We start from the raw sequence: 86,310 nt of genomic DNA, 5'->3' as shown, positions 1-86,310 counted from the left end.
CGAATTGCTGTGGTCGTTTTGTTTGCATACGTTCGGCGCGCACTTCGCACTGTCGCCACATGGCGACGAGGCCCTGACGAGGCGACGCCAAATGCTCCGGACGCCCGCGCGGCAAGGGTTTTGCGGCAAGCAGGCGGGCCAGAGCGGCATGCAGGATTCTTGGGATAGGCGAGATTCTACCGCCGATTCCCGCCGTCCTGGGAGTTATCCACAGGGACGGATCAAAGCACGGACGTTCGGCTTGTACGGCTCCCCATCACCCCGTGACGCACCGTTCGGGAGCGCGTGGCGAAGCCTTCGTGAACGCTTCGATGCCCTAAACTATTGACGGCCAAAGAAAAACCGGATTAAATAGCGGGTTCCGTCAAAACCGAATCCCTTGTACCACCGGCCATTGCTTTTTTCCGCGATGCTCGCCGCGGTCAAATTCAACGAGTGAGAGCAACATGAAACGTACTTTCCAACCTTCCGTTACCCGTCGTAAGCGTACCCACGGTTTCCGCGTGCGCATGAAGACCGCTGGTGGCCGCAAAGTGATCAACGCACGCCGTGCGAAGGGTCGCAAGCGCCTCGCCGTCTAAGTCGGGCAGCGTCGCTATCAGCGAGATCACCGGTAGCGGCCGGATCGCGAACGAGACGAACAGGGCGATCGAGTCCGACGTCATGCCGTCGCGAACGCAAGCCGCTTTTCCGAAGGCCGCAAGGCTACTGAAAACGGATGAGTTCTCATCCGTTTTTCGTTTGCGCCCCTGGCGCCGGTCCGCGCATTTCGTCGTGTACGGCCGGGAAACCGGCAACGAGGCACGGCTCGGGCTCGTGATCGGCAAGAAGTTCGCGCCGCGCGCCGTCACGCGCAATCTGGTGCGACGGATCGCCCGCGAGGCGTTTCGCGTGCGCCGGGCGCAGTTCGAAGGTTTCGACCTGCTGCTGCGCCTGCACACGAAATTCGACCGCAAGGCGCTGCCCGGCGCGTCGTCGCCGGGGCTCAAGGCGCTCTGCCGGTCCGAAATCGAGTCGCTCTTCGAGAAAGCCGTGCGCGAGGTCGCGCGCCGCGCCGCGCCGGCTTCGTCCGCTGCGGCGAGTGCGGCCCCGGCGCCAGTGCGGCAAGACGCCGCGCAAGCCCTGCCGCCGGAATCCGGCGCAACGCAGACCGGTCCCTCGCGCGCGTCATGAAGGCGTCGCGGGAGTCCGGTCTGATCCACGCATCCGCCGCGCAAGCGGCACGACGTTCGTCTTCGAGCGCGGCGCAGTCGGGCCGCAACGCCATGCAAACGGTCCTGATCGCAGTTCTGCGTTTCTACAAGCTTGCCGTGAGTCCCCTGCTCGGCAACCGCTGCCGTTTTTATCCTTCCTGTTCGGACTACGCACGCGAGGCAATCCAGTATCATGGCGCCGCGCGTGGGACTTACCTCGCCGCGCGGCGGTTGTGTCGCTGCCATCCGTTTTCGGCGGGCGGCATCGATCTCGTTCCGCCTGTTCCGTCTGCATCACCGAAAAAGCGCTGAGGCGCCACTCCATCGACACTGAGACAACGCATGGATATCAAACGCACCGTCCTATGGGTCATCTTCTTCATGTCAGCTGTCCTGCTGTACGACAACTGGCAGCGCGACCATGGACGTCAGTCGATGTTCTTCCCGAGCGCGACGCAAACGCAGACGCAAACCGCCGCCAGCGGCGCCGCGCCCGCCAGCGCCGCTAACGGCGCGTCCGACCTGCCGGCCGCCGCCGCGGGCCAGGCGCCGACGAACACCGCCCAGCCGGCCGCGGCCGCCGCACAGCTCGTGCCGTTCCACACCGACGTCTACGACGGTTTGATCGACACGCGCGGCGGTACGCTCGTGAAGCTTTCGCTCGTGAAGGAAGGCGAAGGCAAGCAGCCGAACCAGTACATCACGCTGTTCGATCACACGAACGACCACACGTACCTCGCGCGCACGGGCCTGCTCGGCGGCGACTTCCCGAATCACAACGACGTGTTCACGGCCCAGCCGGGCGCGCACGAACTCACGGGCGACGCCAACTCGTTCCAGATGAGCTTCGACTCGCCGGTGAAGGGCGGCGTGAAGGTCACCAAGACCTACACGTTCACGAAGGGCAGCTACGTGATCGGCGTGGACACGAAGGTGCAGAACGTCGGCAGCACGCCGGTGTCGCCCACGCTCTACATGGAACTCGTGCGCGACAGCCAGCCGGTCGAAACGCCGCGCTTCTCGCACACCTTCATCGGGCCGGCGGTCTACTCGGAACAGCATCACTTCCAGAAGATCTCGTTCAGCGACATCGACAAGAACAAGGCCGATTTCGTGAACCAGGCGGACAACGGCTGGATCGCGATGGTGCAGCACTACTTCGCGACCGCGTGGATTCCGCAGCAAGGCGCGAAGCGTGACATCTACGTCGAGAAGTTCGACAACTCGCTGTATCGCGTGGGCGTCAAGCAGCCGCTCGGCACGATCGCGCCGGGTGCGACCGACAACGTGCAGGCGCGCCTCTTCGCGGGTCCGGAAGAAGAGCGCATGCTCGAAGGCATCGCGCCGGGTCTCGAACTCGTGAAGGACTACGGCTGGGTGACGATCATCGCCAAGCCGCTGTTCTGGCTGCTCGAGAAGATCCACAGCTACGTGGGCAACTGGGGCTGGGCGATCGTGCTGCTCACGCTGCTCATCAAGGCCGTGTTCTTCCCGCTCTCCGCCGCCAGCTACAAGTCGATGGCGCGCATGAAGGAAATCACGCCGCGCATGCAGGCGTTGCGCGAGCGCTTCAAGAGCGACCCGCAGAAGATGAACGCGGCGCTGATGGAGCTGTACAAGACCGAGAAGGTGAATCCGTTCGGCGGCTGTCTGCCGGTGGTGATCCAGATTCCGGTGTTCATCTCGCTGTACTGGGTGCTGCTCTCCTCGGTGGAAATGCGCGGCGCGCCGTGGATTCTGTGGATTCACGATCTGTCGCAGCAGGATCCGTTCTTCATCCTGCCGGTGCTGATGGCCGTCTCGATGTTCCTGCAGACGCGTCTGAACCCGACGCCGCCGGACCCCGTCCAGGCCAAGATGATGATGTTCATGCCGATCGCGTTCTCGGTCATGTTCTTCTTCTTCCCGGCGGGTCTCGTGCTGTACTACGTCGTGAACAACGTGCTCTCGATCGCGCAGCAGTACTACATCACGCGCATGATGGGCAAGGGCAAGAAGAAGGAAGTCGTGTCCTGAGTTGTGGGGCCGCGCCGGTTTTCACGATCGGCGCGCTTCTGGATACGGCGCCGCCCAAGGCGCCATCAAGGCACAAAAAAAGCCGTCCGGTGAAAATCGGACGGCTTTTTCGTTTTGCGCGGCTGTTTTCCACCGATGCCGCGGGCGCGAGCGCCTCAGTCCGTGTCGGCGTCGCCGTAAAACTGGGCGATGAGTTCCTGCACCAGATAACGATGATGCGCGCTCAAGGACTCGATCTTCGAGGCCAGCTCCAGCGACTCCTCGGAAAGCGGATACTTCTCGTCGAGCTTGCGCGGCCTCGGCACCGCGGCGGTGACGTTGCCCGGCGGCGGGCCGTAGTGCAGCCAGTGCACATCCACGCCGAACCATCTGGCCAGCGTCTCCAGCTTGTCGTGCGTCGGGATGGTGCGCCCGCTCAACCACTTGTGCGCGGTTTGCGGCGACACCGGCTGCTCGCCGTGATGCCGCAAATTGAATTGATTGGACAGGTCGGTGCTGCCACGCAGTTTTTCTGGCGCGCGCTTCATCGCGAACTTGAGACGTTCGGCAAACGCGGCTTTTTCTTCGGGAGTCGGCATGGGCCAGATTGTGCAACCCGAGATCGGCGAAGAAGACAACCACTTAGGCTATATTTAGCCCATATAAGTGATAATTCGCCCAAAGTTAATCATCTTATGATTTCTGTCGCAGGCAGTGCAAATGCGCCACGAGCCCCGTGCTGAAGCCCTTTCTGGCCGTGGCGGCCTCCGAAATCTGACAGAACGTCATAAGATCAATCTTAGCCAAATCAAGATAAAACGCGAAAGCTTGACTTGCGCCCTCGTCAGGCGTCACGCATGCGTCGCGATACAATGCGTCGCTTCCGGGCGCTGCTTTTCGTCCGCTGCGAGCCGTTGCCCCTATCGCTCGACGGCGGTCACGCGCCACGTGCCGCTTTCCGCTTGCGCCGCCTCGACCGCGATTGCGGCTCCCGCGGCGTGCCCTTCCCTGCTCCACGACCCGCTTTCGCCATGCTCGCCACCGACTCCGATCCCATCGTCGCCATTGCCACTGCGCCCGGACGCGGCGGGATCGGTGTCGTGCGCGTGTCGGCCGGGCGCGCCGGCGCGGCGCTCACCGAAGCGCTGATGCAGGCGCTCACGGGCCAGTTGCTCGCCGCGCGGCACGCGAGCTACGTGCCGTTCCTCGACGCGAGCGGCACCGTGCTCGACCGCGGCATCGCCCTCTCGTTTCCGGCGCCGCATTCGTACACCGGCGAGCACGTGCTCGAGCTGCAAGGCCACGGCGGCCCGATCGTGCTGCAGCTCGTGCTGCAACGTTGCGTGGAAGCCGGTCGTGCCTTCGGCTTGCGGCTCGCCGAACCGGGCGAATTCACGCGCCGCGCGTTCTTGAACGACAAGCTCGATCTGGCCCAGGCCGAGGCCGTGGCCGACCTCATCGAGGCCAGCACCGAGGCCGCCGCGCGCTCGGCGGGCCGCTCGCTCGACGGCGCGTTTTCGCGCGACATCCACGCGCTCGTGGACGACGTCGTGACGCTGCGCATGCTCGTGGAGGCGACGCTCGATTTCCCCGAGGAAGAGATCGACTTTCTCGAAGCTGCCGACGCGCGCGGCAAGCTCACGCACATTCGCGCCCAGCTCGACCACGTGCTCGCCGAGGCGCGTCAGGGCGCGCTCCTGCGCGAAGGCCTCGCGGTCGTGCTCGCGGGGCAGCCGAACGTGGGCAAGTCGTCGTTGCTCAACGCGCTCGCGGGCGCCGAGCTCGCGATCGTCACGCCCGTGGCCGGCACCACGCGCGACAAGATTTCGCAGACGATCCAGATCGAAGGCATTCCGCTGCATATCATCGATACGGCGGGCCTGCGCGAGACCGAAGACGAAGTGGAGAAGATCGGCATCGAGCGCACGTGGAACGAAATCGGGCGCGCCGACGTCGTGCTGCATCTGCTCGACGCGCGCGACGGCATGACCGCCGACGACGACACGATCGCCGCGCGCTTTCCCGCCGGCGTGCCCGTCGTGCGCGTGCTCAACAAAACCGACCTCACTGCCGTCGCGCCGGCCGTCACGAAGCGCCTGGCCGCCGACGGCCGCGAAGTGTGCGAACTGCGTCTCTCGGCGAAACAAGGCGACGGCGTGAGCCTGCTGCGCGCGGAACTGTTGCGCATCGCGGGCTGGCAGGCGGACGCGCAAAGCGTCTATCTCGCGCGCGAGCGGCATCTGATCGCGTTGCGCGCGGCGCGCGAGCATCTCGCCACGGCGGCGGCGCACGCGGATCAGGAAGCGCAGGTGCTCGACCTCTTCGCGGAAGAGTTGCGACTCGCGCAGGAAGCGCTCAATTCGATCACCGGCGAGTTCACGTCCGACGATTTGCTCGGCGTGATTTTCAGCCGGTTTTGTATCGGCAAATAACACGACGCATGGCGCGCCACACGCCATGCAATCATCATTAATTCGCAATCCAAACTAATTTTTCTTTGCTGCAAAGCCTCCCGTAAAACGGCCCGCGATGTCACGCGAAATTCACGCGCCAGACGGCACGAAACGGGCACGAAACGGGCGCAAAACGGCGCGAAATTAAATGCCGCTTGCTGTAATTAACCGACACACATCGTTGCGATTGCAAACGCTCAAACGCGCGCGAGACGCCAATAATGAGCGAATAGGAGAACGACGATGAAAGCAATCATTAGTGCAATCACCCTGCTCGCGGTCGGCGCCGGCCTGTCCGGCTGTGTGGTCGCGCCGCCTTACGCGTACGCGCCCGCGCCGGCTTACGGCTACGGTTACGCGCCCGGTTATTACGCCGCGCCGTCCGTGGATATTGGTGTGGGTGTCGGCGGCTATTACGGCGGTCACGGCGGCTGGCGACATTAAGGTTACCGTAATTCAGGTGGCCGTAATAAGCGCACCGTGACAAACGCGTTGCGACAAGCCATTCGAAAGCTTTAAAAACTTTAGGCCGATGCGGGTAATCCGCCCCTATCCGATGTGATAGCTATTGCACTGTGCGACATGCCACTAAAGTGGCGCCATACGTTCGTACAACGATAGATTGGACCATCGCATCCGGGGGCGAGCATGACCTTTATCGAAGCAGAGATCGCGCACATCACGCGCGCCGTAGCACCGTCTTTGTCCAACGGCATCGCGCCGACGGTGTTTTCATTCGATTACTGGTACGCGCGCCTTTCCGCGCTGCTCGACGCTCCGCAGGTTTCTCCGCTGCAGTTCCGCACGATCGACAAACTCATGCTGGAACTGGAAGCCATTCAAGCCACCATTGCCGCCGACGCGGTCGAAGCGATCGCCGCCTGAACGCGATTCGCCATTTACGCATTCGTGCCCGTACGCCTTCGCGGCGGATCGCGCCAACCCGCTACGTCTAACCTCGCCATGTCACCCGAGCATGGATTCGCCCGCGCAAGCGGGCTTCTTTCTTTGCGCAGACGCCAGTCGCCCGCGAAGCGTTCACGCCCTGATTAGCTGCCGCCAGCGCCGCAAGCCGCGCCGCGCGCGCACTTGAAAAAGCGCGCGCCGTCCCTGCATGTACTGCCCACTTTTTCTGGAGATTCGGATCGTGGGCAATCGACCCTCTTTTATCGACGATCTGGCTCGCGCAACGCCCGGCAGCGCGACCCAGCGCAGCGGCATCGACGACGACGCCGTCCTCGACGCCTATTCCCGCACCGTCATTGGCGCGCTCGAACGCGTTCAACAATCCGTCGCGCATATCGCCGTGGAACGCCGCGCGACGCCGCAAGCGCAAGGCGGCGCGCGCGGCGGCAGCGGCTCGGGTTTCCTCTTCACGCCCGACGGCTATCTGCTGACCAACAGCCACGTCGTGCACGGCGCGACCGACCTGCGCGTGACGCTCGCGGACGGCTCGACGTACGCGGCCGATCTCGTGGGCGACGACCCGAGCACCGACCTCGCGGTGTTGCGCATCGGGGCGACGGAAACGCTGCCGCATGCGCAGCTCGGCGATTCGGCGAGCTTGCGCGTCGGGCAGATCGCCATTGCCGTCGGGAGCCCGCTGGGGCTCGCGCAGACGGTCACCACCGGCGTGGTGTCGGCGCTCGGTCGCTCGTTGCGCTCGACGTCGGGCCGCATGATCTACGACGTGATTCAAACCGATGCGGCGCTCAATCCCGGCAATTCGGGCGGCCCGCTCGTCAATTCGGCGGGTCAGGTGATCGGCGTGAACACGGCCATCATTCCGGGCGCGCAGGCGATCTGCTTCGCCACCGCCATCGACAGCGCGAAATGGGTCATCACGCAGCTGTTCGCGCATGGGCGCGTGCGGCGCGCCTATATCGGCATGGCGGGAACCACGGTGCCGATCGCGCGCAAGGTACAGCGTTATTTCGATCTCGCTTCGACGAGCGGCGTGCGCGTGATGGAAATCGTCAAAGGCAGTCCGGCCGCGCTGGGCGGCCTGCGCGTGGACGACACCATCGTGACGATCGACGGCGTGAGCGTGGACGGCATCGACGCGGTGCAAAGGCTGCTCGACTTTTCGCGCATCGACCGCGAAGTGGAAATCGGCGTGGTGCGGCTCACGCAACGGCTCAATCTGCGCGTCACGCCGGTCGAACAAACGGGTTGAGCGGCGCAATCGTCCACGCTGCACCGACTTGCTTGCCTGCTTTTAAACCGCGCGGCGTAAAAAGCGCAGTGTGTAAAAACGAAGCGCGCCGGTCCGTGAGAACCGGCGCGCTCGATCGCGCCTGACACGCCCTGGAGCGGCTTACCAGCCGCCGCCCGGCTGCGCGTACACGGGCTGCGCATAGCCCGGCCGCTGCATGTAGCCGTCGTCGTATTGCGGCGGCGGGGGCGGCGGCGCGCCGCACGCCACGTAGCGGCCCGAATACTGGTCGTAGCACGCACCCGCCGGCGCGGCCGCGTAAGCGGGCTGCGCATACACCGGCGCGGGTTGCGCATAAACCGGTTGCGCGGGCACGGCCACCACCGGTCCGCTGTTGACAATCGCGCCCACGGCGGCGCCGATCAACGCCCCGCCCACGAGCGCGCCCACCACGTCGCCGCCATGATCGTGCGCGCTTGCGGGACCGGCCGCCACCGCGCATCCTGCCAGCACCAATACGGCCGCTATCTTTCGCATGTCGTTCTCCTTGAGAACTTTGAAAACATGTGAAGGATTGTCGGCGTTTCTCCGCGATACAGGTGCTGCAAGTGGTAACGACGGATTACGCGGCGTAATCCACGTAATACAGCCGCAAAGTGGCGCGGCGCCTGGGTGAGATGAAAAAGACCGCGTTCAGGCGGGTCCGAACGGACCGCGGGAAGTCGGGCGGCAGGTAATTCGTGCCGCCCGTGCCATCGAAACGCGTCGAGAAAGCGTGCGGTTCAGTGATGCAGAATGCTGCGCAACGGATGACGCCAGTCAATGTGATGTGCCGTGTCCGCTTGATCGTGCACGCGCTGTCTGTGTTCCTCGATGATCTCGTCGGAGAAAAGGAAGACGACAAGCACAAGGGGGATCACCAGAAACGCACCCAGTATTACGTGTTCGGTCACGATAACCTCCTGGTTGTCAAGCGGTTTGCCATTGCATTGTAGTCGCGGCGCGACAGTTTGCCCATATGGCGCACACTGAACCGCAATAACAATGTTCGCCAACCGTCACAGCGAGCCACAGCAGCGGACGTGCCCGATCGACAATCGATCGAACCGGAAAAATGGCGCGCGAATGCCGCGGGCAACGTCATGGGGATAACGCCTGGGATAACTCGCCGCTCACACCAGGATAAGTACTGGATAACACCTGGAAAACCTTGGAAGTGCGCACCGCCTGTAATCGACGGCGCGCGAAGCCCGCGGTTCGATCGGCAAGGCGGCTCGCGACGTGTAGCGCCGCTCGCGGCTCAGGCCGCCGCCTTTTTCCACGCTGCCGCGAACAAGCCCGCGCCGATCAGCAGCGTGCCGCCCGTGCGATTGATCGCGCGCTGCACGCGCGGGCTGCGCACCGCCTTGCGCGCTGCCGCGGCGAGCAGCGCGTAACCGAAGGCGTTGAGCGTCGCGAGCACGAGGAAGGTCGCTTCGAACACGACGATCTGCGAGGTGGCGGCCACGTGCGGGTCGATGAACTGCGGCACGAACGCGACGAAGAAAATGATGCTCTTCGGGTTGAGCGCCGTGACGGCGTAGGCGTGCGCGAAGATGCGGCCCGTGCGCGTTTCGGAGGTGTCGGCGGCTTCGGCCACGCCCACGGGCGCGCGCCAGAGCTTCACGCCCAGATAGATCAGGTACGCGGCACCGACCCATTTGAGCAGGGAAAACAGCGTGGCCGAAGCCGCGAGGATCACGCCAAGGCCGAGCATCGACGCGGTCATGGCCGTGAAATCGCCGAGCGCGACGCCGGCCGTCGTGGCGAGCGCATAGCGGCGGCCATGGCCGAGCGCATACGAAACGACGAGCAGCACCGTGGGGCCGGGAATGGCAACCAGTATCGCCGACGCGATCGCGAACGGCAGCCAGTGAGCGAGGGTCATGGAAGTCTCCAGAGTCTTTTTGCGAAGCCCGAGTTATCCATGAAATTTTCCGGCGCGCAAGGGCGATTTTCGTGTTCGGGAATCCGATGCTCATTCGCGCGCTGGCATCGTTTTTCTTCGGTGACCGGCACGTTCCGGGCTTGGAGAAGGCGTGCGTGGGCGCACGACTTTATATGCGGCGCGTCATGGTTTGTATTAAGCGGTTTAAATCCATTCGCGCTGTATCGGCAGTACGATTTCGATCCTTGGCAGGCAATCCACTCAAGGCGATTCATGACTTCGGATTAGCGGAAATCAACCTGGTTTTCGCGAATTCCCGTCACCAACGTACGCCTCGCGAAGTGCCCAAGGCACGCGGCTATTGCGCTCGCACACAAGATTGTCTTGCAGTCCTTATCCGCTCTTCTATGTTTAAAGACGCGGGTTTGGCGTCAAAGTTAAATACATAGCTAACCTGAATAAAATCCGCAGGAGGCAAACCATGAAAATGCGATTCGCGCCGGCAGCGCTGGTTTTTGCGGCCGCCAGTGTCACGTGCGCGGTTGCCGCGCAAGCGCAGGACGACGTCGTCAAACCGCAGCAAACGGTGCAGCTCAAGCCCGGCTCCTACGGTTGCCTCTCGAAGGACAAGCTCGACGCCGTGGCCTCGCACGAGCAGGCCGGCGAGCATCAGCAGATGCAGGAATACTTCTCGGGCTTCCAGTGCCTTTCCACGCCGGAAGGCCAGTCGTTCCGCGTGGTCCAGGTGGTCGGCCACGACATCGAATTCGTGAACGCCGCCAACGCCGACGAGCAAGGTCTCTGGACCAACGACCGCTTCATCAAGCAGTAACGCCTGCCTCTCGCGCGAAATTGATCGCCACCCGGCGCCGCGCGCCGGGTGAACGCTGTGTGATCGATTTTCAAACCGCCGTCATCTTTCCGCCCGATCCTTCCCGTTCATCGCTCGAAACGCGTCCGCGTTGCGTCGGTTCGCGTCGAGTTGCGTCGGATTCACGTCGATTCGTTTTGCGGAGGCGCTCGCGTGCCCGCATCGGCACGTCGATTGCTCGAATCTTCGCTATCATGTGCGGCTTTTGCGCGCCCGGGAACCGGCATGGCCCTCAAATCGACCATCTACAAAGCGGAATTGCAGATCGCGGACATGGACCGGCATTATTACGCCGACCATGCGCTCACGATCGCGCGTCATCCGTCCGAAACCGACGACCGCATGATGGTCCGCATCGCGGCGTTCGCGTTGTTCGCGAGCGATCGCCTCGAATTCTGCAAAGGCCTCTCCGACGTCGACGAACCCGATCTCTGGCGCAAGGACTACACCGGCGCGATCGAAACGTGGATCGAAGTGGGCCAGCCCGACGAGCGCCGCATCGCCAAGGCGAGCGGGCGCGCCAACGACGTCATCGTGATCGCGTACGGCGGCCGCACGTCGGACATCTGGTGGCAAGGCGTGCGCAGCAAGGTCGAGCGCCTTCGCAACGTGACCGTGTGGTCGCTGGGCGAAGAGGTGGCCGAGGCGCTGGGCAAGATCGCCGAACGCACCATGCGCCTGCAATGCACGGTGCAGGACGGCGAGGCGTGGATCGGCTCGTCGAACGCGGAGCCGGTGGCTGTCGAGTGGAGCGTGCTGAAGGCGCCCGAGAACGTTTGATGGCGCTCGCAGCGTGCCTGAACGGCGCCTGATGGGCGTTTGACCGTCTTTTCGAAGGATGCGCCTCGCGCGGACGATTCACGTGCGCGGCGGTCCTTTCAGCTCCACCATGTTGCCCTCCGGGTCGAAACAATAGAGCGACGGCCCGAGTCCTTCCGCGCCGTAGCGCTCGACCACCTCGCCGGGACGCGCGCCGTGCCGCGCGAGATGCGCGCTGAGCGCCGCGGCGTCGAACGGCTCCACGCGCAGACACAGGTGATCCATGTTGCGGCCCGTGCCCGTGGCCATGCCGGCGTCGCGATCGAGCTTGCCGCCCGCACCGATGATGTCGATGAGCGAACGCCCCGCGCGCAGCTGCACGAGGCCGATGTCGCGCTGTTCGCGCTCGAGCGTGCAGCCGATCACGTCGCAATAAAAACGCGTGAGCGCGGCCGGATCGGCGGCGCGGATGACCACATGGTCGATTTCGCGAATCGGGATACGCATGACGCCTCCGTTTTGCATTGGCACGCCTTGCATGGTGAACTCGTGCGCGGCGCGCGGCTATCGGCATTGACACGCGACATCGGCATCGACATCGACAGGCGATGAGGGCACGCAACGGCGCGCGCCGACTCGCCTTGACGGAGCGCTTCGGCACGAATGAATGAAGCAGGGGAAAATAGACGCGGCGCGGCGGGCGGGCGAAGGCAAAAAGCCGAAAACGGGCAACGCCTGCCACAAACGCTGGACGAAAAAAAGCCCGCTGCTGTGAGCGGGCTTAATCCATATCAGGAGGAGACATGGAGGAGACAAGAACCACTATACACAGCCGCCTGACGCGACGCAACAACTTTTTAAGGGAAAACCCGATAGTTGGGCATTTTGTCGCACGACGCGGCCCATCGCGCCATTCGGGATTCACCGAAGGCCGCGAAACCGCCGCCGCAGCGTCCGAATGACAGCCAATGCAGCGCAACCGCGAGACGAAGGCTGGCGAAAACACGCGAACCGGAGGGCAAAATGACAGCGCAAGATCCGGCGCGCTGCGTTCGGCGTGCGCGGCTACAGTGAAGCCATCCCAACCGGCTTTTCGAGGAGTGACGAGATGAGCGCCACCCAACCCACGAAACCCACGAAGCCCGCGCGCGCCGAACGCGGGGCAAGCACCGCGTGGTCGAGCGACGCCGAACGCTGGCGCGCCGTCGCTTCGCGCGACGTGAGCGCCGACGGCGCCTTTTTCTACGCCGTGCGCACGACCGGCGTGTTCTGCCGCCCGTCGTGCGCGTCGCGTCTGCCGCTGCGCGAGAACATCGAGTTTTTCGCCGATGCCGACGGCGCACGCGCCGCCGGGTATCGCGAATGCAAACGCTGCCGCCCCGGCGGCCTGCCGCGCGAGCTCGAGATCGTGCAGCGCGCCTGCGCGGCGCTCGACGCCGATCCGCAGCAACGCCTCACGCTCGCGCAATTGAGCGACGCCGTGCACCTGAGCCCGTTCCATTTGCAACGCCTGTTCAAGCGCGTGCTCGGGGTGTCGCCGCGTCAATACCAGGCCGCGCGCCGCGGCGCCGTGCTGCGCAACGCGCTGGGCGAGGGCACCGACGTCACGCGCGCCAGCGCCGACGCCGGTTTCGGTTCCTCGTCGCGGCTCTATCACAGCGTGCCGGGCGAACTCGGCATGGCGCCGTCCGCGTATCGGCGTAAAGGGGCGGGCCTCACGATCCGCTACGGCTGCGCGCCCACGCCGCTCGGCCGCGTGCTGATCGCATCGACGGACAAAGGCATCTGCCGCATTGCGTTCGACGACGACGTCGAAGCCTTGATCGGCGCGCTCAAGTCCGATTTCGCCAACGCGCAATGCGTGGAGGACGAGCAGGCCGTCGCGCCGTTCGTCGCCCAGATCGACGCCTATCTGCATGGCCGCCGCGAGCGCTTCGACCTGCCGCTCGACGTCGCGCCCACGGCGTTCCAGCAACGCGTCTGGGACGCGCTCCAGCGCATTCCCTACGGCGAAACGCGCAGCTACTCGCAGCTCGCCGAAGCGCTGGGCGCGCCGCGCGCGGTGCGTGCCGTGGCGAGCGCGTGCGCGTCGAATCCGGTGGCGCTCGCGATCCCGTGCCATCGCGTCGTGCAAAAGGGCGGCTCGCTCGCCGGCTATCGCTGGGGGCTCACGCGCAAGGCCGCGCTGCTCGACGCCGAAGCGCGCGCGGGCGAGATCCAGCCCGCCGCGAACGCGCACGACGCGCATACCGACGGACGCCACCTTCGGCGCAACCGCAGCGACACCCCGGAGACCACCGTTTGAGCGCTACCGCCGCACAGGCCGATACCCCAGCCGACGTACAAACCAGCGTACAAGCCGATGTCCCGACTGAAATTCGGCCAGCAAGCCAGCACGCCACGCTCGAACTGCCGTTTCGCGCGCCCTACGACTGGCCGCGCGTGTTGCGGTTCTTTCGCGGCCGCGCCATCCCGGGCGTCGAAGCGGTGGAAGACGACGCGTGGCTGCGCGCCATCGAGTTCGCGGGCGCGAGCGGCACGCTCGCCGTGCGCCGTCATGCGCGCAAGCGTTGCCTCGTGGTCGAGATCGACGGACCCGTGAGCGCTCACGCCCACGCGCTCGCCGCGCCGCTCTCGCGCATGTTCGATCTGCAAACCGATCCCGCCGCCGTCGCCGCGCAGCTCGCCACCGACCCGTGGCTCGCGCCGCTCGTCGAGGCCGCGCCGGGTCTGCGCGTGCCCGGCGCGTGGTCGGGCTTCGAACTCGTGGTGCGCGCGATCGTCGGGCAGCAGGTGAGCGTGAAGGCGGCCACCACCATCGTCGGGCGGCTCGTCACGCGCGTGGGCGAGCGCATCGAGTCGCATCCGCATGCGCTCACGGCCTGGCGCTTCCCCACGCCCGCCGCGCTCGCCGCCGCCGATCTCGCGGGCATCGGCATGCCGGGCAAGCGCGTCGCGGCCTTGCAGGGCTTCGCGCAGGCCGTCGCGAGCGGCGCCGTCACGATCGAGCGCAGCCACGCCGCCGTGGACGCGGGCCAGCCGCGCGCGCAACGCCGCAGCGGACGAACCGACGTACGCGCAGCCAGCGCCGTCCAGAAGGACGATCTCGACGCGATGCGCGCCGCGTTGCTCGCGCTGCCCGGCATCGGTCCATGGACGGTGGAATACGTGGCGATGCGCGCGTGGCGCGACCCCAACGCGTGGCCCGCGACCGATCTCGTGCTGATGCAGGCCATCGTGGCGCGCGACCCGGCGCTCGTGCGCCCGACCCAGCAGCGCGCGCGCACCGACACCTGGCAGCCGTTTCGCGCGTATGCGGCCATGCACTTGTGGAACGAGATCGCCGATCGCGCGGGCGCGGCGCGCGGCGGCTGAAGGCGCGCCGCGAGGTTGGCCGCACGGTGGCCTGAACCGTGAGCGCGCTGCCTTGAAACACGCGCTATCGACAGAGAAAAGCAGGTTGGGAAAAGCGCGGGGAAACCCGGCGGGAACCGGGCACGAACGGAGCGCGAGCGGAACACGAACGCGACGCCAACGCCTTGAATCGGCAGGAAAACGGCACGCCGAAGGCGCCTGAAACGGCACCTCGGCGGCGCCCGAAATCCGCGCCGAAGCGGCCTCAAGCAGGTCTTCCGGCGAGATGTTAAAGTGCCCGCTACCGAAAAAAATCCCCGCCGGCGGCCCCGCGCAGCACCGCGCCCGCCGGCCAGAGCCCGACCAGCCTCAATGTCAGACACGACTACTACACGCACGAACGACGTTCTCGCACAGCGCCTTTCCGTGCTGGGCGACGGGCCTTCTCGCGGCGCGCTCGCGCGCGGATTGCGCGGCATTGAAAAAGAGAGCCTGCGCGTGACGCGCGACGGCCGTCTCGCGATGTCGCCGCATGCAACGGCGCTCGGTTCGGCGCTCACGCATCCGTCGCTCACCACCGACTATTCGGAAGCGTTGATCGAGATCATCACGTCGGCGGAAAGCGACGCGTCCATCACGCTCGAGAAGCTCGACGAACTGCATCGCTACGTCTACGCCGTGCTCGCGCGCAACGGTGAAATGCTCTGGAACGAATCGATGCCGGGCCTGTTGCCCGCGACCGACGACGGCATTCCCATCGCGCGTTACGGCGACTCGAACATCGGCCGTCTCAAGTACGTGTATCGCATGGGTCTCGCGCTGCGTTACGGGCGCACGATGCAGTGCATCGCCGGCATTCACTACAACTATTCGCTCGACGACGAAGTGTGGCGCGCGCTGCACGCGCATCATCAGTCCACGGCCACGCTCACCGACTATCAGTCGGAGCGCTATCTCGCGCTGATCCGCAATTTCCGCCGCACGAGCTGGCTGCTGATGTACCTGTTCGGCGCGTCGCCCGCGCTCGACGCGCGCTTCCTGCGCGGCCGCGAGCACAAGCTCGAAGCCTTCGACGCCGAGACGCTCTATCTGCCGTACGCCACGAGCCTGCGCATGAGCGACCTCGGCTACTCGAACACCACGGGCCAGTCGGCGTTGCGCGCGGATTACGACACGCTGCCCGGTTACCTCGAAGCGCTCGCGCAGGCCGTGAGCCAGCCGTATCCGCCGTACGAGGCAATTGGCACGCACCGCGACGGCGAGTGGGTGCAGATCAACACCAACGTACTGCAGATCGAGAACGAGTTCTATTCGACCATTCGCCCGAAACGCGTCACGCATCCGGGCGAGCGGCCGCTGCATGCGCTCGCCGCGCGCGGCGTGCAGTACGTGGAAGTGCGCTGCATGGACATTGACCCGTTCGAGCCCACGGGCATCTCGCTCGAAACCGCGCGCTTTCTCGACGCCTACCTGCTCGCGTGCGCGCTCGACGAAAGCCCGCTGCTGCCCGCCGACGCCTACAACGAATCGAACGAGAACTTCGGCCTCGTGACGAAGGAAGGGCGCCGCCCGGGCCTCGTGCTCAAGCACGACGGCCAGGATGTGCCAATGCTCGACTGGGCCGGCGAGCTTTTCGAGAAGATCGGCCACGCGGCCGCGACGCTCGACGCCGTGCGCGGCACCGACGAGCACACGCGCTCGGTGGCGGCGCAGCGCCTGAAGCTCGCCGACGCGTCGCTCACGCCTTCGGCGCGCGTGCTGCAGACGATGAAGGACGAACGGCAAAGCTTCCTGCAATTCGCCCTCGCGCAAAGCGAGCGTCACGCCGCGCATTTCCTCGCGCGGCCGCTCGACGCCGCGACCATCGCGCGTTTCGAAACGCTCGCGCGCGAATCGCTCGACCAGCAGGCGCAACTCGAACGCGACGAAGTCGGTTCGTTCGACGCCTTCGTCGCCGCTTACCGCGCTTATACGCTCAACCGCTTCAGCGTCTGACCGGCATCCGTCGGCGTGACGCTTGCCGCGCACCGCTCGCCGCGCACCGCTCGCTCCGGGAACCTCGTTTGCTCGCAACGGATACGATACGTTGTGGTCCAAACGAGGTCCTACGGGTTGGCGCCGCGTGGCCTTCCCCGTGCGCGGAAACGCTCGCACGCCATGCCGGGCACGGAATCCGCCGGTATCGGGCTTCATGAAACGTCAAATCGATCCAATCGCGAAACACACGCGAGCCGCACAGAGCGGCTTTTTCTGGAGGACCCACGCGATGAAACGAATTCTTGCGATCCTGCTGTGCGCCACGGCCGTGGCCTGCGCGCCGCGCGGCCAGGTCAACCCCGACGTCATGCAGATCGCCACGGCGCCGCTCACCTGCTCGAACGCGAGCGAGTGCGCGCTCTGGTGGCAGCGCGCCGGCGACTGGGTGCGCAATCATTCGAAGTACGAAGTGCAGACCGCCACCGACACGCTGATCCAGACGTCCGGCCCCGGCGGCGGCAAGCGTCTGCTCGCCTACGAAATCACCAAAACGGCCAATAACGACGGCACCGCGACGATCGGCTTCGCCGCGCACTGCGACAGTTCGCTCGGCTGCAAACCGAACCCGTGGACGGCGGGCGCCGCGTTCAAGCAGTACGTGCGCACGGGCGTCGACGCACCGCTTCAGGGCGAGGGCAAAGCGGTTTCCGGCGACGACGAAACGGGCATGAGCGGCGCGACCGTGGCCGCGCCGGCGTCGAGCGCGCACTGAGTGCGCACTCGGCGTGACGGCCCCGACGGCCGCAAGTTCGCGCGCCCTTTGTGCAAGAAAATGGCGGGAGATAAGACGGAGATCGAATCCATTCGATTGACGATTTAAGCATCGTCTGATTGAGCGAGTAAATGGGGGGCACGTATCGTGAGCCTGCTTCGGCCCGCGCCGAACGGCTCACCCTCATCTACAAAATCAATCGACAATGAAACTGCGACTTCTGCCCGCAGCCGGTGCCCTGGCTGCGCTCATCGTCGGCGCCGCTGGCTGTACCACCGCATCGGGGCCCCTCCATAATCTCGACGTTCTCACGCTGGCGAACGGCACGCAGGCGTATCGCGTGCAATGTCTCGGCCTGCTCGAAAGCTCCAAGGCCTGCATGAAGAAGGTCAATGAGGTCTGCGGCAGCAAGACGCCGCTGCGCGTCTCGTCCACCGACCTCGCCGCCGCGGGCTTCAAGCCGGAAAACGACCCGCGCGAGATCGTCTTCATCTGCCAGACGCCGCAAGCCGCACCGCCGCCGCCGGCCGAGAAGCCCGTCGCGCAACCCCAGCCTTCCACGCAGCCGCGCAACATCACGCTGAACGCCGACGCCAACTTCGCGTTCGACAAGTCGGACCTGCTGCCCGCCGGCAAGCAGGCGCTCGATCGCTTCGTCGCGGAAAGCGACGGCGTGAACATCGGCACGGTCACGATCGACGGCCACACCGACTCGAAGGGTTCGAAGGCGTATAACGACCGCCTCTCGCTGCGCCGCGCGCAAACCGTGCGCAACTACCTCCAGTCGCGCGGCCTGCACGCCGGTCAGTACGAAATGCACGGCTACGGCTTCTCGAAGCCGGTCGACACGAACGCCACGGCGGAAGGCCGCGCCAAAAACCGCCGCGTCGAGATCCAGACGAACGGCGTCACGGTGCGCTGAGTTGCAACTGAGTCGCGGCTAAGTTGCAGCTAAGTCGCAGTTGAGTTGCAGCTGGGTTGCGGCCAGGTTTTGCCGTGGCAGCAGCAGCGGAATCGCTCCGCCAGGCTGCGCCACGGCCAGCGCTTCGCCTCATCGCGCGAAGCGCCGCTTGCGGGACCGTCAATGCCCCATCGACGGTCCCGCGCCTTTTTTGGGCTTCGTGATCCACACGAGTACGGCCAGCACGCAGAACACCACGCACGAAAGCCGGAAGAAGTCGTTCGTGGCCATCATGTAGCCCTGCGTCGTGACCACGTCGTTGAGCTTGGCCGTGAGACTCGCGCCCGTGTAGCCGAGGTTCGTGAGCGCGTCGCGGTACGCCACCGTCGCCTGCGAATACTGGCTCACCGACTCCGAGAGCACCGCGTGGTGATAGATCGCGTCGTCTTCCCAGAACGTCGTGCTCGCCGCCGTGCCGATCGCGCCCGAGAGCGTGCGCAGGAAATTCGATAACCCCGAGGCGCTCGCGAGCCGGTCGTCGGACACGCTGGAGAGCGTGATCGTCGTCATTGGCACGAAGAAGCACGCCACGCCGATACCTTGTACGAGACGCGGCAAGATCACGTGACCGAACGGCACGTCGAGCGTGAAGGTCGAATTCCAGATCGACACGAGCGCGAACACAATGAACGCGAAACTCGCCACCATCCGCAAATCCAGCCGGTGCATGTTGCGTCCGATCAGCGGCGAGAGCACGAGCGCGAGCAGCCCGACCGGCGCGGTCGCGAGACCGGCAATGCCGGCCGTGTAGCCCATCACCGTTTGCAGCCAGAGCGGAAAGATCACGACCGAGCCGAAAAAGGCCATGAAGCCGAACGAGATGATCAGCGCCCCGAGCGCGAAATTGCGGTCGCGAAACAGCGAGAGATCGACCACGGGCTCCTTCTCCGTGGCTTCCCACACCAGCATGAACGCCAGCGACACCACCGCGATGATCGCCAGCGTCGTGATGAAGGTCGAATTGAACCAGTCGCGGTCCTTGCCGAGGTCGAGCACCATCTGCAGGCAGGACACGCCGATCACGAGCAGCGCGAGGCCCACCGCGTCGATGCGCTGCTTCGTCGTTTTCGTTTCGCGGCCGCGCAGCAGCAGGTACGCGCACACGCCCGAAAAGAGCCCGATCGGCACGTTGATGTAGAAGATCCACGGCCACGTGTAGTTGTCGGTGATCCAGCCGCCCATCACCGGGCCGAAGATCGGCGCGACGATCACCGTCATCGCCCAGAGCCCGAGCGCGAGCCCGCGTTTTTCGGGCGGATACGAGCGCATGAGGATGGTTTGCGAGAGCGGCACCATCGGCCCGGAAACGAGACCCTGAATCAGCCGGAAGGCGATCAGCATTTCGAAGTTGCTCGCGAAGCCGCACGCCGCCGAGGCGAGCGTGAACAGCAGCACGGAGAGCGTGAAGAGCCGCACTTCGCCCACGCGGCGTGCGAGCCAGCCCGTGAGCGGCACCGCGATGGCCGAGGCGACCGAATACGACGAGATCACCCACGTGCCTTCGCTATTGGCAACGCCCAGGTTGCCCGAGATGGTCGGTACGGCCACGTTCGCGATGGAAGTGTCGAGCACTTCCATGAAGGTGCCGAGCGCGAGTCCGACGGTGAGCAGCGCGAGCGTGCCGCCGGAGAGCGGGGCGGGTTCGGCCTGCGCGGGCACTGTGGTGGTGGCGTCCATGTTCGCGTTCCCTGATTTCTGATTCTGTTTCGGTTGCGATCGATCCATTGCCGTTGCACGCATGTAGTGCGCAAAACAGCGCTGACGTTTCATGTCTGTGCATTCTCTGCCCAGACAGTTAAATGATTAGACTGCGGCCCCGTGCGCCTGATTGCTCCGGCGCGGGGCGTGCGGGCTGTCTAGTGGCGTTTAATCATCGATCTGGCCCTCTGGCGGTGCTTCCGGCCCGCCGGCGGCGCCGCAAACCGGCACCGTCGACGCGTCGTTGGCAATGAACCGCTGCAACAAGCCGACCAGCGTGGCGATTTCCTCGGGCGCGAAGCCGCGCAGCTGATCGCTCATCACCGCCGCCACCAGGTCGGGCAGTTGCTGCGCTGCGTCGCGGCCCTGGTCGGTGAGCGCGAGTTCGACCACGCGCCGGTCCGACTGGCTGCGCTGGCGCACCAGAAAACCCTTGCGCTCGAGCCGGTCGAGCATGCGCGTCATGGAGCCGGTGTCGTACGACAGCACGCGCGACATCTCGTTGGGCGTGCGCGCGCGCTCGAACCACAGCAGCAGCATGATGCCGATTTGCGACGACGTCAGGCCCAGCGGCGCCACCGCGCGATCGATGCGCGTGGCAAGCACGTTACGCGCCGTCGACAGGTAATAGCCGAGACTCGGCTCGACGCCGAACTTCGCCGGGACGAAAAGACCGTCGCTCATGAAAGCTCGCTCACTCTCTCAATACATCTCAAAAAAACGGTCGAATTATAGACGCTCGATAGCGATCTGATCGCTGCTCAGGCAGAGAAAACCGGCTCGCCTCTGCGTTGAACCGCGCGCCTCCCACGTTAGCAGCCAAAAAACAACAGATCGATTGATGCGCTGCAAAGTATGTTGAGGTTTGCTTGCATAGTCAATATTATGATAGGCAATCGTTTCTACACTGTTCCGTTTACTTTTCGTCCTCGCTCCGGTTCTTCGCGCCATGCTTTATCTGATCAACGCGCTCGGCGGCCTCGGCCGCTCCGTCACCGAGTCGGCCCGTCTTGCGCTCACGCAAGGCAGCGCCGCGTCGCGTTGGCGCAAGTTCGCGTTGTATGCGGCGATGTTCGCGCTGCCCGGCGGCTCGCTCGCCGTGGTGGCGATCGTATGGGCGCAGAACCGGCGCGCCAGAAAGGCGGCGGCGGCGGCGGCAACGGCCGGATCAATGGCGCCGGCGCTGCTGCCGGCACCAACCGCCCAGGCTAGCGCAGCCAGCGCGGCGAATGCGGCGCCCACTTCCCAGGCTTCCCAGGCTTGCGATGCGGCGCAACCGGCCTGCCGCGCGGCCTGCGGAACAACGGCTTCGGCGCAGGCGCGCCCGGCGGCGGCTGCGGTGTCGCTATTGTCCGCGTCGGCTGCGTCGGCGGTCTCGTCCCTTTCTGCAGGATCGGCGGCCGCTGCCACACGAGCGCTGCGCGCCGTGGGCAAGACCGGCACCGCGGAGGCGCTCGGCCGCATGCTGCCCGTGCGCCGCCCTCGCCGTAACGACGCGTAACCCGCGCGCCGCGCTCCGTCACACCTTCCCGCCCTTCCAAAGCGTAAGCTTGCGGATTCCGCGCAGCGCGCGGCGCGTGCGCTACCATTGCCGCAACGCGACAACCCCGTGCGCGCCGGCGCCTCCGATACCGCTGCACCACGCTGCGCGCTTCGCGAGGCATCGGTCGCCGGTCGCATCGACAGGAATCCTTGCATGCCTTGCCGCTTTGTCCAATCCGGCGCCCGCCGCAGCGCTCACGCCGGGTCCGTGGCGCGCCGCGCGCCCACGCTCGCCTTGCTGTGCGCGGCCGCCGCGCTCACGTTCCAGCTCACAGGCTGCGCCGTCGGTCCCGACTATCATCGGCCGGCCGCCGCCGTGCCCGCGTCGTACAAGGAAGCACCCGAAGGCTGGAAGGTCGCGCAACCGGCCGACAGCGCCGACCGCGGCGCATGGTGGCTCATCTACGACGATCCGCAGCTCAACACGCTGATGGATCAGCTCAACGCGAACAACCAGACCGTCGCGCAGTACGCCGCCGCGTACCGCCAGGCGCGCGCGCTGGTCGGCGAGGCGCGCGCCGCGTATTTCCCGGTGGTGAGCGCGTCGTTCTCGGGCACGCGTTCGCGCACGCCGTCGCGCGTGTCGAGCGTGACCAGTTCCTCGGCGGGCGGCTCGATCTCGAACAACGTCAATCTGGGCCTCGACGCCACCTGGGAACCCGACCTCTGGGGCAAGGTGAGCCGCACCGTCAGTTCGCAGGAGGCGAGCCAGCAGGGCGCCGCCGCCGACCTTGCGAACGCGCGCCTTTCGGCGCAAGCCACGCTCGCGCAGACCTACTTCACGCTGCGCTCGCTCGACGCCCAGCAGAAGCTGCTCGACGACACGGTGGCCGCGTACCAGAAGTCGCTGCAACTCACGCAGAACCAGTACGCGCAAGGCGTGGCGGGCCGCGCCGACGTGATCCAGGCGCAAACGCAATTGCAGTCGGCGCAGGCTTCGTCGATCGACAACGGCGTGGCGCGCGCCCAGGACGAGCACGCGATCGCGGTGCTGGTCGGCCAGCCCGCGTCCATGTTCTCGATTCCGCCCATGCCGCTCACGGCCACGCCGCCCACGGTGCCACTCACAATGCCTTCGGCGCTGCTCGAACGCCGCCCGGACATCGCCTCGGCCGAGCGCAAGGCCGCCTCGGCCAACGAGCAGATTGGCGTGGCCATCGCCGCGTTCTTCCCCACGCTCGATCTCTCCGCGAGCGGCGGCTTCGAAAGCTCGGTGTTCTCGCAACTGCTGCAAATGCCGTCGCGTTTCTGGACGCTCGGGCCTTCGCTGGCCGCGACGGTCTTCGACGCGGGCTTGCGCCGCGCGCAGACCGAAGCCGCGCGCGCCGCCTACGACCAGCAGGTGGCCACGTATCGGCAGACGGTGCTGGCCGCGTTCCAGGACGTGGAGGACAACCTCGCTTCGCAGCGCATCCTCGCGCAGGAAATCGTGGTGCAGCAGCAGGCCGTGGACTCCGCGCAGCACGCGCTCGCGATCGTCACGAACGAGTACAAGGCCGGCACGATCGATTACCAGAACGTGCTGACCGCGCAAACCACGGCGTTCACCGCGCAGCAGAAGCTCGCGAGTATCGGCGGTCAGCGCATGGTGTCGTCGGTGGGACTCGTGAAGTCGCTCGGCGGCGGCTGGGACGCCACGCAGATGGATCGCGAAACGGGCAGCGTGGCGGCGCCCGTTGCGGCTTCGGCGGCTTCGTCCACGGCGGCGGCCGCGAACGCCGCGAGCGCGCCGGGTTCCTGAACGGCGCGACCGTATTCATCGCCGATAAACAAGAAGGGCGGCTTGCCTTGCGCGAGCCGCCCTTCGTCGTTTCCGTGCCGCGCATTTCGATGCGTTCAGCGCGCCTTGGCGCGCCTCAGTGCACGAACGTCAGCGCCACCGTGCCCGGCGAGATCGGCCGGCCCAGCAGATTCAGCAAGCCCGCGAGATTGTCGCGCTGATCGGGCGCGGCGCTCGCGGTGCCCGCAAACGACGCCATCGTCTGCGAAAACGTGCCGTGGCCTTCGAGCATGAGCGGGCCTTTTTGCGTCGACAGATCGAGCGTGGACGCCGCGCCTTGCGCCTGCAACACCACCTGATACGTGCCGAGCGGCTTCACGAGCGAGACGCGCGAACTCATGTCGGCGAGCGAGACGGTCAGGCGGCCGAACGCGTCGTTGCCGAACACGCGCCAGTCGCTCCACGAGAGCCGCACGTTGCCGTCGAAATTGAGCGTGTTGAACGGCGCGCCCAGCCCCGCGAGCAGCGAAGCCGGCACGGCGATACCGCCCGCGCTCACGTTCGCGCCGCGCGGCGTGGCGTCGAGCGTGATGGCGTCGGGCATCGCCTCGGTTTGCAGCATCGTCATGCGCACGCGGCCCGTGAACAGCGGCCAGAACGCCGTGCGCCAGACGATCCGGCCCGGCAGCAGCGTCGCGCCGCTCGCGTCGCGGCCCGCGGCCAGCATCAGCGTGGCGGAGCCGTGCCAGAGCGAACCTTCTGCGTCGACGAGATTGACGTGTCCTTGCGTCACGCGCGCGAACTGCGGCGCGATCCACGCGGCAGGCAGGCGCGCGAGCAGCACGACCCCGCACGACACCACGCCCACGATCAACCAGGGCACCACGGCGCGCAGGCGCCGCATCCAGTAACTCATGCCTCGGTCCTCAGCGCGTGTTGGCGGGCTGCATCGAGGCCGTCAGGTCGACCTGACCGTCGGTCTTGAGCGCGGTGATGTGCGCCTCGACCGCCTGCACCTTGAACTGCTTGCGTACGTCGTCGAGCCACAGGGCGAACGCCGGGAACGACGCGTTCTTGATCTGCACCTGCACCGTCGTGCCGATCAGCTGCACCTGCGCGCCGCCGAGACCATGGTCGGTGAGCGACGCCGTGAGCGCGTCGCGCAGCGCCTGGCCGCTCGGCGCGACGCTCGCCGCCGCGCCCGTGAGCGTGCGCGCCTCGTCGGCCTGCGCCGTCATCAGCGCGAGTTGACGCTGCATGGCGGGCAAGCTCTCGCGCAGGCGCGCGCGGCCGTCCGCCGCCGGTTCCCACAGCACCGAATAGCCGATCGCCAGCGCGAGCACCGCGCCGCCCCACGAGAGCAGCACTTTCTCGCGCGGCGCCCGCGCTTCCCAGAAGTCGGTCCAGATTTCGGCCCATGCGCCGCCCAAAGCCGTTGTCTTCACGATGCGCTCCTGATGGTCCATTTACCGGTGCTTGAATCCTGGGTGCCCGCGAGGCCGTTACGCGCGAGGCGTTTGGTGAGATCGGCATCGACATTGACGCCCGGCTTGAAGGTCACCTCCAGCCGCCGGTCGTGATAGTCGAGCGCGGCGATGCCGTTCACGGGCACGGGGCCGAGCGAACGCGCGAAGGTGTCGGCTAGCGCGAGGAAGTCGTCGGGCGAAGGCTCGCCGGCCGCGAGACGCAGTTGCTGGAGCTGGCGCGACATCTGCCCGGCGGGGTCGAGCACGACCGTCGTTTTCGGGAACGCGTTGAGCAGCAGTTCCGTCATTTGCGTGCTGATGGCGTCGCGCTGGCGCGCCATCATGAGCCACTGCACGTTCGCGCCGACGATGGCCACCACCAGCGACGCGACCACCAGCGCGATGGGCACGCGCAGACGGCGCAACGTCGCGCGGTCCAGACGCCACGGCTGCGCGGCGAACTCGAACTGGCACAGGTCGAAGCGGCAGGCGAGCGCGCGGCGCGCGAGCGCCTCGAACGCGAGCGTCTGCGCGCCGGGCAGCGTGGCGACCAGCGCCGCGCGGGCGGCAGCGCTGGCCGGTTCGCCCGGCAGATTGGTCAGCACCCACGAGGTGAGCGGCGCGGCACCGGCGAGCGCCGTGACCGTGGCGGCCACGCTCGCGGCCGGCACGGCGAACCCTTCGGCGAGCGCGCCGCGCACGACCGCGATTTCGAGCGCCGTTTGCACGGCCACCGCCGATTGTTCCGGCGCCACGCCCGCGAGCAGCGCGGGCGCGGTCGAGATCACGGGGCCGAGCACGCAGGCCGTGACGGGTTCGAGCGCGGGCACGTCGGCGACCACGGTCTTCGCGCTGGCCGCGCTCGCGTTCGGCGCCGTGGCCGCGATCGCTTCGGCCGGTTCCGGCGAGGCCACCGCGGGCGGCGCGACTTCGGGCACGGGCAGGCAGCGCGACACCGGCACCGCGCGCAGGTTGCGATGCCCGGCGCTCGTGAACGCCTCGACGAGGAAGCGGAACCAGCCGCGGTCGATGGCCGTGACGATCTGGCGCCCGTCGGCGAGACGCTGCGGATCGAGCGCCAGATGGCAGGTCTGCGCGTCCTGGATCAGATGATCCTCGACCACGTTCGGCAGCGCCTGGCGCAGCCGCGGACCCTTGAGCGGCGGCACCACGGCGGCGAGCGTGAGCAGGTCGCGCGCGGCGATCAGCATGATGGTGGCCGACGCCTTCGGCAGCAGGCCGAGCGTCGAGCGACCGGCGCGCTGGCTGTGGCCCGCCTTGTCGAGCAGGACGAACGGCAGCTCGGGGAGCTGCCATTCCTGCGAATGAACCGCCGGGTCGCGGGGCGGCATGAGAACGATCAGCGTGCTCAAACGCACCTCTTTTCAATGACGATGGTGGACAAAGACGGCTTCATGGTTCGTCGCGCACGCGCACGATGCGCGTCGTATGGGTGAGCGGATCGCGCCACACGAGCGTGGTCCGGTCCACGACGGCGCGCTCGTGCTGCACGCGGCCATGCACCAGAAAATAACTCGTGTTGACGTCGAGCTGCGTGGTGTCGATGGTGGTCTGCTGCACGCCCGAGCCTTGCAGCGCGAGTTGCACGTCGCCGACATTGTGGAAGAACACGGTTTGACGGCGCGCGACGAAGCCCTGCGCCTGCGAGACGTTCATGCCCGGCACCACGGCGGCCACGACTTCGGCGCTCGCGGTGTTCATGTTCACGGGCGTGGCCGTCGGCAATATCGTGACGAACGGGCGCAGGCGCGCGACGGCGTCGGCCGTGAAGCCGGGCACGTCGAGCAGCGAGTCGACGCTCGTCATTTGCAGCGGCGCGACGGCGCTGTTGCTGCCGGCATCGGCGAGACCGGGATTGCTGGTGAAATTCGCGCCGCCCTGACCGCCGCCGCCCGCGAGCTGCTGCGACTGCGTGCCGTTGCTCGTGCTCTGCGCCTGGTAGCGCGTGGCCGAATAGGCGAGACTCGAGCGCAGATAGGTGGCCGTGTTTTTCGCGAGCGAGCCGTCGAGCCCGACGATCGCGAGCAGCCGCGCGAACGACTCGATTTCGGTGACGTTGAGTTGCAGCATGCCCGGTGCCGAGATGGCCACGAGATCGCGCAAATTGAAGCGCGCCTGCGCGTCTTCGATCGAGCCGGAGAGGTACGTGTCCGCGCCCTGGTCGGCGCGCACCTCGCCGATCTGGCCGAGGAAGTCGGACAAGCGCGTTTTCGCGACCGGCACGCCCCATGTGCCGCCGAGATAGGTGATGCCCGCCGAGGTGTCGGCTTCCGAGCGCAGCACGAGACGCGTCCAGTCGAGCGCGCCGCGCGCGATCCACTGCGCCTGCGCGAGCAGCCGCTGATTCTCGATGCGCCGCAACTGCACCTGCTGGCGCCACAGCATGCCCGAAACCAGAATGGCCGAGAGCGCGACCACGAGCAACGCGGTGATGATGGCCGCGCCTTTGCCCGCGGCTTTGCGCGTGCTGGGACGTGCGCGGTTGCGCGAGCGCCGGCGAACGGGAAACGGTTGCGCGCGCATCGTCATTCGCCCACGAGGAAGATGCGCGTGACCACGTGCGCGAGCGAGTGCGAACCCACGCTCACCTGCACGCCCGTCACGGAACGCGGGATCGGCGCATTGCCGAGCTGCGGCACCTTCGCGCCGTTGTTGTTGCCGGTGAGCTGCGCGCGCACGTCCTGCATGTTCGAGGTCCAGCCCGTCTTGGGCACGTAGAGGCGCGCGCTGATCGAGTCCACACCGCGCATCATCGGCAAGGCGCTCCAGTTGCCGCTCTCGCCGCGCAACGCGCTGCGCAGCTGGCCGAGGTTGGCGAGCGGCGGCGAGGCGTAACGCACGACCTGGCCGTCCTGCACGCGGTAGCGCACGACTTGCAGCCGCGGCGCCGCGCCGGGCGGCACGGCGAACGCGCGCACGATCTGCAGCGCGCCGCCTTCGAGGGAGATGGCGAGGCCGGCCGCTTCGTCGTCGGAAGCGGCTTCGCGCGCGTCGATGCGCATCTGGTCGAACATCTGCGCGAACACGCGTTCCTCGGCCATCGAGCGCGTGAGCACGTCGCGCCCGCGCATGATCTGGTCGAGCCCGCGCCACGCGAGCAGCGCCACCACGGCGAGAATGGCGATGGCGACGAGCAGTTCGATGAGCGTGAAGCCGCGCGCGCCGTACCGGCGGGAGCGCGCGCGCCCGCGCGGGCGGTCACAGCGATCGGTTCGTTTCATTGCCGAGCACCGTGACGAGTTGCGCGAGATTGCCGGCGCGGCCGGGCGTCGTCACCGACACCTCCACGCGGCGAAAAATGGGGTTGGGCGTGGCCGTCACGTGCTGCGTGCAGGTGAGGCGCAGGTTGCCCTGCGAGCAGTCGAAGCGGCGCTCGCCGAGGTCCGGCCAGGTATGGGCGAGGCTCAGTTGCGCGAGCGTGTTGTCGGCGCTCCAGCCCGCGAGCAGGCGATCGTGCAGATCGGCTTCGCTCGCGGCGAGACTGCCCACGGCGCGCAGCGAAGCCGCGAGCGCGATGGCGACGATCGCGAGCGCGACCAGCACTTCGATCATGGTGAAGCCGCGCGCGGGCGTGGCCTGGCGCGTGCGCACACCGGCGCGATGCTTCAGTCGCGTATCGATACGCTCGCGCGTATGCCTGTTCATGCCGTTAGCGCGACGCATGCTCAGCGCACCTCGTAGCGGCCGGTGCCGGTGCCGACGATCGTCGCGCGGCCGGCCGCCGAGTAGAGCGTGACCTGCACCGGCACGTCCACGGCTTCGGTGCCGAACACGAGACGGCTCGCGCGGGTGTCGTCGCCGCCGCCCGGATACGTGATCGCCACGCCCGTCACGCCGCCGTCCCAGCGGCGCGGGCCGAGCAGGTCGTCGCGCAGCGGGCGCCAGCCGTCCTCGGTGCGCACGTCGAAGCGAAAGCCGCCCGAGAGCGGCTGCCACGCGATCGGCCGCGCGCGCACCTGGGCTTCGTCGCCGGCCGACTCGAACAGCAGCGCGAGCCGCTGCGCCTCTTCGTTCAGATCGGTGCGCGGATTGCGCGTGAGCGAGAGCGACGCGAGCGACACGAGCAGCCCCGCGATCAGCAGCACGACGAGCATTTCGAGCAGCGTGAAGCCCGCCGCGCGCGCAGGCGTGCGCGGACGGCGACGGGATCGGCTGATCGGAGAACGGCGCTCAGGCATGGGCAGGATCGGGGACGGAGTTCGGAGGAATGGCGTTGCGGGGCGCGTGGGCGGGTGTCTTGTCTATCGACGTCAGACGAGCGGGCCGCGCCGTGCGCGGCCGCTCACAACGCTATTGCCACGACCCGATGTCGGCGTCGTTGCCTTCGCCGCCCGGTTTGCCGTCGGCGCCATAGCTGAACACGTCGATCTCGCCGTGCACGCCCGGATTCAGATACTGATACGCGTTGCCCCACGGATCGTTGGGCAGGCGCTCGAGATAGCCGCCGTCCTTCCAGTTGTTCGGCACCGGGTCGGTGGTGGGCTTTTGCACGAGCGATTGCAGGCCCTGGTCCTGGGTCGGATAGCGGCCGTTGTCGAGCCGGTAGAGCTTCATTGCCTGCATGATCGTGCCGATGTCCTGCTTCGCGGCCACGCGGCGTGCTTCGTCGGGGCGGCTCATGATCTTCGGCACGATCAGCGCGGCGAGAATGCCGAGAATCGCGATCACCACCATGATTTCGATGAGCGTGAAGCCGCGTTGACGGCGCGCGCGCAGACCTTCGCGCGCCGCCACGGTTTGCGCACGACGGCTCGGTAGATTCGCCCACATGGACATGAGTACTTCCTCCCTCTCTGGATTGGGTTGCGGCGCGCGCAATGGGCGCCGCGCCTGCGGTACAGCCTGGACTTCGTCACGCTCGCAACGCGCCCCGTTTTACGGGTTCGCGCGCGCATGACGGGTCATTGTAATGTCACACGATGACGGCTTTCCGACGCCGCCCCGGTCTCATGTCTTACGCAACCTTTCCGCGTATTACGGCGCGCATGACGAACCGCATCGCGACATCAAATTTTTCATAAACCTTCGTACAATGAACGGATGAACCCACTGCAAATCCGCCTCCTGTCCCTCGCCGCGTTCGCGGTGTTCTGCGCCACCGCCACGTGGTGGGCGATCACGCTCAGCGCGCATCAGGCACCCGTGCAGGCCGCCGCGGCGCAGCCGCCGGTTTCGCTCGATCAGGCCGGCACGCTGTTCGGCGGCAAGCTCGACCGCAGCGCCTCGCAGGACATTCGCCTGTTCGGCATTCTCGCGCTGCAGCAGGGCGCGGCCGCCATCGTGAGCGTGGGCGGCGAACCGGCCCGGGCCATTTCGCTGGGCGGCCCGCTCGACGCCAATTCGAAGCTCTACGAAGTGCGCCCGCGCTCGATCATCGTCGACCGCAAGGGCGTGCACTCGGAAGTCTTCCTGCCCGCCAACGCCGCCGGTCCCACCATCTACGTGCGCTGATTCCGGCGCGCGCCATCCCGTGGCGCAAGCCGCGCAGTAAGACGGCCATTGCCCGCCGGCTTACTGCACGAGATTGTTCAACTCGATGATCGGCAGCATCACCGCGAGCACGATCACGAGCACCACGCCCCCCATCGCCAGAATCAGGAGCGGCTCCAGCAAGCTCGTCAGGAACATCGTGCGGCGCTCCAGCTCGCGCGCTTCGCCTTCCGCGGCGCGGTCGAGCATGGTGGTGACGTCGCCGGTTGCCTCGCCCGAACGGATCAGATGCACGAGCACGGGCGGAAACGTCTTCGTGTTGTTGAGCGCGCGCGACAGCGACGTGCCTTCGCGCACGCGCACGATGGCTTCGTCGATATTGGCGCGCATCGCGTTGTTCGAGAGCGTTTCGCCGGCCGCCTGCAGCGCGCGCAGAATGGGCACGCCCGCGGCGCTCAGAATGCCGAGCGTGCTCGCGAACCGCACCGTGTTGTAGCCGCGCACGAGCTTGCCCGCGAGCGGCGCCGTGAGCATCCAGCGGTCGAACGCGAGGCGCGGTCCCGGCCGGCTCAAGGTCGCGCGCACGATCCACGCGACGATCGCCACCGCGATCAGCACGGCCCACCACCAGTGCCGCACGAAGCCCGAGAGCGCCATCATCATGATGGTGAGAAACGGCAGTTGCTGCTTGGTGCTCGCGAACACGTTCACGACCTGCGGCACCACGTAGCTCAGCAGGAACGTGACGATGCCGAACGCGATGAGCGTGACGATCGCCGGATACGTGAAGGCGAGCACGATCTTCTGCTTGAGCGCGTTGCGCTGCTCGATGTAGTCGGCGAGACGCGAGAGCACGAGACCGAGCTTGCCGGTGTGCTCGCCCGCCGCGACGAGCGCGCGGTAGATGTCGGGGAAGTCGCGCGGATGCTGCGAAAGCGCGTTGGCGAGCGAATGGCCGCCGAGCACTTCGGCGCGAATCGCGGCCATCAGTTCGCGAATGTAGTCGCGCTCGGACTGCTCCGTGAGCACCGCGAGCGCTTCGCCGAGCGGCAGGCCCGCCACCAGCAGACTGGCAAGCTGCCGCGTGAGAATGGCCTGCTCGCGCTGCGAGAGCTTGCGGCCGAGCGCGAGGCGCTGCTGGCGCGCGCCGCGCGTGCGGCTCGCGGCCGGTTCCACCACGAGCGGCGTGAGGCCCTGGCCGCGCAGTTGCGCGCGCGCGTTGCGGGCGCTGTCGGCGTCGAGTACGCCTTTTTGCGCCTTGCCCGTGGCGTCGATGGCTTCGAAGCGAAATGCCGGCATGCTCGTCGCCCTTTAATTACGGTACGTCATCAAATACGAAGGCGTCATCAAACGCCGCCCGTCACGCGCAGCACTTCTTCGAGCGACGTGGTGCCCGCGTCGAGCCAGCGTTCGCCGTCCTCGCGCAGCGTGCGCATGCCCTGCGCGCGGCCGGCCGCGAGAATCTCAGCGTCCGCCGCGTTGCGGTGGATCAGCGCGCGGATCGGCTCGTCGATGGTCAAGAGTTCGTACACGCCGCGCCGGCCCACGTAACCCGTGTTGCCGCAACGCTCGCACCCGACCGGGTGATAGCGCGTGCGGCCGTCTTCCTCCACGCGCGCTTCCTTGCACACGGGGCAGAGCTGGCGCACGAGCCGCTGCGCGAGCACGCCGAGCAGCGACGAAGCGAGCAGGTACGGCTCCACGCCCATGTCGGTCAGACGCGTGACCGCCGAGGCGGCGTCGTTGGTGTGCAGCGTGGCGAGCACGAGGTGGCCCGTGAGCGAAGCCTGCACGGCGATCTGCGCGGTTTCGAGGTCGCGGATTTCGCCGATCATGATGATGTCCGGATCCTGACGCAGGATCGAGCGCAGCGCGCGCGCGAACGTCATGCCAATGCGCTCGTTCACCTGGGTCTGGCCGATGCCCGAGAGGTCGTACTCGATCGGGTCTTCCACGGTCATGATGTTGGTCGTGGCCGTTTCCAGACGCGACATCGACGCATACAGCGTGGTCGTCTTGCCCGAGCCGGTGGGCCCGGTCACGAGCACGATGCCGTGCGGCTTGCCGATCAACTGGTCGAACTGGCGCAGCGTGTCGCCGGCCATGCCGAGCGTTTCGAGGTTCAGGCGTTGCGCGTCTTTCTCGAGCAGACGCAGCACCGCGCGCTCGCCGTGGCCCGTGGGCAGCGTGGAAACGCGCACGTCCACCGGCCGCCCGCCCACGCGCAGCGTGATGCGGCCGTCCTGCGGCAGACGTTTTTCGGCGATGTCGAGCTGCGCCATGATCTTGATCCGCGAGATCAGCGCGCCGTGCAGCGCCTTCTTCGGACGCACGACGTCGCGCAACGTGCCGTCCACGCGAAAGCGCACCACCGACGACGTTTCGAACGGCTCGATGTGGATATCGGACGCCTGCTCGCGCGCGGCCTGCGTGAGCAGCGCGTTGATCATGCGGATGATCGGCGCGTCGTCTTCGGATTCGAGCAGGTCTTCCACTTCGGGAATGTCCTGCATGAGGCGCGACAGATCGACTTCGCCTTCGACTTCGCCCACCACCTGCGCCGCGCTGCCGTCCTGGCGCGCGTAGGCCTGGTTGATGGCGAGCGCGAGTTCGTCGGCGGCAACACGAACGAGCGAGAACGCGCCGAAGTTGCGCGCGACTTCGGCGATCGCGGCCTGGGTCGTGCGTTCGCTGATCCAGACTTCGAGGCCGTCGGCGTGCTGTTGCGCAACGAGAATCTGTCCGCCGCGCGCGAACGCGTAGGGCACGAGACGCGCGGCCAGCGGCGAGGGCGCGGCGCGCTCGCCGTGGGCCGCAGGCGTCGCGCCGGACGCGGACGAAGGCGTGCTCAAGGCTGCACCCTCGGCGCGGTGGTGGCCGGCTGCTGATCGGCCGCGGCGGGCGACACTTGCGCGGGCAGCGTCTGGACCGGCACCGGACCGTTTTGCGGCAAGGTCTGCACCGGCACGGGCGCGGTCTGGATCGGGGCCGTTTGCACCGGCGCGGTTTGGACCGGTGACTGCGCCGGCGACTGGACCGGATACGCGGGCTGCATCTGCGCGGGCAGCGAGCGCACGATCTGCTCGCGGCGCATCTTGTCGAGGTCGAACAGATTCACGGCCGAACCGCCTTCGGCCGGACCCAGCGGCATGGGCGGCACGACCGGATCGTCGCGGTCCTTCACGAGGTTGTTGTCGGACTTGTACGCGCCCGTCACGCCCTGGATGTAGTCGTAGCGGTTCGACGTGACCGCCTGCGCCGTGTTGCGGTCGTTGATGATCACGGGGCGCAGGAACACCATCAGGTTGGTCTTCTGGCGCGTCTTGGCTTCCGAGCGGAACAGCTGGCCGATCCACGGAATGTCGCCGAGCAGCGGCACCTTGCTGTTGCTGACCTGATAGTTGTCCTGCATCAGGCCGCCGAGCACGATGATCTCGCCGTTGTCGGCCAGCACGGTGGACTGGATCGAACGCTTGGTGAAGTCGGGACCGGCCGGATTGGTCGACACATTGGTCGTGCCGGACACGATCGCCGAATCCTCCGTGTACAGCTGCAGCTTGAGGATGCCGCCTTCGGTGATCTGCGGCTTGATGTGCAGCGTCAGGCCCACGTCCACGCGGTCGTAGGTATTGAACGCCGCGCTGCTCGTGCCGCTCGTGAGGTTCGAGTACGAGCCCGTCTGGATCGGCACGTTGGTGCCCACGACGATCTTCGCTTCCTGGTTGTCGAGCGTGACCAGGTTAGGCGTGGAGAGCACGTTGGCGTCGCTCGACTGCGAAAGCGCCTGCAGCAACGCGCCCAGACCTTGCACGCCGAACAGGTTGTGTACCCAACCCACGTTCAGGCCTTGCTGGAGGCTCGCGAGCGAGTTCACGAGCCCGCCGCCGGTGACCGCGCCCGCTGTCAGGTTGATGATGCTGTTGCCCGTGCCGCCCGTGGTGAGATTGGTGCCGGCCAGCAGATTGCCGTTGCCGATCTGCCACTGAATGCCGAGATTGGCGTTGGTGTTCGAGTTCAGCTCGACGATCAGCGCTTCGATATAGACCTGGGCGCGGCGCGCGTCGAGCTGATCGATCACGCTGCGCAGGTTGCGATAGACCGGGTCCGGCGCCGTGATGATGAGCGAGTTGGTCGCCGCGTCGGCCTGGATCATGCCGCCGCCCGACGAATTGTCGTCGCTCTTGTCCTTGTCGTTGCTGCCGAGGAAGTCGCTGTTGCCGTTGTTGCCCGAGGTACCGCCCGACATCGGGTTGCTGCTCGACGAGCTGCTGCCGCCGAGCGAGCTGGGCAGCGGCGGCGAACCGGACATGCCGGTCGAACTGCTGCTGTTGTTGCCGCTGCCGCCGCCGTTGCCGTTCTGGTTGAACGAGTTCGCGCCGCCGCCCGAGGACGAGTCGTTGCCGCCCTTGCCGAGCATGCCGCGCAGGGTCTTGGCGAGCTGCACGGCGTCGGCGTTGCGCAGCGCCACCACGTGCATGTTGCCCGGCATGCTGGTGGGCGCGTCCAGTTGCTCCGTGAGCTTCTTCGCGGCCGCGAGGCGTTGCGGGTTCGAGGCGCGCAGCATGACCGAGTTCGTGCGCGGGTCGGCGATCACCGAAACCTTGAGCGTGGCGTCCGAGCCGCCGATAGCGCCCGGGTCGAGCATTTTCTGCAGCGTGGGCGCGATGTCGAGCGCGTTGGCGTTCTTGAGCGGCACGACCAGCACCTGCTGGCCCGCGGCCGTGTCCACCCCCGCGATGATCGAGGCGATACGGCGCACGTTGTCGGCGTAGTCGGTCACGACGAGCGTGTTGTTGCCGGGATACGCGGCGATCGTGTTGTTCGGCGAGATGAGCGGGCGCAGCACCGGCAGCAGGTTGTTCGCCGACTCGTTGCGCAGCGTGAACACCTGCGTGACCACCTGGTCGCCGCGCGCCGCGGGCGTATTGCCCACGTAGGTGGGCACGCCCTGGAGCTTGGCGTCGGCTTCCGGCACGACCTTCAACACGCCGTGATCCTGCACCAGCGCGAAACCTTGCATGCGCAGCGCCGACTGCAGCGTCTTGAGCGCCTGGTCTTCCGGCACGGGGTTCTCGGAAACGAGATTGAGCTGCCCCTTCACGCGCGGGTCGACGATGATCGTCTTGCCCGTGGCCGCGCCGATGGCCTTTGCGACCTGATCGATATCGGCGTTGACAAAATTGAGCGTGACCTGCGCATAAGCGACCTGCGCCGTCAGGAGTCCGCTTACCAGCAGCGCCAGGGCGCGGCGACGCAAAGCCATACGTTTTCTTCTCATGGGTGTCATATCGATGCCGGCAGCGAAGGCGTCCGGCCACATTCGTCCTCGACGAACAGCCGGTGGGCCGCGTCGCCAGAGCCGCGCCGACCGGTCCCGGATCTCCTCAATCCAGGCGTTCGCGCATCCGCAAAAGGTGCAACAGTAGCAGCTTTTCGTGTCGAAATTGTCACAAAAAAGGAATCTCCGGGAAACCCTTCTAATCGCGCGAGTGAGCCGTCCCGCAACGCTTCCAAGCTATTTGTAATCTTTCGCTAAAGTGCCGCGCGTTCGGTGTCGTTAATCTGTCACGATGTTGCCGATTCGTCGCGACGGCGCTTCGTTTTTCCGTACGTTTTGACCGATTGGCCAGCTTGACGCGTCATCGTCTGCCGGTATCATACGAGCGGCCTGGAACCCGGTCCGGCTGCGAGCCCGTGTGGTTTGCGCGTTTTTTGGCGACGTTCGCCGCTGGTTGCGTGGGATTCGTCGCCGGGTTGCGTCGGATGACGGGAGCGGGCGCGTTCGTCCGCGCAAGGATCCGCGGTTGTCGTCGCGGGAAAGCCACAGCATCGTTTCCGCGCGCGCCGTTTCGGCCGCTCAATCGTCGTTTTGCAGAACATGCAATGAAAAACCTCGGGTCTGTTTCGCTTGCCGTTGCCGCCGCGCTCGTTCTCGGGAGCGCGAGCACGCTCGCACGCGCCGACTGCTTCGACGAAGCCGCGCGTTACCAGAAGGTCAATCCGCTCATCCTGCGCGCCATCGCCTGGCAGGAATCGCACAATCGCGGCGACGCCCTGCACAAGAACGCCAACGGCTCGATCGACTACGGCGTCATGCAGATCAACTCGATCCATCTGCCGGCGCTTTCGCAGTACGGTATTTCGTCGTCCACGCTGATGGAGCCGTGCAAGAACGTCTACATTGCCGCGTGGCATCTGCGCCAGAAGATGAACAAGTACGGCAACACGTGGGCGGCCGTGGGCGCTTACCACTCCGAAACGCCTTCGCTGCGCGACGAATATGCGCAAGACATCGCCAACATTCTGCGCAAGTGGCGTTTGATGAAGTAACGCGGTAGGGCGGTGCGCCACGCGCCGCCCGCGCGCATGGTGCAAAATGCAGGCTTGCGCCGCGCCCACGCGCGCCGGGCGCGTTCCTGTCTTCTTATCTGCATGCCACCGCAATGACTCAGCCGCCACTGCCCGTCACCGTGCTCTCCGGTTTTCTGGGCGCGGGCAAGACCACGCTGCTCAACCATCTCCTCTCTAACCGCGCGGGCCTGCGCGTGGCCGTGATCGTCAACGATCTGGCCGCCGTCAATATCGACGCCGCGCTGGTGCGCGACGCCTCGGCGCTCACGCGCGTGGAAAATCCGCTCGTCGAATTGTCGAACGGCTGCATCTGCTGCACGCTGCGCGACGACCTGCCTGGCGAAGTGCGGCGTCTGGCCGATCCCGCGCAAGCCGGCCAGCGCTTCGACGCCATCGTGATCGAATCCACGGGCGTGGCCGAGCCAATGCCGATCGCCGAAAGCTTGACGTTCGACGGCGACGGCGAGAGCGCGCTTCACGAGCACGCGCGCCTCGACACGATGGTCACGGTGGTCGACGCATTCAACTTCCTGCGCGACTACGCGAGCGCCGAACAACTCGCGGAGCGCGGCGTCGCGCAAGACGAGGAGGACGACCGCACCATCGTCGAACTGCTGGTCGAGCAGGTGGAGTTTTGCGACGTGCTCGTCATCAACAAGGCCGATCTCGTGAGCGAGGACGAACTCGCGCATCTGCAACGCATTCTCGCGCGCATCAATCCGCGCGCGCAGCAGGTGGTCAGCCGCTTCGGCGCGGTGCCGCTCGAGGCCGTCATCAACACGGGCCGCTTCGATTTCGACGCGGCGTCGAGCGCGCCGGGCTGGCTCGCTTCGCTGCGCGCCGAGCACGAGCATGAGCACGCCCACGATGACGATCACGCGCAGTGCGACGATCCCACGCACGATCACGGCCACGCGCATCGCCATGACGCCGGCGAATCTGGCATCGCCAATTTCGTGTATCGCGCGCGCCGCCCGTTTCATCCCGAGCGCCTGTGGGCGCTGCTGAATCAGGAATGGAAGGGCGTGCTGCGTTCGAAGGGTTTCTTCTGGCTCGCCACGCGCAACGACGTGACGGGCACGCTTTCGCAGGCGGGCGGCGTGTGCCGTCACGGTCCGGCGGGCACGTGGTGGGCGGCGCTGCCGCGCGAGGAATGGCCGCAGGACGCGGAGCTGGAACAGGAGATCGCGGCCGACTGGTTCGGCGACGACCTGAACGACGCGCGCATTGGCGACCGGCGTCAGGAACTGGTGATGATCGGCCTCGACCTCGATCGCGACGCATGGCGGGCGAAGCTCGACGCGTGCCTGCTCAGCGAAGCCGAATACGAAGCGGGTCCCGCGGCGTGGCAAGGTTTCGCCGACCCGTTCCCGTCCTGGGAACTCGACGACGACGACCACGATCACGACCATCATGACGACGGGCAGATCGTGCATCGTCCGCATTGATCGCGTCGATACACAACGCTGCGAGCCGGACAGCCCGGCCTCGCAAAAAGACAAACGGCGCCTTGAAGGCGCCGTTTTGTTTTCCCGCACTAGGCGAAAAAACCCGCCAGGGGCGGGTGTCAACTTGGAGCGGCAAGACTTAGCGCTTGTTGACGGCGTCCTTGAACGCCTTGCCAGCCGTGAACTTGACGGTCTTGGCTGCGGGAATCTTGATGGTTTCGCCGGTCTTCGGGTTGCGACCCGTACGCGCTGCACGCTTGCCCGAACCGAAGCTGCCGAAGCCGATCAGCTGCACTGCGTCGCCCTTCGACACCGACTTCTTGATCACTTCGAGAAGCGTGTCCAGCGTTTCGCCGGTTTGTGCCTTGCTTGCGCCCGTCTGTCCCGCGACGGCATCGATCAGTTCCTGTTTATTCATTGAGAAGTTCCTTTCTGGTTTAGGTTGACACGAACAGCGCGAACGCGCCGATTATACGGACGCGTGCCGCGCCGTCGAGCAGCGACGGACCCGGAGCTCCCCGGCGTTTCGCGTTGCGGCGGCGCGCATGAGCGCTTTCGCCGCAACGGCCGTGCTGCCGCTTCCCTGGGCGGCGCTTGCTATGATAGCGCAGCGCAAACCCAATAACGACAAGGGTTTCGAAGATTTCGCGCGGTTTTGGACGGTTTTTTGGCGTACGGCGATGTTTTTGCCCGATCGCCCCCGCCAAACGCCCCTCGCGCGTTGCGCCGTGCCAACGCAGCATCGCCGCAAACCCCGGCCCAGCAAGCGATTGCGGCCGCGCCAGGCAAGCGCCGCGGCACCCTTCGCGGCGCGTTTCAAAGGCGCCGCGAACCGCTTCGAGGCCCGCACCGCATTTTTTCCGCCTCGAGCGTTTTTCATGACCGCCACGCTGATTCCCGCCACGCTCGCATTTCGCGACGACGGCATGCCGTTTTCGCCCCACTACGACGACGTCTATCACGGCATGTCGGGCGCCTTCACGCAGGCCGAAGACGTCTTCCTGCGCGGCAACGAACTGCCGCAGCGCTGGCAGAACCGGCGCGTGTTCACCGTGGTGGAAACGGGATTCGGTCTGGGCGTGAACTTCCTCGCGACATGGGCCGCATGGCGCGACGACCCGGCGCGCTGCGAGCGGCTGCACTTCGTCTCGGTCGAAAAACATCCGTTTTCGCGCGACGATCTGCGCGCGGCGCTCGGGGCCGTCGTTGGCAAGGACGTTGGCGCAGGCGTTGACGAGAGCGGCCATTCGAAAGCGCTGCCGCTCGCGCAAGCGCTCGTCGACGCCTGGCCCATGCTCGTGCCGGGCGTGCATCGGCTCGAATTCGAAGGCGGCCGCGTCACGCTCACGCTCGCGTTCGGCGACGCCATCGACCTGTTTCCCAAACTGTGGATGCGCGCCGACGCGATCTATCTCGACGGTTTCGCGCCCGCGAAAAATCCCGAACTCTGGTCGCTGCCGATCTTCAAGGCGCTCGCGCGCATCGCGGGCGAGGGCGCGACCTTCGCCACCTGGAGCAGTGCCGGCGACGTGAAGCGCGCGCTCGAACAATGCGGCTTCGAATACCGCAAGGTGGCGGGCACGAGCGGCAAATGGGCGATGCTGGTCGGCCGCTTCGCGCCGCGCTGGCGCGTGCGCCGGCACGAGCCGCCACTGCCGCTCGCGCTCCGGGAACGGCATGCGGTGGTGGTGGGCGCGGGGCTGGCCGGCTGCGCGCTGGTCGAACGGCTCGCCGCGCGTGGCTGGAAAGTCACGCTCGTGGAGCGCAACGACGCGCCCGCGCGCGAGGCCTCGGGCAATCCCGCCGGCGTGTTTCATCCGCTCATCGCGCGCGACGACAACAGCGCCTCGCGCATCACGCGCGCGGGCTTTCTGTATGCGCGGCAACGCTGGGCCGCGCTCGAAGCGGCGGGCCACGCGCCGGTGCGCTCGAACGCGGGTCTCCTGCATCTCGCCACCGACGACGAGTCACGCGCGGTCGCCGCGGCGCTCGCCTCGTCCGGGCGCGCGCCCGACGCCGCGTTACGGTATCCGAAGGAATTCGTCACGCCCGTCTCGCGCGAGGAAGCCGAGTCCATCGCGGGCGTCGCGCTCGCGCACGGCGGCTGGTTCTATCCACTCGGCGGCGCGATCGATCCCGCTTCGCTGTGCCGCGCGCAACTGGACTACGCCACGGCACTGCCCGGCGCGCAGGTGGAAATGCGCTTCGGTGTCCGAATCGCACGTATCGAGCGTGAGAAGAACGGCGATACCGCGAGCGACTGGCAACTCTTCGACGATGCCGGGCAGCGCGTCGCGCAAGCGGGCGTCGTGATCTTCGCGAACGCGCAGGACGCCTCGCGTCTCGCCGCGCTCGATCACGCGCCCACGCGCATCGTGCGCGGCCAGCTCACGCTCGTGGATGCCAGTCCGCTCGACGGCTTGCGCGTGCCGGTGATCGGCGAGGGCTACGCGGTGCCGCTGCCGCAAGAGGTGACGCTCGTGGGCGCGACCTACGAAGTGGACGACACCGGCACCGACCTGCGCGCCGCCGGTCATGCCGAAAACATCGAGCGCGTCGCGCAGATGCTGCCCGAACTCGCGGCCGTGCCAGCCGGTGCCCAACGCGATGGGGACCGCGGCGAGGCGCCTTGCGACGAACACCGGGTGGCGCAGTACGCGGGCCGCGTGGCGTTTCGCTGCGTGACGAGCGACCGCATGCCGATGCTCGGCCAGCTCGGCGACGAAGCCGCCGCCCGCCGCGACGCGCAACGGCTCGCCGGCGCGTGGCCGCTCGACCTGCCGCGCGCGCACGGTCTGTACGGCGCGTACGCGTTCGGCTCGCGCGGGCTCGTGTGGGCGTCGCTGGGCGCGGAACTGATCGCCGCGCAGCTCGAAGGCGAACCGTGGCCGCTCGAACACGAACTCGCCGATCACCTCGATCCCGCGCGCTTTCTGCAACGGGCGCTGCGCCAACGCGACGTGTAAGCAATCGGGCCGTGCACGGGTTATCCCCGCGAAGCTGTGGATAACCGCGCGGATTGCAGGCGAACGAAGTGTGGAACCGATGTGGACGTAAACGGGGTAAGTCGAGCGACGCTTCGCGCCCCCAGAAAGTTGTTCTTCGAAGCGCTTGCGGTCCGCACATGCAAACCGTCCGGTTGTGCGCGCGCCAACTCGCTGATATCCCGAGGTAAACACGGGTTATCCACAGAAAATCCAGGGACTTGTTAACTATTACTACGTATACATACGGTAAACCGTAAACCCGAAGCTAGCGCCACCGGTATCGGGAATGCCCAACCGCGCAGGCCGATAATCGGCTGAAGAATCGCGACGAAACCGCAAGCTCGCGCAACGCGACATCAGCGGAAAATTTCCGGTCATTTTTTCCACCACTGTCATCAAATGTGTGCAAACTGGACGTAATTACCGTCTTCGCGCTGGCTTTCGGTTTAGCCGGGACAATTGCAAAAAAGCTATGGCACAATCGCCGGACTTTTCCGCGTCGAATGCCGCATCAGAACGGCTGACGCATCCAAGGAACGGATGCCGCGTGACCTGAATCTGAGTGCTCAGGAAGCCGGCTGCGTTCGTTTCTCCACCTCGGGCGTCACTGTCGCGCAGAACCGCGCACAGGACGCGCCCGTACCGGCTGTTCGCCGCACTACCGTGCCGGTGCAATGGTTCCCGCACTCGCCGCCGCCCTGCGCGAGGTTCTGTCTGTCGGACCGAACCCGGTCGCGTATGAGCGCGTGGGCGCGCGCAGGTGCCGCGGGTGCCTTCAGCGCGTGTCGGCGCCGCATCGCGGGCGCACGAGGCGCGGCGTGGTTCGCTCCGTGATCCGCTCCGTTTCCCAGGGTAACCCCGGGTCGCATACGGTTCGGGTAGCGGCGCTCGGGACGCGCGGCACGCCGCTTGCCCTGAGTGCGAATCGCTGTCGCTCTAACGTCGGACAGCCGGACTGTCTTCTTGCCAAGGAGAAGCCTCCACGATGAAGTCGGCGTTTTCGTTCTTTCCCGCCTGGCCGTTGCAGCTCGACGGTATTTTCTGGGCCGGGCTTGCGTTGCTCGCCGCGGGTCTCTTCGGTGAGCTCTGCTATCGCGCGTGGCGTTTGCCGCGCATTTCGGGCTATGGCGTGATCGGCTTGATTGCCGGTTCGGCCGGCTTCGGCGTGATCGACGCCGACGTCGCGACCTCCGCGCGGCCCCTGCTCGACGTCGCGCTCGGGCTGCTGCTGTTCGAGCTGGGCAGCCGGCTCGATTTGCGCTGGATTCGCCGCAACCCGTGGCTGATCCTTTCCAGCGTGGCCGAGTCGACGCTCACGTTCGTTTTCGTGCTCGTCGTGCTGCTGTTCCTTTCCGTGCCGGCGATGATCTCGATCGTCGTGGCGTCGATCGCCATGGCCACCTCGCCCGCCATGGTGATCCAGCTCAAAGTCGAGCTGCGCGCCGAAGGCCAGGTCACGCAGCGCCTGCTCACGCTCACGGCGCTCAACAGCATCTATGCCGTGGTGATCGAAAAGCTCGCCTCGAGCTGGCTGCATCAGGAAATCTACGGCAACGTGTTCGCGACGATCCTCCAGCCGCTCTACCTGCTGGTGGGCTCGATCGTGCTCGCGTATCTGCTCGCGCGCGCCTGCACGCTGTTCTACCGGCGCTTCAGCCTGAGCCCGCAGGACGAGCATTCGTTCGTCGCGCTGTTCGGTCTCGTGCTGCTCGCGATTGCGGTAGCGCATCTGCTCAAGCTCTCGACCATCCTGAGCCTGCTCGCGGCCGGCATCATCGTGAAAAATCGCGAGGCGCGCCCGCAGCTGTGGCCGCAGCACTTCGGCACGGCCGGGTGGCTGCTCACCGTGATTCTGTTCGTGCTCACGCTCACCACGTTCCAGTGGCACGACATTGCGGTGGGCGGGCTCGCGGCGGCGGGGCTGATCGTCGCGCGGCTCGTGGCCAAGCTCCTCGGCGTGCTGATGTTCGCCAAGCCGAGCGGCCTCGAATGGAAGCAGGGCGTGGCGCTCGGTCTCGCCCTGACACCAATGTCGGCGCTGGCCTTCCTGCTTGTCGAAGATACTTACGACCTCTATCCGAACTTCGATCCGAGCCTGCGCGCCATCATTCTGTGCGCGATCGTCGTGCTCCAGCTGTTCGCGCCGTGGGTCGTGTACCGCGTGCTCGCGCTCGTCGGCGAACGCGACGAACCATGAAAGACGCGGTGCGCGCGGCGGCGCTGAATGGCGCTGCCGCGCGCGCCGCCTTGCCACATCGCGCGGGCCCGCAGCGCAGTCGCGCGCGCGGGCATCGCGCCGTCCAACAGGGGACGCCATGTCACTAGAAACATTTGTCGATTCGAAGCCGTTCACGTTCGGCGTCGAACTCGAAATGCAGATCGTCAACACGCACGACTACGACCTGACCAAAGCGGGCAGCGACATCATGCGGCTCATCAAGGATCAGGAGATTCCGGGCAACATCACGCCCGAAATCACCGAAAGCATGATCGAGCTGTCCACCGGTATCTGCACGCACCACGAGCAGGCCGTCACCGACCTGCGCAAGATTCGCGACGTGCTGGTGGCCGCGGCCGACCGGCTCAACGTCGGGCTGTGCGGCGGCGGGACGCACGCGTTCCAGCAATGGAGCGACCGGCGTATCGTCGATACCCCGCGCTTTCAGTATCTGTCGGAGCTGTACGGCTATCTCGCGAAGCAGTTCACGGTGTTCGGCCAGCACGTGCATATCGGTTGCCCCGACGCCGACAGCGCACTGTTCCTGCTGCATTCGCTTTCGCGCTTCATTCCGCATTTCATCGCGCTCTCGGCGTCCTCGCCGTACGTGCAGGGCGTGGACACGGGCTTCCATTCGGCCCGCCTGAATTCCGTGTTCGCGTTCCCGTTGTCGGGCCGCGCGCCGTTCGTGCTCAGCTGGGAAGACTTCAAGGACTACTTCTCGAAGATGGTGCACACGGGCGTCGTCAACAGCATGAAAGACTTCTACTGGGACATTCGCCCGAAGCCCGGTTTCGGCACGATCGAAGTGCGCGTGATGGACACGCCGCTCTCGGTCGAGCGCGCGGCCGCGATCGCGTGCTACATCCAGACGCTCGCGCGCCATCTGCTCACCGACCGGCCGATCACGCCGCGCGAGGACGACTACCTCGTCTACACGTTCAACCGTTTCCAGGCGTGCCGATTCGGTCTGGCCGGCACCTGCGTGAATCCGCAAACGGGCGAGCGTCGCACGATTTCCGAGGACATCCTCGAAACGCTCGACACCATCGCGCCACACGGCGAAGCACTCGGCTCGACGCGCGCACTGGCCGAAATCGCGACGCTCGCACGCGCGCAGAACAACGACGCGAGCTGGTTGCGCAACGTGGTGGCCGAGGAAAAGTCGCTGCACGAGGCGGTGCGTCAGCAGTGCCTGCAATGGCGCGCTTGAGTTCGAGCCGCGCCATGTTCGTAACGAACGGCAATACGAGGGCGAACCTCAAGGACCACTGAGTAATTTTTGGTGATGCGGTTTTGGCGAAATAAAGGCAAGAGCCAGAACGCCGGAAGACGCATTCTGGAACGAAAGGGAGACGAAGGGCGGCACGGCGGGAAACCGCGTGCCGCCCTTCGTGCTTTCAGCCGTCTGAAAGCTTCGTGAGGTTGCACGCCGCCAAGGCGCGGCAAGCCGCCAAAAGCGCGACCGAATGCAACGGAGTGCGAACCAGGCCACACTTTTTTGCCGCACCCGGAATTTTTTTTGGCAAGCTGAAGGTACCTGGTTGTTCTTACTTTTTTGATCCAGACCAGTCTTTTTGTTCGGTTCGCTGACGAAATCCGTACGCGGTCGTGGGTAAGGTTCGAAATCCCTGCAAACTCAATGGACTGCGTGCACGAACGCGCGCGACAATTGGCGTTTTCCGGGCATTTTTCAGGGGTTTTCAGGCGATTCGGGCGGCGTGCCGCGGCGCGTACCGGCACACGTTTGCGGTGCCAATCGCGCGCTGCGCGACGGTTGTTCGATTGCAATCACCCGCTTATCAACGGGTTATCCACAATTGAGCCGGGATAAGTTAGCTGTGCGATTTCTCACTCTCGCATAGAATGGCGGTTTGCTGCGAAGGCATCAGGACGGGAAGGACGTTTTGGGCTCGAGCGGCAAGGCAACGAGACTGGGCAGCGCACCGCGTTTTGCGCAGTACGAGCCGTAAATTTTTGAGATGGTGCGGCGTTCGGGCAGACCGGGCGCCGGCGTTCCCCACAGGCTGCCGAACAACAGGCGGCTGACGATGCAGCGCAAGCTGCCAATAAACCAGCGAAAGACTATGAGCGAAGGCGTATACGGAGAGCAGGCAGCCGGGCGGGTGACCCATAGCCTGCTGCGACTTAGCACGGCAATGCGGAGCCAGGCGTGGGACTGGGCCGAAGGGGCAGGGCTCACGCCTACCCAGGGCGAAATTCTCGTGCTGCTGATGCAGCGCAAGGGGCCGATGCGCCTCGGCGAGATCGCCCGTGAAACGGCACTCACGGCGGCCACCACGAGCGACGCGGTGAGCACGCTCGAAACCAAGGGACTCGTCGAAAAGCGCCGCGCGCTCGACGACGGCCGCGCGCTCGCCGTGCGCCTGACCACGCGTGGCCGCACGGCCGCGAAGAAGGCGTCGCAATGGCCGGACTTCCTCTCGAAGGCGGTCGGCACGCTGAAGGCCGACGAGCAATCGGTGCTGTATCGCACGCTGCTCAAGACCGTCTACCTGCTCGAAGCGCAGGAAACCAGCCCGCAGCACCGCATGTGCCTCACCTGCGCGCACTTCGAGCCGAGCAAGAATTCGAAGAAGACGCCGAGCCACTGCAGCTTGCTGAACCTCGACATGGCCGATACCGATCTGCGTCTCGACTGTTCGGTGTACCAGCAGGCCGACGCGACGACCCAGAAAAAGAACTGGAAGATCTTCGCGCAGTAAGCGCGCAAGCGTGCCGCGTTTTACTACCTGCGTGCGCCGCGTGCGTGTTTTCACGGCAAACGGCGCGCGCGGGATCGGCAAACTCGCGGCTGACCTCGCGCCTCGCTGCGCGACTGCCTTGTGTTCGACGCCGTTCGCGCCACGCGCTTCGTGCGGGGAACGCGCTGCCATAGCAGGCGGCGCGGTCACACGAAGTGCGGGTTCCAGGCTGGCACGGCCGGGCGGCCATTCGCCCGCCACGGCCACTGTCGTCGCCACCGTCTTCGCCACGCCGGACCTGCCCGGTTCGCGTGCGTGGCCTCTCCCGCCGTCCCCAGGAAAGTGCTGATGAATCGCGAAGTATTGGCCGTTCGCCATGTCTATTTCGAGGACCTCGGCAGCTTCGAGCGCGTGCTCGGCGACCGTGGACGTCCCGTGCGTTACGTCGATGTCGGTTTCGCACGCGTGGCTGCGCTCAATCCCTTGTCGGCTTCGCTGATGGTGATTCTCGGCGGCCCGATCAACGCCGTCGACGACGCGCGTTATCCCACCCTCACGCCGCTCGCCGGCATGATCGAAAAGCGCATCGCGGCGGGGCTGCCCACGCTCGGCATCTGTCTCGGCGCGCAGCTCATCGCGCGCGTGCTCGGTGCGCGCGTGTATGCGGGCCCGCAGCCCGAGATCGGCTGGACGCCGCTCACGCTCACCGACGCGGGCCGCGCCTCGCCGCTCGCGCACCTCGACGCCGCGGCGACCTCCATGCTGCATTGGCACGGCGACACCTTCGACCTGCCGAACGGCGCCACGCGCCTCGCGTCCACGCCGCTGTGCGAGAACCAGGCGTTCGCGTGGGGCGAGCACGTGCTCGGTCTGCAATGTCATCCGGAAGTGCGCGCCGATCGCTTCGAGCCCTGGCTCATCGGTCACGCGGCCGAGATCGGCGCGGCGGGCGTGGACGTGAATGCGTTGCGCGCCGACACCGCGCGCCACGGTCCGCAACTCGAAGCGCAGGCGAGCCGCATGTTCGGCGAGTGGCTCGATATCGTCGATGGGATCGCGGCCGCGCGCCAGCAGCCTTGATGGGCCGGATTGGCCCGTCGCCAATCGCGCGCGCGTAGCGCGTGCACCGCGAACGGGTCGAATGCGACTCGCTCGATGCGCGGAGCCTCGGCGCGCGCAGCGAACGCGGCGTACGCATGTGACCCGTCGTGTCCAGTCATGCCTGATCGCGCCCAATTGCGCGAAATCGCGCGCACGTGCCGCGTCGCACATGCGCCGTAGCTTCCGCGCATACGTCCTGCCGTCGACACATCGCGCCCGAAGCCTTCACACCTCACGGCAACCCACGCGGCAACCTCTCGGCCGCTGCGCCTCGGGCCGCTCCAAGCGCGCGCAAAACACGCGTGCTATTCTCGGACGCTTCCGCCAACCGTCCGTGGACTCTTCATGAGCACGCTCTTTTCTCCGCTCGAACTTCGTGGCATGACGCTCGCGAATCGCATCGTCGTCTCGCCGATGTGCCAGTACTCCGCCGAGCGCGGCGAAGCCACCGACTGGCACATGATCCATCTCGGCCATCTCGCGCTCTCGGGCGCGGCCATGCTCTGCATCGAAGCCACGGCCGTGGAACCCGACGGCCGCATCACGCCCGGCGACCTCGGTCTCTGGGACGACGTGACCGAAGCCGCGCTCAAGCCGGTGATCGAAGCGATCCGCCGTCATTCGCCCATCCGCATCGCCATGCAGATCTCGCATGCGGGCCGCAAGGCGTCGAGCCACGTGCCCTGGGAAGGCGGTCAACTGATCCCCGTGGCCGAAGGCGGCTGGTTGCCGCACGCGCCTTCCGCGCTGCCCCACAAGGAAGACGAAACGCCGCCGCTCGCGCTCGACGTCGCGGGTCTGAATCGCGTGCGCGACGCGTTCGTGGCCACGGCGCGGCGGGCCGCGCGGCTCGGTATCGACGCGCTCGAAGTGCATGCGGCGCACGGCTATCTGCTGCATCAATTCCTCTCGCCCATCGCGAATCAGCGCACCGACGAATACGGCGGCTCGCGCGAAAACCGCATGCGTTTTCCGCTCGAAGTGTTCGAAGCGGTACGCGCCGAATTCCCGGCGGATCGCCCCGTGGGCGTGCGCGTTTCCGCCACCGACTGGGTCGACGGCGGCTGGACGCCGGAAGACACGGTGGCGTTCGCACTCGAACTCAAGCAGCGCGGCGTGGACTGGATCGACGTGTCTTCGGGCGGTGTCTCGCCGCTGCAGAAGATCGCGCTCGGACCCGGCTATCAGGTGCAGTTCGCGCGCAAGGTGAAGGCCGAAACCGGCGTGCCGACCATTGCCGTGGGCCTCATCACCGACGCGTTGCAGGCCAACCAGATTCTCGAAGACGGCGACGCCGACATGATCGCGATGGCGCGCGCCATGCTCTACGATCCGCGCTGGCCGTGGCACGCGGCCGCGCAACTGGGCGCGACCGTCAACGCGCCGCCGCAGTACTGGCGCTCGCAACCGCGCGATCAAAAGAACCTGTTCGGCGAGACGACGCTGGGCCAACGTTGATGCGCGCAGTGCGCCGCGTGCAGGTATCGCGGTGCGGCTCGCGTAGCGTTGAACGCCGCACGGGTTGAACGAAGCCCGCGCGAGCGTGTACGATGCCGTCTGTGGCGCGCGGAGCGTCGCATGAGCGCGGCGCCCACGTGGCGCCGCGTTTGCATGAGGACTCATGCAACGCGCGGCCCCGGCGGCGGTTACGCAGACCGTCGCGCGGATCGATCGTCAGCGAATCAAGCGGCACAAGACGGCGTGAGAATGAATCCGCGCAGGGCGCGTGCGGCGCTCGCAGCGTCGGAACGGTCTCCCCTCGGTACTTCACAAGGACTCATCAATGAGCGGACGCAGGATCGTCGTGCGCCAGTCGGGCGTGCACGGCAAGGGCGTGTTTGCGGCAGCGCCGATCGCCGCGGGCGAGCGGCTGATCGAATACAAGGGCGAGCGCATTTCGTGGAAGGAAGCGCTGCGGCGTCATCCGCATAATCCCGACGAACCGAATCACACGTTCTACTTCGCGCTCGAAGAAGGCGACGTGATCGACGGCAAGGTGAACGGCAACAGCGCGCGCTGGATCAACCATTCGTGCGCGCCGAACTGCGAAGCCGAAGAGATCGAAGGCCACGTCTACATTCACGCGCTGAACGACATCGCCGAAGGCGAGGAACTGTTCTACGACTACGGTCTCGTGATCGACGCGAAGCAGACCAAGAAGCTCAAGCGCGAATACGAATGCCGCTGCGGCGCGCGCAAGTGCCGCGGCACCATGCTCGCGCCGCCCGAGAAAGAGAAGGACAAGGGTGCGAAGAAGAGCAAAAAGAAGAAGTGAGCGCGATGCGCGTTGAGCGTTGCGCTGCTGGAAAATGAGAAGGGCCGCATCGAGCGGCCCTTTTTTATTGCGCGCTGAGGCAGACACACAACCCGCGCGACGATTCGCTTAGTCGATGCTCGTCTGGTGCGCGGGCTTGTTCGCGTCTTGCGGCGCGTCCTGCGTTTCGTCGATGTCCGCTTCCTCGAGGTCCTTCGCGTCCCTCGCGTCTTTCGCGTCCTTCGCGTGGTTCGCGGGCCTGTCCTTCAGCGGCAATGCGCGGCGGCTCGTGAGCGGCACCCGCACGATGAAGCGCGCGCCGCCGTCGGGCGCGTCTTCGTAATGCACGCTGCCGCGATGCAACGTCATGATGTCGTGGACGATGGCGAGACCGAGGCCCGCGCCGCTATCCACGCCGCTCTCGGTCTGACCGTCGCCGCGGAAGAAGCGTTTGAAGAGATCGGCTTGCTGGGCGCCGGGCACGCCGCGGCCGTTGTCCTCCACGACGATCTCGGCCATCGGCACGCCTTCGACGAGCGACTGCGAGACCGTCACGGTAATGCGGCCGCCTTCGGCGCGCGCGGGCGGCAGATACTTGAGCGCGTTGTCGAGCAGATTGGCGATCACTTCGTGCAGCAGCACGGGATTGCCGCGCGCCATCAGCGGCGTGTCGTTGTCGGGATCGTCGAGACGCTGGAAGCCCAGGTCGACATGCCAGGCGAGCGCGCGCGGCACCCATTCCGCGCCGGTCTCGAACGCGAGCGCGGCCATGTCGATATCGACGAAACGCGCCGCCTGTTCGCCCGGCTCCGCCCGCGCGAGCGAGAGCAGCTGATTCGAGAGACGCACCGCGCGGTCCGCGGCGGCACGCAACTCGCGCACGGCGTCGCTGACCTTTTGCGGCTCGCGCGCGTTCACGGCCTGCTCCGCGTGCAGCTTCACGGCGGTGAGCGGCGTACGCAATTGATGCGCGGCGTCGGCGATGAACTTGCGCTGGCCCTCGAGCGCGGTCTTCAGGCGCCCGAGCAGCGCGTTGAGCGCGCCGGTGAGCGGCCGGATCTCGACCGGCACATAGGTTTCGTCGACTGGCTCGAGCGAGGTGTGCGTCTGACGGTTGAGCGAGTCGGCGAGGGCGGTGAGCGGGTTGAGCTGCTGGTTCACCACACGCCACACGATCACCCAGCCCGCGAGCAGCAACAGCAGCAGCGGCATCATGATCGCGACGAGAAACTCGGCGGCGATACGAAAGCGGTGATGCACGGGCTGACCCACTTCCACGACGATGGGGTTGCCGGTGGGCTGCGGCACGCGCACTTGCGCCACGCGCACGCTCACGCCCTTGTAGACGGTTTCGAACACGTACGCGTAGTGCATGCGGCGCACGTTGGTGCCTTGCAGCGGCAGGTCGTGGTCGCCGGCGATTTCGGTGTCGCCGTTGCTGATGCGATAGACGAGGTGCTCGACGGGGTCGGAGAACATGGCTTGCGCGAGCGGCGGCACGCTCTCGGGCGCGTCGGCGCCGGCAATCTGGATCTGTCGCGAGATGGCCGTGGCGAGGTCGGCGAGCGAGCGATCGACCACGTGTTGCGTGTATTGCCACGCCAGCCAATAGGCGATCAAACCGCTCATGAGCGCGAGCAGCGAGAGCGGGGCGGCGAGGCGCCGCAGCAGGGTGCGCCGCAGACTCGTTGCGGCCGGTTGGGACATGATGGTGGCGGGCGGTTTCAGGCGACGATGGACAAGGCGCGGATCGCGCGCTGGGCTGCGATCCACACGGCATCGGTCATTGTACGCGGGCCGCGCGGCGAGTGCGCAAGCGGCCCGAAAGCGCCCGCCCGGGCGCGTGGCGCCAGCCAGGCCGCGCGGTGGAGCGCGGCTGGCCTTGCCCATCGAGAGGCTCGATCAGCGCGTGTAGCGCGCCGGTGGCCGGTCTGGCGCGGCCTCAGGCCGCCTGGCGGATTTCCTGGAGCAGATAGCCGAAGCCGCGCACCGTGACGATTTCCACCCGGCAGCTCTCGAGCTTTTTACGCACGCGGTGCACGTAGACTTCAATGGCGGTGTCGCCCAGATCGCCGCCGAAATGCGTGAGGTGATCCTGCAGTTGCGCCTTGCTCACCACGCGGCCGTGACGCAGCAGCAGCATTTCCAGCACGGCGAATTCGCGCGGCGAGAGTTCGAGCGGCTTGTCGTCGTTGAAGATGCGGCGGTCGACGCCCGACAGGCGCACGCCGCCCAGCGAAACTTCGGGGCGCGGCACGTCGCCGTGCGGGCCGCTGCGGCGCATCACGGCGCGAATGCGCGCTTCGAGTTCGGCCGGCTCGAACGGCTTGAGCATGTAGTCGTCGGCGCCCGAATTGAGGCCCTGGACGCGGTCGTTGAGTTCGTCGCGCGCGGTCAGCACGATCACGGGCGTGTGACGGTTGCTTTGGCGAAAGCGCGAGAGCAGCGTCATGCCGTCGATGCCCGGCAAGCCGAGGTCGAGGATCACCAGCTCATGACGGTTTTGCGTGAGAGCCTGTTCGGCGAAGATGCCGTCGTGGACCATGTCGACCGTGAAGCCGGCTTGTTCGAGGCTGGACTGGATACCGCGTGCGATGGGGCGGTCGTCTTCGATCAGAAGGAGTCGCATGGGATTCGCTCAAGTACAAAAGGTTTAGCGTTCAGGCAGGCAGTTCGCGAAGCGTCGCTCGCGACAGGAAACAGCGCAGGGATGCGGCGACCGGGCGGCGCCGCGTGCGACAGTTGCACGATCACGATCCACATGTCCGATATTTCGATCATCGAACCCAAAGCCGCGCGCCACTCGTGCGCAACCGCTCGCCTTCGAGCGACGATGAACTCACGTTGTGCCCGGAGCGCGCTCCAGGCCCTATGCGTCGCTGATTGTACAGCGTAGGACGGTCCTGACACCGGAAGGGACAGTGACGTTTTGGACCTGTTTGCGCGTGCCGTGACGCAGTCTTACGTGTCCCTTAACAACAGCCTCTAGAACTGAAGGTTTGGACCCCTGATGCTTTGCAAAAGGCTTTCATTCCAGCATAGACGTTGCCGAACGACCTTGCGCGCGGGGTGCGCGGTTTTTGCGTTGCCGCCGCGCCGTCGCTGCGCAGTTGTCGTGCGGTCGTTGCGGGTTCAAGCGTCGGGCGCGATCGAATCGATGAAGCGCGCCAGCTCGAGGTCGCGCGTGGTGAGGCCGTCCGCCTCGTGCGTCGAGAGCGTGATCTCCACGCGGTTGTAGACGTTGAACCACTCGGGATGGTGATCCATTTCCTGCGCCTTGATCGCCACGCGCGTCATGAAGCCGAACGCGGCGTTGAAGTCGGCGAACTTGAGCTGACGCTGGATCGCGTCGCGGCCCGCGACGGCCTGCCAGTCGCGCAGCGTGGCAAGTTGCTGCGTGCGCTCTTCGGATGTGAGTCGGTTGATCATGATGACACCTCGTATCGGACGTGGAAGGAAACAGCGGGACGCCCGCGAACGCGCATGCGTTGCGCCCGCCGCATCAAGGAATTGTCGATGTTTTTGCGGATGCGCGCGGCCGGCGTGATGCGCCGCTCGCCTCGCGCGTCGTCCGTCACATGTCGTCGCCGGCCGGCCAGCCTTCGCGCGTGCCGCGCGTGATGACGATGTCGCCGGGCAGCACGTCGCCGGCGGCGTGCGGCGCGACGTCGATCAGGCGCGCCGCACTGCCGAGCCGCGACTCGATCCCGGCGCCGAGCGCGTCGAATAGCTGTGCGAACGAATCGATCACGAAGTAGGTTTTCTGGAACGTGTCGATGCGATAACGCGTGTGCAGCACGCGGTCGAGATCGAACGCGAGCCGGTTGGGCGCGGCGCTTTCCACGCTATACAGCGTTTCGCCCTTGCTGGAGACGATGCCCGCGCCGTAGATCTTCACGCCGTTGGGCGCGTTCGGTTCGCGCATCAAGCCGAATTCCACGGTGTACCAGTAGAGGCGCGCGAGCAGCGGCAGCGCGCGGGCTTCCACGCCGAGCGCGGCGCGACCGTAGGCCTGGATGGCATCGGCGAAAACGGGGTCGGCAAGGAGCGGCACGTGGCCGAACAGGTCGTGGAAGCAGTCCGGCTCCTGCAGATAGTCGAGCTGGTCGGGACGGCGCATCCACCAGGTCACCGGAAAGCGGCGGTTCGCGAGATGCTCGAAGAAGATGCGGTCGGGCACGAGGCCCGGCACCGCGACGATACGCCAGCCCGTGGCCGCCATCAGGCGCTCGCTCACCGCCTCGAACGAAGGCACGTGCGCGACGTTCAGGCCGATGCGCAGCGCGCCTTCGATAAACGCGTCGCAGGCGCGGCCTTCGAGCAGCGCGCGTTGGCGGCGGTACAACAGGTCCCAGACGGCGTGATCGGCCGCGCTATAACGCTCGTACGGCTGGTCGATCGTGAAGTCGGGACGGGTGGTGAGACCCGCGTCGAACTGCTCCTGCAGTTTCGCGGTTGCGGCGGCCATGCTGGGTGCTCCACTCGAGGCTGGTCAAAGCCTGAAAGTCTAGAGCGGGAGGCACGCGGTATGCGCGCATTTTCAATGAGATAGTGCGTAAATATGCAATAATTACGCGTATTAAGCCATTTACATGCAGATTTCCATCATGCTCGAACTCGATCACTTCGATCTCGCGCTGCTCGACGTGCTTCAGCGCTTCGGCCGCGCCACGCATCAGCAACTCGGCGAACAGGTGCCGCTTTCGCCTTCGCAGATCGGGCGGCGCCTGCAGCGTCTGGAGGCGGCGGGGGTGATCGACGGCTATCGCGTGGTGTTGCGGCCGGAGAAGCTCGGGCTGGGCGTGACGGCGTTCACGAGCCTCAAGCTCAAGCATCACGGGGATTCGATCATCGAGCAGTTCCAGCAGCAGATCGACGTGCTGCCCGAAGTGCTCGAATGTCATGCGGTGGTGGGCGACGCCGACTATCTGCTGCGCATCGTCGCGCCCGATCTGAACGCGCTGTCGACCTTCGTCATGAAGAAGCTCATGCGCGTGCCCGGGGTGGACAGCGTGCGCTCGAACATCGTGCTCACGACATTCAAGCGCAATGGGCCGCTGCCGCTCGGGCATCTGGAGCCGGGCGCGCCGGCGCCTTGAGGCGGTCTCGACGCTTGCCCGTGCGGACGCCTTACGCGGCGTTCGCGTTCGCGGTGTTCAGCAGATCGACATAGGCGACCGAGACGAGATCGCTTTCCGCCACGCCGAGCTTCGCGAACATCTCGTGGGCTTCGGCTTCGCCGCCTTGCTCGTCGTCGTCGGGGCCGAGCACGACTTCGAGTTCCACGAAGTCGCCGAGACCGTCCACGCGGTCGAGGTGAATGCGCGTGCGTCCCGCGAGATACACGTGGCGCTCCTTCGAGACGATGCCGCGCGTGGTGAGCGCCGTGGCGAGCAGCGAGTGCATCGCTTCCGCATTGGTCACGGGGCTGCGCGTGTAGTACGACGCCTTCGGTCCTTCGCGGTCGTCGCGCTGATAAAAGATCAGTTCGGGCGGCGTGCCGTCGTCGAACTGGCGCAGCTTCAGACGGCCGCGCGGCACGTCGTAGAAGAAGTCCTGCTGACGGAAGATGAGCGGCGCGTCCGGCGCGAGCTGGGCGGCGCGGTCGCGCAGAGCGTCGAACTGACGGGCGCGGGCTTTGATTTCGATGTTGCGGGCCATGCAAGCTCCTGTAGCACGAGGGAACGATGGAGGTGGCACGCCTTCGGCGTGATGGGACGCACGCCAAAAGCGTGACGAAAACGCGGAGCGAACGCCCAATCTAGCAAAACTCGCGTGACAGCGCAGTTACACGGTCATCGGCATGATCGATAAATCGCGTTCGACGCCTCGCGACCGGCGGCGGGTGGCGGGCGACCGGCGGCGGCCGAAGTGCGAAGTGCGAAGTGCGACGCGTGACGCGCGAAAGCGCAGGCGAGGGCGATGGCGGATGACGAATGCGCGATTCCCGCGCATCGAGCGTGCGCCGTCATGAGCGCGGCTCATATCGCGAGGGCTTTCCCGCGCGCGTGTTCTGCCCACATCGCGTCATATCGCCCATTGCGTTTCGATCGCCTTGAGCGCCGCCGCGATCACGGGCTCGTCGCGGCGCGCGGCGAGCGTGACGAAGGTGAGTTCGGTGGGCACCGTCACGCCTTCGACGATGGTGAGCGCGTGCGCATGCGCCTCGGCAATGGCGATCGCGTCGCGCGCGAGCGAGAGTCCCACGCCCGACTTCACGAGATCGAGCATCGACGGTTCCTGATCCACTTCGGCAACCTTCACGGGCTTCGCCTGCGCGGCTTCGAACAAGGTGGTGAGCAGACGATTGTGAGCGGAGGCGGGCGGCGTCCAGATCCACGGCAGCGCCGCGAGCGAGCGCCAGTCGCGCGCGCCCTTCACGCGATCCTTCCAGCCGGCGGGTGCCAGCACGCGGTACTGGAAGCGCGTGAGCGTGAGCGCGTGAAACGCTTCGTCGGGAGCGGGGCGGCCAATGTAATACCCGACGTCGAGTTCGCGCGAACGCAACTGGTCGAGCACCCAGCCCGACATGCCGTGGCGCAGCGCCGTTTCGATCTGCGGCCAGGTTTCCACGAGTTCGCGCAGAAAGCCGCCCAGCCGCAGAAACGCGGGGTCGAGGATCGTGCCGATACGCAGGCGCCCGCGCACTTCATGCCGCAGCGCAGCAGCGGCGCGCAGCACGTCGCCGGCGGCGGCGAGCGCGCGTTCGGCGTGCGGCAGCAGCGCCTGGCCGTCGCGCGTGAGCGCGAGGCCGTGCGAGGTGCGCGTGAACAGCGTGACGCCGAGCGTTTCCTGCAAATGCTTGATCTGCAAGCTCACGGCCGGTTGCGTGAGATGCAGATGCGCGGCCGCGCGCGTGAGGTTGCCCTCGCGCGCGACCGTGACGAAAGCGCGAAGCAAGGTCAGGTCCATGCGCTGATATTAAACCGGCTTATATCGCAATTGAGCATTAATCATTGGATCGCGCGTGTGCCTCGCGATTACGCTAGTTGTCCGGGTTGCGCCTAAGCTTTCAGCAGAAGTACGGCGAGAAACACCGCGGAAGCACGGGAGCCGCGCTGAAACCGCATCCGTAGCTGCATACAGATTCCTCCACGAAAGAGGCACATATGGGCGAGACACATCAAAGCGAGGCGGGCGTGCGCACGCTCACGCATTTCATCAACGGCAAGCCGGTGGCGGGCACGAGCGAGCGATTCGGCGAAGTCTTCAATCCCGCGTTCGGCAAGGTCAGTGCGCGCGTGCCGCTCGCGAGCGTGGCCGAAGTCGACGCGGCCGTGGCCGCCGCGCAGGCCGCCTCCGTGGCATGGGCCGAAACGCCGCCCATCAAACGCGCGCGCATCCTCTTCAAGTTCAAGGATCTGCTCGACCAGCATCACGACGAACTGGCCGAACTCATCACGCGCGAGCACGGCAAGGTGTTCTCGGATGCGAAAGGCGAGGTCATGCGCGGCATCGAAGTGGTCGAGTTCGCGTGCGGCATTCCCAACCTGCTCAAGACCGATTTCACCGATCAGATTGGCGGCGGCATCGACAACTGGAATCTGCGCCAGCCGCTCGGCGTGGTCGCGGGCATCACGCCGTTCAACTTTCCGATGATGGTGCCGTGCTGGATGTTCCCGGTCGCGCTCGCGTGCGGCAACACCTTCGTGCTGAAGCCTTCCGAGCGCGATCCGTCGGCTTCGCTGCGGCTCGCAGAACTGCTCAAGGAAGCGGGTCTGCCCGACGGCGTGTTCAACGTCGTGCACGGCGATAAAACGGCGGTCGACGCGCTGCTCGCGCATCCCGACGTCGCCGCGCTCTCGTTCGTGGGTTCGACGCCCATCGCCGAATACATCTACACGGAAGGCACGAAGCACGGCAAGCGCGTGCAGGCGCTGGGCGGCGCGAAGAACCACCTCGTCGTGATGCCCGACGCCGATCTCGACCAGGCCGTGGATGCGCTGATTGGCGCGGCGTACGGCTCGGCGGGCGAGCGCTGCATGGCGATCTCGGTGGCGGTGGCCGTGGGCCATATCGCCGACGAACTGATCGAGCGTCTCACGCCGCGCGTGCAGTCGCTGCAGATCGGCAGCGGCATGGACGGCAACTCGGAAATGGGGCCGCTCGTCACGGGCGCGCATCGCGCGAAAGTGGAAGGCTATATCGAGGCGGGCGTCACGGCGGGCGCGAAGCTCGTGGTGGATGGGCGCGGGCACAGCGTGCAGGGTCACGAGGAGGGTTTCTTCCTGGGCGGCACGCTGTTCGATCACGTCGCCACCGACATGACGATCTACAAGGACGAGATTTTCGGGCCGGTGCTTTCGGTCGTGCGCGTGGCGGATTTCGCGAGCGCGGTCGATCTCATCAACGCGCACGAGTTCGGCAACGGTGTTTCATGTTTCACCTCCGATGGCGGCGTGGCGCGTGCGTTCTCGCGGCAGATCAAGGTGGGGATGGTGGGCATCAACGTGCCGATTCCCGTGCCGATGGCGTGGCATTCGTTCGGCGGCTGGAAGCGCTCGCTGTTCGGCGACCATCACGCGTACGGCGAGGAAGGCGTGCGCTTTTATACGCGCTACAAGAGCATCATGCAGCGCTGGCCGGACAGCATCGCGAAGGGCGCGGAGTTCACGATGCCGGTGGCGAAGTAGGCGCAGGTGACGGCGCCGGGCGCATCATCAGGAAACCGAAATATATCGGTCGCTCGAGCGATTAGGACGGCTTTGCATGGGACTGGAGTAACTGCTGAAGCAGTAACTCCAGTCGACAGGAGACAAACCATGAGTGCAGACGCTGCAAAACGTCGCCTCGAAGGCGAGTTCGATTACGTGATCGTGGGCGCCGGCACGGCGGGCTGCGTGCTCGCCAACCGGCTCACCGAAGACGCCGACGTCACCGTCCTGCTCATCGAGGCAGGCGGCAAGGACGACTATCACTGGATCCACATTCCGGTCGGCTATCTGTATTGCATCGGCAATCCGCGCACCGACTGGCTCTACAAGACCGCCGCCGAAAAAGGCCTCAACGGCCGCGCCCTCGCGTATCCGCGCGGGCGCGTGCTCGGCGGATCGTCGTCGATCAACGGCATGATCTACATGCGCGGCCAGCGCGACGACTACGACGGCTGGGCGCGCGCCACGGGCGACGCCGGTTGGTCCTGGGACAGCGTGCTGCCCGTGTTTCGCCGCAGCGAAGACCACCACGGCGGAGCGAGCGAGTTTCACGGCGCGGGCGGCGAATGGCGCGTCGAAAAACAGCGCCTCAAGTGGGAAATTCTCGAATCGTTTTCGCGCGCCGCGCAGGAGCAGGGCATTGCCGCCACCGACGACTTCAATCGCGGCGACAACAGCGGCATCGGTTATTTCGAGGTGAACCAGAAACGCGGCATCCGCTGGAACGCCGCGAAGGCGTTTCTGCGCGCGGCAATGAAACGGCCCAATCTCACCGTCGTCACGGGCGCGCTCACGGAACGCGTGATCTTCGAGGGCAAACGCTGCGTGGGCGTCGAATATCGCGGCGACGTGCCCTACGTCGCGCGGGCGCGCTGCGAGGTAATCCTCAGCGCGGGCGCCGTGAATTCGCCCAAGCTGCTGGAGCTGTCGGGCATCGGCGAGGCCGGGCGGCTCGCGCAACTCGGCGTGAGCGTCGTGCAGGACCTGCGCGGCGTGGGCGAAAACCTGCAGGATCACCTGCAATTGCGCATGGCGTATCGCGTGAACGGCGTGCGCACGCTGAATACGGCTTCGGCGCATTGGTGGGGCAAGCTCATGATCGGCATGCAATACGCGCTGATGCAAAGCGGGCCGATGTCGATGGCGCCCTCGCAACTGGGCGCGTTCGCGAAGTCGAATCCCGACGACCCCGAACTCACGCGCCCCGATCTGCAATACCACGTGCAGCCGCTCTCGCTCGATCGTTTCGGCGAGCCGCTGCATCGCTTCAACGCGTTCACGGCTTCGGTGTGCAACCTGCGGCCCACGTCGCGCGGCAGCATTCACGCGGTGTCGGCGGACCCGTTGCAGGCGCCCGCGATCGCGCCCAATTATCTGGCGACGGATCACGACCTCAGCGTGGCCGCGAATTCGCTGCGGCTCACGCGGCGCATTGCGGCTTCGGCGGCGCTCGCGCGTTATCAGCCGCACGAGATCCTGCCGGGCCTCGCCTATCAGACCGACGAGGAATTGCGCGAAGCGGCGGGCAACATCGGCACGACGATTTTCCACCCCGTGGGCACCTGCCGCATGGGCCGCCCCGACGACGCCGACGCCGTGGTCGACGCGCGGCTGCGCGTGCGCGGCGTGGCGGGCTTGCGCGTGGTGGATGCCTCGGTGATGCCGACCATTACCTCCGGCAACACGAATTCGCCCACGCTGATGATCGCCGAACGCGCTGCGGAGATGATGCGCGCCGATCGCCGCGAGGGCGCGCCCGCGATCGTGGAGGCGCGAACGGCCGCGACGCTCTCGACCGTGTGATTCGTGCGCAACAAAAAACCCCGTGCGGAAGGTCCGGTTCCGCGCGGGGTTTTATGCATTCCTCACATTCCGGGTAAACGGTGATGTATGGCGCATCTTCGTCTAACTTGCGCGCATATTGCGTGAATCTATCTGTAAGTGTTCAGTCGAAGGCGCGTGCGGAGCTCGGGCCGCGATTAAGTGCAAATCCCAATGATTGCGCTGCATCATTGGCGCGACAATGCGGTGAAACAAAAGTCGGCAGCGCGCGTGGCGCGCAGCGGGAGGCGCGCCGGAACGTCCGCGCCGGACCTCGTCGTGCGAGATCCGCACGCTTGCAGGTCTTCAGTGTTACGCCTTACTTCGCGTGGAAGGGGACATGATTCTCGGCGACACGATTCTGGAGACGCGCGACCTCACGAAACAGTTCAAGGGCTTCACGGCCGTGAACGGCGTGAACCTGCGCGTGTGCCGCGGTTCGATACACGCGCTCATCGGACCGAACGGCGCGGGCAAGACCACCTGTTTCAATCTGCTCACGAAGTTCCTCGTGCCGAGCGCGGGGCGCATCGTGTTCAACGGCATCGACATCACCAGCGAGCGGCCGGCGCAGATCGCGCGGCGCGGCATTATCCGCTCGTTCCAGATCTCGGCCGTGTTCCCGCATCTCACCGCGTTGCAGAACGTGCGCATCGGCTTGCAGCGCACGCTCGGCACCGCGTATCACTTCTGGAAAACCGAGCGCTCGCTCGCCGAACTCAACGACCGCGCGATGGACCTGCTCACGCAGGTGGGCCTCACGGATTTCGCCGACGTGCCGACCGTCGAACTCGCCTACGGCCGCAAGCGCGCGCTCGAGATCGCGACCACGCTCGCCATGGAGCCCGAACTCATGCTGCTCGACGAGCCGACCCAGGGCATGGGTCACGAGGACGTCGACCGCGTGACGGCGCTCATCAAGAAGGTCTCGGCGGGGCGCACGATCCTGATGGTCGAGCACAACATGAATGTGATCGCCGGCATCTCCGACACCATCACCGTGCTGCAACGCGGCGAAGTGCTGGCCGAAGGCAGCTACGCCGAAGTCTCGAAGAATCCGCTCGTGGCCGAAGCCTACATGGGCAGCGCGGACGCGGCGCTCGCGGGAGCGCACGCATGAACACCATGACGGAAAGCCCGGTGCTCGCCGAAACGGCCGCGGGCGCGGCGCAGGCGCTGGAGATCGCCGGGTTGCAAACGTGGTACGGCGAGTCGCACATCCTGCATGGCGTCGATCTGAGCGTGGCGCGCGGCGAGGTGGTCACGCTGCTCGGGCGCAACGGGGCGGGGCGCACGACCACGCTGCGCGCGATCATGGGCCTCACGGGGCGGCGCACGGGGTCGATCCGCGTGGGCGGGCGCGAAACCATCCAGATGCCGACCTATCGCATCGCGCATTGCGGCGTGGGCTATTGCCCGGAAGAGCGCGGCATCTTTTCCAGCTTGTCGTGCGAAGAGAATCTGCTGCTGCCGCCGAACATCGGCATGAAAGCGAAATCCGCCGAGGGTCTCGCGCAAGGCATGTCGCTCGACGAGATCTACACGATGTTCCCGAATCTCGCGGAACGCCGTCATAGCCCCGGCACGCGGCTCTCGGGCGGCGAGCAGCAGATGCTGGCCGTTGCGCGCATCCTGCGCACGGGCGCGAATCTGCTGTTGCTCGACGAGATCTCCGAAGGTCTCGCGCCCGTGATCGTGCAGACGCTCGCGCGCATGATCGTCACGCTCAAGGCGCGCGGCTACACCATCGTCATGGTCGAGCAGAACTTCCGTTTCGCGGCGCCGCTCGCGGACCGCTTCTACGTGATGGAGCACGGGCGCATCGTCGAGCATTTCGGCACGGCCGAGCTCGAAAGCAAGATGCCGGTGCTGCACGATCTGCTGGGCGTCTAGGTTCCTGTCTGGTTTTTCCGCGCGACACCACTCTGCCGCGCGCGTCGTCTTGCCTGAGTCAGTTCATGAAGTGTTCCTGAATAACAACGCAACCAAGGAGACTGCAATGAAGAAAACCACGTTCGCGCGGCTCGCGGCACTGTTCGCCGCTACGGCGGCCGCCACGGCGTTCTGCGCGGGGAACGCGCAAGCCGCCGACAACGCGGTGAAGATCGGCTTCATCACCGACATGTCGGGTCTGTATGCCGACGACGACGGCCAGGGCGGCCTCACCGCGATCAAGATGGCGATCGCCGACTTCGGCGGCAAGGTCAACGGCAAGCCGATCGAGATCCTCTACGCGGACCACCAGAACAAGGCGGACATCGCCGCGTCGAAGGCGCGCGAATGGATGGACCGCGACGGCCTCGACATGCTGCTCGGCGGCACGAACTCGGCCACGGCGCTCTCGATGAACCAGGTCGCGAACGAGAAGAAACGCGTCTACTTCAACACGGGCGCGGGCACGGACGCGCTCACCAACGAGCAGTGCACGCCCTACACGGTGCACTACGGCTACGACACGGTCGCGCTCGCCAAGGGCACGGGCCTCGCCGTGGTCAAGCAGGGCGGCAAGAGCTGGTTCTTCCTCACCGCCGACTACGCGTTTGGCAAGTCGCTCGAAAAGAACACGGCCGACGTCGTGAAGGCGAACGGCGGCCAGGTGCTCGGCGAAGTGCGGCATCCGCTTTCGGCCTCGGACTTCTCGTCGTTCCTGTTGCAGGCGCAGGCGTCGAAGGCCCAGGTGCTCGGCCTCGCGAACGCGGGCGGCGACTCGGTCAACTCGATCAAGGCGGCCAAGGAATTCGGCATTACCAAGTCGATGAAGATCGCCGCGCTGCTGATGTTCCTGCCCGACGTGAAGAGCCTCGGGCTCGAGACCACGCAGGGCCTCGTGCTCACGACGGGCTGGTACTGGGATCAGAACGACGCCACGCGCAAGTGGGCGCAGCGCTATTACGAGCAGACGAAGAAGGAACCGTCGGAACTTCAGGCCGCCGACTATTCGGTGGTGATGAACTACCTGAAGGCGGTGCAGGCCGTGGGTTCGACCGACGCCGACAAGGTCATGGCGCAGCTGAAGAAAACGAAGATCAACGACTTCTACACGAGCAACGGCTATATCCGCCAGGACGGCGTGCTGATCCACGACATGTATCTCGTCGAGGTGAAGAAGCCGTCCGAGTCGAAGGGGCCGTGGGATCTGTACAAGGTCGTGCAGACGATTCCGGGCGAGCAGGCGTACACGACCAAGGCGGAATCGAAGTGCGCGCTGTGGAAGTAAGCGCGCGCGTGTGATGCGATGGTGGTGTGCGGCGTTCGGCGGCCATTCGCGCCGGACGCCGCATGCGTGCGCAAACCGTTATTCGTGCCTTCAGAGGCGGCTTTCATGACGATCTTTGGCATTCCGCTTCCGGCAATGCTGAGCCAGTTGTTGCTCGGGCTGGTGAACGGCTCGTTCTACGCGATCCTGAGCCTTGGCCTCGCGGTGATCTTCGGCATGCTCAACGTGATCAACTTCGCGCACGGCGCGTTGTTCATGCTGGGCGCGATGCTCACGTGGATGGGCCTCGCCTATTTCAATCTGCCGTACTGGGCGATGCTCGTCATCGCGCCGCTCGTGGTGGGACTGATCGGCGTGGTGATCGAGCGCTCGATGCTGCGTTGGCTGTATCGGCTCGATCATTTGTACGGACTCCTGCTGACCTTCGGTCTGACGCTCGTGGTGGAGGGCGTGTTCCGCTCGATCTACGGCGCGTCGGGGCAACCGTACGACACGCCCGATCTGCTTTCGGGCGCCACCAATCTCGGCTTCATGTATCTGCCCAACTATCGCGCGTGGGTCGTGGTGGCGTCGCTCGCGGTGTGCTTCGCCACGTGGTTCGTGATCGAGAAGACCCGGCTGGGCGCCTATCTGCGCGCGGGCACCGAGAACCCGAAACTCGTGGAGGCGTTCGGCATCAACGTGCCGCTCATGATCACGCTCACCTACGGCTTCGGCGTGGCGCTCGCGGCGTTCGCGGGCGTGCTCGCCGCGCCCGTGATCCAGGTGTCGCCGCTCATGGGCCAGCCGATGATCATCACCGTGTTCGCCGTGGTCGTGATCGGCGGCATGGGCTCGATCATGGGCTCGATCCTCACGGGGTTGCTGCTCGGCGTGATCGAAGGCTTCACGCGCGTGTTCTGGCCCGAGGCGTCGGCGACCGTGGTGTTCGTGATCATGGCGATCGTGCTGCTGATTCGCCCCGCTGGCCTCTTCGGCAAGGAACGATGATGCAAAGAAAAGCGCTGTATGGGTTATTGCTGATCGGCCTGATCGCGGGGCCGTTCGTCGGGCTGTATCCGCTCTTCGTGATGAAGGTGATGTGCTTCGCGTTGTTCGCGGCGGCGTTCAATCTGCTGATCGGCTATACCGGGCTGCTCTCGTTCGGGCACGCCATGTTCCTCGCGAGCGCCGGTTATGCCACGGGTTACGCGGTGCAGACGCTCGGCTTCACGCCCGAGCTCGGCGTGCTCGCGGGCACGGCCGTGGCCACGCTGCTCGGCTTGATCGTCGGGTTGTTCGCGATCCGGCGCCAGGGCATCTACTTCGCGATGGTCACGCTCGCGCTCGCGCAGATGGTCTACTTCGTGTTCCTGCAGGCGCCGTTCACGCATGGCGAGGACGGTCTGCAGGGCGTGCCGCGCGGCAAGCTGTTCGGCGTGCTCTCGCTCGACTCCGACGTCTCGCTCTACTACGTCGTGCTCGTGGTGATGGTGCTGGCGTTCGCGCTGATCGTGCGCATCGTGCATTCGCCGTTCGGCCAGGTGCTCGTGGCGATCAAGGAAAACGAACCGCGCGCGATCTCGCTCGGCTACGACACCGACCGCTTCAAGCTGCTCGCCTTCGTTCTGTCCGCCGGGCTCGCGGGCCTCGCGGGATCGCTCAAGGTGCTCGTGCTGGGCTTCGAGACGCTCGGCGACGCCTACTGGACCATGTCGGGTCTCGTGATCCTGATGACACTCGTGGGCGGCATGGGCACGCTGTTCGGGCCGCTGCTCGGCGCGGCGTTGATCGTCGCGCTCGAGGACCGGCTCGGCGACATCGGCACGGCGCTCGCCAGCGCGACGGGCGTGGACTGGTTCCGCTCGCTGGGCGAGTCGGCGACCATCGTCACGGGGCTGATTTTCATCGCCTGCGTGCTGGCGTTCCGACGCGGGATCGTAGGGGAGATCGTGGCGCGGGTGCGGCCGCTGAGGGCGTGACGCCAGGCTGACGCGGCGAGCGAAATCGCGTGTGAAATGCGCTTGGGAACGGGTGCTGCGCTGCGTTAGAATGGGCCGCGTCGCGCGGAATGCCGCGCGCCCCGGGATGTGGCAAAAGCGCTTTGAAGCGCCCCAACTCGGTGCCGCACTGCACCACTAGGGTAAATGCTAGTTGTTGCGAAACGGAGCGAAGTTTAAAGTTTCACCTAGTTCTGATGCACCGAATTTGCAGGTGGAGAACGAGGAGACAACTGAGGCACAAAGTGCCCGGACAAGGAAGCGCTGTTGGATGGGAATCCAACAGCGCTTTTTATATTTCTGCGCGCTATTTCCGGAAATTTAGAAGCCGGTTCGACGAAGTTAGTGATCGGCGCGCAGTTTTTCAGTCGTGGCATTCGCTGCGCCTTCCCCGTTTTTTCCCATCGTCTTCCCCGTTTTCTCCGCTTTTCGAGCGCAGTTTCGGCGCGTCGATTTCCCTTTCCCGAATTACGCAATTCGCCGCCCAAACCGGTTCCCGGACCGCCCCGCAAGCGTTCCTGCGTTACGCGTTGCATTCATGCCATTTGCGTTGTTGTAAGCGTATGGAAAGCGCTTGCCATTCGAATACACGCGCCGCTACACTCGCCATTCACCGACCACACGGTCAGCGTTTTCGCGTTGATTTTCCGCAAGCGTTTATCGCTTTCAGGCCGCCGTTCGAGCGGCCGGGCGGAACCGGTGTGCCGCGCGATTCGCGGCAATAAACAGAACGATTATCGAAGGAGTGGAGATGCAGTTGGTTTGGCGTTGGATGGGGGCGGCATGCGTCGCGACCGGGGTGCTCGCGGCAACGGCCGGCAGCGCATATGCAGACGTGAAGATCGGCGTGACGCTTTCGGCCACGGGCCCGGCGGCGTCGCTCGGCATTCCCGAGAAGAACACGGTGGCGCTGTTGCCGAAGGAAGTGGCGGGGCAGAAGGTCGACTACATCGTGCTAGACGACGCCACCGACTCCACCCAGGCCGTGAAGAACGCGCGCAAGCTCACGAGCGAGGATCACGTCGACGCGATCCTGGGTTCGACCGTCGTGCCCAACTCGCTCGCCATGATCGACGTTGCCGCCGAAACCTCCACGCCGATGATCTCGATGGCCGCCGCGGCCCCGATCGTCGAACCCATGGACGCGAAGCGCGCCTGGGTGTTCAAGACGCCGCAGAACGACCAGTTGATGGCCGGCGCCATCGCCCAGCACATGGCCGCGCACGGCGTGAAGACGGTGGCCTTCATCGGCTTCTCGGACGCCTACGGCGAGAGCTGGTACAAGGAGTTCGGCGCCGCGGCCACCAAGGCCAACATCAGGATCGTCGCCAATGAGCGCTTCGCGCGCAACGACGCCTCGGTCACGGGCCAGGTGCTCAAGATGATCTCGCAGCATCCCGACGCCGTGCTGATCGCGGGCGCGGGCACGCCGGCGGCGCTGCCGCAGAAGACGCTGCGCGAGCGCGGCTACACGGGCAAGTACTACCAGACGCACGGCGTCGCCAACAACGACTTCCTGCGCGTGTGCGGCAAGGATTGCGAGGGCACGTATCTGCCGGCCGGTCCGCTGCTCGTCGCCGATCAATTGCCCGATTCGAATCCCGTCAAGCAATCGGCGCTCGCTTATAAAGCCGCGTACGAAAAAGCCTACGGCGCGGGCTCTATTTCGACGTTTGGCGGCCATGCGTGGGACGCGGGCCTGCTGCTCCAGCACGCCGTTCCCGTCGCCCTGAAGGCCGGTCAGCCGGGCTCCAAAGCGTTCCGCGACGCATTGCGCGCGGCGCTCGAGAACTCGCACGACGTGGCGGGCGCGCACGGCATCTTCAACATGAGCGCGACCGACCATGCGGGCCTCGACCAGCGGGCCCGCGTGATGGTGGAAATCGTCGGCGGCAAGTGGAAGCTTGCGGGCGATTGAGCGCGATGTGAGGCGCACACGGCACACCAACAAGGCACGCTCGAACGAGGTGCCTTTTTTGTTGCCGACGCAACGGATTCGCGAAGTGTCGGGTAGTAAAAAACAGCAGTGGAAAACGCAGTAGAACACCGCATCAAGAAGCAGCAGCGAGTAGTCGATAAAAGCGGCAGGTGCGCGCGAATTGCAAGGTTCAGCGGTGGCTTGTGCAGCGCCGCAGGCAGGGAAAACCATGCATCACACGCACGATGCCGGTTACTACACTCAAAGGCCTGCGCCGGTTTTTTTACGAACATCGTAGCGATCGGCGCCGGGTCATTTTGAGAACACGCAAAAACACGCAGACAAAGCGTTTGGAGACGCGCAATGAAAACGAAGCAATGGGTTTTGAGGTCGATTAGCGCCGGACTCGCAGCGGCGTTGATGGGCACGGCGGGCCTTGCCGCCGCGCAGGTGAAGATCGGCGTAACGCTTTCGGCCACGGGGCCGGCGGCGTCGCTCGGCATTCCGGAAAAGAACACGATCGCGCTGCTGCCCAAGGAGATCGCGGGCAAGAGCGTGCAGTACATCGTGCTCGACGACGCCTCCGACACAAGCAAGGCCGTGCAGAACACGCACAAGCTGATCGACGAGGACCACGTGGACGCGATCATCGGCTCGTCGGTCACGCCGAACTCGCTCGCCATGCTCGACGTGGTCTCGCAAGGCAAGACGCCGATGATCTCGCTCGCGGCCTCCGCCGCGATCGTCGAGCCGATGGACGCCAAGCGCCAATGGGCCTTCAAGACGCCGCAGAACGACAGCCTGATGGCCGACGCGCTCGCCACCTACATGGAGAAGCACGGCGTGAAGACCGTGGGCTTCATTGGCTTCACGGATGCCTACGGCGACAGCTGGTACAAGGAATTCAGCGCCGCGGCCGCGAAGCACAACCTCAAGATCGTCGCGAACGAACGCTATAACCGCACCGATTCTTCGGTGACGGGCCAGGCGCTCAAGCTGATGTCGGCGAACCCGGACGCGGTGCTGATCGCCGGCTCGGGCACGCCTTCGGCGCTGCCCGCGACCACGCTCAAGGATCGCGGCTACAAGGGCAAGATCTATCAGACGCACGGCGTCGCCAACAACGACTTCCTGCGCGTTTGCGGCAAGGATTGCGAAGGCGAGCTGCTGCCGGCCGGCCCGATCCTCGTGGCCGATCAACTGCCCGATTCGAACCCGGTGAAGAAGTCGGCGCTCGCCTACAAGTCGGCCTACGAAAAGGCGTATGGCGCGGGCTCGGTGGCGACCTTCGGCGGTCACGCCTGGGACGCGGGCCAGATGCTCGCGCGCGCCATTCCCGTTGCGCTCAAGGCGGGCGAGCCGGGCACCGAGGCGTTCCGTGTGGCGCTGCGCGGCGCACTCGAAAACGTGAAGGAGCTGCCGCTCTCGCACGGCATCATGAATACCACGCCGACCAACCATAACGGCCTCGACGAGCGCGCACGCGTGATCGTCGAAATCGTCGACAACAAGTGGAAGCTGCAAAGCGAGTAACGCGCTGAAGGCGGGAAAGCGCGGCGTGTCATGCGCGGCGTTTTCCCGTGAAACATCGCGGCAACGGACGCGCCTCTTTCACGCCGCAGTTACGTGATCGAGCGCGCGTCATTCTGGCCACTCACAATCACGATCGATGCACGCGCATCGGTCTTGCCACACACATCGACCGGCCGCCCGGCGTTCGCGGGTTCGTCGCTCGAGGTTCGCTGTTTTCGGGGTCTCAGGAAGAGGGGAGTATGGATTTATCGATCGCCGCGATCCTCGCGCAGGACGGCATCACCACCGGTGCGATCTATGCGCTGCTCGCGCTCGCATTGGTGCTGGTGTTTTCCGTCACGCGCGTGATCTTCATTCCGCAGGGCGAGTTTGTATCGTACGGCGCGCTCACGCTCGCCGCGCTGCAATCGCAGAAGTTTCCGGCCACCTGCTGGCTGCTCGTCGCGCTCGGTGCGGCGTGTTTCGTCGTCGAGGCAGCGGGGCTCGTGCGTCATGCCGAACGGCGCAAGCACGCGGCGCGCACGCTCGTCTCGCTCGCGGGCCGATATCTGCTGTTCCCGATCGCCGTTTATGCGCTCACGCGCGGCGTGGCGGCGCAGCCCATGCCGATGCTCGCGCAGATCGCGCTGACGCTCGCGATCGTCGTGCCGATGGGACCGTTCGTCTACCGGCTCGCCTATGAGCCGATCGCGGAGGCCACCACGCTGCTGCTGTTGATCGTGGCGGTGGCGGTGCACTTCGCGATGGTAGGCCTCGGGCTCGTGATGTTCGGCGCGGAAGGCTCGCGCACGAACGCGTTCTCCGACGCCACGTTCAACCTCGGCAGCCTGTCGATCTCGGGGCAGAGCCTCTGGGTGATCGGCACGGCGGCCGTGCTGATCGTCGCGCTCTACCTGTATTTCGACCGCACGATCTCGGGCAAGGCGTTGCGCGCGACCTCGGTGAACCGGCTGGGCGCGCGGCTCGTCGGCATCGGCACGACCCAGGCCGGGCGGCTCGCGTTCACGCTGGCCGCGGGGCTCGGCGCGCTGTGCGGCATTCTGGTCGCGCCGCTCACGACCATCTACTACGACTCGGGCTTCCTGATCGGCCTCAAGGGCTTCGTGGGCGCCATCATCGGCGGTCTGGTGAGCTACCCACTGGCTGCCGCCGGCTCGGTGCTCGTGGGCCTGCTGGAGTCGTATTCGTCGTTCTGGGCAAGCTCTTACAAGGAAGTGATCGTGTTCACGCTGATCATCCCCGTGCTGCTGTGGCGCAGTCTTTCCTCGCCGCACGCCGAAGAGGAAGAGGAGTGACGCGATGAAACGATTCGTCATGCACAACCGCTTCTTCTGGCTGTTCCTCGTGGTGATGTTCGCGCTGCCGGTGCTACCGCAGCCGGTGCATATCCCCGAATACTGGATCACGCTGCTCAACTACATCGGCCTCTATTCGATCGTCGCGATCGGCCTCGTGCTGCTCACCGGGATCGGCGGGATGACGAGCTTCGGGCAGGCCGCGTTCGTCGGTCTGGGCGCCTATGCGACCGCTTATCTGACGACGCAATACGGCGTCTCGCCGTGGCTCGCGCTGATCGTCGGCGTGGTCATCACCGGGCTCGTGGCGCTGGTGCTGGGGCTCGTCACGATGCGGCTCTCGGGGCACTTTCTGCCGCTCGGCACGATCGCCTGGGGCCTCGCGCTGTTCTTCCTGTTCGGCAATCTCGATATGCTCGGCAAGTACGACGGCATCAACGGCATTCCGGTGCTCAACGTGCTCGGTATCGATCTGGAAACAGGGCGGCACATCTACTACCTGATCTGGGTCGTGGTGCTCGCTTCGGTGATCTCGGTGCAGAACCTGCTCAACAGCCGCATGGGCCGGGCGATCCGCGCGCTGCGCGGCGGTGGGCTGATGGCCGAGGCAATGGGCGTGAACACCGCGTGGATGCGCGTGGTGATCTTCGTCTACGCGGCCGTGCTCGCGGCCGTGTCGGGCTTCCTCTACGCGCATTTGCAGCGCGCCGTGAACCCGACGCCGTTCGGCCTCAATCACGGCATCGAGTATCTGTTCATGGCCGTGGTGGGCGGCGTGGCGCACGTTTGGGGCGCGGTGCTGGGCGCCGCGATTCTTACGGTTCTGCAAGACTGGCTGCAGACGCTGTTGCCGAAGCTGCTCGGCGAGAACGGCAACTTCGAAATCATCGTGTTCGGCATCTTGATGGTGCTGCTGCTGCAATACGCGCGACGCGGCGTCTGGCCGTTCGTGGCGCGCTTTTTCCCACGCGGCCCGCAGGCACACGTGCCCGCGAACGCCGAGGCGTTGCCGCAGCGCAGCAAGCCTTCCGCGGGCGAGATGCTGCTCACCGTGAACAAGGCACGCAAGCAGTTCGGCGGTCTCGTGGCGGTGAACGATGTGAGTTTCGAGGTGAAGGCGGGCCAGATCATCGGTCTGATCGGTCCGAACGGCGCAGGCAAATCGACCACGTTCAATCTCGTGACCGGCGTGCTCCAACCAACCAGCGGCGAGATCACGTTCCGCGGCGAGCGCATCGACCGGCTCACTTCACGTGAAATCGTCTCGCGCGGCATTGGCCGCACGTTCCAGCACGTCAAGCTGCTGCCGACGATGACGGTGCTGGAGAACGTCGCCATCGGCGCGCACCTGCGTGGTCATGCGGGCGTGCTGCGCAGCGTTGCCAAGCTCAATGCGACCGAGGAAGGCCGCCTCATGAGCGAAGCGGCGAAGCAGCTCGAGCGCGTGGGCCTCGAGCAGCATATGTACGACGAAGCGGGCAGCCTCGCACTCGGTCAGCAGCGGATTCTGGAGATCGCGCGCGCACTGTGTTGCGATCCAACCTTGCTGTTGCTCGACGAACCGGCGGCCGGCCTGCGGTATCAGGAAAAGCAGCAACTGGCGGCATTGCTGCGCCGGCTGCGGGAAGAGGGGATGAGCGTGCTGCTCGTCGAACACGACATGGATTTCGTGATGAATCTCACCGATCGACTGGTGGTGATGGAGTTTGGTACGCGCATCGCGGAAGGCTTGCCCGCCGACGTGCAGAAGGATCCGGCTGTGCTCGAAGCGTACCTGGGCGGGGTGGAATGATGACGACGCCGGTTCTGGAAGTCTCGAACCTCGCGGTTCGCTACGGCAAGATCGAGGCGCTGCACCATGCCGCGATCAAAGTGGGCAAAGGGCAGATTGTCTCGGTGATCGGGCCCAACGGCGCGGGCAAGTCCACGCTGCTCAACGCCATCATGGGTGCGTTGCCGGTCACGGGCCATGCCAGCGGCCGCATCGCCTATCTCGGCGAAGAGGTGGGCGCGCAGCCGATCGAGCGCCGCGTGGCGCGGGGCATGTGTCTTGTGCCGGAAAAGCGCGAGTTGTTCGCCTCGATGTCGGTCGAGGACAATCTCGTGCTCGGCGCGTATCGGCGCAAGCGGGCGGGGGAGCGTAATTTTCTCGATCAGCTTGAGCCCGTGTTTGCGCTGTTTCCGCGCTTGAAGGAACGGCGTGCGCAGGCCGCCGGTACGCTCTCGGGCGGCGAGCGGCAAATGCTGGCCGTGGGCCGCGCGCTGATGGGCAAACCCGACTTGCTGATGCTGGATGAGCCGAGCCTCGGGCTCGCGCCTTTGATCGTGAAGGAGATCTTCCACATCATTAGCGCGTTGCGCCAAACGGGCGTGGCAACGCTGCTGATTGAGCAGAACGCACGCGCGGCGCTGCAAATCTCCGATTACGGCTACGTGCTGGAAACTGGCGATCTGGCTTTGGAAGGGCCAGCAAACGATCTGGCGCAAAACCCTCGCGTTATCGAAACCTATCTGGGCTTGGCAAAAAAGCCGGTTTGATGGGTTAGCTGGCTACATACAAGCGGCGTGTTTCACGTGAAACACGCCGCTTTTTCTTTGCGCATCAGTTTTTATCGACGAACGAAATTCGGGTGTGAACGGTCCAAAACGCGAAACCGTTATAATTCGCGCATACCACTTTTCTAGAGAAGGCTCACGCGGTCGATTTCCGATCATGCGTGAGGTCCCGCCATGCTTTATCCCACAGAGTTTGACGTAATCGTTGTCGGCGGCGGCCATGCCGGCACCGAGGCCGCGCTTGCTGCCGCCCGCATGGGCAACAAGACGCTGTTGCTCACCCATAACATCGAAACGCTCGGCCAGATGAGCTGCAATCCGTCGATTGGCGGTATTGGCAAGGGCCATCTGGTCAAGGAAGTCGATGCCTTGGGCGGTGCGATGGCTGCCGCGACGGACGAGGGCGGCATTCAGTTCCGCATCCTCAATTCGTCGAAGGGCCCCGCGGTTCGCGCCACACGCGCGCAGGCCGACCGCATTCTCTACAAGGCGGCGATTCGCAGTCGTCTCGAAAATCAGCCGAATCTTTGGCTGTTCCAGCAGGCTGTCGAAGATCTGATGGTGGAAGGCGACCGTGTCGTCGGCGCCGTGACGCAGGTCGGAATTCGCTTCCGCAGTCGCGCGGTCGTGCTGACGGCGGGCACGTTCCTCGACGGCAAGATTCACGTGGGCCTCAATAACTACACGGGCGGCCGCGCGGGCGATCCCGCTGCCGTAACGTTGTCGTCGCGCCTCAAGGAACTCAAGCTGCCTCAGGGACGCCTCAAGACCGGCACGCCGCCGCGTATCGACGGCCGTTCCATCGACTTTTCCGTGCTCGAAGAGCAGCCGGGCGATCTCGATCCGGTGCCGGTATTCTCGTTCCTTGGGCGCGCCGAGCAGCATCCGCGCCAGATTCCGTGCTGGGTCACGCACACCAACGAGCGCACGCACGACATCATCCGCAGCGGTCTCGACCGGTCGCCGATGTACACGGGCGTGATCGAAGGCGTGGGGCCGCGCTATTGCCCGTCGATCGAGGACAAGATCCACCGTTTCGCCTCGAAGGAATCGCATCAGATCTACCTCGAACCGGAAGGTCTGACCACCAACGAGTTTTACCCGAACGGGATCTCGACGAGTCTGCCATTCGACGTGCAACTGGACCTCGTGCACTCGATGCGCGGTCTGGAACACGCGCACATCCTGCGGCCGGGCTATGCGATCGAATACGACTATTTCGATCCGCGCGGGCTCAAGGCATCGCTGGAAACGAAGGCGATCAGCGGTCTGTTTTTCGCGGGCCAGATCAATGGCACGACCGGCTATGAAGAGGCGGCCGCGCAAGGGTTGCTGGCCGGCATCAATGCGGGTCTGCAAGTGCAGGGCAAGGAAGCATGGTGCCCGCGCCGCGATCAAGCCTATCTGGGCGTGCTCGTCGACGATCTGGTGACGCGCGGCGTGTCGGAGCCGTATCGCATGTTCACGAGCCGCGCGGAGTACCGGCTGAGCCTGCGTGAAGATAATGCCGATATGCGTCTGACGGAGATTGGCCGCGAGCTTGGCGTTGTTGACGACGCACGCTGGGATGCCTTCAGCCGCAAACGCGACGCTGTTTCACGTGAAACCGAACGCCTGAAGTCCACATGGGTGAACCCCAAAACGCTTTCCGTCGACGAGGCGACTGCCGTGCTGGGTAAGGGGATCGATCGTGAGTACAATCTCGCCGATCTGTTGCGCCGTCCTGGCGTGACCTACGACGGCGTGTGCAGCTTGCGCGAAGGCGCGTGTGCTCCCGATGCGCCGCTCGCCGACGACACCATCCTGCTCGAGCAGATCAAGGAGCAGATCGAGATTGGCGTGAAGTATCAAGGTTATATCGACCGCCAGGCCGACGAGATCGAGCGCAATGGTGCTCACGAGAACACGCGCCTGCCCGAGGGTATCGACTACGCCGAAGTGCGGGGCTTGTCGTTCGAAGCGCGCCAGAAGTTGAGCCAGTTCCGGCCGGAAACCATCGGCCAGGCGTCGCGGATCTCGGGCATCACGCCGGCTGCGATTTCGTTGCTGATGGTGCATCTCAAGCGTGGACTCGGCCGCCGTCGTCCCAACACTGGCGACGCCAGTGCCGACTCGACGCCGGTGACGCAATGACGGGCCGCGCACGTCAGCCGGGTATCGCCGATCGCGAAGCCTTGGGCCGTTTGCTGGAAGAGGGCGCCAAGGCGCTTCACGTGGAATTGAATGCGCGTCAGCACACGCAATTGCTCGACTACGTGGCGCTGCTCGCGAAGTGGAATGCCGTGTATAACCTGACGGCCATTCGCGATCCGCGCCAGATGCTGATTCAGCACATTCTCGATTCCCTGTCGATCTTGCCGCATTTGCCCGCACGCGCCGACGCCGCCGTGCTCGACGTCGGGTCGGGCGGCGGTTTGCCCGGTATCGTGCTCGCCATCGTGCGGCCGGACTGGCAGGTCACGCTCAACGACATCGTGCAAAAGAAGTCGGCGTTTCAGTCGCAGGCCAAGGCTGAACTGGGCCTCGCCAACCTCTCGGTGGTGACGGGACGGGTCGAGTCGCTGCGCCCAGGCGTGGAAGTGCCGAAAAAATTCGATCTGATCGTCTCGCGGGCATTCGCGGAACTCTCCGATTTCGTTACACTGGCCCGGCATCTCGTTGCGGACGGCGGCGCGATCTGGGCGATGAAGGGCGTGCGCCCGGACGGCGAGATCGAGCGTTTGCCGGAAGGCGCCCAGGCGCTGCGCACGATACGTCTCGAAGTACCGATGCTCGAAGCCGAGCGTCACCTCACCGAAGTCACGGTCGAACCGGTCGCCGCGAGCTAACCGCGCTTCGCGAACGTTGGCCGATCAGCCGAATGGCGCGCCGCTCTGGCGCGTCATAAAGTCAGCAAACATTTAAGGCAGTAAAAAGGGACACCTGAAAGATGGCAAAAATCTTCTGCGTTGCGAACCAGAAGGGCGGCGTCGGCAAGACGACGACAACGGTCAATCTCGCCGCGAGCCTCGCATCGCAGGGCCAACGTGTCCTTCTCATCGACCTCGATCCGCAAGGCAATGCCACGATGGGCAGCGGCATCGACAAAGCCGCCTGCGAAAACACGGTGTACGAAGTGCTCGTGGACGGCGTCGCCGTGACCGACGCACGCACGCGTCCCGAGTCGCTCGACTATGACGTGCTGCCGGCCAACCGCGAACTCGCCGGCGCCGAAGTCGAGCTCGTGAGCGTCGAGCATCGCGAACGCCGCCTGAAAAGTGCGCTGGCCGAAGTCGACGATCAATACGATTTCGTGCTGATCGATTGCCCGCCGGCGCTCTCGCTGCTCACGCTCAATGGCCTGTGCGCGGCGCATGGTGTGGTGATCCCGATGCAGTGCGAGTACTTCGCGCTCGAAGGGCTGTCGGATCTCGTCAATACGATCAAGCAGGTGCACGCGAACATGAATCGCGAGCTGAAGGTGATCGGCTTGCTGCGCGTGATGTTCGATCCGCGCATCACGCTGCAGCAGCAGGTCTCCGAGCAGTTGAAGGAGCATTTCGGCGACAAGGTGTTCGACGCCGTGATCCCGCGCAATGTCCGGCTCGCGGAAGCGCCGAGCTATGGCCTGCCGGGCGTGGTGTTCGATCGCGCCTCGCGTGGCGCGCAGGCGTATGTGCAATTCGGCGCGGAAATGATCGAGCGCGTGCGCGCACTCTGACGAGAGACTGGGGAAGCACGATGAACGCAGTAGCACGGAAGAAGGGACTGGGCCGCGGGCTCGAAGCATTGCTCGGCGGCAGCGCGGACATTACCGAGGCGGTGAAGATCGAGGGCGCGCCGAACACGCTGCCGCTCACGGTGATGCAGGCCGGCAAGTATCAGCCGCGCACGCGCATGGACGAGGGGGCGCTGCAGGAACTCGCCGCGAGCATTCGCGCGCAGGGTTTGATGCAGCCGATTCTGGTGCGCCCGATCGCACCGGGACGCTACGAAATCATCGCGGGCGAGCGGCGTTTCCGCGCGGCCAATCTCGCGGGGCTCACCGAGGTGCCGGTGCTCGTGAAGGACGTGCCCGACCAGGCTGCCGCCGCGATGGCGCTGATCGAGAACATTCAGCGCGAGGACCTCAATCCGCTCGAAGAGGCGCAGGGCATCCAGCGCCTGCTCGACGAGTTCAATTTCACGCACGAACAGGCTGCGGAGTCGGTGGGGCGTTCGCGCAGCGCGGTGTCGAACCTGCTGCGTCTGCTCAATCTCGCGGCGCCTGTGCAGACCATGCTGCTGGCCGGCGATCTCGACATGGGCCACGCGCGCGCGCTACTCGCGGTCGACGCCGCCACGCAGATCGCGCTCGCGAATCAAGTGGTCAACAAGCGCATGTCGGTGCGTGAAACCGAGAAGCTCGTTTCGGCGACCACCAAGGCAGCGCCCGCCGTGAAGGCCAAGGCCGCGCACGATGGCGGCCGCGACACGCGCCGTCTCGAAGAGGAATTGTCCGATCTGCTCGCCGCCACCGTGAAGATCAAGGTCGGCCGTCGCGGGCGAGGGCAGCTCACCGTCGACTTCGGCGATCTCGACGCACTCGAGGGCATCCTGCTACGCCTGCGCGGCGAAGCGGCTGCCTGATGCGCGCGGCCATGAACCTGAGCGCGGTCGCCTGAGTGGCCGTGCGCGAACCCGCGTCGGGCGCGAACGAGCCCGTCAGTCTTCTGCGCCGCGTTGCCAGGGGAATCGCGTCGGAGCCCGTGCTGGCGATCCTCGTCGTGGCGCTTGTCGTGCTGGAGATCGTGGCGCCGCAGCCGCTCGCGAAGCTGCCGTCGCTGGTCGACTGGCAAACGGTAATGACGCTTGCGGGTCTGCTGATTCTCACCAAGGCCATCGAATATTCAGGACTCCTGACCTGGCTCGCGCACAAGGTCGTGCATCACATCCGCTCGGAGCGCAGCCTCGCGCTCCTGCTCGTCGCGCTGGCCGCGGCGCTCTCGACCGTCGTGACCAACGACGTCGCGCTATTCGTCGTCGTGCCGCTCGTGCTTTCGCTGCACAAGCTCACGCCGCTACCGCTCAAGCGGCTCGTGATCGTCATCGCGCTCGCGGTGAATGCGGGCTCGGTGCTCACGCCGCTCGGCAATCCCCAAAATCTCTTTCTCTGGCAAGTGAGCGGTGCGTCGTTCGGCGCGTTCGTCGTTGCGCTCGCGCCGTTGTGCGCGATGTTGATGGCGATGCTGGTCGCGCTCACGGCCGTGATGTTCAAGCCGCGTGAGCTCGATCTGTCGAAAGACAGCGAGCCCCATGGCGTGGACCGCACGCTTGCCGGCGTGGCCGCCGTGTTGTTCGTCGCGTTCGTCACGCTCGCCGATGCGCATCACGCGGGCATCGCGCTCGCCGGCGTTGGCGCGGGCTTCCTGCTGTGGCGCGCGCGCATCGTCCTGAAGATCGACTGGCTGTTGCTGCTCATCTTCGTGCTGATGTTCATCGTGCTGCGCAGCGTGGCCGCGCAACCGTCGATTCATCAGGCGCTCGCCGCGCTCTCGCTGCAAACGCCCCTGCGTGCTTTCGTCGCAGGGGCGGTTCTGTCGCAGGGAATCAGCAACGTTCCGGCCGCGATCGTGCTCGCGAACTTCACGCACGACTGGCGCGCACTGGCGTTCGGTGTGAGCGTGGGCGGCTTCGGCGTGGCGATCGGCTCGCTTGCGAACCTCATTGCCGTGCGCCTCGCGGAAGAACGCGGCGTTTGGGGGCCGTTTCACCTCGTTTCGGTGCCGTTCTGGATCGTGGCGGGTGCGGGCGGGGCGTTGCTGCTGCATTTTTTCTGATGCGAAAGGCATCATAAGTATCGGATCGACTTCGGTTTTCGGCCCTTTACGTTCTTCATAAAACGCTCCCTTACAGTTCCCGACAACGCGCTCGCGGCGGCGACTTTTTCGTATCATGGAGCCGCATTTCACAGGTCTTATTGAACGGCCTAAAGTCTTGAATTGCCTGCAACTATCGCTTACAATCGCCCGGATTTATTTGGTTGGCGATGTTGTAAGTGCGTTGTAATAACGCACGCGCAAGGCAAAATTCCGGAAGAAGCGATGGTGGGTCAGAGGCCAGACGAAGCGCCGCAGGCGCATGAAGGGCCCGATGTTCCGCCGGGCGCGACTGCTGCATCCCGCCGGGGGCAGGATGAAGCGGCAAACGAGACCGGGCGTGTCGATCACAACGCCCGCTGGGATGAGCTGGACGCCAGCCAGCAAGAAAACAACGACATCGTTCCACTTACCCGCACCGAAGCCGAGCAGCTCTTTGGCGCGCAGGTGAGTCGCCCATCGCGGGTCACGCCATTCCGGGTCGTGGCAGCGCAAGTGGTTTTGTCCCTGGTTGCAACGTTGGCGTGGTGGCTGTTTTATAAGCCGCCGGGGGTTGCTGCGTCGGGCGTGCCGCTTTCGGCGTTTTTGGGCGGAGCGATCTGCTGGTTACCTGGCGCGCTGTTTGCGGCGCGCCTCAAGCAGTTGAGTCGTGCCGGCACCGTGTTCAACTGGGTGCTTGGCGAAGCGGTGAAGATGGGGGTGACGATTGCGATGTTCGTCGCCATCGCGTTCGGGTATCACGAGGTGCAATGGATTCCGTTGCTCATCACGTACCTGATCGCACTGAAGACATATTGGATCGCGCTCGCGTGGCGCTGATTTGCCTACATCGCGCCGCCGGTCTCAACGAGACGCAGGCGTCGAGGCGATGGAAGCGAACCAGCTGGCCGATGCGTAGCAGATAGACACGATCCGCGGCGGCGTGTTCCCGCAATAGCGTATTGCGGCGGGAACGGCCGAAACGATTTTCGACAATTTGGGTGGCTTTAACGATATGGCAGCTAGCGAAGGAACGCGCGCTCTGGATCCGTCCGAGTACATTGCGCACCACTTGCAGAACTTTTCCACCTCGCATCAGACGTCGATCGTCGACTTTCACGTCTGGAACATCGACACGCTGTTCTGGTCGATTCTCTGCGGCCTCGTGACCATCTTCCTGCTGCGCATCGCGGCGCGCGGCGCCACTTCGGGCGTGCCGGGCCGCTTCCAGTGCGCGGTCGAGATGCTCGTCGAACTGGTCGAAGACCAGTCGAAGTCCATCATCCACGGCAACCGTAAATTCATCGCGCCGCTCGCGCTGACCGTGTTCGTCTGGGTCGCGCTCATGAACTCGCTCGACTTCATCCCCGTCGACCTGCCGGGCCGCGTGATCGGCTGGCTCGGTCTCTCGGAAGCGCTCCCGCACCAGCGCATCGTGCCGACCGCCGACCTCAACGGCACGTTCGGTATCGCGCTCGGCGTGTTCGTGCTGATGATCTACTACAACTTCAAGATCAAGGGCGCGGGCGGCTTCGTTCACGAACTGCTCTCGGCTCCGTTCGGCTCGCATCCGCTGCTGTGGATCCCGAACCTTGCACTCAACATCATCGAGTTCGTCGCTAAGACGGTTTCGCTTGCGCTGCGGTTGTTCGGCAACATGTATGCCGGCGAACTGCTGTTCCTGCTGATCGCCCTGCTGGGCAGTCTGTGGACCTTCGGCGCGGACACGACGGTGCTTGGCTTCATCGGCCATGTGATTGCAGGCAGCGTCTGGGCGATCTTCCACATTCTGATCGTTCTGCTGCAGGCGTTCATTTTCATGATGCTGACGCTGGTGTATATCGGCCAGGCACACGACAGCCACTAAGCGGCTGTCGAACCCAGAATTGCAGTTTTAAGTTTCAAATCCCCAGTTCCAGAAAATCTCACAAAGGAGTGATCATGCAAGCTTTCATCGCCAACATCCAGGGTTTCACGGCCATCGGTATCGGCATCATCATCGGCCTGGGTGCAATCGGCGCCTGTATCGGTATCGGCCTGATGGGCGGTAAGTACATCGAAGCGTGCGCACGTCAGCCTGAGCTGATGAACCCGCTGCAAACGAAGATGTTCCTGCTGGCTGGTCTGATCGACGCAGCGTTCCTGATTGGCGTTGGTGTTGCAATGCTGTTCGCGTTCGCTAACCCGCTGCTCTCGAAGCTCGCGGGCTGAGTTCCCAGGAAAGTTGCGCCTGACCTATAAATGAGGTGGGCGCAGGGCGGAACGGGTGCTGGCGCTCTTCGAGTTTTTCGACCGATGAGCGCCTTGCCGTTTCAATTCCCCGGAATAGCAACGTTTAAGGAAACACCGTGAATCTCAACGCAACCCTGTTTGCGCAAATGGTCGTGTTCCTGATCCTCGCGTGGTTCACGATGAAATTCGTGTGGCCGCCGCTGATCAACGCCCTCGACGAGCGCTCGAAGAAGATCGCAGACGGCCTGGCCGCTGCGGAAAAGGGCAAGGCGGAACTCGAAGCCGCGCACAAGCGCGTTGGCGAAGAACTCGCTACGGCCCGTAACGAGGGTCAAAGCCGTATCGCCGACGCTGAAAAGCGCGCTCTGGCCGTCGCCGAAGAAATCAAGGCTCAGGCGCACGCGGAAGCGGCGCGCATCATCGCTCAAGCGAAGGCCGACGCCGACCAGCAGGTCGTCAAGGCACGCGAAGCACTGCGCGCCGAAGTCGCGGCGCTCGCTGTGCAAGGTGCCGAGCAGATCCTGAAGCGTGAAGTCGATCAGTCGGCGCATGCCGAACTGCTGAATCAACTGAAAGCCGAGCTCTGATCATGGCCGAACTTGCAACCATCGCCCGCCCGTACGCAGAAGCGCTGTTCGGCGTGGCTGAAGCTGGTGACGTCGCTGCCTGGTCCACGCTCGTCGCGGAACTGGCACAGGTTGCGGCCTTGCCCGAAGTGGCCTCGGTCGCGTCGAGCCCGAAGGTGAGCCATGCCCAGGTCGTCGAGCTGCTGCTCGCGGCGGTGAAGTCCCCGCTCAAGGATACGCCCGAGGCGAAGAACCTCGTGCAGATGCTGATCGCCAATCACCGTCTGGAACTGCTGCCGGAAATTCACGCACAGTTCGAAGCGCTCAAGAACGCCAAGGCAGGCGCCGCCGACGCGCTGATCGTCAGCGCGTTTGCGCTCGAAGGCGAGCAACTGAACGAGCTCGTCGCCAGTCTCGAACGCAAGTTCAAATGCAAGCTGAAGCCCACCGTCGAAGTCGACAAGTCGCTGATCGGCGGCGTGCGCGTGACGGTCGGCGACGAAGTGCTCGATACCTCGGTCCGCGCGCGGCTTGCCAGCATGCAGACGGCTCTGACCGCCTGAGCGCCCCGATCACGATCGGGCGCCGCGGCTGGCACGCAACAGAATTGAACATCAGGAGCGAATAATGCAACTCAATCCCTCTGAGATCAGCGAGCTGATCAAGAGCCGGATCCAGGGCCTTGAAGCGAGCGCGGACGTTCGCAACCAGGGCACCGTGATCTCCGTGACCGACGGTATCGTGCGCATTCACGGTCTGTCGGACGTGATGCAGGGCGAAATGCTCGAATTCCCGGGCAACACGTTCGGCCTCGCGCTGAACCTCGAGCGCGATTCGGTCGGCGCCGTGATTCTCGGCGAATACGAACACATCTCGGAAGGCGACATCGTCAAGACGACGGGCCGCATTCTCGAAGTGCCGGTTGGTCCCGAACTCATCGGCCGCGTGGTCGATCCGCTCGGCAACCCGATCGACGGCAAGGGCCCGGTCAACGCCAAGATGACCGACGCGATCGAAAAGATCGCTCCGGGCGTGATCTGGCGCGAAGGCGTCTCGCAGCCGGTGCAAACCGGTCTGAAGTCGATCGACGCGATGGTGCCGATCGGCCGTGGCCAGCGTGAGCTGATCATCGGCGACCGTCAGTGCGGCAAGACCGCGGTGGCCGTCGACACGATCATCAACCAGAAGGGCAAGGACCTGATCTGTATCTACGTCGCCATCGGTCAGAAGGCTTCGTCGATCCAGAACGTGCTGCGCAAGCTCGAAGAAACCGGCGCGATCGACTACACGATCGTCGTGGCCGCTTCGGCTTCGGAATCGGCCGCGCTGCAGTACCTCGCGCCGTACGCCGGCTGCACGATGGGCGAATACTTCCGCGACCGCGGTCAAGACGCCCTGATCATTTATGACGATTTGACCAAGCAAGCCTGGGCATACCGTCAGATCTCGCTGCTGCTGCGCCGCCCGCCGGGCCGCGAAGCTTACCCCGGCGACGTGTTCTACCTCCACTCGCGTCTGCTCGAGCGCGCTGCACGCGTGTCGGCCGACTACGTCGAGAAGTTCACGAACGGTGAAGTCAAGGGCAAGACGGGTTCGCTGACGGCACTGCCGATCATCGAAACGCAAGCCGGCGACGTCACGGCATTCGTGCCGACGAACGTGATCTCGATTACCGACGGCCAGATCTTCCTGGAAACCGACCTCTTCAACGCGGGCATCCGTCCGGCAATCAACGCGGGCGTTTCGGTGTCGCGTGTTGGCGGCGCGGCACAGACCAAGGTCGTGAAGAAGCTGTCGGGCGGTATCCGTACCGACCTCGCGCAGTACCGTGAGCTGGCTGCGTTCGCGCAGTTCGCTTCGGACCTCGACGAAGCCACCCGCAAGCAGCTGGAGCGCGGCCGCCGCGTGACGGAACTGCTCAAGCAGCCGCAGTATCAGCCGCTGCAAGTGTGGGAACTGGCCGTCGCGCTGTTCTCGGCGAACAACGGTTACCTCGACGACATCGAAGTCTCCGACGTCCTGCCGTTCGAAAAGGGTCTGCGCGAATACCTGAAGTCGAAGCACGCCGACCTGGTCGCGCGCATCGAGGACAAGAAGGACCTGTCGAAGGACGACGAGAACGCGCTTCACGCCGCTCTCAAGGACTTCAAGAAGTCCGGCGCATACTGATCCGTCCGCGAATCAACCCAGATAAACGGACATTGAAGCGCGGCGCCGTGTCGTAAAAAACGCGGCGCGCGTTTCGATTGAGGAGCAAGCAATGGCTGGAATGAAGGAAATTCGCGGCAAGATCAAGAGCGTGCAAAACACGCGCAAGATCACCAAGGCGATGGAAATGGTCGCGGCGTCGAAAATGCGCCGTGCCCAGGAGCGCATGCGCGCCGCCCGCCCGTATGCCGACAAGGTCCGCGACATCGCTGCGCACATGAGCCGTGCGAACCCCGAGTATCGTCATCCGTTCATGACGGAAAACGACGGTGCGAAGGTCGCTGGCGTGATTCTCGTCACGACCGACAAGGGTCTGTGCGGCGGGATGAACACCAACGTGCTGCGCGCGACGCTGCAGAAGTTCAAGGATCTGGAAGCATCCGGCACGTCGATCGAAGCAACCGCGATCGGCAGCAAGGGCCTCGGTTTCCTGAACCGTCTGCGTGCGAAGGTCGTCTCGAACGTCGTGCATCTCGGCGACACGCCGCATCTCGAGAAGCTGATCGGCGCCATCAAGGTGCAGCTCGACCAGTACTCGGAAGGCAAGCTTTCGGCGGTCTACCTGGCGTACACGCGCTTCGTCAACACGATGAAGCAGGAGCCGGTGATCGAGCAGTTGCTGCCGCTGTCGAACGAGCGCCTGGTGGGCGGCGAGGACGATGGCGCGACGCCGAAGTCGCAATGGGACTACATCTACGAGCCGGACGCGCAAACCGTCGTGGACGAACTGCTGGTCCGTTATGTCGAAGCTCTGGTCTATCAGGCCGTGGCGGAAAACATGGCGTCGGAGCAGTCGGCACGTATGGTCGCGATGAAGGCGGCGTCGGACAACGCGAAGACGGTCATCAACGAACTGCAGCTCTCGTACAACAAGAGCCGCCAGGCCGCGATCACGAAGGAACTGTCGGAGATCGTCGGCGGCGCAGCAGCCGTTTGATCGCCCGTTAAGGGCGCAACGAGCGCGAACCGATTGCGAAACCGCGCCGGTGCTGAACCGGTGAGCGAGTGAAGAATTCAGGTATCTAAAGGAAAATCGATGAGTACAACTGCTTTGGTAGAAGGCAAGATCGTACAGTGCATCGGCGCGGTGATCGACGTGGAATTCCCGCGCGAGAGCATGCCGAAGATCTACGACGCGCTGGTTCTCGACGGGTCGGAACTGACCCTCGAAGTGCAGCAGCAGCTCGGCGACGGCGTCGTGCGCACCATCTGTCTGGGTGCGTCGGACGGCCTGCGCCGCGGCACCGTGGTGAAGAACACGGGCAAGCCCATCAGCGTGCCGGTCGGCAAGCCGACGCTCGGCCGTATCATGGACGTGCTCGGTCGCCCGATCGACGAAGCCGGCCCGATCTCGAACGAAGTCACGCGCGCGATCCACCAGAAGGCTCCGGCGTTCGACGAGCTGTCGCCTTCGGCTGAACTGCTCGAAACCGGCATCAAGGTGATCGACCTGATCTGCCCGTTCGCAAAGGGCGGTAAGGTTGGCCTGTTCGGTGGCGCCGGCGTGGGCAAGACCGTCAACATGATGGAACTCATCAACAACATCGCGAAGGAACACGGTGGTTTCTCCGTGTTCGCCGGTGTTGGCGAGCGTACCCGCGAAGGGAACGACTTCTATCACGAAATGAAGGACTCGAACGTCCTGGACAAGGTCGCGCTGGTCTACGGCCAGATGAACGAGCCGCCGGGCAACCGTCTGCGCGTCGCGCTGACCGGTCTGACGATGGCCGAGCACTTCCGTGACGAAGGCCTCGACGTTCTGTTCTTCGTCGACAACATCTACCGTTTCACGCTGGCTGGCACGGAAGTGTCGGCACTGCTCGGCCGTATGCCGTCGGCAGTGGGCTATCAGCCGACGCTGGCTGAAGAAATGGGCAAGCTGCAAGAGCGCATCACGTCCACGAAGAAGGGCTCGATTACGTCGGTTCAGGCCGTGTACGTCCCTGCGGACGACTTGACCGACCCGTCGCCGGCTACGACCTTCGGCCACCTGGACGCAACCGTCGTGCTGTCGCGTGACATCGCTTCGCTGGGTATCTACCCGGCAGTCGATCCGCTCGACTCGACCTCGCGCCAGATCGACCCGAACGTGATCGGTGAAGAGCACTACTCGATCACGCGCCGCGTGCAGCAGACGCTCCAGCGCTACAAGGAACTGCGCGACATCATCGCCATTCTGGGCATGGACGAACTGTCGCCGGAAGACAAGCTGTCGGTCGCGCGCGCTCGCAAGATCCAGCGTTTCCTCTCGCAGCCGTTCCACGTCGCGGAAGTCTTCACGGGCTCGCCGGGCAAGTACGTGCCGCTGAAGGAAACGATCCGCGGCTTCAAGATGATCGTCGATGGCGAATGCGATCACCTGCCGGAGCAAGCGTTCTACATGGTCGGCACGATCGACGAAGCCTTCGAAAAGGCCAAGAAGATCCAGTAAGGGTTAGTTGCTGAGAGGCGGGAAGTTTGGCGATGACTTACCGGTCAACGCTGATCGATCCCGCCGCCACAACTTACTCAACGAGGAGCCGAAACATATGGCAGCAACCATCAAGGTAGACGTCGTCAGCGCCGAAGAGAGCATCTTCGACGGCCAGGCGAAGTTCGTCGCGCTTCCGGGCGAGGCGGGCGAATTGGGCATTCTGCCGGGCCACACGCCGCTCATCACGCGTATTCGTCCGGGTGCCGTGCGCATCGTGGCCGAAGACGGCAACGAAGAGTTCGTGTTCGTCGCAGGCGGCATTCTCGAAGTGCAGCCGGGCGCCGTGACGGTGCTCGCCGACACCGCGATCCGCGGCAAGGACCTCGACGAAGCAAAGGCCACGGAAGCGCGCAAGCGCGCCGAAGAGGCCCTGCAGAACTCGGGTTCGAACCTCGAGTACGCAACCGCGCAAGCCGAACTGGCTTACGCCGTGGCGCAACTCGCGGCGATCCAGCGCCTGCGCAAGATGAATCAGCACTGATTCCGTACGCCCGCCGCGCGCCGTTCACGGCGTGGCGCGAGCGAACAACAAAGGGCTTCCCTCACCGGAAGCCCTTTTTGTTTTGGTGCGCTGAAATCGAGCGCGGTGTTATCGACGTCCTCCCGCGAATGCCTCATGGTCTGTCAGACTTGACGTTTACGGAAAGGTAATGCCAAATCATGCCTTCGCGGCCAGGGTGACGA

79 protein-coding genes are annotated in these 86,310 nt (G+C 65.4%); 54 read left to right on the top strand and 25 right to left on the bottom strand.

Features of this window, described 5'->3' with window-relative positions:
• The first annotated feature begins 446 nt into the window (after positions 1-446).
• From rpmH to yidC, 4 genes are all read left to right on the top strand, one after another.
• Entirely contained in the window at positions 447-581 is a 135-nt protein-coding gene (gene rpmH, locus FAZ98_RS14310; RefSeq protein ID WP_026120950.1) for a 50S ribosomal protein L34, read from the top strand.
• Positions 582-663: 82 nt separating this feature from the next.
• Complete coding sequence (rnpA, locus tag FAZ98_RS14305; RefSeq protein WP_158951801.1) at positions 664-1,173, top strand: ribonuclease P protein component; 510 nt, start codon at positions 664-666, stop codon at positions 1,171-1,173.
• Between the two features lie 92 nt (positions 1,174-1,265).
• The gene (gene yidD / locus FAZ98_RS14300; protein ID WP_158951997.1) at positions 1,266-1,505 is read left to right on the top strand and encodes a membrane protein insertion efficiency factor YidD; all 240 of its coding nucleotides are present in this window, start codon (positions 1,266-1,268) and stop codon (positions 1,503-1,505) included.
• Positions 1,506-1,535: 30 nt separating this feature from the next.
• Positions 1,536-3,209, top strand: coding sequence for a membrane protein insertase YidC (gene yidC, locus FAZ98_RS14295; RefSeq protein WP_158951800.1), 1,674 nt, complete (start codon positions 1,536-1,538; stop codon positions 3,207-3,209).
• A 155-nt stretch (positions 3,210-3,364) separates the two neighbouring features.
• On the opposite strand, the gene FAZ98_RS14290 is transcribed toward yidC, so the two are convergent.
• Positions 3,365-3,787 carry a transcriptional regulator gene (locus FAZ98_RS14290; RefSeq protein ID WP_158951799.1) on the bottom strand — a complete coding sequence of 141 codons (423 nt, stop codon included), beginning with the start codon at positions 3,785-3,787 and terminating at the stop codon, positions 3,365-3,367.
• 432 nt (positions 3,788-4,219) lie between these two features.
• Between FAZ98_RS14290 and mnmE the strand changes: the two genes are divergently transcribed.
• From mnmE to FAZ98_RS14270, 4 genes are all read left to right on the top strand, one after another.
• Positions 4,220-5,620 (top strand): tRNA uridine-5-carboxymethylaminomethyl(34) synthesis GTPase MnmE, encoded by a 1,401-nt coding sequence (gene mnmE / locus FAZ98_RS14285; RefSeq protein ID WP_158951798.1) that lies wholly within the window; start codon positions 4,220-4,222, stop codon positions 5,618-5,620.
• A 264-nt stretch (positions 5,621-5,884) separates the two neighbouring features.
• Positions 5,885-6,085, top strand: a complete 201-nt coding sequence (locus FAZ98_RS14280) for a hypothetical protein (protein ID WP_158951797.1) — start codon at positions 5,885-5,887, stop codon at positions 6,083-6,085.
• Between the two features lie 204 nt (positions 6,086-6,289).
• On the top strand, positions 6,290-6,526 hold the full coding sequence (locus FAZ98_RS14275) for a hypothetical protein (RefSeq protein WP_158951796.1): 237 nt from the start codon (positions 6,290-6,292) through the stop codon (positions 6,524-6,526).
• A gap of 262 nt (positions 6,527-6,788) precedes the next feature.
• On the top strand, positions 6,789-7,817 hold the full coding sequence (locus FAZ98_RS14270; RefSeq protein WP_158951795.1) for a S1C family serine protease: 1,029 nt from the start codon (positions 6,789-6,791) through the stop codon (positions 7,815-7,817).
• A gap of 141 nt (positions 7,818-7,958) precedes the next feature.
• Here the strand turns inward: FAZ98_RS14270 and FAZ98_RS14265 are convergent, their stop codons facing one another.
• From FAZ98_RS14265 to FAZ98_RS14260, 3 genes are all read right to left on the bottom strand, one after another.
• The gene (locus tag FAZ98_RS14265) at positions 7,959-8,333 is read right to left on the bottom strand and encodes an ecotin precursor (protein WP_158951794.1); all 375 of its coding nucleotides are present in this window, start codon (positions 8,331-8,333) and stop codon (positions 7,959-7,961) included.
• A 245-nt stretch (positions 8,334-8,578) separates the two neighbouring features.
• Positions 8,579-8,749: a hypothetical protein gene (locus FAZ98_RS35385; protein ID WP_199272274.1), complete on the bottom strand. Its 171-nt coding sequence runs from the start codon at positions 8,747-8,749 to the stop codon at positions 8,579-8,581.
• A gap of 347 nt (positions 8,750-9,096) precedes the next feature.
• Complete coding sequence (locus FAZ98_RS14260; RefSeq protein WP_158951793.1) at positions 9,097-9,723, bottom strand: LysE family translocator; 627 nt, start codon at positions 9,721-9,723, stop codon at positions 9,097-9,099.
• Between the two features lie 487 nt (positions 9,724-10,210).
• Between FAZ98_RS14260 and sap1 the strand changes: the two genes are divergently transcribed.
• Together sap1 and FAZ98_RS14250 are read left to right on the top strand one after the other, a co-directional pair.
• On the top strand, positions 10,211-10,555 hold the full coding sequence (gene sap1, locus FAZ98_RS14255) for a surface attachment protein Sap1 (RefSeq protein WP_407672065.1): 345 nt from the start codon (positions 10,211-10,213) through the stop codon (positions 10,553-10,555).
• Positions 10,556-10,819: 264 nt separating this feature from the next.
• Positions 10,820-11,374 carry a YaeQ family protein gene (locus tag FAZ98_RS14250; RefSeq protein ID WP_158951791.1) on the top strand — a complete coding sequence of 185 codons (555 nt, stop codon included), beginning with the start codon at positions 10,820-10,822 and terminating at the stop codon, positions 11,372-11,374.
• 78 nt (positions 11,375-11,452) lie between these two features.
• Here FAZ98_RS14250 and FAZ98_RS14245 read toward each other — a convergent pair whose 3' ends face one another.
• Positions 11,453-11,860 carry a VOC family protein gene (locus FAZ98_RS14245; protein WP_158951790.1) on the bottom strand — a complete coding sequence of 136 codons (408 nt, stop codon included), beginning with the start codon at positions 11,858-11,860 and terminating at the stop codon, positions 11,453-11,455.
• Positions 11,861-12,461: 601 nt separating this feature from the next.
• Between FAZ98_RS14245 and ada the strand changes: the two genes are divergently transcribed.
• From ada to FAZ98_RS14220, 5 genes are all read left to right on the top strand, one after another.
• Positions 12,462-13,658, top strand: a complete 1,197-nt coding sequence (ada, locus tag FAZ98_RS14240) for a bifunctional DNA-binding transcriptional regulator/O6-methylguanine-DNA methyltransferase Ada (protein ID WP_158951789.1) — start codon at positions 12,462-12,464, stop codon at positions 13,656-13,658.
• Positions 13,659-13,729: 71 nt separating this feature from the next.
• Positions 13,730-14,728, top strand: a complete 999-nt coding sequence (locus FAZ98_RS14235; protein ID WP_158951996.1) for a DNA-3-methyladenine glycosylase family protein — start codon at positions 13,730-13,732, stop codon at positions 14,726-14,728.
• Between the two features lie 351 nt (positions 14,729-15,079).
• Positions 15,080-16,702 (top strand): glutamate--cysteine ligase, encoded by a 1,623-nt coding sequence (gene gshA / locus FAZ98_RS14230; protein ID WP_158951788.1) that lies wholly within the window; start codon positions 15,080-15,082, stop codon positions 16,700-16,702.
• A gap of 271 nt (positions 16,703-16,973) precedes the next feature.
• On the top strand, positions 16,974-17,456 hold the full coding sequence (locus tag FAZ98_RS14225) for a hypothetical protein (protein WP_233272624.1): 483 nt from the start codon (positions 16,974-16,976) through the stop codon (positions 17,454-17,456).
• A gap of 205 nt (positions 17,457-17,661) precedes the next feature.
• A complete protein-coding gene (locus FAZ98_RS14220; protein ID WP_158951787.1) occupies positions 17,662-18,378 on the top strand; it encodes an OmpA family protein in 717 nt (238 codons plus the stop codon).
• A gap of 159 nt (positions 18,379-18,537) precedes the next feature.
• Here the strand turns inward: FAZ98_RS14220 and FAZ98_RS14215 are convergent, their stop codons facing one another.
• On the bottom strand, positions 18,538-20,094 hold the full coding sequence (locus FAZ98_RS14215; protein WP_158951786.1) for a DHA2 family efflux MFS transporter permease subunit: 1,557 nt from the start codon (positions 20,092-20,094) through the stop codon (positions 18,538-18,540).
• Positions 20,095-20,283: 189 nt separating this feature from the next.
• Positions 20,284-20,799: a MarR family winged helix-turn-helix transcriptional regulator gene (locus FAZ98_RS14210; RefSeq protein ID WP_158951785.1), complete on the bottom strand. Its 516-nt coding sequence runs from the start codon at positions 20,797-20,799 to the stop codon at positions 20,284-20,286.
• A gap of 265 nt (positions 20,800-21,064) precedes the next feature.
• Between FAZ98_RS14210 and FAZ98_RS35380 the strand changes: the two genes are divergently transcribed.
• Both FAZ98_RS35380 and FAZ98_RS14200 read left to right on the top strand, forming a co-directional pair.
• On the top strand, positions 21,065-21,616 hold the full coding sequence (locus FAZ98_RS35380; RefSeq protein ID WP_199272273.1) for a hypothetical protein: 552 nt from the start codon (positions 21,065-21,067) through the stop codon (positions 21,614-21,616).
• 195 nt (positions 21,617-21,811) lie between these two features.
• The gene (locus FAZ98_RS14200; protein ID WP_158951784.1) at positions 21,812-23,398 is read left to right on the top strand and encodes an efflux transporter outer membrane subunit; all 1,587 of its coding nucleotides are present in this window, start codon (positions 21,812-21,814) and stop codon (positions 23,396-23,398) included.
• 115 nt (positions 23,399-23,513) lie between these two features.
• Here the strand turns inward: FAZ98_RS14200 and FAZ98_RS14195 are convergent, their stop codons facing one another.
• From FAZ98_RS14195 to gspG, 8 genes are all read right to left on the bottom strand, one after another.
• A complete protein-coding gene (locus FAZ98_RS14195) occupies positions 23,514-24,293 on the bottom strand; it encodes a type II secretion system protein N (RefSeq protein ID WP_158951783.1) in 780 nt (259 codons plus the stop codon).
• 10 nt (positions 24,294-24,303) lie between these two features.
• On the bottom strand, positions 24,304-24,843 hold the full coding sequence (gene gspM, locus FAZ98_RS14190; RefSeq protein WP_158951782.1) for a type II secretion system protein GspM: 540 nt from the start codon (positions 24,841-24,843) through the stop codon (positions 24,304-24,306).
• Positions 24,819-26,216 carry a type II secretion system protein GspL gene (gspL, locus tag FAZ98_RS14185; RefSeq protein WP_158951781.1) on the bottom strand — a complete coding sequence of 466 codons (1,398 nt, stop codon included), beginning with the start codon at positions 26,214-26,216 and terminating at the stop codon, positions 24,819-24,821. Before gspL ends, gspM begins: the two co-directional genes overlap by 25 nt.
• Before the next feature lie 40 nt (positions 26,217-26,256).
• Positions 26,257-27,393 (bottom strand): type II secretion system minor pseudopilin GspK, encoded by a 1,137-nt coding sequence (gene gspK, locus FAZ98_RS14180; protein ID WP_233272623.1) that lies wholly within the window; start codon positions 27,391-27,393, stop codon positions 26,257-26,259.
• Positions 27,390-28,085: a PulJ/GspJ family protein gene (locus FAZ98_RS14175; RefSeq protein WP_158951780.1), complete on the bottom strand. Its 696-nt coding sequence runs from the start codon at positions 28,083-28,085 to the stop codon at positions 27,390-27,392. The genes gspK and FAZ98_RS14175 overlap by 4 nt, the downstream gene beginning before the upstream one ends.
• Positions 28,063-28,416, bottom strand: a complete 354-nt coding sequence (gspI, locus tag FAZ98_RS14170) for a type II secretion system minor pseudopilin GspI (protein WP_233272724.1) — start codon at positions 28,414-28,416, stop codon at positions 28,063-28,065. The genes FAZ98_RS14175 and gspI overlap by 23 nt, the downstream gene beginning before the upstream one ends.
• Before the next feature lie 113 nt (positions 28,417-28,529).
• Positions 28,530-29,042 carry a GspH/FimT family pseudopilin gene (locus tag FAZ98_RS14165; protein ID WP_158951778.1) on the bottom strand — a complete coding sequence of 171 codons (513 nt, stop codon included), beginning with the start codon at positions 29,040-29,042 and terminating at the stop codon, positions 28,530-28,532.
• 112 nt (positions 29,043-29,154) lie between these two features.
• On the bottom strand, positions 29,155-29,634 hold the full coding sequence (gspG, locus tag FAZ98_RS14160; protein ID WP_158951994.1) for a type II secretion system major pseudopilin GspG: 480 nt from the start codon (positions 29,632-29,634) through the stop codon (positions 29,155-29,157).
• Positions 29,635-29,904: 270 nt separating this feature from the next.
• On the opposite strand from gspG, the gene FAZ98_RS14155 reads away from it, so the two are divergent.
• Positions 29,905-30,315 (top strand): general secretion pathway protein GspC, encoded by a 411-nt coding sequence (locus FAZ98_RS14155; protein ID WP_158951777.1) that lies wholly within the window; start codon positions 29,905-29,907, stop codon positions 30,313-30,315.
• Between the two features lie 60 nt (positions 30,316-30,375).
• Here FAZ98_RS14155 and gspF read toward each other — a convergent pair whose 3' ends face one another.
• Genes gspF through gspD form a run of 3 tightly spaced genes read right to left on the bottom strand, consistent with a single transcriptional unit; the run spans position 30,376 to position 35,557 of the window.
• Positions 30,376-31,593, bottom strand: a complete 1,218-nt coding sequence (gene gspF, locus FAZ98_RS14150) for a type II secretion system inner membrane protein GspF (RefSeq protein WP_158951776.1) — start codon at positions 31,591-31,593, stop codon at positions 30,376-30,378.
• Between the two features lie 47 nt (positions 31,594-31,640).
• Positions 31,641-33,146: a type II secretion system ATPase GspE gene (gspE, locus tag FAZ98_RS14145; RefSeq protein WP_325072342.1), complete on the bottom strand. Its 1,506-nt coding sequence runs from the start codon at positions 33,144-33,146 to the stop codon at positions 31,641-31,643.
• The gene (gene gspD, locus FAZ98_RS14140; RefSeq protein WP_158951775.1) at positions 33,143-35,557 is read right to left on the bottom strand and encodes a type II secretion system secretin GspD; all 2,415 of its coding nucleotides are present in this window, start codon (positions 35,555-35,557) and stop codon (positions 33,143-33,145) included. Before gspD ends, gspE begins: the two co-directional genes overlap by 4 nt.
• A gap of 620 nt (positions 35,558-36,177) precedes the next feature.
• On the opposite strand from gspD, the gene FAZ98_RS14135 reads away from it, so the two are divergent.
• Together FAZ98_RS14135 and FAZ98_RS14130 are read left to right on the top strand one after the other, a co-directional pair.
• Complete coding sequence (locus FAZ98_RS14135) at positions 36,178-36,624, top strand: lytic transglycosylase domain-containing protein (RefSeq protein WP_158951774.1); 447 nt, start codon at positions 36,178-36,180, stop codon at positions 36,622-36,624.
• Between the two features lie 113 nt (positions 36,625-36,737).
• A complete protein-coding gene (locus tag FAZ98_RS14130) occupies positions 36,738-38,093 on the top strand; it encodes a GTP-binding protein (RefSeq protein WP_158951773.1) in 1,356 nt (451 codons plus the stop codon).
• 139 nt (positions 38,094-38,232) lie between these two features.
• On the opposite strand, the gene FAZ98_RS14125 is transcribed toward FAZ98_RS14130, so the two are convergent.
• On the bottom strand, positions 38,233-38,511 hold the full coding sequence (locus FAZ98_RS14125; protein WP_006050811.1) for an HU family DNA-binding protein: 279 nt from the start codon (positions 38,509-38,511) through the stop codon (positions 38,233-38,235).
• Between the two features lie 460 nt (positions 38,512-38,971).
• Here FAZ98_RS14125 and mnmC point away from each other — a divergent pair, with 460 nt between their 5' ends.
• The 7 genes from mnmC (at position 38,972) to FAZ98_RS14090 (ending at position 49,379) form a co-directional block, all read left to right on the top strand.
• A complete protein-coding gene (gene mnmC / locus FAZ98_RS14120; protein WP_158951772.1) occupies positions 38,972-41,059 on the top strand; it encodes a bifunctional tRNA (5-methylaminomethyl-2-thiouridine)(34)-methyltransferase MnmD/FAD-dependent 5-carboxymethylaminomethyl-2-thiouridine(34) oxidoreductase MnmC in 2,088 nt (695 codons plus the stop codon).
• A 1,006-nt stretch (positions 41,060-42,065) separates the two neighbouring features.
• On the top strand, positions 42,066-43,277 hold the full coding sequence (locus tag FAZ98_RS14115) for a cation:proton antiporter (RefSeq protein WP_158951771.1): 1,212 nt from the start codon (positions 42,066-42,068) through the stop codon (positions 43,275-43,277).
• Positions 43,278-43,395: 118 nt separating this feature from the next.
• Positions 43,396-44,511 carry a YbdK family carboxylate-amine ligase gene (locus tag FAZ98_RS14110; protein WP_158951770.1) on the top strand — a complete coding sequence of 372 codons (1,116 nt, stop codon included), beginning with the start codon at positions 43,396-43,398 and terminating at the stop codon, positions 44,509-44,511.
• Between the two features lie 874 nt (positions 44,512-45,385).
• Positions 45,386-46,024, top strand: a complete 639-nt coding sequence (locus tag FAZ98_RS14105) for a MarR family winged helix-turn-helix transcriptional regulator (protein WP_158951769.1) — start codon at positions 45,386-45,388, stop codon at positions 46,022-46,024.
• 327 nt (positions 46,025-46,351) lie between these two features.
• Positions 46,352-47,083: a glutamine amidotransferase gene (locus FAZ98_RS14100; protein WP_158951768.1), complete on the top strand. Its 732-nt coding sequence runs from the start codon at positions 46,352-46,354 to the stop codon at positions 47,081-47,083.
• 366 nt (positions 47,084-47,449) lie between these two features.
• Positions 47,450-48,562 carry an NADH:flavin oxidoreductase/NADH oxidase gene (locus tag FAZ98_RS14095; RefSeq protein ID WP_158951767.1) on the top strand — a complete coding sequence of 371 codons (1,113 nt, stop codon included), beginning with the start codon at positions 47,450-47,452 and terminating at the stop codon, positions 48,560-48,562.
• A gap of 325 nt (positions 48,563-48,887) precedes the next feature.
• Positions 48,888-49,379, top strand: a complete 492-nt coding sequence (locus tag FAZ98_RS14090) for an SET domain-containing protein (RefSeq protein ID WP_158951766.1) — start codon at positions 48,888-48,890, stop codon at positions 49,377-49,379.
• Positions 49,380-49,487: 108 nt separating this feature from the next.
• Here FAZ98_RS14090 and FAZ98_RS14085 read toward each other — a convergent pair whose 3' ends face one another.
• From FAZ98_RS14085 to phhA, 4 genes are all read right to left on the bottom strand, one after another.
• Positions 49,488-51,065, bottom strand: a complete 1,578-nt coding sequence (locus tag FAZ98_RS14085; RefSeq protein ID WP_158951765.1) for a sensor histidine kinase — start codon at positions 51,063-51,065, stop codon at positions 49,488-49,490.
• 235 nt (positions 51,066-51,300) lie between these two features.
• On the bottom strand, positions 51,301-51,987 hold the full coding sequence (locus FAZ98_RS14080; protein WP_091999860.1) for a response regulator: 687 nt from the start codon (positions 51,985-51,987) through the stop codon (positions 51,301-51,303).
• Between the two features lie 503 nt (positions 51,988-52,490).
• Positions 52,491-52,787, bottom strand: a complete 297-nt coding sequence (locus tag FAZ98_RS14075; protein ID WP_158951764.1) for a 4a-hydroxytetrahydrobiopterin dehydratase — start codon at positions 52,785-52,787, stop codon at positions 52,491-52,493.
• Positions 52,788-52,932: 145 nt separating this feature from the next.
• Positions 52,933-53,826, bottom strand: a complete 894-nt coding sequence (phhA, locus tag FAZ98_RS14070; RefSeq protein WP_158951763.1) for a phenylalanine 4-monooxygenase — start codon at positions 53,824-53,826, stop codon at positions 52,933-52,935.
• A gap of 139 nt (positions 53,827-53,965) precedes the next feature.
• On the opposite strand from phhA, the gene FAZ98_RS14065 reads away from it, so the two are divergent.
• The gene (locus tag FAZ98_RS14065; RefSeq protein ID WP_158951992.1) at positions 53,966-54,457 is read left to right on the top strand and encodes an Lrp/AsnC family transcriptional regulator; all 492 of its coding nucleotides are present in this window, start codon (positions 53,966-53,968) and stop codon (positions 54,455-54,457) included.
• Positions 54,458-54,488: 31 nt separating this feature from the next.
• On the opposite strand, the gene FAZ98_RS14060 is transcribed toward FAZ98_RS14065, so the two are convergent.
• Both FAZ98_RS14060 and FAZ98_RS14055 read right to left on the bottom strand, forming a co-directional pair.
• The gene (locus tag FAZ98_RS14060; RefSeq protein WP_158951762.1) at positions 54,489-55,019 is read right to left on the bottom strand and encodes a class IV adenylate cyclase; all 531 of its coding nucleotides are present in this window, start codon (positions 55,017-55,019) and stop codon (positions 54,489-54,491) included.
• Between the two features lie 366 nt (positions 55,020-55,385).
• A complete protein-coding gene (locus tag FAZ98_RS14055) occupies positions 55,386-56,270 on the bottom strand; it encodes a LysR family transcriptional regulator (RefSeq protein ID WP_158951761.1) in 885 nt (294 codons plus the stop codon).
• 197 nt (positions 56,271-56,467) lie between these two features.
• Here FAZ98_RS14055 and FAZ98_RS14050 point away from each other — a divergent pair, with 197 nt between their 5' ends.
• From FAZ98_RS14050 to FAZ98_RS13925, 26 genes are all read left to right on the top strand, one after another.
• Entirely contained in the window at positions 56,468-57,991 is a 1,524-nt protein-coding gene (locus FAZ98_RS14050) for a CoA-acylating methylmalonate-semialdehyde dehydrogenase (protein WP_158951760.1), read from the top strand.
• Positions 57,992-58,120: 129 nt separating this feature from the next.
• Complete coding sequence (locus tag FAZ98_RS14045; protein WP_158951759.1) at positions 58,121-59,815, top strand: GMC family oxidoreductase; 1,695 nt, start codon at positions 58,121-58,123, stop codon at positions 59,813-59,815.
• Positions 59,816-60,173: 358 nt separating this feature from the next.
• Positions 60,174-60,953: an ABC transporter ATP-binding protein gene (locus FAZ98_RS14040; RefSeq protein ID WP_158951758.1), complete on the top strand. Its 780-nt coding sequence runs from the start codon at positions 60,174-60,176 to the stop codon at positions 60,951-60,953.
• Positions 60,950-61,726, top strand: a complete 777-nt coding sequence (locus FAZ98_RS14035; protein WP_158951757.1) for an ABC transporter ATP-binding protein — start codon at positions 60,950-60,952, stop codon at positions 61,724-61,726. The genes FAZ98_RS14040 and FAZ98_RS14035 overlap by 4 nt, the downstream gene beginning before the upstream one ends.
• A 106-nt stretch (positions 61,727-61,832) precedes the next feature.
• On the top strand, positions 61,833-63,050 hold the full coding sequence (locus tag FAZ98_RS14030) for an ABC transporter substrate-binding protein (protein WP_158951756.1): 1,218 nt from the start codon (positions 61,833-61,835) through the stop codon (positions 63,048-63,050).
• A gap of 105 nt (positions 63,051-63,155) precedes the next feature.
• Positions 63,156-64,040: a branched-chain amino acid ABC transporter permease gene (locus FAZ98_RS14025; RefSeq protein ID WP_158951755.1), complete on the top strand. Its 885-nt coding sequence runs from the start codon at positions 63,156-63,158 to the stop codon at positions 64,038-64,040.
• Positions 64,040-65,011, top strand: a complete 972-nt coding sequence (locus FAZ98_RS14020) for a branched-chain amino acid ABC transporter permease (RefSeq protein WP_158951991.1) — start codon at positions 64,040-64,042, stop codon at positions 65,009-65,011. Before FAZ98_RS14025 ends, FAZ98_RS14020 begins: the two co-directional genes overlap by 1 nt.
• Positions 65,012-65,801: 790 nt before the next feature.
• Positions 65,802-66,947: an ABC transporter substrate-binding protein gene (locus tag FAZ98_RS14015; protein WP_407672064.1), complete on the top strand. Its 1,146-nt coding sequence runs from the start codon at positions 65,802-65,804 to the stop codon at positions 66,945-66,947.
• Between the two features lie 363 nt (positions 66,948-67,310).
• On the top strand, positions 67,311-68,480 hold the full coding sequence (locus tag FAZ98_RS14010; RefSeq protein WP_158951753.1) for an ABC transporter substrate-binding protein: 1,170 nt from the start codon (positions 67,311-67,313) through the stop codon (positions 68,478-68,480).
• A 239-nt stretch (positions 68,481-68,719) separates the two neighbouring features.
• On the top strand, positions 68,720-69,775 hold the full coding sequence (locus FAZ98_RS14005; RefSeq protein ID WP_158951752.1) for a branched-chain amino acid ABC transporter permease: 1,056 nt from the start codon (positions 68,720-68,722) through the stop codon (positions 69,773-69,775).
• Positions 69,776-69,779: 4 nt separating this feature from the next.
• Positions 69,780-71,567 carry a branched-chain amino acid ABC transporter ATP-binding protein/permease gene (locus FAZ98_RS14000; protein WP_158951751.1) on the top strand — a complete coding sequence of 596 codons (1,788 nt, stop codon included), beginning with the start codon at positions 69,780-69,782 and terminating at the stop codon, positions 71,565-71,567.
• Entirely contained in the window at positions 71,564-72,313 is a 750-nt protein-coding gene (locus FAZ98_RS13995; protein ID WP_158951750.1) for an ABC transporter ATP-binding protein, read from the top strand. The genes FAZ98_RS14000 and FAZ98_RS13995 overlap by 4 nt, the downstream gene beginning before the upstream one ends.
• Before the next feature lie 192 nt (positions 72,314-72,505).
• A complete protein-coding gene (mnmG, locus tag FAZ98_RS13990; RefSeq protein ID WP_158951749.1) occupies positions 72,506-74,464 on the top strand; it encodes a tRNA uridine-5-carboxymethylaminomethyl(34) synthesis enzyme MnmG in 1,959 nt (652 codons plus the stop codon).
• The gene (gene rsmG, locus FAZ98_RS13985) at positions 74,461-75,159 is read left to right on the top strand and encodes a 16S rRNA (guanine(527)-N(7))-methyltransferase RsmG (RefSeq protein WP_158951748.1); all 699 of its coding nucleotides are present in this window, start codon (positions 74,461-74,463) and stop codon (positions 75,157-75,159) included. The genes mnmG and rsmG overlap by 4 nt, the downstream gene beginning before the upstream one ends.
• Positions 75,160-75,260: 101 nt before the next feature.
• A complete protein-coding gene (locus FAZ98_RS13980) occupies positions 75,261-76,031 on the top strand; it encodes a ParA family protein (protein WP_158951747.1) in 771 nt (256 codons plus the stop codon).
• A 20-nt stretch (positions 76,032-76,051) separates the two neighbouring features.
• Positions 76,052-76,939 carry a ParB/RepB/Spo0J family partition protein gene (locus tag FAZ98_RS13975; RefSeq protein WP_158951746.1) on the top strand — a complete coding sequence of 296 codons (888 nt, stop codon included), beginning with the start codon at positions 76,052-76,054 and terminating at the stop codon, positions 76,937-76,939.
• Between the two features lie 83 nt (positions 76,940-77,022).
• Positions 77,023-78,129: an SLC13 family permease gene (locus FAZ98_RS13970; protein WP_199272338.1), complete on the top strand. Its 1,107-nt coding sequence runs from the start codon at positions 77,023-77,025 to the stop codon at positions 78,127-78,129.
• A 264-nt stretch (positions 78,130-78,393) separates the two neighbouring features.
• Positions 78,394-78,987: an ATP synthase subunit I gene (locus tag FAZ98_RS13965; protein ID WP_158951744.1), complete on the top strand. Its 594-nt coding sequence runs from the start codon at positions 78,394-78,396 to the stop codon at positions 78,985-78,987.
• A gap of 175 nt (positions 78,988-79,162) precedes the next feature.
• Positions 79,163-80,014, top strand: coding sequence for a F0F1 ATP synthase subunit A (atpB, locus tag FAZ98_RS13960; protein ID WP_158951743.1), 852 nt, complete (start codon positions 79,163-79,165; stop codon positions 80,012-80,014).
• Between the two features lie 74 nt (positions 80,015-80,088).
• Positions 80,089-80,358, top strand: a complete 270-nt coding sequence (atpE, locus tag FAZ98_RS13955; RefSeq protein ID WP_028203308.1) for a F0F1 ATP synthase subunit C — start codon at positions 80,089-80,091, stop codon at positions 80,356-80,358.
• A gap of 137 nt (positions 80,359-80,495) precedes the next feature.
• Positions 80,496-80,966, top strand: a complete 471-nt coding sequence (locus FAZ98_RS13950) for a F0F1 ATP synthase subunit B (RefSeq protein ID WP_028213229.1) — start codon at positions 80,496-80,498, stop codon at positions 80,964-80,966.
• Positions 80,967-80,968: 2 nt separating this feature from the next.
• Positions 80,969-81,508, top strand: a complete 540-nt coding sequence (locus FAZ98_RS13945; RefSeq protein ID WP_158951742.1) for a F0F1 ATP synthase subunit delta — start codon at positions 80,969-80,971, stop codon at positions 81,506-81,508.
• A gap of 64 nt (positions 81,509-81,572) precedes the next feature.
• Complete coding sequence (atpA, locus tag FAZ98_RS13940; protein ID WP_158951741.1) at positions 81,573-83,114, top strand: F0F1 ATP synthase subunit alpha; 1,542 nt, start codon at positions 81,573-81,575, stop codon at positions 83,112-83,114.
• A gap of 91 nt (positions 83,115-83,205) precedes the next feature.
• The gene (atpG, locus tag FAZ98_RS13935; RefSeq protein WP_158951740.1) at positions 83,206-84,090 is read left to right on the top strand and encodes a F0F1 ATP synthase subunit gamma; all 885 of its coding nucleotides are present in this window, start codon (positions 83,206-83,208) and stop codon (positions 84,088-84,090) included.
• 99 nt (positions 84,091-84,189) lie between these two features.
• Positions 84,190-85,584 (top strand): F0F1 ATP synthase subunit beta, encoded by a 1,395-nt coding sequence (gene atpD, locus FAZ98_RS13930; protein WP_158951739.1) that lies wholly within the window; start codon positions 84,190-84,192, stop codon positions 85,582-85,584.
• Positions 85,585-85,681: 97 nt separating this feature from the next.
• The gene (locus FAZ98_RS13925) at positions 85,682-86,107 is read left to right on the top strand and encodes a F0F1 ATP synthase subunit epsilon (RefSeq protein ID WP_112169952.1); all 426 of its coding nucleotides are present in this window, start codon (positions 85,682-85,684) and stop codon (positions 86,105-86,107) included.
• Positions 86,108-86,310: the final 203 nt, after the last annotated feature.

The sequence above is a fragment of the Paraburkholderia acidisoli genome (genome assembly GCF_009789675.1).
GTDB lineage: Bacteria > Pseudomonadota > Gammaproteobacteria > Burkholderiales > Burkholderiaceae > Paraburkholderia > Paraburkholderia acidisoli.
Note: the sequence above shows the minus strand (reverse complement) of the source record. Positions and strands in the feature narration are given on the sequence as shown.

Coding starts and splice junctions, on each gene's coding strand:
- rpmH (WP_026120950.1), top strand. CDS start 447: ATGAAACGTACTTTCCAACCTTCCGTTACCCGTCGTAAGCGTACCCAC.
- rnpA (WP_158951801.1), top strand. CDS start 664: ATGCCGTCGCGAACGCAAGCCGCTTTTCCGAAGGCCGCAAGGCTACTG.
- yidD (WP_158951997.1), top strand. CDS start 1,266: ATGCAAACGGTCCTGATCGCAGTTCTGCGTTTCTACAAGCTTGCCGTG.
- yidC (WP_158951800.1), top strand. CDS start 1,536: ATGGATATCAAACGCACCGTCCTATGGGTCATCTTCTTCATGTCAGCT.
- FAZ98_RS14290 (WP_158951799.1), bottom strand. CDS start 3,787: ATGCCGACTCCCGAAGAAAAAGCCGCGTTTGCCGAACGTCTCAAGTTC.
- mnmE (WP_158951798.1), top strand. CDS start 4,220: ATGCTCGCCACCGACTCCGATCCCATCGTCGCCATTGCCACTGCGCCC.
- FAZ98_RS14280 (WP_158951797.1), top strand. CDS start 5,885: ATGAAAGCAATCATTAGTGCAATCACCCTGCTCGCGGTCGGCGCCGGC.
- FAZ98_RS14275 (WP_158951796.1), top strand. CDS start 6,290: ATGACCTTTATCGAAGCAGAGATCGCGCACATCACGCGCGCCGTAGCA.
- FAZ98_RS14265 (WP_158951794.1), bottom strand. CDS start 8,333: ATGCGAAAGATAGCGGCCGTATTGGTGCTGGCAGGATGCGCGGTGGCG.
- FAZ98_RS14260 (WP_158951793.1), bottom strand. CDS start 9,723: ATGACCCTCGCTCACTGGCTGCCGTTCGCGATCGCGTCGGCGATACTG.
- sap1 (WP_407672065.1), top strand. CDS start 10,211: ATGCGATTCGCGCCGGCAGCGCTGGTTTTTGCGGCCGCCAGTGTCACG.
- FAZ98_RS14250 (WP_158951791.1), top strand. CDS start 10,820: ATGGCCCTCAAATCGACCATCTACAAAGCGGAATTGCAGATCGCGGAC.
- FAZ98_RS14245 (WP_158951790.1), bottom strand. CDS start 11,860: ATGCGTATCCCGATTCGCGAAATCGACCATGTGGTCATCCGCGCCGCC.
- ada (WP_158951789.1), top strand. CDS start 12,462: ATGAGCGCCACCCAACCCACGAAACCCACGAAGCCCGCGCGCGCCGAA.
- gshA (WP_158951788.1), top strand. CDS start 15,080: ATGTCAGACACGACTACTACACGCACGAACGACGTTCTCGCACAGCGC.
- FAZ98_RS14225 (WP_233272624.1), top strand. CDS start 16,974: ATGAAACGAATTCTTGCGATCCTGCTGTGCGCCACGGCCGTGGCCTGC.
- FAZ98_RS14220 (WP_158951787.1), top strand. CDS start 17,662: ATGAAACTGCGACTTCTGCCCGCAGCCGGTGCCCTGGCTGCGCTCATC.
- FAZ98_RS14215 (WP_158951786.1), bottom strand. CDS start 20,094: ATGGACGCCACCACCACAGTGCCCGCGCAGGCCGAACCCGCCCCGCTC.
- FAZ98_RS14210 (WP_158951785.1), bottom strand. CDS start 20,799: ATGAGCGACGGTCTTTTCGTCCCGGCGAAGTTCGGCGTCGAGCCGAGT.
- FAZ98_RS35380 (WP_199272273.1), top strand. CDS start 21,065: ATGCTTTATCTGATCAACGCGCTCGGCGGCCTCGGCCGCTCCGTCACC.
- FAZ98_RS14200 (WP_158951784.1), top strand. CDS start 21,812: ATGCCTTGCCGCTTTGTCCAATCCGGCGCCCGCCGCAGCGCTCACGCC.
- FAZ98_RS14195 (WP_158951783.1), bottom strand. CDS start 24,293: ATGAGTTACTGGATGCGGCGCCTGCGCGCCGTGGTGCCCTGGTTGATC.
- gspM (WP_158951782.1), bottom strand. CDS start 24,843: ATGGACCATCAGGAGCGCATCGTGAAGACAACGGCTTTGGGCGGCGCA.
- gspK (WP_233272623.1), bottom strand. CDS start 27,393: ATGACGATGCGCGCGCAACCGTTTCCCGTTCGCCGGCGCTCGCGCAAC.
- FAZ98_RS14175 (WP_158951780.1), bottom strand. CDS start 28,085: ATGAAACGAACCGATCGCTGTGACCGCCCGCGCGGGCGCGCGCGCTCC.
- gspI (WP_233272724.1), bottom strand. CDS start 28,416: ATGATCGAAGTGCTGGTCGCGCTCGCGATCGTCGCCATCGCGCTCGCG.
- FAZ98_RS14165 (WP_158951778.1), bottom strand. CDS start 29,042: ATGCCTGAGCGCCGTTCTCCGATCAGCCGATCCCGTCGCCGTCCGCGC.
- gspG (WP_158951994.1), bottom strand. CDS start 29,634: ATGTGGGCGAATCTACCGAGCCGTCGTGCGCAAACCGTGGCGGCGCGC.
- FAZ98_RS14155 (WP_158951777.1), top strand. CDS start 29,905: ATGAACCCACTGCAAATCCGCCTCCTGTCCCTCGCCGCGTTCGCGGTG.
- gspF (WP_158951776.1), bottom strand. CDS start 31,593: ATGCCGGCATTTCGCTTCGAAGCCATCGACGCCACGGGCAAGGCGCAA.
- gspD (WP_158951775.1), bottom strand. CDS start 35,557: ATGGCTTTGCGTCGCCGCGCCCTGGCGCTGCTGGTAAGCGGACTCCTG.
- FAZ98_RS14135 (WP_158951774.1), top strand. CDS start 36,178: ATGAAAAACCTCGGGTCTGTTTCGCTTGCCGTTGCCGCCGCGCTCGTT.
- FAZ98_RS14130 (WP_158951773.1), top strand. CDS start 36,738: ATGACTCAGCCGCCACTGCCCGTCACCGTGCTCTCCGGTTTTCTGGGC.
- FAZ98_RS14125 (WP_006050811.1), bottom strand. CDS start 38,511: ATGAATAAACAGGAACTGATCGATGCCGTCGCGGGACAGACGGGCGCA.
- mnmC (WP_158951772.1), top strand. CDS start 38,972: ATGACCGCCACGCTGATTCCCGCCACGCTCGCATTTCGCGACGACGGC.
- FAZ98_RS14115 (WP_158951771.1), top strand. CDS start 42,066: ATGAAGTCGGCGTTTTCGTTCTTTCCCGCCTGGCCGTTGCAGCTCGAC.
- FAZ98_RS14110 (WP_158951770.1), top strand. CDS start 43,396: ATGTCACTAGAAACATTTGTCGATTCGAAGCCGTTCACGTTCGGCGTC.
- FAZ98_RS14105 (WP_158951769.1), top strand. CDS start 45,386: ATGAGCGAAGGCGTATACGGAGAGCAGGCAGCCGGGCGGGTGACCCAT.
- FAZ98_RS14100 (WP_158951768.1), top strand. CDS start 46,352: ATGAATCGCGAAGTATTGGCCGTTCGCCATGTCTATTTCGAGGACCTC.
- FAZ98_RS14095 (WP_158951767.1), top strand. CDS start 47,450: ATGAGCACGCTCTTTTCTCCGCTCGAACTTCGTGGCATGACGCTCGCG.
- FAZ98_RS14090 (WP_158951766.1), top strand. CDS start 48,888: ATGAGCGGACGCAGGATCGTCGTGCGCCAGTCGGGCGTGCACGGCAAG.
- FAZ98_RS14085 (WP_158951765.1), bottom strand. CDS start 51,065: ATGTCCCAACCGGCCGCAACGAGTCTGCGGCGCACCCTGCTGCGGCGC.
- FAZ98_RS14080 (WP_091999860.1), bottom strand. CDS start 51,987: ATGCGACTCCTTCTGATCGAAGACGACCGCCCCATCGCACGCGGTATC.
- FAZ98_RS14075 (WP_158951764.1), bottom strand. CDS start 52,787: ATGATCAACCGACTCACATCCGAAGAGCGCACGCAGCAACTTGCCACG.
- phhA (WP_158951763.1), bottom strand. CDS start 53,826: ATGGCCGCCGCAACCGCGAAACTGCAGGAGCAGTTCGACGCGGGTCTC.
- FAZ98_RS14065 (WP_158951992.1), top strand. CDS start 53,966: ATGCTCGAACTCGATCACTTCGATCTCGCGCTGCTCGACGTGCTTCAG.
- FAZ98_RS14060 (WP_158951762.1), bottom strand. CDS start 55,019: ATGGCCCGCAACATCGAAATCAAAGCCCGCGCCCGTCAGTTCGACGCT.
- FAZ98_RS14055 (WP_158951761.1), bottom strand. CDS start 56,270: ATGGACCTGACCTTGCTTCGCGCTTTCGTCACGGTCGCGCGCGAGGGC.
- FAZ98_RS14050 (WP_158951760.1), top strand. CDS start 56,468: ATGGGCGAGACACATCAAAGCGAGGCGGGCGTGCGCACGCTCACGCAT.
- FAZ98_RS14045 (WP_158951759.1), top strand. CDS start 58,121: ATGAGTGCAGACGCTGCAAAACGTCGCCTCGAAGGCGAGTTCGATTAC.
- FAZ98_RS14040 (WP_158951758.1), top strand. CDS start 60,174: ATGATTCTCGGCGACACGATTCTGGAGACGCGCGACCTCACGAAACAG.
- FAZ98_RS14035 (WP_158951757.1), top strand. CDS start 60,950: ATGAACACCATGACGGAAAGCCCGGTGCTCGCCGAAACGGCCGCGGGC.
- FAZ98_RS14030 (WP_158951756.1), top strand. CDS start 61,833: ATGAAGAAAACCACGTTCGCGCGGCTCGCGGCACTGTTCGCCGCTACG.
- FAZ98_RS14025 (WP_158951755.1), top strand. CDS start 63,156: ATGACGATCTTTGGCATTCCGCTTCCGGCAATGCTGAGCCAGTTGTTG.
- FAZ98_RS14020 (WP_158951991.1), top strand. CDS start 64,040: ATGCAAAGAAAAGCGCTGTATGGGTTATTGCTGATCGGCCTGATCGCG.
- FAZ98_RS14015 (WP_407672064.1), top strand. CDS start 65,802: ATGGGGGCGGCATGCGTCGCGACCGGGGTGCTCGCGGCAACGGCCGGC.
- FAZ98_RS14010 (WP_158951753.1), top strand. CDS start 67,311: ATGAAAACGAAGCAATGGGTTTTGAGGTCGATTAGCGCCGGACTCGCA.
- FAZ98_RS14005 (WP_158951752.1), top strand. CDS start 68,720: ATGGATTTATCGATCGCCGCGATCCTCGCGCAGGACGGCATCACCACC.
- FAZ98_RS14000 (WP_158951751.1), top strand. CDS start 69,780: ATGAAACGATTCGTCATGCACAACCGCTTCTTCTGGCTGTTCCTCGTG.
- FAZ98_RS13995 (WP_158951750.1), top strand. CDS start 71,564: ATGATGACGACGCCGGTTCTGGAAGTCTCGAACCTCGCGGTTCGCTAC.
- mnmG (WP_158951749.1), top strand. CDS start 72,506: ATGCTTTATCCCACAGAGTTTGACGTAATCGTTGTCGGCGGCGGCCAT.
- rsmG (WP_158951748.1), top strand. CDS start 74,461: ATGACGGGCCGCGCACGTCAGCCGGGTATCGCCGATCGCGAAGCCTTG.
- FAZ98_RS13980 (WP_158951747.1), top strand. CDS start 75,261: ATGGCAAAAATCTTCTGCGTTGCGAACCAGAAGGGCGGCGTCGGCAAG.
- FAZ98_RS13975 (WP_158951746.1), top strand. CDS start 76,052: ATGAACGCAGTAGCACGGAAGAAGGGACTGGGCCGCGGGCTCGAAGCA.
- FAZ98_RS13965 (WP_158951744.1), top strand. CDS start 78,394: ATGGTGGGTCAGAGGCCAGACGAAGCGCCGCAGGCGCATGAAGGGCCC.
- atpB (WP_158951743.1), top strand. CDS start 79,163: ATGGCAGCTAGCGAAGGAACGCGCGCTCTGGATCCGTCCGAGTACATT.
- atpE (WP_028203308.1), top strand. CDS start 80,089: ATGCAAGCTTTCATCGCCAACATCCAGGGTTTCACGGCCATCGGTATC.
- FAZ98_RS13945 (WP_158951742.1), top strand. CDS start 80,969: ATGGCCGAACTTGCAACCATCGCCCGCCCGTACGCAGAAGCGCTGTTC.
- atpA (WP_158951741.1), top strand. CDS start 81,573: ATGCAACTCAATCCCTCTGAGATCAGCGAGCTGATCAAGAGCCGGATC.
- atpG (WP_158951740.1), top strand. CDS start 83,206: ATGGCTGGAATGAAGGAAATTCGCGGCAAGATCAAGAGCGTGCAAAAC.
- atpD (WP_158951739.1), top strand. CDS start 84,190: ATGAGTACAACTGCTTTGGTAGAAGGCAAGATCGTACAGTGCATCGGC.
- FAZ98_RS13925 (WP_112169952.1), top strand. CDS start 85,682: ATGGCAGCAACCATCAAGGTAGACGTCGTCAGCGCCGAAGAGAGCATC.